This is a genomic window from Chloroflexaceae bacterium (assembly GCA_025057155.1).
Classification (GTDB): domain Bacteria; phylum Chloroflexota; class Chloroflexia; order Chloroflexales; family Chloroflexaceae; genus JACAEO01.
This window is the reverse complement of sequence record JANWYD010000020.1, coordinates 1-100,625: the sequence shown is the minus strand read 5'-3', so window position 1 is coordinate 100,625 and position 100,625 is coordinate 1. Positions and strand designations below refer to the sequence as shown.

The following is a 100,625-nucleotide window of genomic DNA, read 5'->3' as shown; positions in this document are numbered from 1 at the left end:
AGCGGCGAGGTGCAGCGGGTTGACGCCGTCCACGTGCTGCAGGCCGTCATCGAGCGGCAGGCTGTAGGAGGGCGAATACACGCGAAAGAGGCCGGTCTGCGCGGCGATCCAGGCCGCAGCCGCGTTCCGGGCCGGGCGCGGGCGGGCCGCCGTCGCCCCCGGGCCGGGCACGATGTGAACACCATCAACCTTCCCTGCCGGCGGGCGTCTCGTCGGCGCGTGGACGCCCGGCACGCGTGGCCAGGTCGGTTAGAATGGATAGATGTGTGAATAGACTCTGCGGCTCTCCGTGTCCTCTGCTCCTCTGCGGTTAACAATCCGAAAACATTGCGCGGGCGGCCTGCGAGAGCCTGTCGAATTTTACGGATCACTGGTCCAAAGGGGGAAATCACGCCATGCCAGATGAACGCCAGACACCGGGCCAACCGGCACCCTTACCCATCACCGACCTGCGTGCGCAGGTCTTCGCCCTCTACAAGCAGGGCGCCTGGTCCGAGGCGCTGGCCCTGCTGGCTCCGATCCGTCCCGCCGAGCCGGCTGAAGCCGCCACGGTGATCTTCTGGCGCGCCTGTTTTCTGACGCTGCTCGGGCGTCGCGAGGAGGCCCTGGGGGCGCTAGAGGAGGGGCTGCGGCAGGGGCTGTGGTGGGCGGAGCAGCGCCTGCGCTTCGACCCCGATCTTCAGGCCCTTCAGGGCGATCCGGCCCTGGAGGCGGTGCTGGACGAGTGCGCGCGCCGCCGCGCGGCGGCCGAGGTGCATTGCCAGCCCCGCCGCCTCGTCGCCGCTCCGGCGACTCGCCCCGCGCCGCTGGCGCTGGTCCTGCACGGCTACGATGGAACGGCTGAGGAGACGCTGCCGGCCTGGGAGCCCCTGGCGGCGCAGGGCTGGCTGGTGGCGGCGCCGCAGTCCTTGCAACTCGCCGGCATGGCCGGCGGCCACTGGTCCGACGATGCCCGTGCCCGGGCCGATGTCGCTCTCCACCTGGGCGAACTGGTGGCCGAGGGCGCCGCGGACCCCGCCCGGCTCCTGCTGGGCGGCTTCTCTAATGGCGCGCGGGCGGCGCTGACCCTGGCCCTCACCGGAGCCATCCCCGCTTCCTACATGGTCGGCGTCGCCGGGGCGCTGCGCGATGAGACGCTGGCCACGCTCGATGCGTCGGCGCTGCGGGCCGCGGCCCCGCGGGTGCTGTGGCTGGTCGGCGAACGCGATCAACTCGTTGCGGAGCGCGCCGGACCGCAGGCGGCCTGGCTGGCCGCCCGAGGCGTGCCGGTGACGGTCGAGATGCTCCCCGGCATCGGCCACGACCTGCCGCCGGACCTGGCCGCGCGCGTGGCTGCCTGGCTGGCGGCAGGTGGGTAGGGACGACGTGCTCAAGACCCTGGCGCCCGCTGGTCCTGAGTTGACAACGCGCCCACCGACGTTGAGCCGGGCGCGCGGATTGCTTGCCACGGCTCAACCAGCGCCATCCGACACTGATGTCGCTCGCCGGCTCGATGAGCGTCGGCGGGAGCAATAGAGACAGCAATCCACAATCCAAAATAATATGCTCCACTTCGTGCTACAATCATCCCACAGCATGAGCAGGCAGGTGGGTTATGCCCTCACCATTTCCGGGGATGGACCCGTATCTCGAGGCGCCCGAACTCTGGGAAGATGTCCACGCCAATCTGGCCACCGAGCTGCGCGCCCAACTCCAGCCCCAACTGATCCCGCGTTACGTGGCCGTGCTTGCCCCCTATGTCACCTACGAGGATATCGCCATCGGCGAAGTGAGCGCGGTCAAGCCGGACGTGGCGGTGCAGTTGCGTGAGCCGGTCGCGCCGTCACGGGAGACGTCGTCACCCATCGTGGCGCCGCTTATCGGGGTGACCACCCTGGCCGAGCCGGAGGTTCCGGCGAAGACCCAGCGCATTGAGGTGCGTCGCGTTGGCGATGAGACGCTGGTGACGGTGATCGAGCTCCTCTCGCCGGCCAACAAGCGCGCCGGCACCGAGAGTTTCGAGGCTTACCAGCGCAAACGGCGCGACCTGCTGCGCTCACCGGTGCATCTGCTCGAGATCGATCTGCTGCGGCGCGGCGTGCGCTGGCCGATCGACACCGAATTGCCGCCAGCGCCCTATTTCATCTTCCTCAGCCGGGCGGCCCTGCGCCCACAGGTGGAGATCTGGCCGATCAACCTGGGCGATCCGCTGCCCCGTGTGCCCGTGCCCCTGCAGGCCCCCGACCCTGATGCGGCGATCGACCTGGGGGCGGCCCTGGCCCGCGTCTACGAACTCGGCGCCTACGCGCTGCGCGTTGACTACCAGCGTCCCCCGCCGCCCCCGCCGCTGCCCCCCGCCGACGCGGCCTGGGCCGCGGCGCGCATCGCCGCCTGGCGCGAGGGGCGTGCCGGCGGCGATGCGGGAGCTGGGCAGTAGCGGCACGTCGCTGGCATTTGTAGATCTCTCTTCAACGCACCATTTCGAGCCGGCGGTGCAGTTTATCGGCTCCGGCCGGGAGCGTCCCGCCTTCCGGCGCGCCGGTTTCGCTGGCGGCGACAGGGCGCGGCGGGGGCAGGGCGAGCCGCCAGAGGGCGGCAAACAGCGCCGCGAGCAGGAGCGCCACCGGTCCCGTGTCCAGGTTGTCGCTGCTCATCGGAGTCACGACCGCCGCCGCCAGGCCGCCGAGCAGCGCGCCAATGGGACGCAGACCGGTAGGCAACAGATGTTGCCCGCCGATCACCAGGCCCGCCAGGGGCAGCAGGGTGTAGAAGGCCGTGGCGTGGACGAAGGTGTTGTCGCGCAGTCCCTGCAAGCCTGCGCACGCGCCCAGCGCGGCCGCCAGTCCCGCGCCCAGAGCCATAGCGGCGATCCGCCACCCTGCCGCCCGGCGCGGCGGACGCGCCGGCCAGAGCCACGCCCGACCCCGGCCCGCCCAGAGACCGCGCAGGATTACGGCTGCTGCCAGCGCGACCAGTGTCGCCGGAAGCAGCAGGATCAGGAGCCACATGCCGAGACCCGGCGCGGACCGGTACTGGTCCGGCCAGAGCAGGATCAGCGCCAGCAGCGCGGGGAATATAGGGATCGCCCACAGCAGCCGCCTGACCCGTCGGCGTTGAATCTCCCCCTCGGCGGGGCTGTAGGTCCAGAGCACGGCTGCCACTGTGCCCGCGGTGATCAGGGCGAGGACAAGCAGGCTCGGCGCGCTGCCCCAACTCAGGCGCACAAACCCCAGGGTTACGATGAGCGGGAGGCCGAGACAGGCCCCGTGCCATACATCGGCGAAGCGATCGCGATGGGTGGGGGCGGCGCGCGGTGGCGGCGCGAACGACGGCCAGACCCGGGCCGCCGCCAGCGCGAAGAGGCATAGCGCCAACCAGGCGCCGGCGAGCAGCATGAGGCTTGGCGCAAGCATTACCCTGCGGGCCTCGGAGCTCAGGGCCATGTCGTTGATTGCCGGACGCCCCAGCAGCCAGAGGGCGATACACCCGCCGCAAACGAGGGTCACCGCTGCGGCGGGCAGGCGCAGACCCACCACGATCAGGCCATGCAGCATGCCCACCGCGGCGCCGACCAGCGCCGCCCGCTGCGCCGCGAGCGGCAGCAGGTCGGGCGACGCCAGGGGCCCGACATTGTGCAGCAATCCCACCGGGTTGAGCGCCAGATGGGCGCCGAGCATCACCATGACGCCCGGCGACAGATCGAGGTCGTCGAACAGGAGGGGGAGACTCAATGCCACTGTCAGGGCGGCGATCTGCACGATAAGAGCGACCGCCGTAAGCTGGCCCACGTCGCTGCCGGCGCCGAGCGCCAGCGGCCGGTGGAGCGCCAGCGCGGCGAGCAACACCAGGGCCAGCGCGAGCACCGCAGCCCAGGCGGGCCGTGGGCCGGCTGTGAGGGGCGGAGCGAGCCGGGGGGCGGAGCGACGGAGGGCGGCAGCCGTCAGGCGCGGGTCGCCCAGGTCGGCCAGAGCAGCAGCGCGAGCGGCGCCCTCGTCGAGGCCGCGAGCCTGATACGCGGTCGTGGCCTCCTCCAGGTGGTCGGTAATCTCGGCCCGCAGACGCTCGCGGCGACTGGCAGGCGCGTCTCGTAGCGCGGCCTCGAGCCAGCGCTCAACCTCGTCGTTCACTGGCTACCTCGCGGAAAGGTGTCGAGTACGGCGTTAATGGCGCGGCTATACTGGCGCCAGGCGGCGCGCTCGCGCTCCAGAGCGCGAGCGCCGGCTTCGGTCAGCCGGTAGATCCGCCGCGGGCGCCCCTCCGCGATGACCTCCTCGAAGGTCTCGATCAGTCCCTGTGCTTCGAGTGTGTGAAGGGCGGGATAGAGCGTGCCCTCGCGAAACTCGAGGACGCCCTCGGAAAGACGGCGGATGGTCGCGGCAATCGCGTACCCGTGATTGGGGCCATGCGCCAGCACGTGCAGCACCAGCAGCGGCAGACTGCCTTTGAGGTTCATGTGACACCACCGGGGAAACAGCGCATCCGGCGCGTGGTCGAACCTGAGTAGTCTGTGAACCGGGTTTTTTGCTAAACCCTCATACCCTCTCCCGCCAGGGTTTAGAGGCGGACAGAACGCATGAGCGTGATTCATGGCGTTGGGATGCGCCGTTTCACCCTCACCCCCTGCCCCTCTCCCGCACGCGGGAGAGGGGAGGCCAGAGCCGTGCTCGGAGCCGTCCCAATGCGGTAGCGGCGGTGTTCGCTCGGGTGTTCTGTCCGCCCTTAAACCCGCCAGGGGAGAGCGCCTGACGCCTCCTCCCCACGGGGGGAGGCTGAGAGGGGGGCGGCAGTGCAGGAAACTCACTTCACAGACCACTGAGCGTATTTTGCTCTCCCAAAAACTATCTTCCTCGGCTCTTACTGTGACGAAGCCGGCTGGATGCGCTACGAAAGCCCACGCCGCGATTAACGATACATCGAAATCCGATGTATGTCAAGCGTGCGGACCGTTCCCGTCTCATCCGCCCACATACACGATCCGGTAGATGTTCCCGTTGCGATCGTCGGACACGTACAGATCCCCCGCGGCGCCGACGGTGACGCCTGCCGGGCGCCCCCAGGCCCCGCCGCACTGCTGGTTCGGGCTGTCGCGGAAACCAGTGAGGAACGCCTCGCCCCGCACCGGGCGTCCGTTCTCGACAATGATCCGCTGGACCCGGCAATCACGTGGCGTCGACGAGTCCCAGGAGCCGTGGTAGGCGACGAAGAGGTGGCCGCGGTAGGCCGCCGGAAAATGGACAGCCTGGTACAGGGCCGCCCCCAGCGGCGCGTAGTGCGCCAGGTCGGTGAAGCGGGCCGGAACGACAACGTCGCAACTCGGTACCTGGCTGTCGAGGGGCACCCGCGTGTCGCGCACCTCACGCGCTCCGTCGGGCACGGCCCCCAGTTCGGCCGTGTAGCAGTAGGGCCAGCCGTGGTGCCGGCCGCGCTGCACGTCAATCACGATCTCCTCAGGCGGCAGGTCGTCGCCCAGACCGTCGCTCCCGTTGTGCGTGGCCCACATGCGTCCGTCGGAGGTAAAGACGAAATCCACGCTGTTTCGCAGACCTTCGGCCCACACCGCCCGCCGCCGTTCGTCGGGGTCGTTCGCGAAGGGATTATCGCCGGGAATGCTGCCGTCGAGGTTGTAGCGCAGCACCGCCGCCCGCCGCGGATCACCCTCGCTGCATCCGCCGACAGGGATGTTGCACTTCGACCCGACCGCAACATAGAGCCGGTCGTCGGGGCCGATGTGCACGGTGCGCGAGGTGTGGCCGCCGTCGCCAGGCAGGCCGCTCACCACCACGGTCTGCTCGCCGGGATCGGCGGCGTCGCCGTCGCCATTGCCGTCGCGCAGGCGTGTTACCCGGTCGTTCATAGCGGCGTACAGATCGGCGCCGCGCCAGGCCAGGCTATGCACACCGCTCAGCCCGGCCGCCACCACTTCCACCCCATCGGCCAGCCCATCGTTGTTGCGGTCGGGCAGGCGAATGACGCGCCCGGCGCCCCGCTCGGCGACATAGAGCTGTCCATCAGGACCAACGGCCATCAGGCGCGGCCCCTGCAACCCCGCGGCGAAGAGGCGCACGGCGAAGCCGGGGGGCGTTTGCAGGCGGGCGCTGGCGGCATCGGGGGGCGGTACCGGCAACGGCGCGCCCGATACCGGTGTTGCGGTAGGGCCCGGGCTGGGCGATGCTCCGGGCGTCGCGGTCGGCCGTGGGCTGGGCGATGCCCCGGGCGTCGCGGTGGGGCCTGCGGTAGGGGACGGCGCCGTTGGCACAGGCGTGCTGGAGACGATGAACGGCAAAAACTGCCGGAAAGCGCCGGACTGGGCGATCATCAGCGCGGCGCCGCTGCACAGCAGGGCCAGCGCGCCGAGGGTGGCGATCAGACGGCGAGACATAGGTCGTAGCTCCTTTCGAGACTCAACCAGGATTTCGCAGAACGGTTGACGCAACGGCGCGGAGGCGCAAGGCTCTGGCGATGTTCTTCGCCGCTTTGCAGCTCTGCGCCCTCTACAGTGAGTACGTGCAGGGTCTTATGGGAACACGTACACGAGAAACGCCGTAGTATAATCAACGCATGACGACCGGGAAAGAGCATGAAGATCCTTCCTACTGGCGGAGACGTGAGACGGCCGCTCTGGCGCGCGACCGCCGCCTGGCACGACAGGCCCGAGCCGATGCCGAGGCGATTGCCGCGATGCTTCGGCAGCGGTTCGGCGCGAGTCGCGTGGTGCTGTTTGGCTCGCTGGCGCGGAACCGCTTCACCGCCGATTCGGATATCGATCTGGCGGTCGCCGGTCTGGCCCCGGAAGATTACTATCGCGCCATCGCCGAAGCAAGCAAGCTCAGCGCCTTTCCCGTCGATCTCAAACCCCTGGAGGCGCTGACGCCGCACTTCCGCGAGCGTATGTTGCAGACAGGGGAAGATATGTAGAGCGCTGACCGGCATGCTTGATCCACATCGAGCCTGTCCGGATCCTCCTGCGGATGGGTCTGGGGAGCGAAGCCCCCCTGGAAACCTTTGTTTCTCACCTGAGGATCTGCGAAAGCGCCATGCATCTCTGTTTGGATGAGGGTGGGGAAACCGGGTTTCTCTATGCGCCTGCCTGAGTGGAGATTCTCGGAGGAGAACATCAAAGAATGCGGCAGAGAACATCCGCGGTGCTTCGCGGCGTTGCCGCCGACATTAGCGTCGAATTGCACTACTTGCAGCGGCTTGCCGAGGATATCGCCTTTGTCCACGCGCAGATTGCGACTTATCCCGAACATGCCCGCCTGTTCTACGAGAACCTGGCCCTCAAGCTCCACAATTTCTATACTGGATGCGAGCGCATTTTTCAAACCACTGTAGCAGAGTTGAACGGCATGCCTCCGAGCGGATTTGACTGGCATCGGCGGCTGCTGGAACGGATGGGCCTGGCGTGGCAGGATCGCCCGGCGCTGCTTGCCTCAGAAACAGTCGAGGCTCTGCGGGAGTATCTGGCGTTCCGCTACGTGGTGCGGAACATCTACGGGTGCGAGCTGGATCGCGAGCGGATCGAACAGCTTATCAGGCGGTATCCTGAGGTCTGACGCCAGTTTGAAGCCGATTGCCGGCAGTTCATGACCTGGCTGGAGACCCTCGCGGATGAACTCGAGGCGGAGAGCGAAACCTGAGAATTGGACCGGGACAATTGCGGATTGCCGAATGAGACTGCTCCTTGTAGGGGAGGTCTGGAGGAACCTTCGGTTTGAGTGGCAAAAGACGGTCTGGGGGCGCTTTGACCTCCCAGACCGTCTCCCTCGAGGGTGCAGGGGTGCGGGGGAAACCGGGTTTCCCCACCGTCCAATCTTACCGGCTCAGGCGGGCCTTCAGCTCCTGGGTGAGCAGGGGCAGCACCTCGTTCACATCGCCAACCAGGCCAAAGGTGGCAACGCGGAAGATTGGCGCATCAGGGTCCTTGTTGATCGCCACGATATTGCGGCTGGTGCGCATGCCCGCCAGGTGCTGGATGGCCCCGGAGACGCCGCAGGCCACGTAGAGCTTGGGCGAGACCGTCTTGCCGGTCTGGCCGACCTGGTGCTCGTAGGGCACCCAGCCAGCGTCAACGATGGCGCGCGAGGCGCCATAGGCTCCGCCGAGGGCCTCGGCCAGCGGCGGGATGAGCCGGTAGTAGTTGTCCTTATCGCCAAGACCGCGCCCGCCGGTCACAATGATGGCGGCGTCGGTGAGGTTGACCGCGCCGGTCTTTGGCGCCACGCTGGTGACAGTGGTGCGGATCTCCGCCCCACCGAGGGCCAGGGCCTGCACGCTGCCAGCGGCGCCGGGCTGGGCCTCGGGGAAGCTCTGCTTGCGGACCAGGGCCACCACCGGGCGGCCAGCGGCGAAGGCATAGGTGTTGATCACGTTCCCGCCGTGGGAGGGGCGCACCGCAGTCACCGCGCCGCCCTCGGCTTTAAGGTCGATGGCGTCCACCACCAGCCCGGCGTCCAGATCGGCAGCCAGGGCCGCGCCGAAGTCGCGCATCTGGAAGCTGGCCCCGGCGAGGATCAGGGCGGGCTGCGTCGCGGCCACGGCGACCTTCGCTGCCGCCACGTGCCCGTCGGTCGTGTAGGGGGAGAGGCGCGGATCATCAACGGTATAGACCGTGTCGGCTCCGTAGACCGCCGCCTTCTCGGCCAGCGCGCCCACGCCGCTGCCCACCACCACCGCGCTCAGTGGGCCGCCAAGGGCGGCCGCCAGTTCCTTGCCCTTGCCCAGCAACTCCCGCGTGACGGCGGCGATCTCGCCGTCCACCTGCTCTACATAAACCAGCACGCCCGGCATATGTTCCTCCTGCGACACACATTGCCAGCGCCAGCGGGAGCGCCACCGGCGCGGGGGCAACGCCTGCGCTAGATAATCTGGTTCTCCAGCAACTTATCGACCAGTTTCTTCACCTTGGCGGCCGCGTCGGGGCCGTCAATCATCTCCCCGCTTGGACGCGGCGGCGGCGGCACGCGCTGCGTGATTGTCACCGCCGAGGTAATCCCGGTGACGCCCAGATCGGCGGCCGTCCACACCGGCGGCTCCACCTTGGCGACCTTCTTGATCTTCAGCAGTGAAGGATAGCGCGGGTTGTTGATGTCCTTGATCACGCTCACTACGGCAGGCAACGGCGCGGTCACCGTCTCCACCACCGTCTCCAGGTGCCGCTCGGCGGTGATCGTCTTGTTGCCGGGATTGACATCAATCACCTTTCCCACATAAGTGAGCTGGGGCCAGCCCAGGACCCGCGCCAGGGCGGGGGCGAAGGCGCCGCTCTCATCGTCGGTGCTGTTCCGGCCGGTGAGGATCAGATCCACGTCGCCGAGCTTGCGGATCGCCGCCGCAACCACTTTCGCCGCGGCGATGGTGTCGAGCGTAGCAAATGCCGGATCCTTCAGCAGCAGCGAGTCGGTGGCCCCCATCGCCAGGGCGCGGCGCATCTGCTCAACCCACTCGTCGGTGCCCATGGAGAGAACGGTCAGCTTCCCGCCGTGCTTCTCGTTCCAGATAATCCCTTCTTCGATCGCGTACTCGTCGAACAGGTTGATGATCTTCTCGATCCCGTCGGCGTTGATGCTCAGGTCAGGGTTGATCTTGACCGAGTTGTCCCGAGGGACCTGCTTCATACACACGACGATGTGCATGCCCAAGCTCCTTCATCGGGGCGCCGCCCGCGCGACACCCTACCGGCACCTGTAACGCCACCGATTGTACCACGTTCTCTGTCCCTTGTCCCGGACCTTACAGGTTTGCGCCGGGCTGCGTCCGCCTCTGGCGGCGGGCCGTGGGTCGGCTACGCCGCCCGACAGGATCCTTTTTTTGTTGGTTCTGGCGGCGCATCCGCCAGAACCAACGAAAAACTCGGAGGGTGGAGTTTGCCCCAAAGATGTCGCATCAGCCCCGCGGGTTTGCAAAACCGGTAAGGTCCGGGACGCCTCTACATGCGCGTATAATCCGCATTTTCGGCCCGGCTGTCAACCCCATGCCTCAGGGTCATATGCCGGAAGTTCGCAGCGCAGCGGAGGGTTGGTGCGGTAACCGAGGGCGAAATCGGCCTGCAAGAGTTCCTGCAATTCGCGGGTGCCTTCGTAGATCACCGCCCCGCGCGCATTCCGCAGGTAGCGTTCAACCGGATACTCGTCGGAATAGCCGTAGGCGCCGTGGATCTGAAGCGCATCATCGGCGCATTCGAAGCTCGATACCGTAGCATGCCACTTGGCCAGGGTGGTTTCGCGGGTGTTGCGCAGGCCGCGGTTTTTCATCCAGCCCGCCCGGTAGACCAGTAATCGCGAGGTGTCGAGCTTGCGCACCATGTGGCTGAGCATGCGCTTGACCAGTTGGTGTTCGGCGATGGGTCTGCCGAAGGTGTGGCGTTCACGGGCGTAGCGCAGGCTGGCCTCCAGGCTGGCCTGGATCAGCCCGGTGGCCCCGGCGGCTACGGTGTAGCGCCCGTTGTCGAGGGCGGCCATGGCGATTTTGAAGCCCTCGCCTTCCTCGCCAAGGCGGTTGGCCGCCGGCACCCGTACATCCTGAAAAATGACGCTGCCGGTGTTACCGGCCCGCACCCCGAGCTTCCCGTGGATGGGCTGGCTTGAGACCCCCGGCCAGCGCCGCTCGACGATGAAGGCCGAAATGCCCCGCGCGCCCCGCTCCGGATCGGTCTTGGCCATCACCAGGAAGTTGTCGGCAATGTCGGCCAGGCTGATCCAGGTCTTTTCGCCGTTGAGGATGTAGCTATCGCCGTCGCGGCGAGCGGTGGCGCGCATCGCGGCGGCATCGGTGCCCGAATCGGGCTCGGTGAGACAGTAGCCGGCGAGTTGCTCGCCGCGGGCCTGGGGAACCAGATACCGCTGCTTTTGCTCCTCGGTGCCCCACTGGAAGAGGCTTAGCGAGTTGAGGCCGGTATGCACCGACATCACCACGCGCAGGAAGCTGTCTACCCGTTCGAGTTCCTCGCACACCACCGCGAGGGCCAGGTAGTCCATGCCCGCGCCGCCGTAGCGTCGGGGCAGGCAGATGCCCAGGAAGCCGAGTTCGCCCATCCGCTTCAGCACCGGGCGAATGTGCGGACGTGCTTCGGGGCCCTCGTGCTGTTCGGCCCCTGATCGATCCCAGACGCGAATGAACGGCGCAACCTCCTGCTCGGCAAACCGGCGCACCGTTTGCCGCAGCATGGCGTGCTCCTCGTTCAGAAACATCTCGTAGCCGGCGGTGAGGTCCATGGACGCTGCTCCCTCGTATCCTGATTGGCGTGCATGGCATTATAGCAGGGGGATGGAGCAATACAAGCTTGCCTGGGAGGGCTTTACCCTCCCGGCCCTGCCCTACCGGTAGGGGGAAGCCTGGTTTCCTCCTACCCCTGGTTGCAGGTGGCGTGGCGTGTGCTATAGTACCCTGCAACAGACCGTTTCCGCGCGCGGTCTTATCGTCAGGACATTCAAACCATATCTGGGAGTGGGAAACCTATGCCGTTCTGTCCGCAATGTGGTATTGAAAATCCCCCTTCCGCGCGCTACTGTGACCAGTGCGGCGCAGTGTTGATCCCCGTACCCGCGCAGGGTCCGGCTGCGCCGCCGGCGCCCGCTCCGGCACGCCCGGCCGCTACGCCCGCTGCCGGGCCATCTACCTGCCCGCAGTGTGGAGTGACGGTCATTCCGGGAGAGGCCTTCTGCGACACCTGCGGCGCGCCCCTGCTCGGCGCGACGCGTCCGGTCGCTCCTGCGCCGGCCTACGGCGGCGTGCCGCCCCAGCCCGCTTACCCGCCGCCGCGGCCGGTAGCGCCAGCGACCCCGCCAGTGGCGCCCGCCCCGCCGCTGCGGACAACCCTGGCCCCGGCGCGGCTGCTGGTGCAGCCCTCCGGCGTCGTGGTGCCGCTCCCGGCTGCGCCGCAGGCTCTGGTCGGGCGCGCCGACGCGGTGAGCAATTTCTTCCCCGACGTTGATCTGACCGATTACAATGGCCTCAATCTCGGCGTGGGCCGCCGCCACGCGCGCCTCTTTGTGCAGGGCGGCCAGATCATGGTCGAGGATCTCGATAGCACCAATGGGACCTTTCTCAATGCCGCCCGCCTGAGTCCGCGCCAGCCCGCGCCGCTCAAACACGGCGATGAGTTGCGCCTGGGAAACCTGCGCCTGCGGGTGGAGATGTAATACGATTTTGGATTTTGGATTGTTGGATGATGCGCACGGGCCGTATTCAACAGGCACTGCTATAAGGAGATCTGGATGCGCATCGCGGTCTTTGGCCCGGGAGGGGTAGGCGGTTATTTTGGCGCGCACCTGGCGCGGGCCGGTCACGAGGTGCACCTGATTGGCCGGGGCGCGCATCTGGAGGGCGTGCGAGCCTCCGGCCTGCGCGTCGAGAGCCCGAAGGGCGCCTTCAGCGTGCGGCCCGCCGGCGCCGCCAGCGATCCCGCAGCCGTCGGCCCCGTGGATCTGCTGCTGGTGGCAGTGAAGACCTGGCAGCTTATCGAGGCGGCCCCTGCGCTGGCGCCGCTGATCGGCCCGGAGACGGCAGTGCTGCCTTTGCTCAACGGCGTCGAGGCCCACGACATCCTCGCAGCGGCCCTCGGGCAGGATCATGTGCTCGGCGGGTTGTGTCGCATCATCGCCTATATCGCTGCGCCAGGGGTCATTCGCCACGTGGGGGCCGAGCCGACGATTATCTTCGGCGAGCTTGACAACCGGCGCAGCGCCCGCGTCGAGGCCCTGCAGACCGCCTTCAGCGAGGCGGGCTTTGGCGCCGTCGTCCCGCCCGACATTCACGTGGCGATCTGGGAGAAGTTCATGCTTGTGTGCACCTGGAGCGGTCTCGGCGCCGTCACCCGCGCGCCGCTGGGGGTCTGGCTGCGGCTGCCGGGCACGCGGGCGCTGGCCGAGGCGGCGCTGCGCGAAGTGGTGGCAGTAGCGAATGCTCGCGGTGTGGCCGTCGCCCCGGCCCAGGTTGAGGCGACGCTGCGCTTCCTCGACACCCTGCCCTACGAGAGCACCGCCTCGATGCAGCGCGACATCATGGAGGGCCGACCTTCCGAGTTGGAGGCGCAGAACGGCGCCGTGGTGCGCCTCGGTCAGGCCGCTGGCGTGCCCACCCCGGTCCACAGCTTCCTGTATCACGCCCTGCTGCCCCAGGAACTGGCCGCCCGCGGAGCCTTGGTGGAAGATGGGTGAGGGTCCTCACCCTCCCTCGCCTCGCGGCGCTCGGCGCCCTCTCCCTCTCCACCGCAGGTGGAGAGGGAGGGGTCCTGGGGGATGGTGAGGAACGCCCCCCAGAATTGTTCTGGCGGGAAGAGGGAAGGCCAGTTTAGCGCATTCAGCATCAAGGAGCCACCATGCATCCCCAACGCCTTCAGCGCCTCATCGAGTCCCTGCGCGACCAGCGGCTCGACGGGCTGGCGCTCATGCCCGACGCCAACCTGGCCTACCTCAGCGGGCTGAGCTTCCATCCCGGCAAACGTCTGACCCTGGCGCTCGTGCCCGCCGATGGGGCGCCGCCATGCCTGGTCGTTCCCGCGCTGGAGCACGGGCGCGCCGAGGCCGCTGCGCGCATCCCAATGCGCTACTTCTCCTGGCACGACACCGAGGGTCCCGCCACGGCCCTGGCCACTGCCGTCGCCGCTGCCTTTGGCCCCCATGCCCGCGGGTGTACCCTGGCCGTCGAGCACACTGCTATGCGTGTGATGGAACTGCGCGCCCTTGAGGCGGCTATTCCCGATCTGCGCACCCGCGATGCCACCCCGATCCTGGCCGATCTGCGCATGGTGAAGGACGCCGCGGAACTGGCGGCCATCGAACAGGCGGTGCGCATCGTCGAGAGCGCCCTGGAACGCACCATCGCCCAGATCCGCGTGGGCATGACCGAACGCCAGGTATCGCGGCTGTGCTCCGAGGCCATTCTCGCCGCGGGCGCCGAGGGTGAGAGCTTCGAGAACATCGTCGCCTCGGGACCCAACGCGGCCAATCCGCACCACAGCAACAGTGATCGCCCGCTGCAACCCGGCGACCTGGTGATCCTCGACTGCGGCGCGCGCTACCAGGGGTATGTCTCCGACATTACGCGCACGATCGCGATTGGCGAGCCGGGAGAACTGGCGCGCCGGATCTACGATCTCGTGTTGCGGGCCAATGAGGCAGGGCGCGCAGCGGCCCGTCCGGGGGCCAGCGGCGCAGCGATTGATGCGGCGGCGCGCGCGGTGATCGAGCAGGGCGGCTACGGGGAGTACTTCATCCACCGCACCGGCCACGGCTTTGGGCTGGAGACCCACGAGCCGCCGAATATCGTCGCCGGCGACAACGAACCCCTGCGCCCCGGCACCACCTTCACGGTCGAGCCGGGCATCTACCTGCCCGGCGTTGCCGGCGCGCGCATCGAGGACGACGTGGTGATCACCGCAGACGGCGCCCGCAGCCTCACCGCCTTCGGCCGAGCGTTGCGCATCGTGGGGGAGTAACGTTAGCCTCTGGAGGGTCGTGGGCGGGTCACGCTTTCCCTGAACCTCATGGATGTTCCAGGAGGGCTTCACCCTCCCGGCCCCTCATCAGGCAGGGGCGTGGGGAAACCTGGTTTCCCCACACCTTCGAGCAGCGGCGCAGCCTGTAGCGTTTCTCGAAACGGTTGACCTAACGATGGCGGCGCAGGCGCAGCGAGCTACACCGCTCAGGGTCCTCAGTGGATCAAGCATTCCGGTCAGTGCTCTAGAGAATCTGCGACAAAAAGAGCTTCGTCCGCTCATGCCGCGGGTTCTCAAAGAACAACTCCGGCGTATTCTCCTCAAGGATCTGCCCGCGGTCCATAAACACCACCCGGTCGGCCACCTCGCGAGCGAAGCCCATCTCGTGGGTCACGCAGAGCATGGTGATGCCCGAGGTCGCCAGCTCTCGCATGACATCAAGCACCTCCTTGATCATTTCCGGGTCGAGGGCCGAGGTTGGCTCATCGAAGAGCATAATGCGCGGGTTCATGGCCAGGGCGCGAGCGATGGCCACGCGCTGCTGCTGCCCGCCCGAAAGCTGGCCGGGATATTTGTGGGCCTGCTCGCGGATGCCCACCCGTTCGAGCAGTTCCAGGGCCCGCTTCTCGCTCTCGGCGCGGGTCTGCTTCCGCACCCAGATCGGCGCCAGGGTGATGTTTTGCAGCACCGTCAGGTGGGGGAAAAGATTGAACTGCTGGAAGACCATACCTGTCTCGCGGCGGATGGCGTCAATGTTGCGGATGTCGTTGGTCATCTCGATGCCATCCACAATGATCCGTCCCTCCTGGTGCTCCTCCAGGCGGTTGATGGTGCGGATGAAGGTGCTCTTGCCGCTCCCCGACGGCCCGCAGATCACCACCACCTCGCCGCGCTTGACCCGCAGATTGACGTCGCGCAGCGCATGGTAATCGCCGTACCATTTGTTGACGTTTTCACATATGATGATGTCATCGTTTGAAGCATAAGCTTTGTTCATGATTTTGAAGATCCTTTCAGGTTTTTATGGTTGGCAGCGCAACCTGGAAGATTGCGCTGCACAGGGCTTACAACTTGCCCACATGCAGATCGGTTTCAATCCGGCGCGCCGTGCGCGACATGGTGAAGCTGAAGATCCAGTAGATCCCCGCCACCACAAAGAACGTTTCGCGCCACACCCCGCCGGGAATGCCGAGCCACTGCGGCTGGGTGTAGACGGCCTGCGCGGCCCCCAGCAGGTCCATCAGGCCGATAATCACCACTAGCGAGGTGTCCTTGAACAGGGCGATGAACTGGCCTACCAGCACGGGGATGACCGCCCGCAGGGCCTGGGGCAGGGTGATCAGCAGGGTAGTCTGCACCACATTCAGGCCAAGGGCGCGCGCCGCCTCAATCTGCCCTCTGGGAATGGATTGCAATCCGCCGCGCACATTTTCCGCCAGATAGGCCGCGCTGAAGAGCGTCACGGCGACGATGGCGCGCACCACGGCGTCAACGCGCACGTTCGCCGGCAGGAACAGCGGCAGCATCAGCGAGGCCATGAAGAGCACCGTCACCAGCGGCACGCCGCGGATCAGTTCGATGTAGGCCACGCAGAACCATTTGATCACCGGCAGGTTGCTGCGCCGCCCCAGGGCCAGCAGCACCCCCAGGGGAAAAGAGAGCACGATCCCGCTGACCGCCAGGATCAGCGTAAGCATCAGCCCGCCCCACAGGTTGGTGCCAATGGCGGCCTCGCCCACGCCGCGCAGGATCAGGATCGCCGCAGGATAAAGCAGGATCCACCCGGCCACCAGCGGCCAGCGCAGGACCTCGCCCAGACGCTGGCCAGCGGCGATCCCCAGGCCCGCCAGAGCCGCTACGCCGAAGAGGAACAGCCGTGTCGAGAAGACCGGCGGCGCCTGGTCGGGCGGCAGCGCCAGCGAGAGCAACCCCAGGATGATCATCGCCACGCTGAACCCTCCCGCGAGAACCAGGGGGATGCCGCGCCAGACTCCTCCGCTGAGTCCAAGCAGCACGGCGACCAGCGCCGCTACCAGCTCGGGGCGCCAGAGCTGATCCGGCGGGTACCGCCCAACCATCAGCAGGCGCACGTTGCTCGTTACGGCGATCCAGCCCTCGGTGGTGACCGTCCAGCGCAGCAGTGCGCTGAGGGCCTGGAAGACCAGGAACAGCAGGACGATGCTGATCAGCGAGTTCCACCAGTTGCTGAACAGGTTCTGGCGCAGCCATTGGAGCGCGCCGATGTTCGGGCGTGGGGCGCGGGTGCGGGGTTGTGACGCTTCCGTCGCCATAGCGTCACCTCTCCACGAGCTGCGTGCGCTTGTTGTACCAGTTCATCAGCAAAGAGGTCAACAGACTGATGCTCAGGTACGATGCCATCACCATCAAGATCACCGGAACCGCCTGTCCGGTCTGGTTCAGCGTCGTGCCGGCCACTGAGAAGAGGTCGGGAAAGCCGATGGCGACCGCCAGGCTGCTGTTCTTGGTCAGGTTGAGGTACTGACTGGTCAGGGGCGGGATGATGATCCGCAGCGCCTGGGGGAAAATCACCAGCCGCAGGGTTTGCGCGCTGCTCAGACCGAGGGCGCGAGCCGCCTCGCGCTGGCCCTTGTTGACCGCCTGGATGCCGCTGCGCACGATCTCGCCGATGAAGGCGGCGGTGTAGATCACCAGGCCGAAGAGCAACGCGGCGAAGTTGGTGGTCAGAGTGATGCCGCCGCTGAAGCCGAAACGCTGCAACTCGGGGATCTCCAGCGTCACCGGCCACTGGCCGGCCACAAGACGGGTAACCACAAAACCGAGCAGCGCGATCGCGGCGGCAAGCAGCAGCGCCCAGGGCAGAGCCACGCCCGGCCGATCGCGCCGGGCGAACTGCACTTGCCGCACGATGTAGAAGCCCGCCCCGGCCAGCAGCCCCGCCCAGAGCCACGGCGCCCAGGCCCCGAAGTCGGCGCTGGCCCGCGGCCAGGCGATGCTTACGCCGCGGTTGTGCAGGAAGAGCACCCCGCCGATGTTGATCGCCTCCTGCACCCGCGGAAAGGCCTGGCTCATCGTATACCAGAAGAACAGTTGCAGCAACAGCGGAACGTTGCGCACGATCTCTACGTAGACGGTGGCGATATTGCGCAGCAGCCAGTTGCCGGAGAGGCGGCAGATGCCCAGCACGATGCCGAGGAGGGTGGCCAGCACGATCCCGATCCCCGCAACGCGCAGGGTGTTGAGGACGCCCACCAGGAAGGCGTAACCGTAGGTGCGCGAGGGGTCGTAAGGGATCGGCGACTCGCTGATGGGGAAGCCAGCGGGCTGCCGCAGGAAGGCGAAACTCGGCAGCAGGTTGGCCCGCCGCAGCCCATCCATCATGGTGCTGTAGAGGAACCAGAACGTCGCAATCACCACGAGCGCGAAGGCCACCTGCACGAGAATGGCGATGACCCGCGTATCGCGGTAAAAGGGGATGCTCGCCGGCTGACCGGGCGGCGTGGTGGCGGCCATACGGTACCCTTCGCGTGCAATTCAACCTGGAGGCGGCGAGGACCGGCTTCGTGCCAGTTCTCGCCGCCCCCGGCAAACTCCTCCTCAGCGCCTCAGTGTTCACTGACCTACCGGAACGGCGGCGAGTACAGCAACCCGCCATCGCTGTACAGCGAGTTCAGACCGCGGGGCAGGTTGAAGGGCGTATCGGGGCCGAGGTTGCGGTTGTAGATCTCCTCGTAGTTGCCCACATGGCGGATCACCCGTGCGGCGAAGTCGTTGGGCAGGCCGATGCCCTGGCCGAGTTCGCCCTCGAGGCCCAGGAAGCGGCGGATGTTGGGGTCCTGGCTATTAGCGAAGTCACCGATGTTGGCCGAGGTGATCCCGAACTCTTCCCCCTGGATCGTCGCGAAGACCACCCAGCGCACCGCGTCGGCCCACTGCGGATCGCCTTGCAACACAGATGGCGCCAGCGGCTCCTTCGACATGGTCACTTCGAGGATCTTGTGGTCGGCCGGGTTGGCAGCCTTGGTCTGGTAGCTCACCAGGCCCGACTTGTCGGTGGTGAAGCCGTCGCACTGGCCGCTCTCGTAGGCTGCAAAGGTCGGGTCGGCCTCCTGGAAGACCACCGCCTCGAATTGCAGGTTGCGCTGGCGAAAGTTGTCGGCCAGGTTCAACTCGGTGGTTGTGCCAGTCTGTACGCAGATACGCGCCCCGGCCATATCCTCAAGCGTTTCGATGCCGCTGTCCTTGCGCACCATCATACCCTGGCCATCGTAGAAGGTAACCGGGCCGAAGTCGAGGCCGACCGAGCCGTCGCGGGTGAGCGTCCAGGTCGTGTTGCGGATCAGCACGTCCACCTCGCCCGACTGCAGCGCCGTGAAGCGCTCCTGGGCGGTCAGCGGGCGATACTCGACCCTGGTCGGGTCATCGAAGATCGCGGCGGCGACGGCCTTGCAGAAGTCTACGTCGAAGCCGCTGAAGTTGCCGGCGCTGTCCACGTTGCCGAAGCCGGGAAGCGCCTGGTTCACGCCGCAGATCAGCTTGCCGCGGCTGATGATCGTCTGCAAGCGCCCCCCGGCGGTGGGCTGCGCAGCGGCGCCGCCTCCGGGCGCGGGGGCGGCAGTGGCGGGAGGCGCCGCGGTCGGGGCTACGGCCGCCGGGGCCTCCGTGGCGGCCGTGGGCGGCTGGGTGGCCGCCGCCTGGGGCTGCTGGCCCCCGCACGCCGCCAGGAACAGGGCAAGCGCGCCGGCCAGCACTGCGAGAATCTGTCGCTTCATGGGTCTCCTCAATATCCTGAGCAGCGCCGGACCGCCGACCGTTTCGGGGCCAGACGCTGCGGCGAACCAGCGGACGGGCGCCTGGGACTTATTCGATTTTGGATTTTGGGTTTTGGATTGCCGTCTATGGCGTTCGGATGAGACATGGCGATGCTGCGCATGCGCTGTATGCACCAGGAACCGGTTTTACACGGGATGGGAGCGAGAAAGCAACACTCCTGCCGTTGGACAGAGAAGTGGGGAAAAACGGTTTTCCCCCATCGCTTTCACTGCAGCGACCAGGCTGCGACGCGGCGCCCGTGGCCGGATCTCGATGCCATTTGCGAATGCGTTACGCTTGGAGTTTGAAGGATTGTATCACAGCCCGCAGCCCGTGGCAAACGTTTGGCGCCACACGAGCTTACGCAAAGTCCATACGGCTTGCCCCTTGGCCTTTGCACAAGCCCTGCCTGGCATACCCGGACAGGTATGTGATCTTCATAAGCTGCGGTACAATACTTCCGATGCCGCACCGCCCCCGATGAGCCGCCGCGATGTACCTCAAACGTCTCGAGATCCAGGGTTTTAAGACCTTCGCCACCCGCACCGTGCTGGAGTTCCGCCCCGGCGTCACGGCCATTGTGGGGCCGAATGGGAGCGGGAAATGTCTGGCTGGCCACAGCCTTGTCCTCCTTGCAGATGGGCGCGAGATCCCGATCCGCGATATCGTCGAGCGCGCCCTCGCTATGTCAACGACCGTCGAGATGCTGGACGACGGCTGGGTTAGCCGCCAGAACCCAGAGCAACTGCGGGTGCTTTCGCTGAGTCCCGCCACGTTCAGGCTCGAGCCTCGCTCCATCGCCGGCTTTGTGAAGCGTCAGGCCCCGGACAAGATGCTGTACATTCGGACCCGTACCGGTCGGGAGGTGACCGTAACGCCCTATCACCCGCTCTTCACCCTCAGGCGCGGCCGGTTACATGCCCTCCACGCCGACGAACTAGAGGTCGGGGTTCGGATTGCCTTGTCAGGGGCAGGGGCTCTGATCGTCCCTCGCTCCCTCTCCACAACCACAAACCCGAATCTCGACATCATTCCGGGCGTCACACCGCAAATACGGAGCGTCCTCAAGCAAGCTGGCATCTCGGTGCAGCGCCATCGCGCAGGCTGTCCAAAAATGGCTGCTTATGCCGAGGGACGCTGTGAAGCCAGTCGCGCGGGTTTGCTCGAAGTGTTGGATGTAATAGAAGCCGCTTGCGCGCAACCCTCGACCGTCACCAGGCAACTTGCGCGCCTGCGAGCGCTCGCCACCTCCGACGTGTTCTGGGATGAGATTGTCGCCATCGAGTCCCTCCCCCCGCCTGAGCCCTGGGTCTACGACTTGAGCATCGCCGAGACCCACAACTTCGTGGCCGAACAGGTGATCGTGCACAACAGCAATCTCGCCGATGCGGTGCGCTGGGTGCTCGGCGAGCAGAGCCTGGCCACGCTGCGCTGCAAGCGCTCCGAGGAACTGATCTACGCTGGCGGCGGGCGTCGCCCCCCCGCCGGGCTGGCCGAGGTCTCGCTGACGATTGATAATAGCGATCGCCTGCTGCCCCTGGATTTCGACGAGGTGACCATCACCCGCCGCGCCACCCGCGCTGGCGACAACGAGTACTTCATCAACCGCGCCCGTGTGCGCCTGCGCGATGTGCTCGAGGCCACCGAGCCGCTCGGCGGCTCCTATACGCTGATCAACCAGGGCCTGGTGGACGCTGCGCTGACCCTGCGCCCCGAGGAGCGCCGCCGCCTCTTCGAGGACGCCGCCGAGATCGGCGGCTTCGAGGCCCGCAAGGCCGAGGCCCTGCGCCGCCTGCGCGAGACCGAGTCCAACCTCAACCGCCTCGATGATCTCCTCGCCGAGCTGGAGCCGCGCCTGCGCAGTCTCAAGCGCCAGGCCGCCCAGGCCCGCCAGCACCGCGAGTTGTCCGCCGAACTGCACCAGCTTTACCAGCAGTTCTACGCTCGCCAGTGGCGGGCGGCATGCGCTCTCAGCGCCCGCGCGCGGGCCGAACTGGATCGCCTCGATGCCGAACTCGCCCGCGCCCGCGCTGCCCAGGCCGGCGTGGCCGCCGAACTCCAGGTCCTCCGCGGCGCCCTGCGCGCCCGCCGCGATGACCTGGGCGCCCTGCACCAGCAGAGCAGCGATCTGCACCGCCAGGCCGAGGCGCTCCAGCGCGACCTGGCCGTCGGCGCCGAGCGCGTGGCCGCCCTGACCCGCCGGGGTGAGGATCTCGAACGCCAGCGCAATGCCCTGGCCCTCCGCCGCCAGCAACTTGAGGAGCAGCAGGCTCTTGCCGCCGCCGAAGCCGCTCGCGCCAGGACGGACCTCCACACCCGGCGGCAGGCCCTCGCCGCCGCCGAGGCCGAACTGGCCGCCCGCGCTGCTGCCGACCGCGCCCACCTCGCCGCCCTGCGCCAGGCGCAGGACGCCGCGCTCCAGGCCGCCCGCGCCATGACTGAGCAGCGCGCCCGCGTAGAGCAACTGGCAGCCAGCCTGGAACGCCTGGCCCGTGAGAGCGCCGACTTGGACGCCGTGGTGACCGGGGCCGCCGGCCAGCGCGCCGCCGCCGCCGAGCGTGTCGAGCAGGCCCGCGTCGCGCTGGAGGAGACTGAAGCGGCCTATCAGAGCGCCGCTGCCGCTCTCCAGGCCGCCCGCGCCGAACTCGACGACCTGCGCGCCGGCCGCACGCGGGCCGAGGAGGCCCGCGCCGCCGCCTGGCGCGCTCTGACCGACGCCGAGGCGCGTCTCGAATCGCTCGAACGTTTGTCCCGCGCCTACACCGGCGTCTTCGCCGGCCCCCGCGCTGCTATGCAGTGGGCCGAACGCACCGGACGCTCCGGCTTCGCCCTGGTGCAGTCCCTCATTCGCCCCCCTGCCGGCCTCGAAACGGCCATCGAAGCGGCCCTCGGCGCCCGCCTGCAAAACATCGTGGTAGAACGCTGGGAAGACGCCGAGGCCGCCATCGCCGAACTGAAGCGTTCCGGCGCCGGACGGGCGACCTTTCTGCCCCTGGACAGCCTCGTCACCCGCGAGCATGCTCCCCTCCCTCCCAGGTCGTCGGACAATTCGGATGTGCTCGGCGTCGCCGCCGATCTGGTGGAGTATGACCAGCGCTACACCTCCGTGGTGCGCCAGCTCCTCGGGCGCGTGCTGATCGTGCGCGACCTGCCCGCCGCCCGCGCCGAACTGCGGCGCATCGGCAGCGGCTGGACGATCGTCACCCTCGACGGCGAGCAGGTGAGCAGCGGCGGCGCGGTAACCGGCGGCGCGCAGGCGAAGGAGAGCGGCACGCTGCGCCGCGAACGCGAACTGCGCGAACTGCCCGCTCTGGTTGCCGCCGCCCGGGCCGACCTGGAGCGCGCCGGCGCCCGCATGGCCGAACTGGATGCCAGGCTTCAAGCCCACACCACGCGCCTGCGCGACCTGGAAGCCCTCGCCCGCGAGCGCCAGCGCCAGGTCGAGGCCGCCCGGGCCGGCCTTGAGCATGCCCGTCACGACCTGGCGCGGGCCGGGCAGGAACAGGAGTGGGCCGCCCGGCGGCGCGCCGCTCTGGCCGACGAGCGCGCCGCCCTGGCCAAGGAGCATCAGGAAGCTGCTGCGCGCCTTCAGGCTGCCGAAGCGGCCGCCCGCGCCGCCGAGGCCGCGCTGGCCGAGGCCCGGGCGCGCCAGGAGCAGGCCGCGGGGGAGGACCGTGCCGCCCAGGAGCGTCTGGCGGCCCTGCGCGCCGAAGCCAACGCCGCCGAGGGCCGGCTTGGCGCCGCCGAGCAACTGTGCGCCGCCCATGCCCAGAGCCTGGAGTTGCTGGCGCGCCAGGAACAGGACTTTGCCGAGGCCGGCGCCGCCCTGCAAGCCGAACGCGCCGAACTTGGCGTCGCCCACGCCCGCCGCGAAGCCGAACATGCCGCCCTTCTGACCGCGATAGACGCCCTGCGGGCGCGCATTGATCCCGCCGAAGCCGAGCTGCGTGAAGAAGAGACGCGCCTCGCCGATCTGGAACAGCGCGAAGCTGCCGCCACCGCCGCCCTGCTGGAGCGGGAAAGCGCCCACAGCCGCGCCGCCCTGGAGGCCCAGCGCGCCCAGGACCGCCAGGAGGCCCTCATCGAACGCGCTGCTGCCGATGGTGTAGAGCTTGACCCCGCGCCCGCCCTGGCCGGCGACGCAGCCGAACCGGAACAGGATGCCTCCGTCCCGATTGAAGCCCTGCAACGCGACATCGAGGCCCTCAAGGCGCGCATCCTGCGTCTCGGACCGGTCAACCCGCTGGCGCTGGAAGAGTACGACGAGACTGCCGAGCGCCAGCGCCACCTGCGGGCGCAGATCGAAGACTTGCGCGAGGCTCGCGCCACCCTGATGGAGCTGATCGGCGAACTCGACCGGGTGATGCACAACCGCTTCATCGCCACCTTCCACGCTGTGGCTGCCGAGTTCGAGCGCTGCTTCGTCGAACTCTTCGGCGGCGGCTCGGCTACCCTCGTGCTGACCGGCGGCGAAGGCGGCGAACCTGTCGCCGAGGGCGAGGACCGGGTGGCCGAGGCGCGCCCCCCGGGTGTCGAGATCATCGTGCGCCCCCCCGGCAAGAAGCAGCAGAACATCTCCCTCCTCTCCGGCGGCGAGCGCGCCCTTACCGCCGCGGCGCTGCTGTTTGCCATCCTTAGCGTCAACCCCAGCCCCTTCTGCATCCTCGACGAAACCGACGCCGCCCTCGACGAAACCAACATCGGCCGCTTCCGCGACGCCCTGCGGCGCCTCAGCGCCCGCACCCAGTTCATCCTCATCACCCACAACCGCGGCACCATCGAGGTTGCCGATACGCTCTACGGCGTCAGCATGGGCGATGACGGCAGTTCGAAAACCATCTCGCTGCGCGTGGAGAGCTACGTGTCCGGGGCGTAGCGACTCGGCGTCTCGCCACTGGCGGGTGCGACCGGGAGGGGCGGAGGCCCGTGCTACAATGCACATAACTCCGCAGGCAGGGGCGTGGGGAAACCGGGGTTTCCCCACTCTCCGCTGAACGACCGGGGAACGAGCGTTCCCGGGGGTTCGTCGCCCGCCCGGACTCGCTCTGCACCCTATCGCGCGCCACGGATGGTCACCATGAGCCGCTCAACCGAAGCCCCTATGGTCCGGCTGGTCTGGCCCCGCTCGGGCACGGAACTGGATCTGGCCCCCCTGCAGGGACTCTGGACGGCCGAGATGTACCTGCGCCTGACCGACCAGACCAACCATTTAATCGAGTTGACCGACGGCGTACTCGAGCTGCTGCCGATGCCCACGCGCAAACACCAGCGCATCCTCGCCTTCCTCTACGCCTTGCTGCTGGAGGTCATTCGGCCAATGGGCGGCGAGGTTCTCTTCGCCCCGCTGCGCTTGCGGATCCGCCCCGAGAAGTTCCGCGAGCCCGACCTGCTGTTGCTGCTTGATCGCAACGATCCGCGCAACCAGGAGGCCTGCTGGCTGGGCGCCGACCTGGTGCTCGAAATCGTCAGCCCCGACGACCCCGAGCGCGACACGGTGGTCAAGCGCGCCGATTACGCCGAGGCCCGCATCCCCGAATACTGGATCGTCAATCCGATCGACGAGACGATCGCTGTCCTCGCTCTGGCGGGCGAGAGCTACGCCGAGCACGGCGTGTTCCGGCGCGGCCAGCAGGCCGTCTCCCGGCTGATCCCCGCCTTCACCGTCAGCGTGGACGCCGTCTTCGACGCCGCCTGAGGTGGCGGGAATGGCGCGAAAAACAGCCCCCGGTGGAGGGGCGTGGGGAGGCAGAGCCTCCCCACGGATTGCGGACGGCGCGGTCCTCCGCGTCTCCCGGGGCGCGCCCGGGACCGCGCCACGAAACCGGATTTCTTAAGCGTTAACATTCGTTTACTCAAGTACTTGACAAGCCTCACCCCGGTCTGCTATTATCAGAGAAAGCACATACCCAACCAGACGCGCAGCTCATCCAGAGCGGTGGAGGGACCGGCCCTGTGAAACCGCGGCAACCACTGGAAGCGTCAGGTGACGATGAAGTCGCTCCGATGCTCCGGTACGGTGCCAATTCCGGCAGAAGAATCTGGAAGATGAGCGGCACGCCAGGCGATCCATACCCTGTATCGCGAGTGTCTGCCCTCATCGAACGCCGATGAGGGCCTTTTTGTAACTACGACCGGGCAGGCAACGCAGCGCGCAACCCGGAGGGTTGCGCGCGGGGACCGGGATGGCCGCGCCTGTGCAGATTGCAACCAGACACCCCGTGCATCCGCCCAGGCTTACAGGAACATACGCCACGAAGTGCAAAGATCACCAGAACCAGGAGCACCACCGACATGACTGACGCCCCCCAGTTCACCGGCTTCGAGACCCTGGCCCTCCACGGCGGGCAGGTTCCCGACCCGACCACCGGCGCTCGTGCCGTGCCGATCTACCAGACCACTTCGTACCAGTTCCAGGACACCGACCACGCCGCCCGGCTCTTCGGGCTTCAGGAGTTCGGGAACATCTACACCCGGATCATGAACCCGACCACCGACGTCTTCGAGCGGCGCATGGCCGCCCTCGAAGGCGGCGTCGGCGCCCTGGCCCTGGCCTCGGGGCAGGCCGCCGAGACCCTGGCCATCCTCAATCTCGCCGGCGCTGGCGACAACATCGTCTCCTCGACCGATCTCTACGGCGGCACCTATAACCTCTTCCGCCATACCTTGCCTAAGATCGGCATCACCACCCGCTTCGTGGACGGGCGCGACATCGAGGGCTTCCGCGCCGCGATTGATGATCGCACCAGGGCCTTTTTTCTCGAACTGGTGGGCAATCCCAAACTCGACGTGCTCGACCTGGAACGCATCGCTGCCGTGGCCCACGAGGCCGGCGTGGCGGTGATCGTTGACGCCACGACCGTTACGCCCTACCTCTGGCAGCCGCTCAAGCACGGCGCCGATATCGTCATTCACTCGGCTACCAAATACCTGGGGGGGCATGGCACCAGCATCGGCGGCGTCATCGTGGACGGAGGGAAGTTTGACTGGGCCAACGGGCGCTATCCCGAGTTCACTACGCCTGACCCGAGCTACCACGGTCTGGTCTACACTCAGGCCCTGGGAAACCTGGCGTATATCATCAAGGTGCGTGTGCAGCTCCTGCGCGACATCGGCGCGGCGATCAGCCCCTTCAACTCCTTCCTGCTGCTGCAGGGCCTCGAAACCCTGCCGCTGCGCATGGAGCGCCATAGCCAGAACGCCCTCGCCGTGGCTCGCTACCTCAGCGAACACCCTAAGGTCGCCTGGGTGAACTACCCCGGTCTCCCCAGCCATCCCAGCTACGAACTGGCCCAGAAGTACCTGCCCCGCGGGCAGAGCGGCATCGTGGGCTTCGGCATTGAGGGCGGCCTGGAGGCGGGGAAGAAGTTCATCAACAGCCTGAAGCTCTTCTCGCACCTCGCCAACATCGGCGACGCCAAGAGCCTGGCCATTCATCCCGCCAGCACCACCCACAGCCAGCTCACCCCCGAAGAGCAGGCCCTCACCGGCGTCACCGAGGACTACGTGCGCCTTTCGATCGGCATCGAGACCATTGACGACATCATCGCCGACCTGGAGCAGGCTCTGAGTCGCGTATGACTGTTCATGCCGCGGGCAGGGGCAGCGCCCCTGCCCGCCGCGCCGCGAGAGCTATGACCGCACCACAGACACATTACGCGCCCGAAGGCGTCGGCATCGTCCACCGCCAGTATCTGACCTGGACCGAACCGCTGCCGCTGGATAGCGGCGCGACCCTGTCGCCGGTCACCCTGGCGTTCGAAACCTACGGTGAACTAAACCCCGAGCGCAGCAACGCCATTCTTCTGCTCCATGCCCTCTCAGGCGACGCGCACGCCGCCGGACGCCACAGCCCCAGCGACCGCAAGCCGGGCTGGTGGGACGCTATGGTGGGTCCGGGGCGACCGTTCGATACTGATCGCTACTTTGTGATCTGCTCGAATGTGATCGGCGGCTGCCAGGGGTCCACGGGTCCCTCGAGCCGCAACCCCTACACCGGGCGGCCCTTCGGCGCGCGCTTCCCGGTGATCACCATCGGCGATATGGTGCGCGCCCAGACCCGCCTGATTGATGCCCTGGGCATCACCCGGCTCCTGGCCGTGGCCGGCGGCTCCATGGGCGGCTTTCAGGCCCTTGAATGGGCCACCGCCTACCCCGAGCGCGTCGGCGGTTCCGTCCTCCTCGCCACCAGCGCCCGCTCCAGCCCCCAGACCATCGCCTGGAACAGCATCGGGCGCCGGGCGATCATGAGCGACCCCCGCTGGCGCGGCGGCGATTACTACGGCGGAGAGCCGCCCTGCGACGGCCTGGCGGTGGCCCGTATGATCGGCCATGTCACCTACCTCAGCGAACCCTCGCTCGAAGCCAAGTTCGGGCGCCGCCTCCAGAGGGGCAGTGATTTCGCCTTCAGCCTGGAACAGGAATTCGCGATCGAAAGCTACCTTGAATATCAAGGTGAAAGTTTCAACGCTCGCTTCGACGCCAACTCCTACCTCTACATCACCAAGGCCATGGACTACTGGGACCTGCCCGCGCGCTACGGCTCGCTCGACGCGGCCATGGCCCGTGTGCAGGGACCGACGTTGATCCTCTCCTTCACCAGCGACTGGCTCTACCCCACCGCCGAGTCGCGCGCCATCGCCGACGCCCTGACCCGCCAGGGCCGCCCCGTCGAACACCTGGACCTGCCCAGCAACGCCGGGCACGACGCCTTCCTTATTGACGTTGAGCTGCAACGGCCGATCATTAGCGAGTTCCTCGACGATCTGGCGCGGGAACTCATCTGAGCCGGGCTATCCGCGGGAGCGTTCAGCGGGGCTACGCCCTCGTCTTTGGGGGCCAGCCCCAGGCTCGTTTTTTCACAAGACCGCCGAAGACGCCCCCCGCGCTCACAGACACTCACGCAGCTACTACCCTTGTGCGTTGAAGTTCTATCTCGAAGCACGCCAGACCGTGCAGATGACCGCTGCCCTTTGGATTCTGCTCTGCCGGGCAGGAACCACCTCGTGCGGCTGTACCGTCTGCCAAAGGAGATCGCGGATGGTACGCGGAAGTTCATAGAGGCAAAGCTGGTCGAGTGAGTTTTCAGCGCCCAACTCCAGACCACGCGCTGCGCCTGACCCGGCCCGCGTTATCGCTTTCTGGACATGCACTGTTCATTCGCGCGGGCCGGGCAGGCGTATGCATCGGAAGGTCGCCGCCCGTCACCATCGGCATCGCGTGACCATTCGCGGTCCTCGTGATAGACTATGCAGCGATCCGTCATCCCCGGCGTCCGCCAGGTTCATCACCGGAGAAGACGGCGTCCGGAGAGAGGAGCGTCATCAGCCATCGCCGCCGAAGGAGAAGCGCCTGTGCGTTCCCTGGTCTTCGTTGCGACCTTGCTGGGTAGCGTAACCCTGTTCATCGGAGGACTGTTGCCGGCAGCTCTGGCACAGGGGTCGCCCGTTCTAATTGCCGAGAACCTGCTGCCGCGTTCGGAGGATGTCAAACGGCCCCATGTGGATACGCTGCCGGCTTCGGGGCAGCCGCATACTGTGCTGGTGAGCGGCGTCGCCGAGCGTTCTGAGGCGCGTCTGTGGTCGAAGCCTGATAGTGTTCCCCTCTTCCCTGGTCCGCAGGTGATGGGCGCTGCCGAGGGCCAGCCAGATAACACCACCACCTCGATCTTCGTCGCGCCGGATCGGACAATCTACTACGCCTGGGTTAATGCCAACGCCAATCAGATCTTTTTGCGCGCCCGGCGTCCCGGCGAGGCGGATTTCGGCCCGCCGCAGCTTATTGTGAGTGACCGGGCCTTCCCCAACGACGTCGAAGTAGGCGCCAATGAAGATGGCGTGTTTGTCTTCTGGCGGCTGGCTGATGGGGTGATCCAGTACCGCCGTTCGCGAGACGGGGTCTCCTGGCCCGATCCGCCTGTTCGGCTGATGCCCGGCGTGGCCCTGCGCCGCATGGACGTGGCCGCCGGTCCGGGCCGCCAGTTGATTATCGGATACACTAAACCGCTCGGCGATGCGCTACAGGTCTACGTCTCGATCTGGAACCGGGAGACAGGCGCCTTCTTCGAGGAACGGATCCCCACGGTGACTGATCGGCCCTTCGCCGATCCGCACGTGGCGCTCAACCCCGGCGGGGGCTATTTTGTGGCCTTTCGGAGCGACGATGGCGTGCTCGGCGGCGCATGGTTCTCCGAGCGTCCCGCCAGCGGCGCCTGGTCGCAACCCGGACGGCTGGTCAAGGGCAGGGTCAGTTCGATTGCCGTGGACGTGGATGGGTTCGGGAATGTGCACCTGGCCTGGATCGGCGACGCGACCGGCACGCCCGATCTGTTCTACGCCTTCCGGCGGAGTGGCGGTTCCTTCGAGGGGCCGCTGCTGGTGCGCAGCGGCGCGCTGCCGATCTTCAATCTGCAACTGGCCGCCAATGCGCGTGACCAGAGCTATGCCCATATTGTGGCCGAACGCTTCACCGGCGGCGGCTTGCGGGGCCAGTATTACCTCTTCGGCGCGCCAGTGGCGCTGGTGAATGCGACCAGCATACGTATTGAAGGCGGAGCGGCCTCTACGAACCGGCCCGTCGTCGGCGTCGCCTTCATCGGCCTCCAGGGCGAACCGAATGAAGTGCGCTGGCGCTGGGGCGCGCCGCCCACCGACCAGGAAAACGACTCGGGCGGCTATCGTCCGTTGACCAACCCCCTCAGCGTGCCTGCGCCGTCCCTGCCCGACCCGACGCGCTGCACCCCCGCGGTGCTGTATACCCAGTTGCGACGAGGGAGTGTGTTCCAGCTTGAGCCAAACAGCGGCGCAATCACCTTTGACCGCGCCGTTCAAACAGCGGTGGCGGTGGTCGGCCCGCTCGCGGGCTTCGACCCGGCGTACACTAATCAACCGTCGGCGACAATTGAACTCAACAATGCCGCGGAGTGTTCCGGGCTGGTCGCCGCAGTGGTCAGCGGGCCGTTGAATGTGCCGGGCGGGGCGCTGCCCCTGGAGGTGGCCGGCAGGCTGAGGTTGGAGGTGACCGTCGGGCTGACCGGCGATCCCGGACCGAAGACCCTGCGCTTTGCCTTCACCGACAGCCTGGGCAACGGCCTGGTAACCGAACGGACCATCGTGTACGATCCGGTTCGTCCGGTTTTTGACGCAGGTTCGGCTGTTCTCACGCTCACGCCGAGCCCGCAGGGCACGAGCGTGCTGGAGCTGGCGCTCGACAATGTGGTCGTCGGAGACGATGCGCGGCTCTTCGGGATCGTGGTGCGGCCAGAGTTGACCCCCGCTGGCGGCGGGGCGCCGGTAGCGGGGCGCCCCCTGGTGTTATCCTTCGGAACAATGAACGAGGTGATCACGAGCGAGGGCCGTCTGCGCCTGCGCGCCACGGTCAATCTGGCGCGTTCCTTCTCCTCCTCGCAGCTTGCGCCTGGCGTCTACCGCCTGGCGATCACCTTCGCCGACGCCGCAGGCAATGAGAGCCTGGCGAATATCGTCAGCAATGTGAATCTGGAGCGCATCACCTTCCCGGTCATGCAGCCGCTCGTGAGTCGCTGAGGGCAGGCGACGGGTTTTCCTTTGTATGTTGGGACGGCTAATTAGTCTGAAAACAAAGTCTTCTGCTACACCCCCGCCCCCTCCCCAACCCTCCCCCGCCGGGGGAGGGAGTCCGGCGCCTCCCCCCAGCGGGGGGAGGCTGGGAGGGGGGCGGAAATGCTGCGAAGCTTACTTTACAGACCAATTAGTCGTTCCCTATCACAACTTCGTCGCCCCTTGCATGAAATAATTCTTCATTGCGGTATATTCGCACATCCCCGGCGCCAAAAGCCACAGGCAAATTAGCGGCAAAGAGGCGCTCGCTGGCTGCCCCGTACAATCCGCGCTCGACCGGTCCGAAGTAGACATAAGCGATCTGGTGGTCGCGCAGCAGGGCCAGGGCGGTCGCACAGTCGCTCGCGCCGTAGATTGCCGGAATGTCACGCTCGCGCCGCGCCATCTCGGCCAGGTGATCGGGACGGCCGCTGCGCCATACGCGCTCATGGCCATCCAGCCAGCCCAGCAGGGTCTGCGCGCCGCTGAGGGCGCCCACGCGGCTTACCCGTTCATAGTCGCAGTTGCAGAATCCGGTGAGCACTCGTTCTGCGGGGGCCACGTTGGCGGCCAGCCAGCGAATGGCCGCCAGTTCGTCCGGCGCCTCGCGGGCCAGAAAGGCCAGCCCGTCGAAGGTGCGCTCGCCCGGCCGCCACGGTTCGGCCCAGCGCAGCCCGATGGGGTAAACCAGCGCCCCCGCCAGCAACGCCGCCGCGGGCAGGCTCCACAGCAGATCCAGGCGCTGACGCGGCCCCGCCAGCAGGATGCGCCAGACGGCGTAGGACGCCGCCAGGCCCCAGAGCAGCCAGCCCTGGTAGAAGAACTTGAAGATGGTGATCATCCGGCTCATCTCGCCCTCCAGATGGTCACGGATGAACACCGCCTCGGGCACCAGCAGCGCCGTCGCGCCCACAGCGCCTGCCCAGCCAACAAGGGCCTCGGCAGGGGATAGTGCTCGCCACGCTCCATGGGCCAGCAGGATAGCCAGCGGCAGCAGGAAGAGCAGCGGGAAGCCAGCCAGGATGCCGGCCACCGGGCTGAACAACAGCAGCGCGAGGAGCGTTCGCCTCCACGGTCCCGCGACGGTCTGCCGGAGCGCCAGACCGAGGAGCGGCGGGAGGAACAGGCCGAACATCCCCAGGAAGCTGTGCAGCGGCGTGCGGTTCCGGGCCAGGCCGAAGGTGCTGGCGATGCGCCCGACCAGCGGCATATCGGCGAACCACGCGCCCGTGGCCGCGCCAGCGGGCGGGCTGAAGGTGAGAACGAAGGGCAGCGCGGCAAGACCGGCGCCGATCAGCAGCGCGAGCAGCCCTGACAGCGCGCGTCGCCGGTCGAGACCGCCCGCGCCCCGACATCCGAGCAGTACAGCTCCCGCGCAGATCACCCCGTAGGTCGGCGCGTCCCAGGCATTCAGGCTGTAGAGCGAGCCCACGACAATCCCGGCGCTGACAGCGAGGGCGATCGGCGGGTTGCCCGCGGCCAGGGCCAGGGCCAGGGCCAGGGCCAGCAGGTTGACCGGCATGGCCAGCACGTGAGGGTGCAGATCGCCCAGGTAGAGGCTGAACGCCGGAAACTCGGTGATCGCGTAGCGCCGCTCCACGCTCCCGTCGGGCAGGCGCACATCGTCGTAGACCGCCCGCGAAGGCCGGAACCAGTCGAATGCGCCGGGAGCCGACGGCTGAATGGCGTCGAACTCTGGCCCGTCCCAACTGGGCGGCACGGGGCGGCTCAGACGCAGGGTTTCCGCGCCGCCGAGCCGCTGGACCAGGGCCTCGGCGAGTTGCCCGGCGTCGAGGGCGCGGGCCAGGTGCGAGCCGGTGAGGAGGTGCAGCGCCGCGGCCTGATTGCCCGCTACCAGCGTCAGCGTAATCGCGAGCAGGGCCAGGACGCTCGCGCCGCGCCCGCGCGCTGCGGGCGTCAGCGCCGCCAGGGCCACGGACAGGTAGGCCGTGCCGGTGATGGTCAGGGCCACGATCAGGGCAAAGCCCAGGTTGAAGGCGAAGGCGGCTTCCGTGGCGGTGATAAGGGCGAGGACGGCCACGCTCACATAGCCGAAGTAGTAGTAATTGATCCCGAATCCGGCGAACCAGGGGTCCAGCGGCGGGAAGCGGTCGTAGCGCAGCACGGCGTTGAGGATGGCCATCTCCATGGGCTTCTCGGTGCCGGTGAGCGCCGGACCAACCGCGCCGTGCCAGCGCAGCAGCGCGCCTGCGAACAGCCCCGCGACGAAGAGGAGTTCCCAGCCCGCCACGGCGCGCCAGGTCAGCCGCGGGGGCGGCAGGCTGCCCGCGCGGCCGGCCCGGACCCAGGCGCCCCAGCCGCCCAGCAGCAGCCCGAGCCAGAGCGTTGCGACCAGGGGCGGCCCGAAGGGCGCCACCCCGGCCACAGCGATGGCCCAGCTTCCCAGGGTGATCAGGAACAGCCCGATGATCTTCGCCAGGGGGTAGCCGCCGAGCGGCAGCCGTCGCAGGAGGAGCCAGGCGCATGGCAGGCCGGCCAGGCCCGCAGCCTGAGCCGCCAGCCACCAGCGCAGCACCAGCGGGTCAAGAAAGGCCCGCATGTCGCGCAACAGCGGCCCCACCGCCTCGGGCCGGATGGCCCAGACCAGCGCCAGCGCCGTTCCCGCCGCGGCGCCGCTGAGAACGGCGACCTGGCGCGGCAAGCCGGCGAGGCGCAACGCCGCGGCGATCAGCAGCGGCGCGCTGCCCAGGACGAGCCATGCGAACGCTGGCGGCAGCCGGAATCGGCGCGTGACCGGCGTGATGTGCGCCTCGGCCAGGGCGAACCCCAGGCGTCGTCCCTCGATGCTCGCCAGCGGCGCCGCGCGGATGCGCAGGTCCAGCCAGCCAAGGGGATCAGGCGAGGCGACCAGGAGGGCGTAGCGCCGGAGTTGCGGAGGTGTTGCGCCGGGGGGCAGCGTGACGCGCGTCGTCCCGGCCTCGATCTCCAGACCGGCGCCGGGGGCGGCCGCGCCTCGCAGGGTCAGGACGCCCGGAAGCCCGCCGCCGGGGAGCGACAGCCCGGCTTCCAGGGCGACGCTCCAGCGCCACGGGCCAGCAGGCCCCGCTTCGGGCGAGGTGAAGCCGGTAAGACCACTCTGGTCAGGCCGGGCGCCCGGTTGAACCGCCGCGCCCCCGGCAGTCTGCCAGAGGATTGGCACGACCAGCGCGGGCAGCAGTAACAGCCATAGATACGCCCATCGTAGATTAAGCATTCCGGTCAGTGCTCTAATCCGCCGTAGCCACCGTCGGCGCCGGGGCCGCCGCTTGTCGCCCGGGGAGGGTGAGCGCCAGCAGAGCCGCCGGCACGCCCAGCGCAGTCGTCCAGACCATTACTGTCTCGAGACCAACGATGTCGGCCAGGAAGCCAGCGAGGGCGGTGCCAATCGCGCCGCTGGCGAAGGTGAAGCCGAGGATCAGGCCCGCGGCGAAGCCCTGCTTCACCGGCAGCAGCCGCTGGGCATGGACCACCAGCACGCTATGCTGGCCGCCAAACAGAAAACCGGCGGCAATGCAGCCCGTGAAGGCCGCCCAGACCGGTTGGGCCAGGAGGCCGAGCAACCCGGCGGGCACGCCGAGCAAAAGCGGGGCCACAGTCGCGATGCGCATGCCATGGCGGTCAGCCAGATGGCCGCTGACGAGCTGGCCCGCCGCGCCCGCGCCCATAAAGGCGCCCGACAGCAGCCCGAACAGGGCCGGGTCCCAGCCCCGGCTCTGAAAGAGTTGCGGCAGGAACGACATATACACCTGCTGGATTGACGAGCGCACCGCCACCAGCACCACGAAACCGGCAATCAGGGCGATGCTTGCCGCGGTCCACGCCTGGACGGCGCCAGCGGGGCCGGGTTGCCTGCTGCGGCGGGGGGGAAGGCCGGCCTCGTCGCGGCGGGCGTGCAGGAGCATTATGGCGGGGATCAGGGCCAGCAGCGTCAGCGGGAGCAAGCCGGGGGCGCCGAATCGCCCCGTCAGGGCGCCGGCGAGGAAGGGGCCGACCGCCAGCCCGAGCTGGCCAAAGAAAAAGAACGTCGAGGTGGCGCTGGCGGCCCGCTGCGGCACAGCCGCCGCCGAGGCCGCCGTGCCGATGGGGTGGAACAGGCCGCTGCCCAGGGGCGCCAGCATGAACACAGGCAGGAGCAAGGCCCAGGTAGGCGCGACGGCCACAAGGGCGAAAAACAGCGCCACCCAGGCCAGGCCCGCCCCCGCCAGGACCATCCAGCGCCCGGCCAGGCGGTCGGAGAGCCAGCCGAAGACCGGTTGAGAGAGCGAGCCGATCAGCAAATAGGCCGTCAGTGCTGCGCCGATCTGGGCATAGCTCAGGCCCAGAGGTTCGCGAAGCACCGCCAGGAGCACCGCGCCGCTGCTATTGAGAACGTCAATCGCGAAATGGCCGCTAACAACGGCCCGAAAGATCCGGTTCTTGAACATGCCTCGCGCGCCGGTTGAGATAGCGCGCGCTCCTTTCTTTCAGAACGCTCACGCGGACAATGGTCGGATGAATGAAGTGTGGGGAAACCTGGTTTCCCCACACCCCGGCTCGCTGGCGGGTGCTGGCGGCCTGGCCCGCCGGGAGGGTCCGGGAGGGCGCAGCTCTCCTGGAGAACACCTAACGCTCAAACACCACCCGCCCCTCCACGAGGGTCATTGCCGCGGTAATGGCGGGAAGCTCGGCGGGACTGCTGCGGAAGGGGTCGCCGGTGAGCACCGCCAGATCGGCGAGCATGCCTGGAGCGATGCGGCCCTTCTCGGCGCTTTCGCCGCTGGCAAGGGCTGGACCGACGCAGTACGCCTCCAGCGCCTCGGCGACGCTCAGCCGCTGCTCGGGGCGCCAGCCTCCCTCGGGGTGGCCGTCGGGTCGTTGCCGGGTCACCGCGGCGTGGAGTCCCATCCAGGGGTTCATCGTCTCCACCGGCGCGTCGGAGCCAAAGGCCAGGACGGCCCCCGTATCGCGCACGCTGCGCCAGGCGTAGGCCAGGGCGCAGCGGCTGCCCCAGAGGGCCTCGGCCATCTCCATGTCACTGGTGGCATGGATTGGCTGCATCGAAGCGATAACCTCCAGTTGGGCCAGGCGGCCCACATCGCGGGGGTGCAGCACCTGCACGTGCTCGATGCGGTTAGGCAGAGTTAGCGGCGGCGCGGCGGCGCCGGCGGCGCGCCGGTCGGCGGCGGCGCGCTCGAGCGCGTCGAGCACGCGCCGGTTGGCCGCATCGCCAATGGCGTGGACGGCCACGGCGATGCCGTGGGCATTGGCGCGGCGAATGGTCGCTTCGAGCACCTCCGGGTCAATTGTGGCCATCCCGGTGTGGCGGCGACCCTCGTAGTGGGTAAGCATCTCGGCGCTTTCGGAGCCGAGCGAGCCATCGGCGAAGAGCTTGAGCCCGCCGATCCGCAGCCAGCGATCGCCAAAGCCGCTCCGCAAACCGAGCGCGATAGCCGCCTCCAGTTGGGGTTGGGCCAGATGGACCAGACAACGCAGGGGCAGTTCGTCCCGCGCGCGCAGGGTTTGCAGATCGGCCAGCGTCTCGGGCGCCGTGGCGTGGTTGGGCGTTGGAGGCACGTGGATCGAAGCGATGCCGTAACTGAGAGCCTCGTTGATCGCCAGCCGCAGGGCGCTCAGACGTTCGGTTTCAGTTAGCTCAGGCTCCACCCGGCGCACCAGATCCATGGCCGTCTCGATGAGGATGCCGGTCGGCTCGCCGTCGCGGTCGCGCTGGATCATCCCGCCGGGCGGATCGGGCGTTGCGGCGCTGATGCCGGCGAGCCGCAGGGCCGCGCTGTTGACCCAGACTGAATGCCCGTCTTTGCGGAGCAGGACGGCAGGGTGTTCGGGGCACACGGCATCGAGATCGGTCCGGGTGGGCCAGCGGCGGCCCCAGACCACGTGATCCCAGCCGCTGCCGCGCAGCCAGGCCCCCGCTGGAAGAGTAACGGCCCGGTCGGCAATGATGGCGAGGGCCTCCTCCAGGCTGGTCACCCCCGCCAGTCGCACCTCCATGCTCGCCAGGCCCTGCAGGGTGATATGCACATGCGCGTCGGTGAGCGCCGGCACCACCGCGCGGCCCTGCAAATTGAGCGTATCGCCGCGCAGACCGGCAACTGCCGCCTGTACCCGCCCGACGCTGCCCACCGCGTAGATGCGCCCGTCACGAATGGCCAGCGCCTGCGCGGTAGGCGCCTCGGCAGTGAAGGTGTAGATTGGACCGTTGTAGAGAACCAGAACTGAACCCATAGCCTGCTCCGCGTCCCGAGACGCGCATTCGCTCCGTAGAGATGTGCTGTATCGTACTCCCGGTGGGAAGGTGCTGTCAACCAGGGTTGTTGCTCGACCCGGGACTTATACCATTTGGGATTTTGGATTTTGGATTGCGGTATATGGCCTCCGAGTGAGACGTGGCGGTGACGCGCATACAGTTTATGCCCCACGATCAGGTGCCGGACGCGCATTCGCTACGCGCACACCCCCGCGATGAAAACACCGCCAGCGGACAATCGGCCACCGGTTGTTGGCTCTCGGCTATTTTCACATCGCGTCCCCGGGGCACGCTCCCAACCATCCGCGAGGCGTCGCGTCGCCCCGCACCCCGCCGGATGCAGACGCTGTCCAGGCTCTGGCTGCCGGACCTATGGTATGATGCTCCTGTCTGTTGCATCAGCTTGACACAGGGAAACACCCGATGCACACGACCGTTTATCTGATCCGCCACGGCGAAACCGACTGGAACCTCACCGGACGCTGGCAGGGGCACACCGATGTGCCGCTCAACACTGTCGGCTGGCGTCAGGCGCAGTTGCTCGGCCTGCGCCTGGTGCGTGAGGGGGTGCGCTTCGAGGCCCTCTACAGCAGCGATCTTGCCCGAGCCGCGCAGACCGCGCAGGAGGTGAGCGCGGCCCTGAAGGTGCCGGTGCGCCTCAGCCGCGGCCTGCGCGAGATTGACCTGGGCGTCTGGAGCGGCCACACTACCGCCGAGTTGCAGGCCCTCTATCCTGAGGATTTCGCCCGCGTCGCCGCGGGCGAGGACATCCCCCGCGGCGGGGGCGAGTCGATCCGCGCTATGCGCCAGCGTGTGGTTGCGACCGTTGAGCGGATCGTCGCCGAGCATCCCGGCGCAACTATCGGTATTGTCACCCATGGCGGCTGCATCCGCGCCCTGCTGTCCCACGCGGTGAGTCTTGACGGCGATGAGTTCCAGCACTTTCCGCACATCGGTAATACGTCCATCAGTGTGGTGCGCATCGGCGCTCTGGGGTGGGACACGGTCGTCGTGAACGATATGGCCCATCTGGAGGCGACGCACGATCCAGAGATGATCTCAGCTCCTCCCGATGATGCCGAGCAACCTCCTGCACTGTGAGAACCTTATTATGCGCTCTGCCCTGAGGAGAGTCGCGACTGTCCCAACCTTCCCCCTACCGGGCTGCGTTATGGATCAGCTCCACTACTACGTCGAAACCCCCGAAGTTGTGCCAATCAGTTACCGGGTGGCCGGGGCCGCGTCGCGTTGTCTGGCAGCGACGCTTGACACCCTGCTGATCCTGCTCTTGCAGATCGTCCTGGGCGTGTCGGCCCTGTCGCTCAACGCGCTCAACCAGGCGATCGACGGGGCTGGCTCGGTGTTTTATGCCCTCTGGGCCATTCTGGCGTTTGTGCTGCTCTGGGGTTACTACCTGTTCTTTGAACTGCTCTGGTCCGGGCAAACGCCCGGCAAGCGGCTGTTCGGGCTGCGGGTGCTGCGCGAGGGTGGCCGGCCGATTGATTTCAGCGCCTCAGCCGTGCGGAATCTGGTGCGCGCGGTGGATTTTCTGCCCTTCGCCTATGGTCTGGGCGTTCTGGTGATGTTCGCCGACTCGCGAGCGCGGCGGCTGGGCGATCTGGCAGCCGGTACGCTGGTGGTGCGCGAGGGATTGCCGATCACTCTGGCCGATCTCAGCCGTGGCGCGGCGCCGGTTGCCCTGCCGCCGCGCGACCCCGAAGCGCCGCCGACCCCTCTGCTCCCCAATTTGCACCTCCTCACTCCCGCCGACTACGCGCTGGCGGAAGATTTTTTGCGCCGCCGCGACCAGCTCGGCCCCGGTCCTCGCAGAGAACTTGCCGCCGCTCTGGCCGCCAATCTGCGCGCCCGTCTCGGCATGGCCTCCACGGGCGACCCCGAGCGCTTCATCGAACATCTGGTGCGTGAATACCGGGTGATTTTAGATTTTTGATGCTGGATGGCGGGGCCAGGCAGAGTGGGAACCCAGATTCGGAGGGGTTCAGGTTGCCGGTAGGGCAACCCTCAGGGTTGCCCTACAAGGAAATATCGACCGTCTCCCGCCACTCCGGGTGCTCGGTCGTCCAGACCTCCACCTTGGGCAGCCGGCGGAACCAGGCTGCCTGGCGCCGGATGAAGGCGTGGGTGTCGAACTTCAGCCGCTCGATGCATGCCGCCAGGCCGGCCCGGCCCTCGAAGTAGGGGCGGAACTGGATGTACCCCAGGCTCGACATGGCCGGCAGGTTCCAGCCGTAGCCGGCGGCCAGCAACCCCGCCACCTCGTCAACCAGCCCGGCGGCGATCATGGCTTCAACCCGGGCGTCGGCGCGGGCATAGAGTTCATTGCGCGGGCGGGTCAGCCAGATGGTGCGGATCTGGTAGGGCGGCGGCTCGCGTCGCTGCTGCGCGGAAATCGGCTCGCCTGTCAGCGTGTACACCTCCAGGGCGCGCACCACGCGGCGCACGTTGGTGGCGGGGATGCGCGCCGCGGCCAGCGGGTCAACCGCAGCCAGGCGCGCATGGAGCGACTCCGCGCCGCTTTCGGCAGCCTCGCGCTCCAGCGCCGCTCGCAGGTCGGGCTGTGGCGCAACGCGGGGGATCTGCCAGCCCTCGAGCACCGCCGCCAGGTACTGGCCCGTGCCCCCGACCAGCAATGGCACGCGCCCGCGCCCCGTAATGGCCGCGATGGCTTCCGTTGCCAGTTCTTGATAGGTCGCCAGCGAGAACTCCTCGTCGGGGTCGCGAATGTCAATCAGATGGTGCGGAACGGCCGCCCGCTCCTCCAGTGTGGGCTTCGCCGTGCCGATGTCCATTTTCCGGTAGATCTGGCGTGAGTCGGCGGAGACGACCTCGCCGCCGATCCGGCGCGCAAGCGCGATGGCCAGGGCCGTCTTGCCAACCGCGGTCGGCCCGACAATGGCGATCAGCGGCGGCAGCGCGTTGGGCAATACCTTGTTCACGGAACCGTGTACCATCCAGTGCAGTGTAACTCCAGCGTGTTACACTGTACCATGAGACAGGCGCCGCATGTCCGAGAGGGCATAGCCTTTCCAGGAAAGCGGTTTTGTATTCCCTGTACGGCTGGTTGAAGAGTGCGGAGAATCCTGGTTTCTCCAGACCTCTGCCTCTGAAAGCATGCGGAAGGGCCTGACCTGTCCACACCCTTCCTGCAGTGGATTGAATTGCGAGGAGAGCGTGACCCGATCTATCGCTCCGTTCCAACCGAATATGGAAGCGTCCGTGACCCTGCGCGCCCGCGATGGCCGGGAGGTGCGCGTGCGGCACATGCGTCGCGCGGACGCCGAGTTGCTTATCCGCTTGTTCTACCGGCTCTCGCCGGAGACGCGCTACCGGCGCTTCTTTGTGCCGCTCAACGATGTTGATGAGGCGCGGGTGCGTCAGGAGGCCGCCCGTCTGGCGACGATTGACCCCGCGCGGGAAACGGCCTTGATCGCCATAGTGGACGAAGAGGGCCGCGAGGAGGCTGTCGCGGTGGCTCGCTTCGCGCGTCTGCAAGAACACGAGACGGCCTGCGAAGCCTCGATTGTCATCCGCGACGATTATCAGGGGGTAGGCATCGGTCGCCAGCTCTTCGATCTCCTGGTGCAGACGGCCATGGCTCGCGGCTTCCGCCACATGATCCTGCTGACCCACGCCGACAATGCCGGCATGATAGCCCTGGTCCAGGGCCTGGGGATGCCCTATCAGGGACGCTATAGTTCTGGTCTCTACGAGATTGACCTGCAATTGACCGATTTCGGCAGGCCAATCTTCCCTTTTACTGCGCCTGAAGGTTCGCGAGACGGCTAGGAGCCTGGTCGGGAGCCTTTCTTCGGAGGTTGCTGGGAGGGCGAAGCCCTCCGCATACGCTTTCCGCTCTCGTTTGCAGGAGCATGGGGAAACCAGGGTCCCCGCGCTCCCTGCAAGCGATGAGTGTCGGCATACCGTCAATATCGGACACCGTATGCGCCGAATGTCCACCCTGCTCGGCCTCGCCGCCGGGAGCGCGCTGGCGGCTGCGGGCGGCTTGCTCGGGGCGGCCTGGTACGTCAGCGCGCGCGTCAGCCCGGAGCCGCGCCGCACCTACCAGGATGCGTATTTTATGACCCCCTGGGAGCTGGATCTGCCTTTCGAGGAGGTGAGCTTCGCGAGCGCCGATGGTCTGCGCCTGCGGGGATGGTGGCTCCCCCGGGAGCGCCCCCGCGCAGTGATTGTCGGTTGCCATGGTCACTCCGGGCGCAAGGACGAGTTGCTTGGCATCGGCTCGCGCTGCTGGCGCGCTGGCTACAGTGTGCTGCTGTTTGACTTTCGCGGGCGCGGCGACTCCGATCCCTGGCCGCGAACCCTGGTGAGCCGCGAGGTAGACGACCTGCGCGCGGCGCTGGCATTCGCCCGCGGACGCGCGCCTGGTCTACGTCTGGCGCTTATCGGCTATTCGATGGGGGCCGCCGTGGCCCTCCTCGCTGCGCCCGACGAGGCGGACGTGGCGGCCGTCGTGGCCGATAGTTCGTTCACCTCAGGGCGTGACATTGTGGCCCACGCCCTGCGCCAGCAGTTGCGTGTGCCAGTCGGGGCGCTCCTGCGCGCCACCGACGAAGTGGTGTGGCGGCGGCATGGTTACCGCTTCACGCAGGCCCGCCCCATTGACGCCATCGGGCGTCTGGCGCCTCGCCCGGTGCTCATCATTCACGGCGCGGCCGATACGGTGACCCCGGTCGAACACGCCTGGCGCCTCTATGCTGCCGCTGGCGAACCACGCGAACTGTGGATCGTCGAGGAGGCCGATCACTGCGGCGCCTACTTCGCCGACCGGCCCGAATATTGCCGCCGCGTGGTGGGCTTTTTCGACCAGTACCTTGGCAGTATCGAGACGTGATCTTCGATATTCTCACCCTCTTTCCCGGCATGTTTGCCGGGCCGCTTAGTGAGAGCATCCTCAAGCGAGCCCGGCAGGCCGGGCTGATCCAGGTGCGCCTGCACAACATCCGTGACTGGGCTGCCGACCGCCATCGCACTACCGATGACGCGCCCTATGGCGGCGGCCCGGGCATGGTGATGAAAGCCGAACCACTGGCCGCCTGCATCCGCGCCGTGCTCGTCCTGCCGCCCGAGACCGCCGCGCCTCCCCCGGTGATCCTGCTGACGCCCGATGGCGAGGTCTTTACCCAGGCCACAGCGCAGGAACTGGCGGCCATGGAGCGCCTGGTGCTCGTCTGCGGGCGCTACGAGGGGATTGACGAGCGGGTGCGCGAGGCGCTGATCACCCGTGAGCTGAGCATTGGCGATTATGTGCTGACAGGCGGAGAACTGGCTGCCATGGTGGTGGTTGACGCCGTGGCGCGGCTCGTTCCCGGCGTGATTGACACCGAGTCGCTGGCCGAAGAGAGCCACAGTGATGGTCTGCTCGAATATCCGCACTACACCCGCCCGCCGGTCTGGGAGGGTCGCCCGGTGCCCCCGGTGCTCGTGTCCGGACATCACGGCGAGGTGGCGAAGTGGCGCCGGCGTGAGCGCCTGCGTCGCACCCTGCTGCGCCGGCCCGACTTGCTGGAGCGCGCCCGCGCAGCGGGACGGCTCACGCCCGACGATCTGGCGTGGCTTGCCGAGCTGGGGTGGGCGCCTGGGGAGTAAGGTGAACACAGGCGGTGACGGTCCTCACCCTCCCCCCGGCCCCCTCTTCTCAGGTGGAGGGTTTTTCAAGCGAGAAGCGATTTTCGGCATTCCAATGCGCTGACGATCCTCACCCCCCGCCCCCTCTCCCGCGAGCGGGAGAGAGGACAGTTGGGCGTCCCCTTGCCCCGGATGGCGCATGCGACGCGAGCATGCGCCGGAAAACCCTACACCTGAGAACCGGCCCCCTTCCCTCTCCACCGAAGGTGGAGAGGGAGGAGGCGCTGAGCGCAGCGAAGCGGGGGAGGGTAAGGACCGGCGCCCCGCAACAAATTCGCGCCGGTCGAGGCGAAACATCTCACGCCCCTACTTCTGCCAATCCTCCCAGAGGGCGGCGAAGCCGCCTTCAGGGTCATACCAGTAGCGTTCGGGATCAAGGGGCAGCGCGGGAGGGCCCGCGGGCGCGGGCAGGCGCCTCGTGCGCAGCCGGGCCGCGAAGGTTCGCACGGCCTCGGCGGCAGGTTTCTCGCGCCCGCCAGGGGCGACCAGGCCCATTGTGCGCGCCCACCAGGAGCGATCCAGCGGCGGGACGTTCCACACCTCCGGAGCAGGATCGGCGTACATCGGCAGGCACACGCCGGCGGCGCCGTCGCGGTACAATGCGGCAAGCGCCTCTTCGATCAGGGTGGCCTGCCGCTCTTCATCGAGCAGCGGATGCAGCACTGTCCGGCCGAAGATCTCGCTGGCGACCAGGCCGTTAGAGCCTGGAACAGTGGTGGGCACGCCCAGGTCGGTAACGATGACCGGGGGAGCGTTGCTATCTTCGGCCCGCGCCAGGGCAGCGGTCAGGGCATGCAGGAAGCGAATGCGGCGTGTATCGTCGAGGCGCTCCGTAACGGGGGGCGACCAGGCCGCCACCGACACTGCTACCTGACCCTGGTGGCGTACAATTTGCTCCGGCCGCAGCGTATCGCGGCGCTCCAGGCTCATCGCGCTCACGACGCCGATCACCCGGCGCGCCCCGTGGTCAAGGGCGCGCGTGGCCAGGTCGCCCCACCAGTCGGCGGCGGCCCGCGCCGAGGCCGGGCGGCGGATGCGCTCCATATCGGCGCCGATCTGCCAGGCAGCGGCGGCCGGGTGGCCGCTCAGGTTGCCAATGGTTTCGTGGAGCACCTGCCGCTGCGCCGCGAGCAACTCCGGCTCGCCGTAGAGGTCGCGCGGCGGTTCGGCGGAGTACTGCTCGCCGGCCAGCACGACCGGCTGGTCGGGAGAGGCCATCATAACCGGCGGGCCAAGGCGCCGGGCGAGTTGCAGATCGTGGGGCAGCCGGAAGCCTACGGCCCATGCGGGCAGGTGCAACGCGCTCCCCAGACTTGCGCCCAGCACGGCTACGACCGCCTGAAGGCCGTGCTCCGCAGCCTGATCGAGCGCTCGTTCCAGTCCTCGCAGGGCGGCAGTATTGACGCGCAGATCCGGCAGTACCTCGGCCCAGCGCAGTTCAAAGCGGACCCTGGTGAACCCCAGTTCGGCGATGTGACTGAGTTCGTCGCGGAGGGCCACGCTGTCGGCGTCGCTCCACGAGCAGAGGATGCGTTCAGCGTGGCGCCTCCGTCGCGGCCAGTAGGTGATGCCAAGAGAGAAGGTCTGCTCGCTCATAGGCGATTCCAGGTCGCTCACAGGTCGCTCAGGGGAAGGGATGTGAAGCAACCCTCAGGGTTGCCTTACACCCAGAGGGATCCATTACGTCCCTCCAATCAGCTACGGTCACCTCAGTATGAAGCATTATAACAAACGACACTTGCCGCAGGCCTCTCCGCCAGGCTGGCGGCTGGAGATTGTGGTTGCCGAGGGACTGGAGCCGCTGGCGCGGCGCGAATTGGGCCAGTTCGGTCGCGCCCTGCGTCTCGAGACCAACGAGCGCCCGGGCGTGATCCGGGCAAGCTACACCGGCGACCTCCGCGCGCTGCTGGGTTTGCGCCTGGCCTCGTCGGCCTACCTGGCGCGCCACTTCGCCGTGCCGCGGCCCCGCGCCCTGCTCGGCGACGAGCACCTGCGCCTGGCGCTGGCCGATTGCGCGACCGTACTGCGCCTGCATCCCCCGCACACCTTTCACTCGCTCTTCCTCAGCGCCGCGGGCGCTGATTCGAGCGTTCTGCAGCGCCTGAAAACCGAACTGGCGACGCGCCTGGGATTGGCCGTTGGCGTTGATGATGGAGACCTGCTGCTTCGCCTGCGCCGGGATGAGGCCCGGACGGGCTGGGAATGGCTCGTGCGGCTCTCCCCGCGCCCCCTGGCGACCCGTTCCTGGCGCGTCTGCAACCTGGAGGGCGCGCTGAACGGTCCGGTCGCCTGCGCGATGAACCTGCTCACCGCCCCTGCCGCAGAAGATGTGTATCTGAACCTTGGCTGCGGCTCGGGAACGTTGCTGATCGAGCGGCTGCTGCTGGCGCCGGCAAAGCGGGCCATCGGCTGTGACACCGACCTCCAGGCCCTGGCCTGCGCCCGCGCCAACCTCGATGCGGCCGGGGTGCGTGAACGGGCCGAGGTGCAACCCTGGGACGCCCGATCGCTCCCCCTCCCCGACGCCGCCGTTGATGTAATCACCGGCGATCTGCCCTTCGGCCATCTGGTTGGTTCGCATGCCCAGAATCTGGAACTGTACCCGGCGCTGCTGGCCGAGGCCGCGCGGGTGGCGCGCCCTGGCGCCCGCTGTGTGCTGCTCTCCCACGAGGTGCGCCTGATGGAGCGCCTCCTGGCCGACTCGCCAGTCTGGCGGGTTAACGAGACTATTCGTGTGGATCTAGGGGGCCTCTACCCGCGCATCTTCGTCTTGCGACGCGCGTAAGAGCGAAATAGCCGATGACCGTCTCCGGAAGGCGAACGCCGTGTATGCGCGTCATCCCCGGATCGCACCGGGACGCCATTGACGACAATCTTAAATCCCAAATCCACCATCCAAAATGGGATTACTGCTCTCCCGTGGCTTCGCGTTGCGCCGCGTGAATGCGCTCGGTGATATCGCGCACCGAGGCGAAAAGCATGTCGAGGGCCAGCAGTTCGCGGCGCTCAAGTTCCAGGATGCGAGCGATGTGCAACTGCTGCGCGTGCTCCAGGCGCGCCGTATCGCGGGTGAGGCGCTGCTCGAGTTCGCGCAGGAAGCTATCGAGGCGCTCGAGCCAGGTGGTCAGTTGGCGCAGATGCTGCTCATCGGCCTCCTGGAGGGCGCTGATCTTCTCGTCAGCCTGCAGACGCACGTCCTCCAGCCGTTCCTGATTCATCAGGAAACGCTCGGTAGAGATACGTTCAATGCGCTTGATGTCGGCAACGATATCAGGCAGCTTCGCCGCGACCTCGCTGATCTGTTTGGGCAGCGCTTCGGCGAACAGTTCAATATGCTGGCGAATATCATCAAGGCGGGCGATGCGCGAAGCATGCTCCTCAAGCACGCTATGCACGTCGGTAACCAGTTGCTGCGCCTCGACCGCCTGCCGTCGCAGGCTTTGCTTCTCAATCTGCAACTCCTCGGCCACGCGGCGCGTCTCCTGCACCGCGGCCGCGTCGGCCTCGCGCAGCCGGTCGAGCTGCAGCAGCACCTGGCGCTGGCGATCATCAAGCTCCTTGAGTTGAGACTGGAGCGTGGCGATCTGCCGTTCAGCCTGTTCAATGCGTCCCAGCCAGGGAGTCATAAAGTCGCGGTCCTGCTTCCGGGCCTCGGCCACCTGCTGGATCTGCGACTGCAGATCGCGAATAGGGCGAACGCCTTCCTCGATCTTTACCAGCGCTCCGGCCACCTCTTTCCGCAGGGCCACCACATCGCGCCGCACACTCTCGCCGGCCTGCCGCGTTTCCTCCACGTGGCGCTCGAAGAGACTCTGCACCTGCCCCGCCAGCGCCTCGGTTTTCCGCACCTGTTCCACCACCAGGCTGTACTTGTTGGATTGTTCCTTCAATAACCGGCGCAGTTCGTCAATCTGGCCCTGCAAGTAGACCAGTTGCGACTGCTCGTGGATCCGCAGGCGCTCCTCTTCGTATTTGGCGGTGAGATCCGGGTTGGTCATCGAACGTTCTTTCTTGTCCATACGGCTGCGCTGTGATGCAAAGAAGATGTTCCGGTAAGGAGCAGTCCTGCCACGCCCTCCTGAGAGGCTTCACGGGCGCAGGGCGGCCAGGGCGGCAGCCAGATCGAGCGCCCCGCTGTAGAGGGCTTTGCCGACGATAGCCCCTTCAATCTTAAGGCGCGCCAGACGCCGCAGATGCTCAATGCTGGCAATCCCGCCACTGGCGATGATTGCCGGGCCGTTGAGGCGTTGCAGTTCCGCCAGCGCCGCGAAGTTCGGTTCGGTCAGCGTACCATCTCGGCTGATGTCGGTGTAGATCACCCGGCGCACGCCGAGGTTGCCCATACGTGTTGCCAGCTCAGTCGCGCGCACCGGGGCCAGGCTGGTCCATCCCGCGGTGGCCACCTGACCATCACGGACGTCTATGCCGACGATGATCTGATCGGTGAAGCGCGCGACAAGCCGGGCCACCAGCTCGCTCTGTTCCACGGCGGCGGTGCCCAGGATCACCCGGTCAACGCCCAGGGCGAGCACTGCGCTGATGTCCTCTTCCCGGCGCAGCCCCCCGCCCAGTTGCACAGGAATGCCGACGGCCTGCACGATGGCGATCACCGCGTCCGTATTGGTCGGGCGGCCATTGCGCGCCCCGTCCAGATCCACCACGTGCAGGCGAGGGGCTCCCAGCGCTTCCCAGCGTCGCGCGACGGCCACCGGGTCCTCGCTATAGACGGTGGCCTGGGCGAAGTCGCCCTGGTAGAGCCTCACGCAGCGGCCGTCCTTCAGGTCAATAGCGGGGATAATCTCCATTGATCACCGTCCCTCGTCGCTTACTGATCCAGGGGAAGCCGGCGTCGGCGATTGCGCTCCGGCGAGCGTGACGAAGTTCCGCAGCAGTTGCAGCCCGCAGCGCCCTGATTTTTCGGGGTGAAACTGCACGGCGGCCAGGCGATCGCGAATGAGCACGCTGGGGAAGGCCAGGCCGTACTCGGTGCGACCGGCCACCACGGCTGGATCGTCAACGTCGCAGTAGTAGGAGTGCACGAAGTAAAAGTTGCTCCCATCGGGAATGCCGCTGAAGAGCGGATGGCTGGCGAAATCGGGAGCGTACCGCACCTGGTTCCAGCCAATCTGCGGGATCTTGCCCGCCGCATCGGGCAAGCGGCGCACTGTGCCGCCAATGATGCCCAGACAGGGGTGTGGCCCGAACTCTTCACTGGCGCCCAGCAGCACCTGCATCCCCACGCAGATGCCCAGGAACGGCCGGCCATCGGCGATCACCTGCGGCAGTACCGCGGCGATGCCCAGAGCTTCGAGACTGCGCATCGTATCGGCAGTCGCTCCGACCCCCGGCAACACCACTGCTGCGGCGGAGCGCACCACCTCCGGATCATCGGTGACGGTCAGGTCGGCCCCTACGTGGCGCAGGGCGCGCACCACATTTGGCAGATTCCCCGCGCCGTAGTTGATCACCGCGATGCTCATGCGACTCCTGCCTATTTCAGCAACGGGTGCCGTTCTTGAAGCACGGCAATCACCCGCTGGATCTCGGACAATGGCTCGACAGTGGTCACCTCGCCAATGGGGTCCGGCCCGGCGTCCTGGCCGAGGAGCAGGCGCAGCGAGGCCACTACGCAGGCGCTCAACGCCTCGAGGTTGTAGCCGCCCTCCAGCACCATCACGATCTGGCCGCCGCAGAGTTCATCGGCCAGACTGATCAGCGTTTGGGTGAGGTGCGCGTAGCCCCGCACCGAGAGCACCATCGGTCCGAGCGGATCGCTCCAGTGCGCGTCGTAGCCGGCGGAGACCAGGATCAGTTGTGGTTGGAAGCGCCGCAGGGCGGGTGCGATCACCTGCTCGAAGACCAGTTTGTAGCCCTGGTCGCCGGCGCCGAAGGGCAGTGGCAGGTTGAGCGTCGCGCCGGGGGCCTTCGCGGCGCTGCCCATCTCGCTGACACTGCCGGTGCCGGGGTAAAACGGCGCCGCGTGGGTGGAACAGAACAAGACCCGCGGTTCTTCGTAGAAGATATCCTGCGTGCCGTTGCCGTGGTGCACATCATAGTCCACGATGGCGACCCGTTGCAGACCGAAATGGTCGAGGGCGTAGCGCGCGGCCACGGCGACGTTGTTGAGCAGGCAGAAGCCCATGGCCCGTCCGGGGGTCGCGTGGTGTCCGGGCGGGCGCACCAGGGCGAAGGCGTTGTGCGCCTGGCGCTGCAACACCGCCTCGACCGCGTTGACCGCGCAGCCGGCGGCGAGCACGGCGGCCTCCCACGAGTCGGCGGTCACGTAGGTGTCAACATCGAACTGGCCGCCGCCATAACTGGCGAACTGGCGGATCTTGCGCAGCAGATCGGCAGTGTGGACGGCCAGCAGCGCCGCTTCGGGCGCCGGGCGCGGCGTGAGATGGTGCACGTACTGGCGCAGGCCGCTGCTATCCAGCGCGGCGCGAATGGCCTGGAGCCGCGCGGCCTGCTCGACGTGCCCGTGCCAGGTGTGGGCGTCAAAGGACGGATCGGTCAGAACTGCTGTAATGCGCATCGCTGCGAACTCCTGGCGCTGACGTGCTCGCGCCGCCCGCGGCACGGGGCTGAAAGCGACGGCGCTCGCCAGTGCGAATGCATAAGATGGCTCGTATTGTACCGCAGTTTGACATCTGGCGCGTATGCTGCTACGCTAAAGGCGTATCGGGGCGTGGCTCAGCCTGGTAGAGCACCGCGTTTGGGACGCGGGGGTCGTGGGTTCAAATCCCTCCGCCCCGACCACTGTCGCGCCGCCGCGTAGACCACACAACGCCGGCCGCCAGCGCATGCAGCGCCGGCGCCGGCGTTGTATTACGTAGGGAGAAGGAGAGGCGAGGCGTCGAGCCTCGCGGGGAGAGCATATGGCAACCATTCTGCTTGTGGAAGACGATACGACCCTCGCCGAAACCCTGCGCTACAACATGGAGCGCGAAGGCTATGGCGTCCTCATGGCCTCCGACGGTGTCCAGGGTCTGGAACTGGCCCGGCGCGAGCGTCCTGATCTGGTGGTGCTTGACATTATGCTCCCGCGCCTTGATGGCTTTTCGGTATGCCGCATTTTACGCCAGGAAAGCGACGTGCCGATCATGATGCTTACTGCGCGCCAGGACGAAGTTGACCGCATCGCCGGCCTCGAACTGGGCGCCGATGATTACGTCAGCAAGCCCTTCAGTCTGGGCGAGATGCTCGCCCGCATGCGGGCGATTATCCGCCGTAGCGAGCGGCGGCCCCGCCTCGGGCGCGAGGTGCTTGAGGCCGGCCCCCTCCGCGTGGATACCAGCAGTCGCCGCGCCTGGCGCGAGGGCCAGGAATTGACCCTCCCGCAGAAAGAGTTTGATCTGCTTGCCTGCCTCATCCGCAACCAGGGCATTGCGCTTTCTCGCGACCTGCTGCTCGAGCGCGTCTGGGGGCTGGATTTTGTCGGCGACAGCCGCACCGTTGATGTGCATATCCGCTGGTTGCGTGAAAAAATCGAACCGGACCCCAGCCGGCCCCGCTATATCCAGACGGTGCGCGGGGTAGGGTACCGTTTCGAGACCCCCGAAGTCTGAGCAATGACCACGCTCACGCTTGCGCTTGCCGCGGCGCTGGCGGCGAGTCTCGCCCTCAGCGTCTGGCTCTGGCGCCGCCTGGCCCGCGCCGCGCCGCCTCCAGCCGTTGCCACGCCCGCGCCACCTGAGGATCCGTTCGCTCTGCTCCAGCATCCCCTGTTCCAGAGCGCCATGGCGGCGCTCGACTCCGGGCTGATTGTGGTTGATCTGGAGCGCCAGATCCGCCTGGTTAATCGCCGGGCCGAAGAGTTGCTCGCGCCGTCCGTGAACGCCCTCGGCCAGGGCCTGATCATGCTGCTGCGCGATCATCAGGCCGACGCGCTGGTGGCGGAGACCCTCCGCGACGGCGAGGCTCGCGAGATGGCCATGAAGCCCATCGCCAGCGGCCGCACCCTGCGCGTGCAGTGCAGTCCGATCGTTCCCAACGGTCAGATCATCGGCGCCCTGCTGCTGATCCGTGACATCACCCAGTTGAGCATGCTTGAACGTTCCCGCCGCGACCTCGTGGCGAACGTCTCCCACGAATTGCGCACCCCCCTGGCCTCGCTCAAGCTCCTGGTCGAAACCCTGCAGTCCGATCCGCCACCCGATGTGGCCCGGCGCATGCTGGGGCAGATGGCCCAGGAAGTGGATGCCGTCACCCAGCTCGTTGACGAGTTGCACGAACTCTCGCAGATCGAGTCGGGACGGGTCACCCTGAAACTGACGCCAACGCCCATCCGCCCGATCGTCGAACGCGCCGTGGAGCGCATCAAGCCCCAGGCCGACCGCAAGCAGATCGCCATCGCCACCGAGTTCCACGACGCCGCATCGTGCGCCCTGATTGATGGCGACCGGGTCGGTCAGGTGTTGCTCAACCTGCTGCACAACGCGGTCAAGTTCAGCACCCCCGGCGGCCACGTGACGGTGCGCACGGAGCTGGTAAACCACAATGGCAACGGCGAGCACGACGACGGCTCTCCGGGCGGTCTCTGGCTGCAGGTGAGCGTGATTGACACGGGCATTGGCATCCCCGCCCAGGAACTGCCGCGCATTTTCGAGCGCTTTTACAAAGTGGATCGCGCGCGCACGCGCAACGCCGGAGGCACCGGGCTGGGCCTGGCCATCGCCAAGCATCTGGTGGAGGGGCACGGCGGGCGCCTCTGGGCCACCAGCGTCGAGGGCGAGGGCAGCACGTTCAGCTTCACCTTGCCCGCGGCCTGATCCGGGGCTGTGGGCGCCCTTCCTACAGGCAAGAGGATGGGGAAACCTGGTTCCCCCTTCTTATCGGCCCTCTTCATCAGCGATAAAAAGACAGGAAAGGAATTCTGTACACGAACCAGGTCCCCACGGCCGGCCACGCGACCCGGCCCGCCGGGCCGCGTGGCCGGCCCATGGCTTACTTCTTGCGGCAGATCGCCACCCCATCGCGCAGGGGAATGATCACCGAATCGAGTTGCGGATGGCTCATCAACTGGCGGTTGAACTGCTGGATGCCGCGCACCAGCGGCGGCGCGTCTTCTTCGAGCACCTGGGCGCTGCACAGCACATTGTCGGCGATCAACACCCCGCCGGAGCGCAGGCGCTCCACGCACAACTCCAACGCCAGAGGAGCCTGGGCCTCATTGGCCGCGCTGCGCAGAATGTCGAGAAACACCAGGTCGAAGTCGGCGTCGAGGGTGGGGATGATCTCCGTCCACTCGCCCTGGATGATTGTAATACGGTCCTGCAGACCCGCATCGGTAATCACCTTGGTCGCCAGCGCCACGCGATCAATACGGCGCTCCACCGCCGTCAGGTGGCCGCCGGTCTGTTCCAGCGCCCGCATCAGATGGATGGCGGCATACCCGGTGGTAATGCCCACTTCCAGCACCTTGCGGGCGCCGAGGATCAACGCCTGCAGATAGAGGAACTTGCCCTGGACCGGCCCCACCAGCGAGAGACCGTGCTGTAGCGCGCGGACCTCCAGATCCGCCAGCACCGGTTCGCGGGGAGGCATCAGTGCCATCAGGTAGTCTTCGATGGCGGTATTGGTAATATCGTAGCGCACGGGGAATCCTTTCTCTATGTTCTCGCCGCAGGCTGCCGCCTGCCGGCGCGCCGATGTTCCGGTCGTTCGCAACTCACGCAGATTGTAGCACATCGCGGCGTCCGGCGTCTTGCTCCACTATAGCAACATCCTTGCCGTTTTCGTATCAGAGTCTCTAGTCATCCCGTCGGGTTCTATGGTATAGTTCTGGAGTATTGCAACGTATAACACAACGCTCGGAGCAGGGGTCCCTCTGGCGACCTGCCGATGCGGAACGAAGGTGCCGTCGTGGCTGCAATCAGGATCCTGATCGCCGAAGACAACGATCTGGTCTCGCTCACCCTTGAGGAGCAACTCAAGGGGTTAGGGTATGACGTGATTGGCATTGCTCGTTCAGGCGCGGAAGCCGTGAGTCTGGCCGGGCGTCTGCGGCCGGATCTGATCATCATGGACATTCGCATGCCTGAGATGGAGGGCACGGAAGCCGCCAATCGCATTCGCGAGATCTATCCCGTTCCCATCATCATGCTGACGGCCTATGCCGATAAAGAGACAATCAAAAAAGCTGAGACCGCCGGTGCGCTGGCCTATCTGGTGAAACCGGTCAATGAGAACGAACTGCCCCCGGCGATCAACATCGCGCTGGCGCGCTTCCGCGAAATCCAGGCCCTGCGCCAGCAGGTTATGGACCTGGAAGAGTCGCTGGAGGCGCGCAAGCTGATCGAGCGCGCTAAAGGCATTCTGATGCAGCGCCTGGGCCTCAATGAACGCGACGCCTATGAGCGTCTGCGGCAGCGCGCCCGTGACAAGCGCGCCAAGATGAAGGACATCGCCCAGGCCATCATCGAAGCTGAAGAATTGCTCGGCCAGTGAGTCTTGACGGAACCCGGCGCCTGTGTTATAGTCGCCCCAGCGAAGCGTAATAAAAGGGCGGTTGCCGCATGGCACAGCGACTCCACAGCTTTTCTCGCTACTTTTATTACTTTACCAGCCCACATACGGCCTGGTTGCTTCGCACTGTCTAGACCTGTCACCGGTTGCCAGAGACAACTCGTACAGAGGGCGTGAAGCACCAGGCTTCACGCCCTCTCTGCTTGTCCACCACAGCAGGGAGGCCAGTTATGACCGTTCGGTGTCGCGGTGTCCGCGGAGCGACGACGTGCGAGGCCAACACCCGTGAGGCCATCCTCACGGCAACCCGCGAGTTGCTGGAGTTGCTTGTCGAGCGCAACGGGATTCACGTTGACGACATCGCCAGCGCCATTTTCACCACTACGCCCGATCTGAATGCCGAGTTTCCCGCCGTGGCCGCCCGCGCTATCGGCTGGACGGACACGGCCTTGCTCTGCGGTCACGAGATGGATGTTCCCGGCAGCCTGCGGAGCTGTATCCGCGTGCTCATCCACTGGAACACCGAGCGCCGCGCCGACGAGATTGTGCACGTATACATCAAGGGTGCCCAGAATCTGCGCCCCGATCGGGAGACCGCCCTGGCGGCCTTTCAGGCGCCGCCCGAGGTCTAGTGCCATTTCGGATTGTGAATTTTGGATTGCTGTAGTCGCTATGGCAATGATGCGCATGCACGATGTTCAACGGGAATTGGTATAAAGAGGCATGTGATGAGCCCCCAACCGACCACGGCCAGGACCGTACTGCGGGCGGTGTCGCCGCCCACGCTCGACCAGCGCTTTGTCGTCTCAGGAGAAGGAGTTGAGGCCATGATCGTCGTAATGCAAACCGGTTCGAACGACGCGCAGATCCAGGCGGTAATCGAGCGCCTGGAAGAACACCACTTACGCGGCCACCTGGTGCGCGGGGCCGAACGCACGGTGATTGGCGTGGTTGGCGCAACCATCCCGCCGACCCTGCGGGAAGAGCTCGAACACTTCGCCGGGGTCAAAGAGACCCTGCGCATTACCCAGCCCTACAAGCTTGTCTCGCGCGAACTGCGCCCCGCCGATACCGTGGTTGACGTAAGCGGCATCATGGTGGGCGGACACCGCTGCGTGGTCATTGCCGGCCCCTGCTCAGTGGAGAGCGAAGAGCAGATCATGGCTACCGCCCGGGCCGTGCGCGAAGCGGGCGCGACTATGCTACGCGGGGGCGCCTTCAAACCCCGTTCCTCGCCTTACACCTTTCGCGGGCTGGGTGAAGAAGGGCTGCGCCTGCTGGCCCAGGCGCGCGAGGAGACCGGCCTGCCGATCGTCACCGAGGTGATGGCGCCCAACGATGTGGACCTGGTAGCCCGCTACGCGGATGTCTTGCAGATCGGCGCCCGTAATATGCAGAACTATCAGCTCCTCGAAGAGGTCGGTCGCACCGGCATGCCTGTGCTGCTCAAACGCGGCCTCTCGGCTACCATCGAAGAGTGGTTGCTTTCCGCAGAGTATGTGGTGGCCCAGGGCAACCCCAACGTCATCCTGTGCGAGCGCGGCATTCGCACCTTTGAAACCGCGACGCGGAACACCCTCGACCTTAACGCTGTCGCCCTGGCCAAGCGCCGCACCCACCTGCCCGTAATTGTGGACCCCAGCCATGGCACCGGCAAGTGGTACCTGGCGCCCCCTCTGGCCCTGGCCGGCATTGCCGCAGGCGCCGACGGCATCATCATCGAGGTGCATCCCGACCCCGATCGGGCCAGATCCGATGGCGGCCAGTCGCTCAACCTGGAGAACTTCGCCGCCCTGATGCCGAAACTGGCCGCTGTCGCCGCCGCGGTGGGTCGGAGCCTGTGAGTGAGGTCTTCGCCCATTTCTTGACCACAGGTGGCGAGGGAGGGGTTGGGGAACGCAGCGAGGCGAGGGAGGGCGGGCCGAAAAAAGTTTTTTGCGCGCGTCGCCTCCCCCGGCCCGCCGGACGCCTGATGAGGATCAAGAAACGCATCCGGCGTACCGCCATGCTCCTTGCGGGGGCATGGCGCGCTGCGGGCTAAAGCCCTTGCTCAGGATACGGAAGCCACGCAGGGGATTGCATGAACTCAGCCAGGCTTTAGTCCGCAGCGTTCATGCATCAGGCGCCGGCTACTGTTGCGAAGCCGGCCTGCGCCGGCTCTGGCATGCTGCCCAGGCGGCTTTCGCAGGACGGTGGATAACCTGCGGCTTCAGTCGCCGGGCGAGGGGCCTCTGCGGACCGTTTCGTGGCGACCAGGCCGGGGAGGGTGAGGAGCGAGATCTCACAACCGGTTAAAAGATCATCGAGAACGTGATTTCCACACTTAACCGATCTGTAATTGACATTACAGACACTCGGCAGATATAATACGCGCGGTTTTGCCCTGCCTCTATCCAGGAGACGCATATTCACATGAAGCGTCGTACTGACCTGCGCAATGCCGCCCTTTCCGCGCTCATCGTTCTGGTCATTGCCTTCATTGCCTTGTACCAGTTGCCTGTTACCGCCGCGCCGCCCCAGGCGCCGCCGGGCGCTCCTCTCGCTCAGGTCCCGTTTACCTGGCTCACCACCAGCGGTACGCTTTCCGTCCAGCCGGGACAGAGCGGCTTCTTCGTTTCCGACTTGCGGAACGGCGGCGCCGATGCCGATTTTATCCTGCGCGTAGATAATCTCCCCACTGGGTGGACCGCCGATTTCTCGCCCGCCGCCAGTTTCCGGCTGGCCCAGAACCAGACCCAGCGCGTGACCGTGCGTATCAACGTCCCTGCCAACACACCGGTCGGCACATCCGCAAATCTGAACCTCGTCGCCCGGCGCGCCGCCGACAATGCTGAGACGACGGCATTTATCACCGTCAATGTGGTAGCGCCCCCCACTCCCACCAACACTCCCGTCGGCCCTACACCCACCCGTGGCCCGGTCTGCCGCGATGGGTTCGAAGATGACAACAATCCTGCCAGCGCCCGTAACATTGATATCAACACGGCCCAGGAACGGACCATGTGCCCGATCGGCGATGTGGACTGGCTGGTGTTCGGGGCCATTGCCGGCAAGGTTTACACCATCGATATTACACGCATGGATCCCGGGATTGATTTGACCCTCGAGCTGTTTGATCCGAATCTAAATAGCATTGCCTTCAACAGCGATTTCTTTAACCGCGACCCGGCCAATCCCAATCCCGGCGATACGCGCCCGCGCATTACCATCCGCATTCCGCAGGACGGGCGCTACTTCATCCGCGTGCGCGACTCGGCCGGGCGTGGCGGAACGAACTTTTTCTATGTTATCGCTCTCCTTGATGAGAGTTATGGCCCTACACCCACCACGTCGGCCTCGGTCTGCCTGGATATCTTCGAACCCGATGGACTGCCGGAACAGGCGCGCCTGATCACCTCGAATGAAATCCAGGAGAATCGTCGCCTCTGCCCCGATGGTGATGCCGATTGGGTGACGTTCTTTGGCAAAACGGGCAAACGTTACATTATCTATACCGATACGCGGCGCTACCGCGGCCGCATCGAAGTGAACCGCGACACCCAGGCCGGCGCCGATACGGTAATGGTGCTTGCCGATCGGGACGGGGTGAGCATTCTCGATTTCAATGATGATATCCCCGGCGGCGAGAGTCTCGACTCGCAGATCGAGTTTATCCCGGAGGTTGACGGGTTCTACTTTGTGCAGGTGAAGAATACCGGCGATATCGGCAACCAGTTCATTCGCTACGATCTGGTGTTGCTGTTGTGCACTCCAGGCCAGACTGATTGCGTCCGGGCGAACGTGCCAGGTCAGCCGGTATCGCCGATTACGCCAGGGCCAGTTGGTACACCGGGCCGGGACTTTAGCCTGGACGCGACGCCCACGCCGCGCCCATCCCCGTCTCCCGCGCCAACGCCGCGCTCTTGATACGGACCGCGACATAGAGCCGGTCTGGCTGCCTCCTGCGCGAGGGTCCGCGAGGCCGGGCAGGAATTCGCCCGCCTGATCGTCATCGGATGCCCTGGTTATCCGGGTAGGCTAGGCATGCGTTCCGTCGCCGATGAGACCCATGAGATCGAGTTGCTGGTGGCCGAACTGGCCGAGCGGATCGGGCCGCGCCGTCCAACCTCGGCTGAGGAGGCCCGCGCGGCAGCGCTCGTCAATGGGCGGCTGCGCCGCGCTGGGATGGGAGTGAGCGCCTATGAGTTGCGCGTGGTCCCTCGTGCGGGCGCGGTCTATGCTGTCTATGCAGCCCTGGGGATAGCCGGCGTAGGGCTGGCGTTCTTCGCGCCCTGGCTGGCGCTGCTCTGGGGGGCGGGCCTGCTGGCAATCGCCCTGACCGACGCCTTCGTGGCTCCTCTGCCGCCCCTCGGTCGCCGCCGTGTCAGCCAGAACATTGTCGGGACCCGCGCCGTCGCCGAAGCCGCCAGAACGCCGCCAGTCCAGCCGCGCTGGCGCGTGGTGTTGCTCGCCCCGCTTGACACGCCTCCGCTGCGCCGCGGTATCACCGTCCTTGCCGGAACGGCACGCAGCGGCGTTCTGGTCCGGCTGGCTGCGGCTGTGCTGCTGGCTGGAGGCGCGCTGGGGGCCGCGCTGCTGCCCGGGCCGTGGTGGCTCCTTCACGGGAGCGCCGGATTGCTCTTCGGTCTGATCCTGATCGGGGCGACCCGCCCCTGCGTTCCCGATCCGTCCGATGGGGGCCGTGCCGCGCTGGCGGCGCTGGTAGCCACAGCAACCCGTCTGGAGGCGCTGGCCCGCGCCGAGGTGTGGGCCGTGGCCGTGGGCGCCGCCAGCAGCGATCCCTGGGGGGTGATCAGTTTACTGCGGCGCTATCCCTTCGAGCGTGAACGCACCCTGGTCATCGCCCTGGATGCGCTGTCTGTCGGTCAGCTCGTCTACGCTACCGCCGAGGGGGCGCTCCGCAGCCAGGCGACGGATCCCCTGCTGGTGCGTCTGGCCGCCGCCGCCGATGCCGCCGATCCGCAGGTTGACGCTGATCCGCGCTGTATCGCCACTGAGAGCGCGCTTGCTGCGCCTCTTCGCCGCCTGGGGTATCGAACCCTCACCGTGACGGCCGGCGCCGCTCCCGGCGCCGCTTCTGACGCCGCACCTGCCGATACGCGCCTGGTCGAACGGGCCGCGCGTCTCGTCGCCGGTCTGGTGCGCCAGATTGATGCGGAGCCGTGAGGCGCGCGTTCAGGTTTGCCGCAGAGCACGCAGCGGGTGAGCTTTTTGAAGCCCTCAGCGCTCGCTGCGGCAAGAATGTGTTCAATATCGCCGTGAGCGTCACTTGCAAAACGCCCCTGGACGTGGTAGGATCGGCCTATCCTTGACCGCTCGTGAGCGAGTATGTGTTTTGAGCCAACACGGTTTCGATGGGAGCCCTGCGCTCATAAGCTGAGCTGTGCGGCGGGCCGCAGATGCTCACAGGCGGGCGCCCACCTGCGCTGCGCAGGTTCGAAACAGACTCGCTCACGGCGGGCCGGGGAGGGTCGCCATCGTGACAGATAGGGCAGTTCCGCACTTCACCCCGGCACGCCTCCATCGTCATGCTCTACCTTTTCTATGGCCCCGACGAGTTCAGCCGCAGCCAAGCCCTGGCGGCGTTGCGCGCCGCTCTGCCTCCTGATGTCGCCGAGATGAATAGCGTTCGTCTCGATGGGCGCCGGCTCAAGCTCGAGACCCTTGCGCTCGCCTGTGAGGCGCTGCCCTTTCTGGCCGATCGCCGCCTGGTGATCGTGTCGGATGCCCTCAAACATGCCCGGGCGGGCAAGGAACGCGAGGAGTTGCGGGCCTACCTTGAACGGGTTCCCGCGTGGTGCGATCTGGTCTTCGTAGAGAACGAGGACGTGGATCGGCGCAGCATTCTCTTCACCTACCTGAAGCAGGCGGGCGAGGTGCGCGAGTTTCCGCTGCCCGAAGGTCCCGCCTTGCTGCGCTGGCTGGCCGAGCGCGCCGCCGCTCAGCAGGCCCGTCTGGCCCCCGATGCCGCCGCCAGACTGGTAGAACTGGTGGGCAACGATACGCGCGCCCTGGCGACCGAGGTGGAGAAGCTCGCCACCTATGCGGGCCGCGGAAAGACCATTGATGTGGCAGCGGTACAACTTCTGGTGGAGGATCGGCAGGAGCAGAACCTGTTCGCCTTCATTGACGCATTAAGCGCCCGGCGGCCCGGCCCGGCGCTGCGGGGCGCGCGCGCGCTGCTCGAAGACGGCCAGGCGGCAACCTACGTGCTCTTTATGCTGGCCCGGCAGATGCGCGTTCTGCTGGGGGTGCAGGCGCTCGCGGCCCGGCAGCTCCGCCCGGAGGCGATTGCCGCCGAGTTGAACCTGAAACCCTTCGTGGCGCGCAAGGCGATTGACCAGGCGCGCGGTTTCGGTCCGGGTGAGCTTGAACGCCTGCACGACCGGCTGCTCGAACTCGACGTGGCCACCAAGACCGGACGCCTCCAGGCCGAGGTGGCCCTGGAGTTGTTTGTCGCCGAGGCGTGCCGGTGATCTGATTTTAGAGTTTGGATTTTGGATTTGGGATTGCTGATTGGGACGTCAAAGTGAGATAATGGTGAAACGCTCCGGCTTATACATAAAGTCTGGGAGGGCAAGGCCCTCCCAGCAAATCGTTATTGCCGGTCTGATGCAGTAGCGTAAGGCAAGGCAGGTAGGGGAGGCGCGATTCCCATGGATTAGGAAATGCGGCGGGGGATGCCAGATCGCAATCAGGCGCTCGCCGCTCGTGCCGCGTTGAACTTCTTCATCAGGCGCGACTTGCGGCGCGCGGCATTGTTCTTGTGGATGATGCCCTTAACCGCAGCCTTGTCGAGGGTGCTGCACGCCTCGCGCACCAGGGCCTCGTCGGGCGTGCCGCTGTAGATTGACAACTCAGCCTTCTTAATCAACGTCTTGACGCGCGAGCGATACATCACATTCCGCTGGCGCTTGCGTTCGTTGCTGCGAATGCGCTTCTTTGCCGATTTCGTGTTCGCCAAGGGACCTTTCCTCCAGTATAATCTAGCGCCGGTCGGGGCAACTGGTTTTCCGCGCACCTCTGCACCGTGGGAGGAGCCGGGAGCGTAAAGCCCTCCTGCGAAAACCTCGTTTTCCTCCCGTTATGCGCGGCGCAGCCGCTGCTATACATGGGAACCAGGCGCCCGCCTGGCTCTGCCGGGAGGGCGCCGGCTATCCCGGTACATGATTGCCTGACGCTGAAGTATACCAGAAGGGCACCCGCCGTGCAACTCTCGTCGCGGCTACGGCGCGTCTCAACGGGCGCCGCGCGCAATAGCCTGATCGTCATGGGCGGCTTTGTGCTTAGCCGCGTAACGGGCCTGGCGCGCGACATCGTGGCGACGTACTTCTTTGGCACCAGCGCAGCGGCGGCGGCCTATCGCGCCGCATTTTCAATTGTCGATCTGCTGTACCTGATCATCATTGGCGGCGCCCTGGGCAGCAGCTTTATCCCCGTGTTCATCGAGGTCTGGGAACGGGACGGGCAGGAGCGGGCCTGGCGCCTCGCCAGCGCCGTGGTTACCTGGTCATTGCTGGCGCTGGCTGCAGCGAGCGCGGCGGTCTTCGTCGCCGCGCCGCGGGTGGTGACGCTGCTCTACGGCGGGCGCGGCTTTGATGCCGCGACCCTCGATCTGACCGTGGCCCTGGCTCGCTTCTTTCTGCTGTCTCCGCTCTTGCTGGGTCTTGGCGGACTGGCCATGGCTGCGCTTAACGCACGCGAGCACTTTGCGATGCCGGCTCTGGCCCAGTCGGTATACAATCTTGGCATCACCCTGGGCGCGGCGCTGGGCGGCATGCTGGGCCTGGGCATCTGGGGCATGGCCTGGGGGGTGGCGATCGGCGCGCTTGGCTACCTGCTGGTGCAACTGCCGCCTCTGTGGGGCATGGGGATGCGCCTGCGGGTGTCTCTGGGGCGCGGCATGGAGGAGGTGGGGCGCATCGCCCGCCAGATGGGGCCGCGGGTGGTTGGCCAGGCCGCCGCCTACCTGAGCATCGTGGTCACCCTGGCCCTGGCTGCCCGCCTGCCTGCTGGCGATGCCAAAGTGGCCGGATTGGGCTACGCCTACCAGTTGATGCTGCTGCCCTACGGCATCTTTTCGCTCAGCCTCAGCCAGGTGGCCTTTCCGCGCCTGGCCCGTCTGGTGGCCGAGGGGCGCCATGCCGATCTGAGCGCCGATGTGCGTCAGACCCTCGCCACTATTCTCTGGCTGACCTTGCCGGCCACCGCCGCGCTGCTGGCGCTCGGCTTTCCCCTGGCGCGGGCGCTCTTCGAGCGCGGCGCTTTCGATGCCCGCTCGCTGGAGCATACCACGCAGGCCCTGGCGGGCTACGCTCTCGCTCTGCCCGCCTTCGCCGCCTCGGAGATCCTTATCCGCGCCTTTTTTGCCATGCAACGCACCTGGACGCCGGTGCTGGTGGGGGTGTTCCAGGTTGCGCTGAACCTGACCCTCGGGGTGAGCCTTCTGCGCCTCGGCGGGGACGTTGGCGCCCTGGCCTTCGCCTTCAGTATCGCCAACACTATCGAGGCGCTCGTGCTCTTCGCGCTGCTGGGGACGACGCTTCCCGGTCTCTGGCGCGAGCGGCGGCTATGGGGATCGCTCGGCGCGTCCCTGGCCGGGGCGCTGGTCCTGGGCGCGCTCCTTATCGGCCTGACCGCAGCCTCGCGCCATATGCTGCCCGCCCTGAGCGCCGACCACCCTTACCAGTGGACCCGTGACCTGCCGCTCTTGTTGCTCTGGCTGGCGGGCGTGGGCCTTGCTGGCGCGCTGGTCTACCTGGGGCTCACCTTCGCGCTGGGCGCGGGGCCGGCCCGCGCCGTAGTTGCGCGCCTGCGAGGAGGGTAGGCCGAGGAATGGAGAGGCCGGGTTCACCGTGCGGGCAATCCGGAAGGTTGCCCGCTATTTGTTTCCGGATGGATGACGGAAATCGCCGTTTGCCTGGATCATTTGCCCAGCAACCGCTCGTAGAGCGCCTTGAAGCCGCCGCCGAGTTGATCGTAGCCAAAGCTGGCCACCACCTTCGCCCGCCCGTGCTCGCCGAAGCGGCGGCGCAGCGCCGGATCCTCGCCGAGAACGCGCACCTTTTCGGCATAGCCGGCCACATCGTCGCGGGCCACCAGGAAGCCGTTCAGCCCATCGTCCACCACTTCGGGCAGGGCCGAGGCATTGGTCGTGACCACGGGCCGCCCGCAGGCCAGGGCCTCGGCGGGGGCGATGCCAAAGCCTTCCAGGCGTGAGGGGAAGAGCAGCAGGTCGCAGCTCTGGTACGCCGCCACCAGGCCCGCGCGGTCGGGCGAGCCGATGGGGATCATACGCGGGTGCGGCGGCCTGCTGTCGCGCCCCTGAAAGCCGCTGGTATAGTAGAGCGCATAGTCCGGCGGCAAAAGGTCCATAATCTTTGGCAGCAGATCGAAGCCCTTACGCCGGGTGCGGTTGCCCACGAAGAGCAGCCTGATCCGCGCCGTCGAGGGCGGCAAGCCATCGTCGCGGCGCGCCAGCCCCGGCGTGGGCGCGAACACGTCGGTGTCAATGCCGTCAAAAATGATGATGCTATCGGCGCGGCCGTAGGTGCGCTCGACCTGCCGCCGGGTAAAGCGGCTCACGCAGACCACGGCGTCGGCGTAGGCGATGGAGAGACCGTCGTAGCGCGCCTCGACCAGATGGTAAAACAGGCGTTGCGCGAAGGAGCTGTAGGGCCGCAGGTCGGGGTCGGTGGTCAAATGGTGTACGGTGGTGACCACCGGCAGCCCGGTTGCCCCGAAGCTGAAGGCCACCCGCGAGCGCCCCTGGATGAGGTCGAAGCCGCGCCACCAGCCCTCCGGCATGGCCCTGGGGATGAGCATCGGCAGGAAGTTGTAGATCTCGGGCAGGCGCAACAGTTCGGGGCGCAGCCCTGCAGCGCGCACGGCGCGGGTAATATTCTGGATGCCGAAGTCAACGCCGCCCCGGCCTACCGGGGAGATGTACAGAGGGCGGATGGTCATGGCTGTGGGCCGGGTTCACGGGAGCTTGATGCGTATGCACAGCACGCAACGGGAATTGGCGTCACGAACCCCATCCTCCTCATAGGGTGCAGGTCCTCACCCTCCCCCGCCTCGCTTCGCCCGGCGTCCCCTCCCTCTCCACCGCAGGTGGAGGGGGAGGGGACAGGGGGAGGGTGAGGACCTGCTATCTTCACCTCAGAAAAAATCCGAACTAAACGGGGCCAGGCCGGCAAAGGCCTGTTCGGCCAGGTCGAGGGCCTCGCGCCGTCGGGCCTCGAGCACGCCAAAGGCGGCGGCGGTGCGCGGGCGCAGGTACCGGCTGTAGATCTGGGCGAGAGTCCCCACCTCACAGCACAGATCGGCGGGCGCGCCGACGGGCAGGCGCGTCGCCTGGCAGCGGCCGGCGGCGAACTCCAGGGCGAACACGGCGGCATTTTCGGCTATCCAGTCGTCGTGTACCGCCAGGGTCAGGCGCCCGCTCGCCCCGGGCGCGAAGGGGTACGCCTCCAGGGCCGCCGGCACGTCGAGCAGGCGTAGCATAAAGTCCGGCTCCACCGAACACTCCAGCGGATCGGGGAAAAGCAGGTTCACCGGCGCATCGGCGGGGGCGCGGAAGCGCACGCGCTGCACCTGGTCCTGGTGGCCGGCGATAAAGTGGAAGAGCTGGGCGCGGGCCGTAGGATCGAGGGCGACCAGTTCGCGGAACTCCATGCGCCTGCCGTCGTCGTCGTTGCGCAGGTGGTAGATCAGGTAGGAACGGCCCTGGCCCTGTTCATCGCGCCAGATATAGGCCTGGCGTGGCCGTCCGTGGGCGTGGAGCACCCGGTCGCGCCACCAGGCGGCGTCGCGTGCAATGGGGCCAAAGCGTCCCCGCAGCGCGCCCCGGTAGATGCGGTCGAACTCCTCGATCTGCTCCGCTCCGGCCCGCTCCCAGGCCCCGGGCGCGGCGCGGAAGCTGGCGAAACGTTCCGGGGGACCGCTGTACATCCGGCGCTCGAAAAAGATCGCCCAGCCGTACCGGCGGTAGAATGACGGCTTGAAGGGATACAGGATGGCCAGCGGCACGCCCCCGGCGCGCAGTTCGTCGGCCAGATGGCGCAGCAGCAGGGCTACGTGGCCCTGCCGTCGCGCCTGCGGGGCGCTGGCGACCGCGCCGATGCCCGCCGCGGGAACGTCGCCGGCGCCGGCCTGCACCCGCAGCGGAATAACCTCTAGTTGCGCGGCCAGGGCGTCACCGGCGAACACGCCGCGCAGGCGCTCCAGACGATCGGCGGCGACCTCGGTCGAAACGTAGCTGGCGTAGTTGGCCGGAAAGGCGTACTGTTCCAGCGCGATAAACTGGTCGAGATCCTGCTCGGTGAGCGGGCGGTAGGTCAGCACGATGTGCACCCCGGTTTTTCTGCCAGGAGGAAATAGCTGCCACAGCGCATCCAGCCAAACAGCCAGAGGTCCAGTTCCATCACCAGCGTAACAGCCAGCAGCGCCAGGTAGACCGGGCTGCCAGGGCGCAGGCGCCGGCGGATGCGCCGACGGGCGCGGATCTCGCGGACGACGCCGCTGACGGGCGATCCGCTGGCGGCGGGATCGGGTTCGCTGGCCGCATTGTCGAGCGGCGCGGGCGCGCGACCCAGCGCGGCCTCGCCAAGTTTCATCAACACGTGCTCGACAAAGGTGGTGAACAGACTGTTCCAGAACACCACCTTCACCGGACGCAGGCCAGCGCGTTCAAAGGCTGCCAGCACGTCTTCCCAGGTTTCGAGGGCCTTCACATGGTCGGATTTGCGGCGCGCCTCGCGAGCGAAATCGTACCATCCGGCGCGCACGAACACGCGCCCCAGCCGTCGGCTGAGGTCAATCAGCGGCTGGATGGGCGAGCGTTCGCGCGTGTTAGAGAAGGCCAGCATGCGCCCGCCGGGGCGCAACACGCGGGCGCTCTCGGCCAGATACTGGTCAATGACCTCAAGGGGAAAGTGTTCGAGAATGTCAATCGCGAACAGCTTATCGAAGGCGTTATCGGCGAAGGGCAGGCTGCGCGAGTCGGCGCGGGCGAGGGCCACCCGTTTGCGGGCCTGGTCGGCGAAGAGCGTGGCCGGATCGCTGCCGATCATCAGGCGCACGCGGTGGGCGTTCCAGACAGCGTGTTTGGCCGTGCCGCAGCCATTGTCGAGGGCCACATCGGCGGGCCGGAAACGCAGGAGCCGCCGCAGCGCCCGGTCGCGCACGCCGGCAGCGAGGAGCGGCGGGGCCAGTTCGCGGTAATCAAGCTCCTCGGCCAGTTCCGCCTCATCGGAGACGTACTTCGAGACGTAGCCAAAGGCGACGTTCCGGGGCATCAGGTCAATGTAGCCGTCACAAAAGGCGTAGGCGGCGCCGCAAGATCCACAGTGGACGCCATCATTCATAACATAGAGGTCGCGCGAACGGCAGGTCGGGCACTGGAGCAGAGGGAAGAGTTCGCGGGGAATCATACCAGGAACTTCCGTTCCACATCACGGGCCAGGAGGGCGTCAAAGAGCAGCAGAAAGACTCCCTGCACAGTGATGCCCAGCCCCATACCCCGGCGATCGGGCCGGTCGGGGAACCGCAGCGCTGTGAACAGCCCCGCGACGATGTAGAGCACATCCAGCCCTGCGTTGAACCACAGCAGGTTCCGAAAACGCTCGGCCTCGTGGGTCGCGACGGACTCGTCGAGGTAGTGTTCGGCCAGGGCCTCAGCTTTCAGCAACGCCCGGCGCCGCCCGGCCATCGCCAGGAGCACGTCAATCACCCCCCACGCCGCCGCCTGTAGCCCGAAGTGGCGGGCGAAGCCGCCGAATGGCAGCATCAGTGCACCCAGGATGCTGTTGATGATGCCCCAGAAAAGCAGTGGCTGCAAGGCGCGGCGCTGGTAGACAAAGAAGTTTTGATGCATACTGTTGTGCGTGCTGCTACAACTGCAACGCCCCTTCGTGTCTGAAGGGGTTTTCGGAGGAACATCACCCCTCTGCGCCTTCCCGAGAGTCGTCAGGCTGGAGAGGGTGAGAAAATCTGGTTTCCCCACCTCCGCCAGAAATCCTGTTCCCAGGCCCTTCGTAATCTTACTCGATCTTGCGCTGGCGTCAATCGTTGCTCTGCAGGATGCCTCTGCCGAACCCCTTCGCACCGCAGAGGGCGCAGAGGAACTCAAAAAGCTCATCCTCTGCATACTCCACGGTAAATCGGAACACGCACCTCTGCGGCAAAGTCGAGCCGGACAGAACGAGAGGTTTCCTGGGAGAGCTGCATGCTGCCAGCCTCGGCCCCGGATCACCTGGCTATCGCCTGTTCAGACGGCCCGCGGTCCCACAGCAGGAGGCCCGGACCAGCACTGAGCTGGATGCGGTCGGGTGAGGGGCGAGCGACGAGAGGAGCGGCCAGGCCGGCGGGGCCGAGGGTGCGCCGGCTGTGATCGGGCGGCATGACGCTGATAAGCCCTTCGTCGTTGAAGAACAGACGCACGCAGGAAAAGGCAAAGGTGAGGGCATGGGGGCTTGCCAGGGTCATCTCGATCTCGCCGTCGTTGGCGGCGTGCACATGGCCGCCGAGGTCGGCCAGAAGGTGCCGGAGCGCCGAGACGTCAACGTTGAGACGTTGCCCCCGTGCGCCGGTAAGCACCACCGTAATGTAGCGACTGATCAGGACCGAGTCGATTAACAGCAGGTCGTAGCGAGGGTGTTCAAAGAAGATGGCGGCGGCAGGATTGGCGCGGTCAATGCAGCGCCCGGCGATAGCCCAGCCCAGCGCATTGACATCGAGGGCCAGGCGGCGCGCATCGGGGAAGGCGAACTGGATGTGGGCCGCCCCCGTGATGCCGGCGGTCAGTTCGGCGGCGGGCACGCCAAAGCCCTTGAGGAAGCCCCGCAGGATGTGCAGGCCCAGATCGAGGGCCACGCGCCGCGAGCGACGCCCCGAGATGTCGGTGAGTTCGGTCTCTTCGGGCGGGACGCCCAGGGGCCGGCTGTCGGTCAGCAGGGGCAGCAGGGCCCCGCGGAAGAAATTGCGCCCGTCGCGGTGCGCCACGACAGTCAGCGGACGCACGCGGGCATCGGGCACGCGCACGATGTTGGCCCCAAAGAGTTCGTACACCAGGCTTACCAGCGGGTCTTCACGGCAGAGTCGTATCAGGCTCATAGTTCTCTCCCTGTCATATGATGTGAATCGGCGCCGAGCAGGCGCGGCCCGCCCTGGCTGCCGTCGCACAACCCTCCGAGTTGCGGCAGTGGAAACGTGTTTCCCCGTCCTCCTACTGACATCAGAGGGCGTATCGGCGTCTAACGCGGACCTGGCGCAACCGGGAGGCCCCGCGCCCCGCCCTGCGAGAGGGGGGCGGACGTCCCGGCGTCGGCAAAGCCGGTGGCAACCAGGGTGACCTTGACCAGCCCGGAGGTCAGGGTCGGGTCAATCGTGGCCCCGAAGATGATGTTGGCGTCGGGGTCGATGCTGCGGGCCGCCAGTTCAGCGGCGCTATGCACCTCGAGCAGACCCAGATCGTTGCCGCCGGTGATGTTGAGCAGCAGCCGGCGCGCACCTTCGAGGCGGCCCTCCAGCAACGGGCAGGCGGTGGCGCGCCGCAGGGCCTCGATGGCGCGGTTGTGGCCCCGAGCCGCGCCGATGCCCAGCAGGGCCGTGCCGGCCCGTTCCATCACCGCGCGCACATCGGCGAAATCAACGTTAATCAGGCCGCACTGCACCATAAGTTCGGCGATGCCCTGCACGCCGAGCTGGAGCACGGCGTCGGCCATGTCGAATGCTTCGCGGACGGAGGTGCTGCGCGTGGCGGCCTCGATCAGGCGGTCGTTCGGCACAATAATCACCGTGTCGGCGACATCGCGCAGAGTGGCGATGCCCTGCGCAGCGATCTGCGCCCGCCGCCGGCCCTCAAAGCTGAAGGGCCGGGTGACCAGGGCCACGCAGAGGGCGCCGAGTTCGCGGGCCACCCGCGCGACGATCGGCGCCGCGCCGGTTCCCGTTCCGCCGCCCATGCCGGCGGCAATGAAGACCATGTCGGCGCCCCGCAGGCGCTCGCGGAGCGCCGCCGCGCTCTCCTCGGCGGCCTGGCGACCCACCAGCGGATCCCCCCCCGCTCCGAGGCCACGAGTCACCGTCTCGCCCAGCACCAGATGGCGCGTGGCCCGACTGGCGCCGAGAGCCTGCCGGTCGGTATTCACTGCCAGCGTGTCCACGCCGGGAATGCGCTCGCTGGCCAGCCGGTCAATGACGTTGCCGCCTGCTCCGCCTACGCCGACGACCCGGATCTTCACCGGGGCGGAGTCAAGCGGCAGTTGGGCCAGAAAGAGGGAAGGGCGCGCAGCGACGTCTTCCGGCCGGGTAAACACGATCACGTTGTCGGCAACATCCGGGTCTACGCTGACGCCGGTCACGGACTGATCAACCATCGTTTGCTCCTCCAATCTCATCGGGATGTCGTTCTTCATTGGCGTGGCGCGCATCCGGGCCGGGCGAGGTTCCATCGCTGGCGATGATCTGCTGCGGAGCAATCCGCCAGAAGTCGGCCAGCGCGCGCACCAGCCAGATGAGGGCGGCGCGCTGCGCCGGGCCAGCGGCAGCGGGGCCTCCTTCAACCGCGATGAGCACGGGGCGCCCGCCGCGCGCGCTGTCGCCCGGTCCAGTGCGTTCGTCGCGCAGGCGGTAGATCGCGCCAGAGGCGGTAACGTAGTAGTGCCAGCGGGCGCTGCCGGCTTCCGGGCGCAGATCGGCAGCGGCGGGGCCACGGGCCGCGGCGATGAGCAGGCTGTCGGGCGCCGGGCGATCATGGCCTGAGGGCGCGTCAAGGAGCAGATCATGCAACGCCGGCGCCGCGGCCCCGCCCAGCAGATGGTCCGTTCCCCGTGGAGCGGACGCGCCGTGGAGCGCCGGGGAATCGTTGAGGGCGATCACCGGCGTCGCGGCGGGCAACGGCTGGTCGAGCGGCCAGGTGAGGCGCGGCAACGGGCAGGCCAGGACGTCGAGGGCAAAGGCCATCAGCAGATAGGGCCGGCCCGCTACCATCGCCACTTCGGGCGGCGCCAGGGGCGCGCCCAGGCGCCGGCTCTCGGCCTGGCGGGTGAGGAGCGCCGCCGGGTCGTAGCGCCGCCCGCAGCGGGCACGGTACAGGTCGTCGAGCAGGGCGGCGCGTAGCGCGGCAGGTCGGGGAGCGCCGCTGGTCGCGCTGCCCAGTTCACTCAGGTGGTAGATCGTGCGCCAGGCGCCCACTGGCGAGCAGAGGCTGTCCAGAGCAAAGTGCTGGCAGGCAAAGGCTGTCCCGTCCACCGTGATGCGGTGGTTGGGACCGATGGGCGCTCCCAGGTCGCCAGCGCGCAGTTGCCAGCGCTGGTGGAAGGCCCAGTCGGGCCGGAAACCGTTCACCGGATCGGCGGCGCGGAACATTTCGCTCACCAGCGCGTCGCGCAGCGAGCCGGGGGCCGTTTCGCTCAAGCGGCGAATCGCGCTGGCCTGGGGACCCTCGGCGCCGGTGAGGGGCGCGTACAGCAGGTCGCGGGCGTACACCTCGACGATCAGCGGCGCCTGACCGGGGATGCGCACCGGGCGATCACGGTCGTCCTGGGCCGTCGCAGGGCTGGAAGCGAGGGGACGGCCGTTGAGACTGGCGACGGGCATGCCCAGCTTCGCGGCGCGGGCGGCTTCGTACAGAGGCCACGCAGCGGGCAGCGCCGAACCAGCGGCCCGGTAGGCGAGATCGTGCATCAGGGCGCGCAACTGGACCTGGGGGTCATCGTTGGCCTCGGGAGTGCCGGCGTAAACCTCGCCAACGAAACGTTCCCAGGGGAATCCGGCGGGATCGGTCTTGCGCCCCGGCGCGATGTCCAGGTGGCGGACGAGCTGGCTGCGGGGCACGTTGTGGCGGCGCACCAGGTCACGGGTCAGTTCCAGGGCCGCAGCGTACTGGACCTCGGGATAGGGATCACGCCCGGTGTTGAGATTCTCCAGCTCAATGCCGATCGAGAAACGATTGCAATGCTGCATAACGCGCCCGTCAACGGCCCAGACGCTTGCGCCAGCGTGCCAGGCGATGTCATCTTCTTTGACCAGTTGCACAACCCGCCCATTGCGACCAATGTAGTAGTGAACCGACACGGGACGGCGTTCATCGCCGCCCTGGCGCAGCCAGTTCAGGTCGCCGGGGGCGCGCCCGGCTGTGGCGTGGACCACCACCATGCGCACCCGGCTGAGCGCGCCGGGCTGATAGTGCTGGCGGGTCATGCCGAGCCATTCGACGTGCATTGGTTGTGTTCCTCCGGTATGCCGTCGTTAAGTTCTGATGCGGCTTCGCCGCGCCACGAGAGTTTTTTCCTGGGAGGGCTGCGCCCTCCCGGCCCCTCCGTCTGGAGGGGAGACGTGGGGAAACCGGGTTTCCCCACCCCCCTGCCTTGAGGCCCGCGGCGGGATTCGGGAGAGCCGCGCCTTTCCTGGACTCTCCGGCAGGGGGAGGTGGGGCGACCCGGTTTCCCCGCCTGCCTGCCGCGGGGAGAATAGCGATGGGGCCACCAGGTTTCTCCACCACCCCTTGCCACAGTGAGGACGGCAATGGGGAAGCCGGCTTTCCCTGTCCCCTTTCCCTCTCGTGCTATGATCGATCCTCGATTGCCACGCCGCTGATCTGGCCGCCGTCGAGGGCGACGACACGCTGGGCCGAGCCAGCGCGTCCCTGGATGCGCAGGGCGCGGATCTGCCCGCCGCGTGCCACCACCATCTGCCGCGCGGCAGGCGGCGGCGCCTCTCCGACGAGATCGGCGGCGGGCGGGCGGAGGTAAAACGGCCCGCCGTCGCGATCGCGCAGGTAGAGGGCCGGCACGAACCACGAGACGCGGTCGCGCTCCTCGACGAACAGCGCGCGCCGGGCGAGGGCGACCGCGTCTTGCAGGCTGCGCCCGGCGACGAGGGCCCGGTAGAGCAGGGCGCCGGCGCGTCCGGCTGCGCCAGCGCGCACGCTGAGTTGCATCCCCAGCACCGCAGGGACGCCGCTGGCGCAGAGGGCCTGGGCCACCCCGGCGACAAGCGGCGCGCTGGCGCCGAGCATGGCCCCCTGGCAGGCATGCAACACCACCAGAGAGACCCCGCCGAAGAGGGCCGCCAGGGTTGCCGCGGGCGTCCAGGCTGCGCCGGGGCCGTCATCGAGGAGCAGCGCGCCCTCGCCGTCGAGGTAGCGTCCGTGACCATAGAAATGCACGACGTCGGGGGGCGGGCCGGCGCCAAGGGCCTGGATCACCGCGGCGCGGCTGGCCGGCTCTACTTCGAGCACCGTGGCATGTCCGGCGTCAAGGAGCGGCTGCCAGGCATCGAGGCGGGCGGCGCGTTCGACCTGGCGTATCTCGGGGCTAATCCCGGCCCGGGGTGACACGGCCAGAATGCGCAGCGGACCGCTGGTATGGCGCGGCGGCGGCAGAGCCCGGGGCAGATCCAGTCGCCGCGCGATGCTGCCGGCGCTCCCCTGGGCCAGTACCAGGGGCAGCGGCCCGTCGTCCCAGAGCAGTTCCCAGGGTAGAGCGGCCAGGTCCGTCGCTTCTGGCGGGAAGCACAACTCCAGGCGCAGGGGGTAGCCCAGGGCCGTGGCGTGATCGCGCAGCGTGGCCAGGGCGCGGGCGCCGGCGGGGTCGGCGGTGAGAGCGTGGAAGAGCCGGCGGCCCACGCGCCGGGGCGCATCGGCGGACACGCGCTCCTCGTCCCAGAGGCCCAGGGCGGCCAGCCGGGCGCGCTCGTCGGCGCTGAAGGCGAAGCGTTGCTCCTGCTCCTCGTTCCAGGCAATGGGATAGGCCGGGTCCTGCAGGGCGTCAAGGGCTCGCAGCACCAGACCCAGATCGTCGCGCGGGAACGGAGGCTCCAGACGACTGGTGCGCGTGCCGAGTACGCCTGCCTCCCAGCGCAGGGTGACGCCGTCGCGGCGCGGCAGGCAGATCAGCCGCGGATCGGTGCGATTGAGAGAAGGGTTCATAGACGCTCCTCGGCAACAACCCAGACCAGACGAAAGCCCAGCACGTTATAGCGCTGAATAGGCGGGAAACGATGATAGGCCCCGCATCGCAGTCCCTCGGCCTGCCAGTTGAAGGCCCCGCCTTTGATCACCGGCGTTTCACCGGGCGCGACATCGGCGCGCGGCGCGCGCTCCTCCGGGGCGTCGGCCAGGCTGCAGGTCCACTCCCAGACATTGCCGGCCAGGTCCAGCGCCCCGCAGACCGCAGCGCCAGCGGGAAAGCAGCCGATGGGGCTGGGCGCGTGCAGGGCGCAATCGGCAAAGTTGGCGCGGCCCGTGTCAGGTGGCTCGTCACCCCAGGGGTACAGACGCTGGTCGAGGTGGCGTGCGGCCCGTTCCCACTCCAGCGCCGTTGGCAGGCGCAACATCTCGCCGGGGTAGAGCCAGCCCGCTGCCCGGCCCTCGGCTGTCAGCCAGGCGCAGAAGGCCGCCGCTTCATACCACGAGACGCCCACCACTGGCTGCGTAGGGCCGTTGTAGCTGGCGACCCTCCACAACCCCGGCTGCGTAATGGGCGTGCCGCGTTCTTCGGGCGGGGCGCGCTGACCATCGGGCTGGAGGAAGGCCCGGCCTGTCACGCTCCACCAGCGCGGGTCGCCGTACCCGCCGGCGGCGATGAAGCGGGCGAACTCAGCATTGGTCACGGGGTAGCGGGCGATGCGAAAGGCGTAGGGCAGTTCGACCGGCTTCAGCGCAGCCCGGCGTCCGCGGCGCTGGCGTTCGTCGCCGTGCCAGAACGTGCCTGCGGGCACATCGCACCAGTAATCGGGAACTACCGCCTCGCCGGCGCCCGCAGCGCGGCCGGTAGCCAGGTCGAGCAGCCGCGGATCGCCCAGACGTCCAAGTACGCCGCCAGCCGCGACACGAATGTTGAGCGGCGCGGCGGGGTCGGCCACCACGGCCAGCAGGGCCGCCAGGCCCGCTTCCCAGGCGCGCCCGCCAGCGGCATTGCGCCCGGCATCGAGGAGACATTCGCCTGCCAGTACGGCGGGTAGACCCCGCTGCTCGTCTCCGGCGGGCGACGCCAGCAGGGAGAGCAGCAAACGCTGCGCCTCCCGCTGCGAGGCCGAGGCGATAGCCAGACGCAGCACCTCGTGCCAGCGCGGATCGAGGGCGTAGCGCTGTATCAATGCATCGGGGCGCTCGACCGCCACCGACTCCAGCAGCCCGCGGGCGGCCAGATACTCCTCGAAGGTCAGATGGAGAAAAGCGAAACGGCGGTAGCCCCGTTCAATAAGCAGCCCGGTATCGCGGCGCATCAGTTCGATGAACTCGCGGGCCAGACGCCGGGCGCGCTGCCGCGGCAGGCCGTCGCTCTGCGCGAGGGTGGCGGCAATGTGGCGCTCCAGTTCATCGTGCTCGATCAGGCCCCCGGCGCGTTCACCGTGCAGCCAGAGGGCCACCGGACCCAGCACATTGACCACGAAGCGCTCATCAATCTGCTCATCGCCGAGTTGCACGGCGATAGGACGGCCGCTCAACGAGCGGGTGCGGTTCCAGGTTTCGGCCAGCGCCTCGACGCAGAGGCGGTAGAGATCAGCCCGGCGATCAGGCAGGCGGGCGCCTTGATAGTGGATCAGCGCCAGGATGGTCAGCAACAGCGGATTGCGCGCCAGGTCGGTGACCTGGGGGGTTGAGAACACCGCAGCGCTGAGCGCAGCGACGTGCGCGGCGACGCGGCGCTCCACCTCGGCGCTGGCGGCCTCGCGCATCAGGTCGGAGAGCAGATCGCCGTCGCTTGCTGCCGGCGGCGCGCCGATGGCGGCATAGGCCCGGCTCCAGCGTTCGATAAAAGCGCCGATCAGCTCATCGGAGAGGGGCTGGATGATGACCACGGCGAACAGATCGGGGTCGAGGGGCGCCTCCTCGTAGCCGACGATGCGCGCAGTGGCCACGAAGCGATTGCCCGGGGCGTCCCACTCGCGGGCAAACGCCTCCAGCGCTCGAACGATCCCCTGGCGGTCGTCGCGCACCTCGTCGAGACCGTCGAAGAGCACCAGGGCGCGGCCCATCGTGAGGGCGCGCAGGAACAGCGGGCTGTAGTCGGGCTGGGAGAGGCCGCCGTAGTAGACGCTGAGATACTCCAGGGGCGAGAGATCACCCGCGCCGGGCTGGGAGCGAGCAGTGGCGAAGGCGGCCACGGGAAAGAAGATCGGCAGCCAGAGCGGGTCGAGGCCCAGGTCGCGACGGGCATCGCCGCGGGTGAGGGACAGCAGCAGGTAGCGCACCAGGGTGCTCTTGCCGCTGCCGGGGTCGCCGAGCACGACCAGCAGCGGCTGCGCGCGCACGAACTCGTGGAGCGAAGCGGGTGGCGCGTCAGGACCGCGTTCATCGTGCCGGGCGCGGCCCATGAGCGGAACGTAGATCCGCTCCAGGGGGATGCGCGTGGCTGTATGCCCCTGCATGATCCCGCGAAAATCCAGCGCTCCGAATGTCTCGGCGACAAAGGCGCGATAGCGGGCGTAGAGCAGGGGCAGATCGGGCGGGGGCGATGCCGGCAGGGCGTAGAGATCGCCGTGGACAATGGTCTGCCGCACCTGGGCGATGGAGGCCCCGGAGGTGGCGACGATGCTCTGGCCGAACGGTTCGGGGGCGAAAGCAGCGATGCGAGCGGCGCGCAGGCGGTCGAACAGGGCGCGCTCGGCCTCGGTGGGCAGGCAGCGGCGCAGCCGGGCCTGCCCGGCAAACGCCGCGGGCAGCAGCTCGCCGAGCAGGCGGATCAACGGCGGGCCAATCAGGCGCCAGGGCGGCGTCTCGGCGCCGGCAGCGGCGAGGGCGGCGCGCACCTCGCGACGGTACAGCTCCACCAGGCGCGCCAGATCCGGCTCGCCCGCGAGCAGCAACTCCTCCACAGCGGCGGCGCGAAAGCGCGCGGCGGCGGGATGAGGATTGCATAGCAGCGCGACCAGCGGCCCGGCCGTGACGGGGCGCTCATCACGCAGGCGCGCCTCGGCCCGGGCAATGGCGCGGGTCAGCGCCGCGGCAGGCGCGCCGTCGCCGAGCGTGGCGAGCGCGGTGAGCCGGCCTGTAAGCGAGGCTGCTTCGGGATCGGCGGCGGCGACGTCGGCGAGCGCCGCTGCCACGGCCACGATAGATACGCTCAGAGTGGAAGCCAGGTCGCTCATTGGCTACTCCCGCGAGCGGGCGCGATTGGCGGCGCCTGCTCCACCAGCGATGGAAGCGGCTCGTCGAGCAGCCGGGCAAGCACCTCGGCGGCGGAAGGGACGGGAATGGCGCCGCGGTCGCGGGCGAGAGCGCGGCGCAGACGTGCGCGGGCCAGCCCGGCGCTGCCGGGTGCGCGCAGAGCAGGATCGGGAACGGTGTTGATGGACAGTGGCATGACTCCTCCTTCGAATGCAATGATCGCGGTTCACTTGTAGCCGGCGCTCCTCCTCCCAGGGCAGCGACCCGATAACTCATCCCTGGCTGCAATCCAAAATCCAAAATCTAAAATCCAAAATCCATACACTAGATATCCGCCAGGATCGGCGGCAGATCGCCCCCGGCCCAGCGGCTCGCCGCGTCCAGCAGCCGGTCGCTGGCCGCGTGCCAGGACTCAGGCGCCCAGAGTTCAAAGAAGGCGCCCATCCCGACTAGCACAACCGTCGAGGTGATCCCGGCGTAGGCCAGCAGCAGGCGAGGGAGGAGCACCATCCCTGTGGCATCGAGGGTCACCTCGGCGGCAGTGGCAAAGAGCAGGCTGCGAGCCTGGCGCGCGCCGTCAACAAAGAGCGGCAGGGCATTCACGCGCCGGGCAAGCTCCTGCCAGATGGGGATGGGAAACGCCTGCGCGCAGCGCTCGAAGCCGCGGGTCACAATCAGGCCCTCAATGGCGGCGGCGCGAAACGCGAGCGGGAGCGCAATGCGACCGGATGGTTCGACCACGCTCTCGAACGTACCGATGAACATGAGGGCGCCTCCACTGGAGGTTCGATCGGGGCAGCTTACGGGTTGAATAGAAGATCAAAAGGGTTCTTATTGGGTTGCTTTTGGCCTACACTATAGCATATAGTTAGAACTTTGTTAAGCGCCTTTTCACCATCGTTTGATCTGATTCGCGGGGACGAAAGGGTCTTGCGGAGGGATGCCGTCTGTCGTAGTATATGCGACAACGCTTCGATATTGGCGTCGCAGGCCTGGGGTAGATGCTATGCCGCTTTCAATCTCGGCGATGCCCCGAAAGGAGGAGCGGATCCGGATCCCCGAACTCCACCTCCAGGCCGCCCTGGTTTGCCAATGCTTGCTCTGGACGGAAGCTGTAACTTGGTATATAATAGCCCAGAAAGATACTGAAAGGAACCCGAAAATGACCCGGTATCAGCTCAAAAATGGCCTGACCCAGGCGGGACACTCCTCCAATGACCTGATGCTCGGGATGCCCCTCGTAACTCTGGGGCTGTCAACCGCCTATGCTGCGGCGCTCAGCTATCTGGAGCGCCGCCTGCCCATCAAGCCCGACCACACCTGGGCCGAAGTGGCCGGTGGGGTCCTGATTACGCTCGTTCCCGTGGCTATCGCCGCGCGCCGCCACCCTGAGATGGACTGGCGCCAGTACGAGGCGGCGGTCTGGCGCAGCTTTATCGCCTCGGGCACGCCGATCATCCTCTGGCAGATCGGTGAGGCCATGCTGCGCCAGGTTGAACTGCTGCGCTATGCCGCCGCGCGGGAACAGGCGCCTGTGGAGACCTATGCCGACGATTCCTCGACGATGGCCAATCGAAGCGGAGAGCGAACGGGAGGCGGCGATCCAGGCTGCTGATGAGGCGGTTCAGATTCTGCAACGAGCCCAGACTACGCTCGATGCGGCCCGGGCCAGGGTGCACGCCAATCAGAGCCTGGCGCTGGTGCAGGTGACCGATACGGAACGCTATGTCGCTGATGCGCTGACGCGGGCTGATCGCGTGGCGCGCTTTCTCGCCATGGCCCGCGCCAAACCCATCCAGGGCCGCTGGCCTATGGTGGCGTCCAAACAGCGCGAGGACGCCGAGACGGCTCTGCAACAGGCCGGTGAGCTTCTCGGCGCGCTTGAGCAGATCTTGCGACCTGTGCGCGAGAAGATCAGCGCCAATCCGGCCCTTGGCGAAGCGATGATCGCCGATGCCGCCCTGCTGCTGGCCCGGGCCCTTAATCGCCTGGAGCGGGTGGTGCGCCTGTTGATCGAGGCGGGTATCGGGCGTGATTGAGGGTGTCCAGAGCAGGCGTAGCCCTCCAGGAGCGCGGGAGATCCCGTGTTCTCCGCTTCGCCCTGCCTGCTGGCTTGACGGCTGCTCGCGTGCGGGCTACAATCCTTCGAGTGTCCCGTTGCGAGGGCTGTATGAAAGTACCGTTGAGCTGGCTCAAGGAGTTCGTTGCGGTCGATCTGCCGCCCGAAGAACTCGCCCGTTTGTTGACGTTTAGCGGCCTTGAGGTTGCCGCGGTGCAGTATGTGGGGGTCGAAGGCGCCGAGTTGCCCTGGGACCCCGAGCGGATCGTCACGTGCAATGTTCTCGAGGTCCTGCCGCATCCCAATGCCGATCGGCTGGTGCTCGCCACCGTAGACTACGGCGCGCCCGAGCCGCATACGGTGGTGACCGGCGCGCCCAACCTGTTTCCCTATCGCGGCCAGGGTCGCCTCTCTCACCCGCTGAAGGCGGTCTTCGCCCGTGAGGGCGCCCGGCTCTACGATGGGCACGCTGAGGGCCGGGTGATCACCACCCTCAAGGGTCGCCCCGTGCGCGGGGTGATGAGCGATGCGATGCTCTGCTCCGAAAAGGAACTGGGCATCAGCGAGGATCACGAGGGCGTGCTGATCCTGGAGGATGATGCGCCCGTGGGCGTGCCCGCGCGCGATGTGCTCGGCGAGGTGGTGCTGGAGATCGAGATCACGCCTAACTATGCCCGCGCTCTCTCTATCGTCGGTGTTGCCCGCGAGGTCGCCGCGCTTACCGGTGCGCCGCTAATCCTCCCCGACCCCCAGGTGCTGGCCGAAGGGCCGCCCATCGCCGGCCGCGCCGCCGTAACCATTGAGGACCCTGACCTCTGCCCCCGCTTTACCCTCGGCCTGGCCGAGCAGGTCCGGGTCGGCCCCTCGCCCCGCTGGATGCGGCATCGCCTCCTGCACGCCGGCATGCGCCCGATTAACAATGTGGTGGATATTTCCAACTATGTCATGCTAGAGTGGGGCCAGCCGACCCACGCCTTTGACGCTGACCGCGTAGCCGGCCAGCACCTGATCGTCCGTCTGGCGCGCCCCGGCGAACGGCTCGTGACCCTCGACGGCAAGGACCGTGACCTGACTCCCGGACCTGAGAGCGGCCTGGAGCGGGCGCCGTTGCTGGTCTGTGATGCGACCGGGCCGCTGGCGGTGGCCGGGGTGATGGGCGGCGAGTTCTCCGAGGTGCGCGAAGATACCACCCGCGTGCTGCTGGAGGCGGCGATCTGGGAGCCAGTGCAGATCCGCAAGACCGCCCGGAGCTTGAAGTTGCCCAGCGAGGCTTCGCGACGCTTCGAGCGCGGGGTAGATTACGCCCTCCCGCCCATCGCCCAGCGCCGCTGTCTGGAGTTGATGCGCCGCTATGCCGGCGCCACCATCGCCCAGGGCCTCATTGACGCCTATCCGCGCCCCTGGCGGCCGCTGACGCTCGAACTGACCCCCTCCGAGGTCCGGCGCATCCTGGGCATCACTCTCTCCGCCCCGGCAATCGCCGAGTTGCTTGGACGCCTCGGCTTCGGCTGCACCCTCTGTGAGGGCGACGAGCCGGCGGTGCTCGTGGAGGTGCCCTCGTTCCGCCAGGACGTGACCATTACTGCTGACCTGTGCGAGGAGGTGGCCCGGCTCTACGGCTACGACCGTATCCCTGTCACCCGCCTGGCCGATGCGTTGCCCCCCTCCGACCCGCACCCTGAACTGGCCCTGGAACGGCGTGTGCGCGAGGTGCTGGTCGGCGCGGGATTGACCGAGTTAATCACTCACTCCCTGATTGACATGAACCTGGTGGCGGCGCTGGCCCCGTCGGAGGCGGTCGCCGACCGCTACCTCAAACTGGCCAACCCCAACACGCCCGAACGGACATACATGCGCCGCTCGCTGCTGCCCTCGCTGGCCGCGGCCCTGGAGTTCAACCTCCGTGAACGCGAGCGGGCATTGCTGTTTGAGATCGGGCGCGTCTACCTCAAGTCCGAGCCTCCTGGCGCGAATGGGCGCTGGCTCCCTGATGAACCGCGCCGGCTGGCCATCGCCATGGCCGGTCCCCGCGAACCGGAACGCTGGCAGGGCGCCGACCGCCAACCCTTCGATTTCTTCGATCTTAAGGGAGTGGTCGAAGTCCTGGCCGCGCGCCTCGGCCTTGCCGACCGGCTGCGCTACGTTCCCCTGACTGATGACGAGCGTTTCCATCCCGGTCGCTCCGCGGCGCTGCTGCTGGAGTCTGGCGACGGCCCCGCGCGCCAGGTGGGCGTGCTGGGCGAACTGCACCCGGCTGTCCGTGAACGGCTCGGTCTGAGCGTGCCACGGGCAGTCGCTGCCGAGCTTGACCTCGACGCGCTCTTCGGCGCGGTCCGGCCGCCAACATTCGCACCGCTGTCCCGTTTCCCCGCCACGGTGCAGGATCTCTCGATCGTCGCCCCGGCGGAGGTGCCGGCCGCCCGCGTAGAAGCGCTGATCCGTCGCGGCGCCGGCCCGCTCCTCGAATCCCTGACCCTCTTCGATGTATATACCGGGCCGCAGATCGGGGCCGATCGCCGCAGCCTCACCTATCACCTGACCTTTCGCGCCCCCGACCGCACGCTGACCGATGAAGAACTGGCCCGGGTGCGAAAGAAGATCATTTCAGGGTTGGAGCGGGAGATCGGAGCGACGATCAGGGGGTAGGGGATTGTTTTGGACCTGGATGTTTAGCCTGACCGTTGCTCTATCCGTTTCCATGACCGGTCTGTAGAACTGTCGAGATGTCGAGGTGTGGAGGTGTGAATCGATTTACCGTGCAGGCGCTCCACACCTCTACACCTCCACACCTCCACATCTCCACACCTCCACGGGGCGCCTTACCGCCCCGGCGCGTAGCGCACCACCTGCTCCGCCGTGACACTGAACCCCTCCACCGTGATCACCCGCAGGCGCAGGGTGTAGTCACCCGGCGCCAGGCCGCTGGTGATCCAGACTCCCAGCAGGCCGTCCTCCACCGGAATGGGATTCTGAGCGATGGTCTGCCAGGTGTTCGGGGCGCTGCCGGGGCCGACTTCGAGGCTGAAGGGGCCACGCGCCGTGCCGCTGATGAAGACCTGGGTTCCGGTGACGACACCGCTAACGCCTATCGGCGCCAGCCGCGCGATGATCTCTGCCGGCGCCTGAGGCGGCGGACAGACCTCGGTAGGCGGCTGCGGGGCGTTGCGGGCGGCCCACTCGCGGAACTCCGGCGGGTAGAGGGGGTACTGCACCTCGCGCACCTCGGCAGCGGGAGTGTAAGAGGCGGCCAGACAGGTCCCATTGCCGCCGACGCGCACGGTTTGATAGACCACGTCCACCTCTTTCGGCCCGCTGCCAGCGATGAACAGTTCGGTGGTCGGGCGCGGGCAGCCTGGCCCGGCCCGCCCGCCGGTGTCGGCGCAGATGGGGATCTCTTCGATGCCCGGGGGGCGCGGAAAGGGCGTGGCCGGACGCCCGAGGTGGTAGCGTAGCATCAACTCGCGCCAGATCTGCCCAGCCCCATTGGCCCCGGCCACCTCTTCCATCGGCGAGGCGTCGTTGTTGCCCACCCACGCGCCGATAGTCACCTCGGTAGTGTAGCCGAGCGCCCAGGAGTCGCGAAAATCGTTCGAGGTGCCGGTTTTGGCCGCGGCGATGATATCGGGCAGTTCCATCACGTTGTTGGCCCCGAACATGTAGCGCCGGGCGTGGTTGTCGCTCAGGATGCTGGTGATCAGGTAGGCGATCTGCGCGCTGTTCGGGCCGAACACCGGGCGGCCCTGGTCGGGTTGCCAGCGTTCCAGCACCTCGCCGCGGCTGTTGGTCACCCTGAGCACGGCCACCGGAGCCACGTACCGCCCGCCGTTGCGCAGGGCGTTGTAGGCCGCCGTCAGCTCCAGCAGGCGCACCTCGTTGCTGCCCAGGGCCATCGCCAGCCCGAAGCGCCGGGGGTCGTCGAAGGTGGTGATCCCCAGGCGGCTCATCGTCTCGACGAAAGGCTCCACGCCGACATATTCCAGCGCCTTGACGGCGGGGATGTTCAGCGAATTGGCCAGCGCCATGCGCAGGCGCATCGGCCCGTGAAAGGCGTTGTCGTAGTTGCGCGGCTCGTAAACGATGCCGTCGGCATTAACCCAGCGGCTCGGCGTGTCCCAGATGACGGTGGCCGGCGTCCAGCCCCGTTGCAGCGCAGCCGCGTAGATAAAGGGCTTGAGCGCCGAACCGGGCTGCCGGCGGGCCAGGGCGACGTTGACCTGCCCATCGGGCGCGTTGTAGTCAATGCTGCCGACCATGGCCAGGATCTGCCCGTCGGGGGCGAGCATCACCACGGCGGCATTGGAGGCGTTGCGCGCCCGCAGGGCCTCAATCTGCTCGCGGGCGATGCGCTGGGCCTCGGCCTGCCAGGCCAGATCAATGCTGGTGATCACCCGCAGCCCGGAGCGGTAGAGCACTTCGGGGCCGTAGCGCCGCTCCAGCAAGTCGCGCACATAGAAGACGAAGTGCGGAGCGATCAGGTCGGTGCGCGGGGGCGCGAGGGTGATCGGCTCGGCGTAGATGCGCTCGGCCTCGGCGCGGCTCAGAAAGCCATGCTCGGCCATCAGGTCCAGGGTTACCCGCTGGCGGGCCTTCGCGGCGGCGAAGTCGGTGAAGGGGTTGTAGGTCGTGGGCGCCTGGGGCAGTCCGGCAATCAGCGTGGCCTCGGCGGGAGTCAGTTCCCAGACGTGCTTGGAAAAATACGCCTGCGCCGCCGCCTCGACGCCATAGGCCTGGGCGCCGTAATACACCTGGTTGAGGTAGAGGTTGAGGATCTGGTCCTTGCCAAAGGCGCGACTGACCCGGTAGGCCAGGATGGCTTCGCGGAGCTTGCGCTCGTAGCTCCGTTCATAGCGCTCTTCGGGGTCGAGAAGGATGTTCCGCACCAGTTGCATGGTGATGGTGGAGGCTCCACTGACGATTTCGCCGCTCTGGTAGTTCTGGAGCGCCGCGCGGATGATCCCCCGCAGGTCAACGCCGGGATTCTGGTAGAACCCGGCATCCTCGACGGCGATGGTCGCGTCCTTCAGTATCTGGGGAATCTGTTCGAAGGCCACAGGGGTGCGCCGGCCCGCGTCGGGTCCGACCAGTTCGTAGAGCAGCGTCGTGCCGTCACGGGCGTAAATGCGCGTGGTTTCGAAGCTGCGATACTCGCCGATCTGCGCCGGGTCGGGCAGATCGCGGGCATAACGCTGGTAGAGCCACAGCCCGCCCGCAACGGCGAGCAGCAGGGCCACGAGGGTCAGTTTGACGAAGGCGAGGGCCAGGCGGCCAACAAAGGCCAGGATGGGGTGACGCCGCCGGAAGGTCGAGACCCGCCGCCGGCGCCGGCGACTGAAGCGGGGCAACGGAGGATAGGAGGTCGCGCGGCGAGCGCACATATTACTTATTGCTGTTGAATTGAATACGTGCGTATCATCGCCAGATTTGTCCGGGATGCCACCTGCGGCAATCCCACATCGCCTGAGGTCATCGTCCCTCCACGATCCGCACCTCGGTCCAGTCCTCGGCAATGATCCCCTGTGGCGAGACGGTTGGCGTCAGGCCGCGTACTGTCGGGCGAATGGCCAGAGTGACCAGGGGGTTGTACAGGGGCAGCCAGCCCACCTCGTTGATGGCGATCTGCTCGGCGTCGCGGTACAGACGGAAGCGTTCGGCCTGCTCGCCGCTCCCGCTCATGCGATCGGCCTCTTCGACCAGTTCATCGAAGCGCGGGTTTTGCCAGCGTCCGTTGTTATAGGGCGAGGCGCTGTGGAGTTGGAGTGAGAGGAAGTTCTGGGGATCGGGATAATCGGCGCCCCAGACGCTGAGGTACATCTGCATCGCGTCGGGGGCCCGGGGGTTGACGGTCAGAGCGTCAAGCCGGTCAATCAGGGTTTGCCGTGGCACCGGGTCAAGGTCCACGTCCACCCCCAGGCTCTCGCGCCAGAAGCGCCGGAGTTCCGCGGCCACGCGACCCAGGTCGGCGTCGCCGCTCTCGTAGGTCAGCTTCACCGGCGGCAACTCGGCGCCGCTGACGTAGCCGGCCAGGCCCAGCGCCGCGCGCGCCCCCACGGGGTCAAAGGCCAGGGGCGTGACAGGCTCTTGAGTGCCGGCGAAGCCCACCGGCAAAATGCGCCGGGCCGGCGTGGCCGATCCCTTGAGCGCGTCAGCCACGAGGCGATCTTTGTCCACGGCCTGGGCGAAGGCCTGCCGCACATAGAGGTTGTCGAAGGGCGGCCGGGTGTTGTTAAAGCCGATATAGCGCGCCACCGGGGCGCTGATGGTCCGAAAGCCAGGCTGCCCGCCCGTCTCATCCAGCCGTGTGGCCGGCACGCCGGCCTGTACGCTGCCCATCACGTCTACCTCGCCGGCCTGGTAGGCGCTAAAGGCGGCCTCGGTATCGGGGAAGAAGCGAAACTCCACCCGTTCCACGCCGGGCGGCCCGGCCCAGTAGTACGGGTTGCCTTCCAGAATCAGGCGCTGCCCCGGCTCGTAATCCGCGACGCGAAACGGTCCGGTGCCGAAGGCGCGATCAAGCCAGGCCGGGCCTGCGGCCTCAATCGCCCCCGGAGGCACAAGGTAGTTGATGGCATACGTGAGTTGGGAGAGGAAATAGCCGCGCGGCGAATCAAGGCGGATCTCGAGGGTCCGCTCGTCAAGGGCGCGCACGCCCTCCAGGGCAGTGGCTTTCCCTTCGCGCACCTCGCGCGCGCCGATGATATTCTGCAGAAAGGTAAGCGCGAACTCGCTGCCGGTGGCGGGGGCCAGCGTGCGCGCCAGGGCGTCGGCGAAGTGCTGCGCGACCGCTGGCGCGCCGTCGCCGTACTTCAGGTTGGGTCGCAGGTAGAAGGTGTATACCATCCCGTCTTTGCTGACGGTCCAGCGTTCCGCGCCGTCGCCAATCACTTCCAGGTTGGCATTGAGCCGCACCAGGCCGCCGAAGATCAGGTAGAGAGGGATGTTCTCCTGATTGCCGCTGGGCCGTGCCGGGTCGAGCCGGGTAATGTCGCTGACCCCTTCAAGACTCCAGCGGAGTGTGCCAGCGGGCGCCGGCGGCGCCTCGGCCTGGCGATCAGTGCATGCCGCGAGCAGCGGCCCCAGAATCAGCGCCAGGGCCAGAATCGGCAACCACCTGACCGGTCGCCAGCGCATGCCAGTTGCGCGCGCTTTTGTCCGCGTCCGTGTAGACATTCCCAACCCTGCGTTTCTCCCGTATCAAGGCGCGATTCGAGCACTTCGAAAGGTTGACACGCAAAGGCGCGAAGACGCAAGGCGTCAGTGGTTTAGGTTGAAACTTCGCGCCTCTGCGTCGTTGCGTCACAGCGACGAGCGCCCGGCGAGTACGCCCCGCTCAGGTTGCCAACCGAAACCCGAACATGGTCGCCGCCTCGCGCAGCAGAGCCGTGGCGCGCTCCACATCGCGGCCTTCAGCCGCCGCGGCCAGCGTCTCGCCGATCATGGCATGCAGCACCGCCAGCGCCGCCGGGGTGTTCAGGTCATCGTCCATTGCCGCTGCCAGTTCATCGAAGCCGCGAGTCAGGTCCAGGGCCGTGCTGCTCGCGCCGCGAGCCTGGACGGCGCGCCGGAACTCGTCCACCATCGCGGCGTAGCGTCCCAGTTCGTCGCGGCGGTAGTCGAATTCCTCGCGGTAGTGCTGGCTCAACAGGTACCAGCGCAGTGTATCGGGGTGGTGTTCCCGCAGCGCGTCGCGTACAAAGACGAGGTTGCCCCGCGACTTGCTCATCTTCTCGCCGTTGAGCCAGACCAGGCCGGCATGCATCCAGATCCGCGCGAACGGGCGCTTGCCGGTGACCGGTTCGGTCTGGGCGATCTCGCACGGATGGTGCGGGAAGATCAGATCGGCGCCGCCGCCGTGGATGTCAATCTGCTCGCCCAGATATTTGGTCGCCATCGCGCTGCACTCGATGTGCCAGCCCGGCCGTCCCGGACCCCAGGGGCTGTCCCAGGTGGGGTCGCCGGGCTTGCCGGTCTGCCAGAGCACGAAGTCCAGCGGGTCGCGCTTGCGCGGGTCAAGGGGATCGTTGCCGCGCTGATTGGCGATTGCCAGCATCTCTTCATACCCCATCCGGGCCATTTTGCCGAAATCGGGGTCGGTGCGGATGCTGAAGTACACATTGCCGTCAACTACATAGGCGTGACCCATTTCCACCAGCCGCTCGATCATCGGGAGCATGGCCCCGATCTCTTCGCTGGCCCACGGAAAATAGGTTGGCGGCACAAGATTGAGCCGCTCAAAGTCCTCGCGCAACTGAGCGACCTGGCGTTTTGCCAGGTCCTGCCAGTGCACCCCATCGCGAGCAGCGCGAGCGAACAGCGGGTCATCAACGTCGGTCACATTCTGGCAATAGCGCACGTCGGCGCCCTTCCAGCGCAGGTAGCGCAACAGCACATCGAAGATCAGGAACGTGCGCGCATGGCCGATATGGGTTGTATCATATGGCGTAACGCCGCAGACATACATCGTGACCGGGCGGTCCAGAGGGACGACGAAGGGTTCTTTTTCGCGCGCGAGGGTATTGTAGAGCCGCATACATGCTCCTGGAGCGCGAGCGACCCCGGCGCTCCGGTTCAGACCGCCACCGGGATACGCTGTTCACCTGGGTCTACCCTCATTATACATCGCTGCCCGCAGTATACGGCGTGGTCCATGTCTCGACCGCGGCGGGCGAGGCGCGGAGTGGCTGCCGCACGGCGATGATGGTAATGTCGTCGTGCGGTTCAGCGCCCTGGATGAAGAGCAGCACTGCGCGAATGATGCGCTGGACGATCTCCTGCACCTCCATCTCTGGAGTGAAGGTCCTCACCAGGTTTTCGAGGCGGTCGAAGCCGAACAACTCCCCTTCGGGATTATGCGCCTCAACGATCCCGTCGCTCAGGAAGAGCAACGTATCGCCCGGTTCCAACGCTACGCGCACATCGCGGTACTGCCCGTTCAGCCGGGTGCCGATCGGCAACCCCCCCACGTCAAGCAAGCGGCACTGGCTCTCGCCGTCGCTGCGACACTGGAGCAACAGCGGAGCGATCATCCCCGCGCTGGCCACGGTGACGGAGCTTTCCTCGGGATCGAAGACCGCGATCAGCACGGCCGCGTTCATATGGTTGGCCTGGAGGCGCTGGCGCAGGGCCAGGTGCATGGCCTGCAGCATCTCCGACGGGTTGGCGGCCACGCGCGCCAGAGACTCCAGCGTCGAGCTGGTGAGGGCCATGAGCAGGGCCGCGGCCACCCCTTTGCCCGAGATGTCGCCGATCGCAACCGCCACCCGTCCCTCGCTCAGGTTCAGGTAGGCGTAGAAATCACCGCCGACCTCGCTCGCCGGAAGCGAGCGGCCGTGCACTCGCAGCACATCACCGCCCCAGGGGGGCGCCGACGGGAGCAGGCCCTGCTGGATATCGCGAGCCAGGATCAGACCGTGGCGCAGGCGCTCGTTCTGGAGCTCAATCTCCCGCAGGCTATGTTGAAGCCGCGCCGCCATCTGGTTAAACGCGCTGGCCAGTTGCCCCAGTTCATCGCCTGGCTCAACCTCAATGCGGTGATCCAGGCGCCCGCTGGCCAGTTCCTGCGCCCCCGCGGTCAGCGCGCGGATGGGCACCACCAGGCGCCGCGCCTGGTAGAACGACCAGCTCAGCGCCAGCAGGCCCGCCAGTCCTACCAGCGCCGCGAGCAGGCTGACCCCGCGATAGACCTCCACGAAGAACTCGCTGGAGGGTTGTTCCACGATCACCGACCAGCTCATCGCCGATACCGGCGCGACCGGCGCCCGTGCCCCGACCACCAGCACCCCGGCGCCGCCGAGGTATTCGGCGGCGGTCTGTCCCTCCCGGTAGAGCGCCGATAGATCGGCGGGCGGTTGCCAGGGCCGCAGACTATCGCTCAGTTGCAGGCGCCGGTTTCCATCAACCAGATACACCGTCTTGCCGGTTTCCTGCACTCCCAGGCGCAGCATCTGGCGGATGCGCGCGGCGCTGACCTCGGCGCCAATTGCGCCCAGGATGCCCCCGCCTGCGCCGCGCACGGGGAGCACAACCTGAAACACCGGCTGTCCATCGCTGCCTGAGATAATTGCGGTACGGCCGCCCCGCCCGACTCCCACCGCCGGCTCAAGCAGCGCCGAATCTAGCGGCAAAACCACGGCGCCGATTCTGGTAAGCAACTCATTGCGCCCGATGGCGACGGTGCGCCCTTCGGAGTTCACCACCGTGATCGCCCGCAAGTCGGGAGAATTATTGACCAGGCGCTCTACCGTCGAGCGCAATTCTGCCGCTGGCGCGGTAGGATCGAGTTCCCGCGCCGCGCGTAACAACTGCTGTTCCAGGTCGTAGAGGAAGGTGGCGATGTTGCCGGCAACTTTATCGGCGAGGGCCTGCTGGCTGGCATAGGCGTTGCGCTGCTGCACCTGCAGCAGCATAGCGATCAGGAGCGTGCCCACCAGTATCACCGGCAGGGTTGAACCAATGAGGAACGACCAGCGCAGCCGGTTCGTAATGTTCATGCGCCGCCGGGCCGGGCGGGCACCGTCGGGTGGCGGGGGCTGTGCCGGTTGTCTGTCGTTTCCGTTGCCGTACATCGCGTTCTGCCTGGGAGGGGGCCGGGCCACAAGGAGCGCGTTCCTGCAAAGACGTTGCTGCCCAACCCTCCCGGCTAGGGGGCTGGCGGGCGAATCTCAGGTATGGTGTCCGCGGTCACTGGATCAATCTCCAGCACCTCCGCCGCCATCCAGCCGCGTCGGTCAGCCGGCCCCTCGACGTGATACCATTCCCCTGAGCGACCAAGCAAACGCACCGGCGCGCCGGCCTCCAACACCTCGAGCACCGGGTGTTCCGTACCGGGGCCGGCGCGCAGATTGGCGATGACCGCAACGCGCCCCACGGGCGCTTCGGGGGTGGCCGGGGCCGGTGACGCCGTCGGAGTGCGTGCCGGGAGGGTAGGGGTGACCGGCGTCACACTTGGCAGGCGCGCCAGGGTTGGCGCTGGCGTAGGACGTGGAGGCAGCACCGCCGCGGCTTCGCCGCAAGCCCCCACCAGAAGCGGCAAGAGTGTCACGACCACGCTGACGGCGCGCATGCGCACTCTGCCTGCGATGCTGCGTAGGGCCCCCTTCAGTCGTGCCTGCAACCCTGTTCTCGATAAACAAACCGGGGTGCCTGCTTGCTACAGACACCCCAGAATTCTGGTCGGGGCGAGTGGATTTGAACCACCGACCTCCGCGACCCGAACGCGGCGCTCTACCAGGCTGAGCCACGCCCCGATTGCTGGTGCGCCTGCTCTGGCGGATGGTGCCGAAGGTGGGACTCGAACCCACACGAGGTTGCCCCCAGCGGTTTTTGAGACCGCCGCGTCTGCCATTCCGCCACTTCGGCGCGACAATCTCGATTATAGCAGGTCGCTACGGGCGAGTCAAATTGCGCGTCGCCTGGCAGCGAACGTTGCGCCAGCCCTGCGCCTGTAGCGGCGTGGTGATATGATGAATTCAAGGTTCGGCGCCCCGATCTACAGGTTTGACGAACCTGGCAAGGTCCGGGCTTCAAAACCCTCCCACGGGCGAGGGCGTGGGGAGACCCGGGTTTCCCCATGGTATCATCAAGAACATCAGAATGTACTGTCGCTCCTCTCAGATCATGGCCCTGCTCGTCGCCGTGCTGCTCGCCGGGTGCGCCTGGCTGCCTGGAACGTCGGCGCCGGCCCCCTCGCCCGCTGCGGAGTCCGTTGGCGCCCCCTCGCCGTCAGCGGGCGCGACGAGCCTGGCCCCATCCCCGACTGCAACCGTTCGCCCCACTCTGACCGCCAGCCCGACCCCCGTGCCGCCCACGCCCACGGTCGCACCTCTCGACCCTACGCCGACCCTGGCGCCCGTTCCGGCCGAGTTGCGCCGCGAGATCTTCGAGCAGGTCTGGACCACGGTGCGCGACACCTATGTGTATGCAGACTACCGTGGGGTAGACTGGGAGCAGGCCCGGGTCGAGTTTGCGCCCCGGGTTGCCGCGGCTGATGATCCCGAGACGTTCTACGCCGTGATGCGAGAATTGATTGCCCTGCTCGATGATGAACACTCCCGCTTCGAGTCGCCTCAGGAGGTGGCCGCGCAGGAGGCCGAGTACCGGGGCGAGTACCGCTACGGTGGCATCGGCGCGCAGATCCGCCAGGTCGAAGAGGGCGGATTGATCACCGCGCTGGCGCCCGACGGTCCCGCGGCGCGAGCGGGCCTCCGCCCGCGTGACATTATCCTGGCCGTCAACGGTATTCCCTTCACCGACACTGCCGCCTTCGGTCCCGACGGGCCGATCGGCGCCGTGCGCGGCGCGCCGGGCACCCGTGTGCGCCTGACGGTGCGCACTGGCCAGGAAGCGCCCCGCGAGGTCGAGGTGCAGCGCGAGGTGATCAATGCCGATGCCTTCAACCAGCCGCACGTGACCATGCTTCCAGGTCGGGCTGTCGGCTATGTAGAGATCCCCAGTTTTTATGTAGAAGCCGTTGATGAGAAGGTGCGCGCCGGGGTCGAGCAGCTCCTGGCAACCGGTCCGCTCGATGGGTTGATCCTCGACGTGCGTGCCAACTCGGGCGGCTACGTCCATCTGATGCTTCAGACAGCGGCCCTGTTTCAGAACGGGGGCAGCATCGGCAGCACCCAGGGCCGGACCATCAACGAGGAACAGAAGGTGCCTGAAGGGAGGACCATTGCCGGGATCGAAAACGTGCCCATCGTGGTTCTCATCGGCCCCGACACCGCCAGCGCCGCCGAGATGTTCGCTGGCGGCTTGCAGGCCCTGGGGCGCGCCAGGGTGGTTGGCATGCCCAGCGCTGGCAATACGGAGAATCTCTACAGCTACAGTTACGCTGATGGCTCGCGCCTGATGCTTGCCACGGTCGCCTATCGCTTGCCCGATGGCGCTCTGATCGAAGGTCGGGGCATTCTTCCCGACCTGCTGGTTGATGTCGAGTGGTGGCGCTTTCCCATCGAGAGCGACCCGCAGGTCAATACAGCTATTAACCTCATCGCCGAGAGCCGCGCGAGAGATGGCGTCTCTCGCGGCCCTCAGCGCCACAGCAGCAGCAACCCCAGGGGAACCAGCACCAGCACGGCGGCGAACGCGGCAGTGGCCCGGTGATTGTGCATAATCACCTGTTGCAGGCGCAACAACGAACGTTCGAGCGGATGGTAGAAAAAGGCTAGCGCCAGCAGGGAGAAGAAGGAAACGCACACCATCTCGATCAGCACGATGGCGAACGCGGCAGGTCCGGCCACGATCAGCGCGGCTACCAGCGTATCCACAAAGGTGGTAATGTTGGCGCCCATGATGTATGGCACCGTGCGCTCGCGCCGCACAACCCCGCGCGCGGCCAGTGGCACCAGCGCCGACACCGAGACCGAGACCGATAGCGTCACACTGGTAATGCCGGCCCCCAGAAGAAACATGGCCAGAGGGCTGCTCGAGAGCCGTTCGACCCGCCCCAGGGCGCGACTCTCGTGATGGATCGTCGGCAGGGCGCGATCAAGCAGGGTAAACGCCCCCATGAGCATAAACACGCCCGTGCCGATCAGTCCCAGGGGCGAAATGTGGTCGAGCATCACCCCGGCGATAGGGTCAATAATCGGGTCGAGCACTGACATCAGCGGGGCCGTGGCCCCGATCGCCGGCACGGTGATGTACTCGCCTGCCACAAGCATGTAGGCCAGCGCCATGGCTGGCAGATAGATCACGGCCGTGGTGAGCAGGGAGAGCACTCCCACCGCCACACCCTCGGTGCTGTGCCGTCCGCGCGCGGCGTAGATTAACCCGGTCACCAGCACCACCAGCGACGCGCCCAGCCGCGAGCCGGTGATCATCATCAGCGTTTGCAGCGCGTCCAGCGACCCGGCGGCGAAGAGCGAGACGGCCAGCGCCGCTACCGGCGAGCCGCTCAGAAAGAGGTAGGCCAGCAACCAGCCCATTCCCAGCGCCCCGGCCGACGACTCGACCCGAAACAGGCCCGATGCCAGCGAACCGTAGGCCCCGGCGCCGCGTTTCAACGACTCGAGCGCCAGAATAAACAGAAACAGCCCGGCGCCGAACAGCGCAGCGCGCGTCAGCATTGTCGCCAGGCGCCGCTGAACCATCGGAGACTCCGCGTCGCTCGGCTCATGGACCGGAGAGGGTTCGGCTTCCAGCATCGTCGCACCCTTTCGTGACTTCCTTGTCAGCGCGTTCCAGGCTTGTGCCAGGTTGGGTCAACTCATTATACTTTTCTCCATGGGCGATGAGAAGTCGAAAACCGTGCCTCTTAGTGATGTGTAAACTAAGTTTTTTGCTAGACCCGCCCCCTCCCCAGCCCTCCTCCAGCGGAGGAGGGCGTCCGGCTCCTCCTGTCACCGGGGGCAGGTTGGGAGGAGGCGTGGGCGCGGTGAAACCCGCTTTACAATAGAGGCAAACGCGATGAACATCTACACCGGGATCGGGCGCCTGATCCAGATCAACGTGAATCCGTGCGGCGGGGTGCCCAAGTTGCCCGTTCCGTCAGCCAGGGTCAGCCGTCTGGGGATCGTTGGTGATGCGCAGCGCGATCGCGAGAACCATGGCGGCCCTGGTCGCGCCGTATCGCTCTACGCTCTGGAGCGCATCGAGGCCCTGCGCGCCGAAGGCCACCCCATTACGCCGGGCAGCACCGGCGAGAACCTGACCATCGCCGGACTCGACTGGGAGCGCCTCCGCCCGGGTCATCGGCTGCGGATCGGCGAGTGGGTCGAATTGGAACTGACGGACTATGTCGTACCATGTAGCACCATCGCAAAATCATTTCTTGGGGGTCGCGTGGCGCGCATTTCGCAGCGGCTGCACCCCGGCTGGAGTCGTCTCTATGCCAGGGTGATCAGCGAAGGTGACATTGCCACTGGCGATTTCGTGGAACATGTGTGGTGAACCTAGCCGGGAAGGAACAGCCATGGGCGCGCTCCCCGAGATTCAACTACGCCTGCGTCCAGGGATCATCGAGTTAGGGTGGGGGCATCTCGACCCCGACCTGTTGCCTGTAGACATCATCACGGAGGCGGCCAGCCGCGCCCTGAGCGACCACGGCGCGGAGGCGCTGGCCTATGGTGCAGAGCAGGGGCCAGGGCGCCTGATTAACCAGGTGCAGGCGCGACTGGAGCGTCTGGAAGGCGTCGCCCCGCCTGCGGAACAGGTAATGATTACGGGAGGCGTTTCCCAGGCCCTGACAATGCTCTGCACCCTGCTGAGCCGTCCGGGCGACGTCGTACTCGTCGAAGCGCCGACGTACCATCTGGCGCTGCGGATCTTCCAGGACCACGGGCTGCGCCTGGTGTCCGTTCCGGGCGACGCGCGGGGCATGCACGTGGAGACTGCCGGGGCGCTGGTGCAGATGCTGCGCGCCCACGGCGAACAGGTAGCTTTCCTCTACCTGACGCCCAGCTTCAGCAACCCCACGGGCGCCATCCTCGCGCCCGAGCGCCGCCAGGCCCTGGCCGATCTGGCTGCGCGCGAGGGTCTCACAGTGATTGAGGACGATGCCTACGGAGAACTCTGGTATGAGACCCCGCCCCCGCCCCCGCTGTACCATCTGGCGCCCGGTGGCCCGATCATCCGCCTGGGAACGTTTTCAAAGCTGCTGGCGCCCGGCCTGCGCCTCGGCTGGATGCTCGCCGCCCCCGACCTGGTGCGCCGCTGCTGTCGTTCGGGCATGCTCGACAGCGGCGGCGGATTGAACCACTTCACGGCCACCATCCTCGCCACGCTGCTGGAACAGGGCCAGCTCGATCCCCACGTGGCCCGTCTCCGCGACGTGTTGCGCGTCCGGCGCGATGCGCTGCTGGCGGCTCTGGCTCTGCATCTGCCAACCGGCTGCACCTGGTTCCCCGTACTCGGCGGCTACTTCGTCTGGGTGCGCCTGCCGCCACCCCTCGATACCCTGGCGATGCTCCCCTTCGCTGAAACAGCAGGGGTGGCCTACCTGCCCGGCAGACCCTTCTTTGCCGACAGCGGCGGGCACAACTATTTGCGCCTGTCCTTCAGCCTGCTCGCGACCGCCGACCTTCAGGAAGGCGCGCGGCGTCTGGGCGCCGTGGCGCGCCGCGCCTTGAAGGCCGTGGTATAATTTCTATGCAAGGCGCGTGACATGCCGCCGCTGGGGCGATCCCCCAGAGGAACTTCCCGACTCCTCGTCCACCACTGCGTGGAAGGCTGCCCCGCGAAACAGCAAGCGGGGGCGCGCGCGGGGCGACCTGCGCGCGACGCAAGACGGCAACAGCAAGCATTCCCGCCGATGGCCCCTATGGGCTCAGGCAAGGGCTGAAACGGTTGGTGTAAGAGACCAACGGCGTCGGCAGCAATGCCGGCGGCCAGGCGACTGCGCCGGCTGAGGAGGAGCAAGGTGCGTGGGGCGGGCCTATTGGTGGAAGTCGCAGCGCGACGTCTGGACCACCGCGCTCGCTCGCATCGCAGCCGCGCGGGCAACCCGGGTAACGCCCGGCGCGCTACAAGCGGCCTCCGCAAGGCGGAGAGAGAGATGGCGGCACACGACAGAATCGGGGGTACCGTCACGCGCCTCACTGCTTGACTATCCTGCAACCGCTCGTTCCCGCTTCGGCGACGCCTCGGCGTCGCCGATTTTCGTGTGTGGCCCTTCCACGCCATGGGAGGCCACTGGCGCTATCGGCAGTTCAACCGTAAAGGTAGAACCCTCTCCGGGGGCGCTCTCGACGCTGATCGTGCCGCCCATCAATTCAACCAGCCGGCGGCTGATCGCCAGACCCAGACCGGCGCCCTTCACCCGCCGGGCCGCCGTTTCGACCCGGCGGAACTCCTGGAAAATGACCTCAAGATGCTCGGGGGCGATGCCGATCCCTGTATCAGTAACGCTCAGGCGCACCCGGTCGTTCACCTGGCAGGCGCGCACAGTGATCCGCCCCTCTTCGGTAAACTTGATCGCGTTGCTGAGCAGATTGGTCACAATTTGCTCCAGACGCATCTTGTTCCCCTGCGCCAGAGGAAGATCCGGGGCGATCTCCAGGTCAAAGGCCAGCCCGCGCTCGCGGATCTGCGGTTGGAGTTGCCCGATGACATTAGCGACGATATGCCGCACGTTCACCGGTTGCAGCTCAACGTGCAGATGACCGGCCTCGGCGCGGGTGAAGTCTAGAATGTCATTGATCATTCGCAGCAGCGTGGTGCTGCTCAGGTGCATGTACTGGAGCGGCTCAATGTAGCGCTCGTCAAGCGGGCCGTAGATCCCGCGCCGAAACATCTCGATGTAGCCGATGATCGAGGTTAAAGGATTGCGCAGTTCGTGGCTGACGCTGGCGAGAAAGGAGGTCTTCAGGCGGTCAGCCTGCCGCACCTCGTCGTACAGCCGCGCGCGCACCACGGCATCGGTGATCAACTCGCCGATCGTCTCTGCCACCCGAGGCAGGGCCGTGCTGCCAGGCTGCGGCGTGACGGTTCCGAGGGCCAGCATGCCCAGGGGCGCCCCCCGGTGAAAGAGCGGCACCAGCAAGAGCCGCCCGATCCCCTCGTTGGCAACGGCGCGTCCCAGCGTGGTCGCCGAGGTCGCCGGGTCGCTCAGGTCGAGGATGTGGCTTTCGCCGGAGCGAAGCAGGGCAATTAACGCCTCGGCCTCCGCGCCCCTGACGGACTGGCCCTCGTAACCACGGTCCGTTCCCTCGGCGGCAACATCGGCCACAACGTCAAGCCGGGCGCCGTCGGGGGTGAGCAATCCAACCGTCACGCGATCCCAGACCCCGGCGGCGGCGATAGTGGCCGCGGCGGCGCGCACCAGTCCTTCGGCATCGGGCGCAGTATTGGTGACGCGCGCCACCCGGTTGATTAAGCTCAGTTCGGCCAGATGCTGCGCCCGGCTCTGCTCGGCTTGCATCCGTTCGCTCACGTCGCGCAACAGCAGCAGCGCTCCGGCCACGGCGCCGTTGGCCGCCTTCAGCGGACGGACGCGCACCTCGATCGTGTATCTGGCCTGGTCGGTGTAACTTGCCAGATGCGTGGACGGTTGCCCCAGGTTGCCCAGAATGGGCTGCAGGGCCATGCCCAGGGGTCGCTCCGCCAGCAGGTCCGCGAGCGGTCGTCCCAGCGCCACCCGCTCGTCCGTATCGAGCAAGCGCGCCGCCGCGCCATTCATCTCCGCCACGCGCTGATCATTGTCAAGCACGATGATCCCGTCGGGTAGCGCTGCCAGGGCCTCGCGCGCCACCAGCGGCTCCAGATCCACCACCCGCGAGCGGAGGATGGCGTAAAGAGCGATCAGTCCGCTAAACAAGAGCAGGATGGGCGTGGGATCGTCCGGGCCGATGGGTCGCGCGCCAGCCAGATAGGCTATGTTCCCCGCAGTTGGGATGAGCGAGGCCAGCAGCACAAGCCAGGCCAGGCGCCGCTCCGGCGCCGGCCTGCGCGCGGCCGCGTGCGCCAGGAACGCTGTGCTCACGATGAAACAGCAGTACGCATAGCCCGTATGCACCCAGAACGCCGGCCCCCAGGCTAGTCGCAGCCACATGAATCCGCGGCTCGTGTCCGGCGCCACCTCCGTCCACCAGAGCCGGTGCAGACTGTTGCTCATTGCCAGCACGAAGAAGACCGCGGCAGGCACGAAGATCGCGGTGAGCACCGGCAAGTGGCGTCGCCAGCGTTGCCCGGTGTACGACAGGGCCAGCAGCAGCCACGCCGGCATGATCGGCGCGATCCCGCCGACCTGCATCAGGGCCCAGAATACCGTCCCCTCGAAGCGAGGGTCGGCAATCGCCAATGCACGCGCACTGCACCAGTAGGCCAGCGCGCCCATCAGCAGCGTCAGGGGACGGCTGCTCCGGTAGTATCGCCGGCGCCAGGCGATTGCCGCGAGGAGACTTGCAGCGATCGCCAGGGCAAGGTACAGCAAGACAAACGGCGCTTCAGGCATGGGTCATACCTCTGGCGTTGCCCACTCCTGGTCGGCGATGTGGATGGGAAGCGGCGGGGGCAAAGTCTGGTGATCTGACTATACCAACGTGGGCAAAGCCGGTTTTTCCTGATAGACTCGGACGTCTCCACCTGGATCGTTCCCGATCCGCTGGCAGCCGAACGCCCGACGCAACCGCCTTTCCTGGCGGCGACGCCCTTGCCCGCCCCTCCTGCTCCCATTGAGCCCGGTCTCTGCGAGGATATTGTAGCCAGTCCGCTCTGGTTTTCGGTTTATAATCTATTCATCGTAGCATCGAATCTTCTGTTTTTCGTTGAGAGGGTTCGTGGTTCTCATGCATCCCCGCCTGCTGAGGAACGGTCCGTAGCGCAACCCTCCGGATTGACCGAATCTGGAGAACCAGCGCGCCCCCTCCGCTGGCCGGATGGCCTGGCGCACGCGACGAAACGCAGCGATGAGCATGATCCTGGCCGCCGTGACGGTGGCCGTACTGCTGATAGCCGGTTACGCCCGCGAATGGGCGCGCCTGCGCGCCCGTCCCCGTCTCGCGCCGCCCGACCCGCTGCCCGCCGATGCGCCGCTGGTCTCGCTGCTCATCCCCGCCCGCAACGAGGAACGCAGCATCGGGCGCTGCGTGGCCGGCGCTCTTGCCCAGCGCTATCCCCGCTTCGAGGTGCTGGTGCTGGACGATGCCTCTACCGATGGAACGGCGGCGGTGCTGGCGGGGTTCGCCCACGACCCCCGTCTGCGCGTGCTCCATGGCCAGGCCCTGCCCCGGGGCTGGGTGGGCAAGAGCTTCGCCTGCCAGCAGTTGAGCGCACAGGCGCGGGGCGAGTGGCTGTTGTTTCTCGACGCTGACACTGCGCCGCAGCCTGATCTGGCAGCCGCGCTGCTGACGCACGCCCGACGTCGTGACCTCGACCTGGTAACGATCTGGCCCTTTCTGGAGCTGGGAACCTTCTGGGAGCGGGTGATGCTGCCGCCCTTCCTGGCCTTCATTACCACGATTTACCCGCTTGAGCGCTTCGAGCGCCCCGGCACGCGACCCGAGGAGGTGCTGGCGAACGGGCAGTGCATCTTCGTGCGCTGCGCGGCCTATGCGGCCATCGGCGGTCATGCGGCGGTGCGCAACCAGGTGCTGGAAGATGTGCACCTGGCTCAGGCCATCCGCGCGGCGGGCTTCCGCATCGGTGGCGCCGAGGGTCCGGAGTATCTCCATACTCGGATGTATCACAACGGGCGCGAAGTCGCTGAGGGTCTCGCCAAGCACGCCGCCGCGGGAACGCGCAACAGCGGGGCGCGTTCGTGGCGGGCGGCCGTGTGGCACCTCATGCTGGCCTGGGGGCCGCTGGCGCTGATGGGGGGCGGGGCGGCGCTGTGGGCGAGCGGGGCGGGCGGTGGCGCAGCGTCCGTGATGGTTGCTGGCATAGCTGCCTGGGTCGTGGAGATGTGGTTCTTTGGCGCCCTGTACCGGCGGCGCTATCACCTCAGCCCGCTCTACGCCCTGCTCTGGCCGATAGGGTTGCTGGCCTACCTGCTGGTGGCTATACGCGGGATGTGGCGTGTACGCAGCGGGCGGGGCGTTAGCTGGAAGGGCCGCACCTACGCCGGATAATGCCAGTTCCTGTTACACGCTACACGTGCGCCTTGTCGCCAGGCGCCATGGAGCCGCTGCATCCGGCCATCCAAAATCCAAAATCCAAAATAATAGGAGGAGGGTGGAGGAGAACCAGCCCCTCCGACACCCTCCCGTTCTTCTCATTGAGGCACACACATACAAACTGTATGAGCAAGCGAAATGGCCAGCAGGCCCTCACTCCTCTCCTTCTTCTTTCGCGCGCTCGCGGCGGATCAACTCCGGTTCGACTGGCACTTCTTCGACCGGCCCCTCGGCCACGGCGGCGCGCACCGGCGTGAGCGAAATCAGCACCTCGTCGCCATCGGTCAGGATCTTGTATGCCGGCGAGGGCGGGATGTCACGCACATGGATGGTCTTATCAAGCGCGTCGAGGCCGCTGACGTCCACGTCAATGTGCTGAGGCACGTTGGCGGGGAGAGCTTCAATCATCACCGTATGGAGCGCGTGGTTGATCAGCGCATCGCCGCGGGCCACCAGCGGCGACGTGCCGATGGCCACTACCGGCACTTCCACGTGGATGGCCTTATGCAGGTCCACGACCTTAAAATCAATATGAATAATATCGCGCGTTACGGGGTGCCGCTGCACCGCCTGCACGAAGGCGGCCTTCGTGGTGGCGCCCATGTGCAATTCGATCAGAGCCGTCTTGCCGGCCTTGCGGTAGACCGTCTGGAAAGCGCGCCCGTTGACCTGCACTGAAGCGGGTTCGATACCTTTACCGTAAACCGTCGCCGGGATCAGCCCCTGGGTGCGCAGGTGCTTGACTTTTTTGCCCAGCACCTCACGGGGCTGGACATCAAGGGTGAACTGGGTAGCCATGCTGTTCCTCATCTCGTGGGGCCGGCTGGCCCGCACAATACTCCCACAGCGGTAGAACGAAAGCCGGCGCGCGCCGGCCCAGAGCGGCAGTTTAGCACAGGCTGGCGTTCTTTTCAAGGAACGAAAACAACACGGGTGCGACGAAGAGTTCTGCATGTGCCGCGGCCCACCGGCCCGCCGGGCTATAGCGTTGCCGCTGGCGGGAGTTGCGGGGGCCGCAGGTCCCCGAAGATCTTCCCTTCTGGTGAGGCGCGGCTTCGCTGCGCCGCACCAGGAAGGGGCAAGTTCGGAGGGGTGCAACCCCTCCGAACCTCCTCCTGGCGGAAGCCGCGGGCTACCGATGCGAAGCCCGCCTGCGCGGGCTATACCGGATTTAATTTTTAATCGTCATCAGCCGCCGGGCGAAGGGGAGCGAGCATGCAAGACTTTTCGTCACACCCAAGGCAAACAGGGCTTAAGCAAAGTCAGCAGGAGGGAGCGGGGCTAGCCGCCCGAGCCAGATGGCGGTCGAACAGAAAGACGAACTCACGCGGAAAGGCAGCCAGGTTTTTCACGCCACTGCCTGCCACGAGACTGACCACGACGTTGTTCAGCGCCGCGTTAGTCTGTGGTCCTCGCCCCCGTTGTAGCTGGAAGGCGTCCTCGCGTAAGGTCACGTCGCAGCGATGATGCAGCCCGTTCTCGATGCCCCACTCCGCCCGTGCAATCCGCAGCAGCCTGTCTGGCCCCGCCACCCGTCGCGGCAGGCTTGTGACGCCGTAGCGCACCTCACCGTGCTCGCCCTTCGCGTCCCACCAGCGCCGCTCCAGCTTGAACGCCTGCGCCAGATACGACCACGGTGTGTAGCCCGCGAGCAGCGAACTCACCGTGATGATGCGCTCCTCGATCCGCACGTGACCACGCTCCACCTGCCGCACCGTCTCGAGATCCGTCGGCGTCAAGCTCCAGCCCTGCTCGACCTTGGGTTCCTCAACTAGCTGGCTGATGTCCCACAGCAGCCTGGGCTGGTTCTTGTCCACAAACTACACGTAGTTGCCGTTGGCCTCCACAATGCTGCGACAGGTCGCGCGCCGGGCGTGCAGCGCGTCGCCCACCACCACCCCGGCGAGCGGCAGGCGGGCGAGCAGCGTGGGCGCAACCACAATCTCGTTCTCCTTGCGCTCAACCGGGGCCTGGGCCAGCACCATGCCCTGCTCGGGAAGAAAGGCTGCCAGCAGATGGACGTCGCGGGTGTGGCCTGCCAGTATCGTACCGCGCAGGGTCTTGCCGTCGAGTGCCAGCACGATGCTGCCACGCTCGGGTAGCTCTGCAGCGTGCTGCTGGGCGAGGAAGAAGCTGGTGAGGCAGGCGGTGCTCGAAGGCGTCAAGGTCAATGGCGTGGGCGAAGATACGGCTCCAGGTGGACTCGTGGGGCATGGTGGGGCGCGACAGGCCAAAGAGCGCGGTCAACTCAGGGGCGCGCACCTGAGCCCAATGGCTGAGTTCTTCGAGTCGCGAGGAGCCGGCGAGTTTGGCGAGCAGCGCGATGAGCAGCAGCGGCACGAGCGGGTAGCGGACACCACGGAGCTTGCGTTGGTCAACGAGCGGAGCGAGATGCCTGGCGAGTGCGGTCAGGGTAAAGGCGAACCGAAGCTCTTTGGGCACGTCGAACTCGAAGGGCAGGGTGGTATCATGCACGGTGAATACCTTGTTTGTCAGATGGGTGAGTGGCGCCTCCATCCTTACAGACCGGGTGTTAGCTTGTGCCTACGCTCGCTGCTTTGCTCAAGCCCTGATCACCTCAATGACATGACATGATTGACATGATCGTAATCTCCTTGTAATCTTCAAACCCTTGTGTCGCCAGAGGCGCCTGGAGTAGAACTAGGCCGCGGCAAAAGCCGGCTGCGCGCCGCCTTCCTGGCTCCGGCGCGCGGCGCCCCGTGTGCTGACAATCTGGTTTAC

General features: G+C 67.0%; 78 protein-coding genes, 3 tRNA genes and 1 riboswitch. Of the genes, 37 read left to right on the top strand and 44 right to left on the bottom strand.

Translation table 11 applies throughout. The features are described from left to right. Positions 1–395 precede the first annotated feature (395 nt). The 3 genes from NZU74_16920 to NZU74_16910 all read left to right on the top strand — a co-directional run bounded on the left by NZU74_16920 (position 396) and on the right by NZU74_16910 (position 2,416). Entirely contained in the window at positions 396–1,358 is a 963-nt protein-coding gene (locus tag NZU74_16920) for a hypothetical protein (GenBank protein MCS6883015.1), read from the top strand. Further along, positions 1,351–1,515, top strand: coding sequence for a hypothetical protein (locus NZU74_16915; GenBank protein MCS6883014.1), 165 nt, complete (start codon positions 1,351–1,353; stop codon positions 1,513–1,515). The genes NZU74_16920 and NZU74_16915 overlap by 8 nt, the downstream gene beginning before the upstream one ends. A gap of 79 nt (positions 1,516–1,594) precedes the next feature. Next, positions 1,595–2,416, top strand: coding sequence for a DUF4058 family protein (locus tag NZU74_16910; GenBank protein ID MCS6883013.1), 822 nt, complete (start codon positions 1,595–1,597; stop codon positions 2,414–2,416). Positions 2,417–2,447: 31 nt separating this feature from the next. On the opposite strand, the gene NZU74_16905 is transcribed toward NZU74_16910, so the two are convergent. From NZU74_16905 to NZU74_16895, 3 genes are all read right to left on the bottom strand, one after another. After that, positions 2,448–4,106, bottom strand: coding sequence for a permease prefix domain 1-containing protein (locus tag NZU74_16905; GenBank protein MCS6883012.1), 1,659 nt, complete (start codon positions 4,104–4,106; stop codon positions 2,448–2,450). Further along, a complete protein-coding gene (locus NZU74_16900; GenBank protein ID MCS6883011.1) occupies positions 4,103–4,432 on the bottom strand; it encodes a PadR family transcriptional regulator in 330 nt (109 codons plus the stop codon). The genes NZU74_16905 and NZU74_16900 overlap by 4 nt, the downstream gene beginning before the upstream one ends. 501 nt (positions 4,433–4,933) lie before the next feature. Further along, entirely contained in the window at positions 4,934–6,358 is a 1,425-nt protein-coding gene (locus NZU74_16895; protein ID MCS6883010.1) for a PQQ-dependent sugar dehydrogenase, read from the bottom strand. Positions 6,359–6,537: 179 nt separating this feature from the next. Here NZU74_16895 and NZU74_16890 point away from each other — a divergent pair, with 179 nt between their 5' ends. Further along, on the top strand, positions 6,538–6,894 hold the full coding sequence (locus tag NZU74_16890; protein MCS6883009.1) for a nucleotidyltransferase domain-containing protein: 357 nt from the start codon (positions 6,538–6,540) through the stop codon (positions 6,892–6,894). A 206-nt stretch (positions 6,895–7,100) separates the two neighbouring features. Next, the gene (locus NZU74_16885) at positions 7,101–7,532 is read left to right on the top strand and encodes a hypothetical protein (GenBank protein MCS6883008.1); all 432 of its coding nucleotides are present in this window, start codon (positions 7,101–7,103) and stop codon (positions 7,530–7,532) included. A gap of 259 nt (positions 7,533–7,791) precedes the next feature. Here NZU74_16885 and NZU74_16880 read toward each other — a convergent pair whose 3' ends face one another. From NZU74_16880 to NZU74_16870, 3 genes are all read right to left on the bottom strand, one after another. Continuing rightward, complete coding sequence (locus NZU74_16880) at positions 7,792–8,766, bottom strand: electron transfer flavoprotein subunit alpha/FixB family protein (GenBank protein MCS6883007.1); 975 nt, start codon at positions 8,764–8,766, stop codon at positions 7,792–7,794. Between the two features lie 68 nt (positions 8,767–8,834). Next, positions 8,835–9,611 (bottom strand): electron transfer flavoprotein subunit beta/FixA family protein, encoded by a 777-nt coding sequence (locus NZU74_16875; GenBank protein MCS6883006.1) that lies wholly within the window; start codon positions 9,609–9,611, stop codon positions 8,835–8,837. A 330-nt stretch (positions 9,612–9,941) separates the two neighbouring features. After that, on the bottom strand, positions 9,942–11,189 hold the full coding sequence (locus NZU74_16870; protein MCS6883005.1) for an acyl-CoA dehydrogenase family protein: 1,248 nt from the start codon (positions 11,187–11,189) through the stop codon (positions 9,942–9,944). A gap of 243 nt (positions 11,190–11,432) precedes the next feature. Between NZU74_16870 and NZU74_16865 the strand changes: the two genes are divergently transcribed. The 3 genes from NZU74_16865 to NZU74_16855 all read left to right on the top strand — a co-directional run bounded on the left by NZU74_16865 (position 11,433) and on the right by NZU74_16855 (position 14,413). Then, complete coding sequence (locus tag NZU74_16865; protein MCS6883004.1) at positions 11,433–12,116, top strand: FHA domain-containing protein; 684 nt, start codon at positions 11,433–11,435, stop codon at positions 12,114–12,116. A gap of 75 nt (positions 12,117–12,191) precedes the next feature. Further along, on the top strand, positions 12,192–13,133 hold the full coding sequence (locus tag NZU74_16860) for a 2-dehydropantoate 2-reductase (GenBank protein ID MCS6883003.1): 942 nt from the start codon (positions 12,192–12,194) through the stop codon (positions 13,131–13,133). A gap of 161 nt (positions 13,134–13,294) precedes the next feature. Continuing rightward, on the top strand, positions 13,295–14,413 hold the full coding sequence (locus tag NZU74_16855) for a Xaa-Pro peptidase family protein (protein ID MCS6883002.1): 1,119 nt from the start codon (positions 13,295–13,297) through the stop codon (positions 14,411–14,413). Positions 14,414–14,657: 244 nt separating this feature from the next. Here the strand turns inward: NZU74_16855 and NZU74_16850 are convergent, their stop codons facing one another. The 4 genes from NZU74_16850 to NZU74_16835 all read right to left on the bottom strand — a co-directional run bounded on the left by NZU74_16850 (position 14,658) and on the right by NZU74_16835 (position 19,164). After that, a complete protein-coding gene (locus NZU74_16850) occupies positions 14,658–15,410 on the bottom strand; it encodes an amino acid ABC transporter ATP-binding protein (GenBank protein ID MCS6883001.1) in 753 nt (250 codons plus the stop codon). A gap of 67 nt (positions 15,411–15,477) precedes the next feature. Continuing rightward, positions 15,478–16,704 carry an amino acid ABC transporter permease gene (locus NZU74_16845; protein MCS6883000.1) on the bottom strand — a complete coding sequence of 409 codons (1,227 nt, stop codon included), beginning with the start codon at positions 16,702–16,704 and terminating at the stop codon, positions 15,478–15,480. Positions 16,705–16,708: 4 nt separating this feature from the next. Continuing rightward, a complete protein-coding gene (locus tag NZU74_16840) occupies positions 16,709–17,905 on the bottom strand; it encodes an ABC transporter permease subunit (protein MCS6882999.1) in 1,197 nt (398 codons plus the stop codon). A gap of 107 nt (positions 17,906–18,012) precedes the next feature. Then, positions 18,013–19,164, bottom strand: a complete 1,152-nt coding sequence (locus tag NZU74_16835; protein MCS6882998.1) for an amino acid ABC transporter substrate-binding protein — start codon at positions 19,162–19,164, stop codon at positions 18,013–18,015. A gap of 533 nt (positions 19,165–19,697) precedes the next feature. Between NZU74_16835 and smc the strand changes: the two genes are divergently transcribed. From smc to NZU74_16810, 5 genes are all read left to right on the top strand, one after another. After that, positions 19,698–24,080, top strand: coding sequence for a chromosome segregation protein SMC (smc, locus tag NZU74_16830; protein MCS6882997.1), 4,383 nt, complete (start codon positions 19,698–19,700; stop codon positions 24,078–24,080). Between the two features lie 201 nt (positions 24,081–24,281). Continuing rightward, complete coding sequence (locus NZU74_16825; protein MCS6882996.1) at positions 24,282–24,899, top strand: Uma2 family endonuclease; 618 nt, start codon at positions 24,282–24,284, stop codon at positions 24,897–24,899. 225 nt (positions 24,900–25,124) lie between these two features. Continuing rightward, positions 25,125–25,256: riboswitch (SAM riboswitch) on the top strand. A gap of 239 nt (positions 25,257–25,495) precedes the next feature. After that, the gene (locus tag NZU74_16820; protein ID MCS6882995.1) at positions 25,496–26,782 is read left to right on the top strand and encodes a homocysteine synthase; all 1,287 of its coding nucleotides are present in this window, start codon (positions 25,496–25,498) and stop codon (positions 26,780–26,782) included. A 53-nt stretch (positions 26,783–26,835) separates the two neighbouring features. After that, positions 26,836–27,987: a homoserine O-acetyltransferase gene (locus tag NZU74_16815; GenBank protein MCS6882994.1), complete on the top strand. Its 1,152-nt coding sequence runs from the start codon at positions 26,836–26,838 to the stop codon at positions 27,985–27,987. Between the two features lie 567 nt (positions 27,988–28,554). Further along, positions 28,555–30,744, top strand: a complete 2,190-nt coding sequence (locus NZU74_16810; GenBank protein MCS6882993.1) for a hypothetical protein — start codon at positions 28,555–28,557, stop codon at positions 30,742–30,744. Between the two features lie 184 nt (positions 30,745–30,928). Here NZU74_16810 and NZU74_16805 read toward each other — a convergent pair whose 3' ends face one another. The 3 genes from NZU74_16805 to NZU74_16795 form a co-directional block, all read right to left on the bottom strand. Next, entirely contained in the window at positions 30,929–33,991 is a 3,063-nt protein-coding gene (locus NZU74_16805; protein ID MCS6882992.1) for a DUF2298 domain-containing protein, read from the bottom strand. Positions 33,992–34,004: 13 nt separating this feature from the next. Continuing rightward, on the bottom strand, positions 34,005–35,201 hold the full coding sequence (locus NZU74_16800) for an MFS transporter (protein ID MCS6882991.1): 1,197 nt from the start codon (positions 35,199–35,201) through the stop codon (positions 34,005–34,007). Positions 35,202–35,379: 178 nt separating this feature from the next. Beyond that, on the bottom strand, positions 35,380–37,002 hold the full coding sequence (locus NZU74_16795) for an amidohydrolase (protein ID MCS6882990.1): 1,623 nt from the start codon (positions 37,000–37,002) through the stop codon (positions 35,380–35,382). Between the two features lie 445 nt (positions 37,003–37,447). Here NZU74_16795 and NZU74_16790 point away from each other — a divergent pair, with 445 nt between their 5' ends. After that, positions 37,448–38,125: a histidine phosphatase family protein gene (locus NZU74_16790; protein MCS6882989.1), complete on the top strand. Its 678-nt coding sequence runs from the start codon at positions 37,448–37,450 to the stop codon at positions 38,123–38,125. A gap of 70 nt (positions 38,126–38,195) precedes the next feature. Beyond that, positions 38,196–38,975 carry an RDD family protein gene (locus NZU74_16785; GenBank protein ID MCS6882988.1) on the top strand — a complete coding sequence of 260 codons (780 nt, stop codon included), beginning with the start codon at positions 38,196–38,198 and terminating at the stop codon, positions 38,973–38,975. A gap of 82 nt (positions 38,976–39,057) precedes the next feature. On the opposite strand, the gene miaA is transcribed toward NZU74_16785, so the two are convergent. Next, complete coding sequence (gene miaA / locus NZU74_16780; GenBank protein MCS6882987.1) at positions 39,058–39,957, bottom strand: tRNA (adenosine(37)-N6)-dimethylallyltransferase MiaA; 900 nt, start codon at positions 39,955–39,957, stop codon at positions 39,058–39,060. Between the two features lie 259 nt (positions 39,958–40,216). Here miaA and NZU74_16775 point away from each other — a divergent pair, with 259 nt between their 5' ends. The 3 genes from NZU74_16775 to trmD all read left to right on the top strand — a co-directional run bounded on the left by NZU74_16775 (position 40,217) and on the right by trmD (position 42,652). Continuing rightward, positions 40,217–40,831, top strand: coding sequence for a GNAT family N-acetyltransferase (locus tag NZU74_16775; protein MCS6882986.1), 615 nt, complete (start codon positions 40,217–40,219; stop codon positions 40,829–40,831). 154 nt (positions 40,832–40,985) lie between these two features. Further along, a complete protein-coding gene (locus NZU74_16770; GenBank protein ID MCS6882985.1) occupies positions 40,986–41,897 on the top strand; it encodes an alpha/beta hydrolase in 912 nt (303 codons plus the stop codon). Then, the gene (gene trmD / locus NZU74_16765; GenBank protein ID MCS6882984.1) at positions 41,894–42,652 is read left to right on the top strand and encodes a tRNA (guanosine(37)-N1)-methyltransferase TrmD; all 759 of its coding nucleotides are present in this window, start codon (positions 41,894–41,896) and stop codon (positions 42,650–42,652) included. The genes NZU74_16770 and trmD overlap by 4 nt, the downstream gene beginning before the upstream one ends. Positions 42,653–42,997: 345 nt before the next feature. Here trmD and NZU74_16760 read toward each other — a convergent pair whose 3' ends face one another. Next, positions 42,998–44,287, bottom strand: a complete 1,290-nt coding sequence (locus NZU74_16760) for a hypothetical protein (GenBank protein MCS6882983.1) — start codon at positions 44,285–44,287, stop codon at positions 42,998–43,000. A 118-nt stretch (positions 44,288–44,405) separates the two neighbouring features. Between NZU74_16760 and NZU74_16755 the strand changes: the two genes are divergently transcribed. Then, entirely contained in the window at positions 44,406–45,476 is a 1,071-nt protein-coding gene (locus NZU74_16755) for a methyltransferase domain-containing protein (GenBank protein MCS6882982.1), read from the top strand. Between the two features lie 121 nt (positions 45,477–45,597). Here NZU74_16755 and NZU74_16750 read toward each other — a convergent pair whose 3' ends face one another. From NZU74_16750 to NZU74_16735, 4 genes are all read right to left on the bottom strand, one after another. Beyond that, positions 45,598–46,710 (bottom strand): hypothetical protein, encoded by a 1,113-nt coding sequence (locus NZU74_16750; protein MCS6882981.1) that lies wholly within the window; start codon positions 46,708–46,710, stop codon positions 45,598–45,600. 69 nt (positions 46,711–46,779) lie between these two features. Beyond that, positions 46,780–47,496, bottom strand: a complete 717-nt coding sequence (hisA, locus tag NZU74_16745; GenBank protein ID MCS6882980.1) for a 1-(5-phosphoribosyl)-5-[(5-phosphoribosylamino)methylideneamino]imidazole-4-carboxamide isomerase — start codon at positions 47,494–47,496, stop codon at positions 46,780–46,782. Between the two features lie 3 nt (positions 47,497–47,499). Beyond that, positions 47,500–48,171 carry an imidazole glycerol phosphate synthase subunit HisH gene (gene hisH / locus NZU74_16740; GenBank protein ID MCS6882979.1) on the bottom strand — a complete coding sequence of 224 codons (672 nt, stop codon included), beginning with the start codon at positions 48,169–48,171 and terminating at the stop codon, positions 47,500–47,502. An 11-nt stretch (positions 48,172–48,182) separates the two neighbouring features. Then, positions 48,183–49,226, bottom strand: a complete 1,044-nt coding sequence (locus NZU74_16735) for a histone deacetylase (protein ID MCS6882978.1) — start codon at positions 49,224–49,226, stop codon at positions 48,183–48,185. A gap of 147 nt (positions 49,227–49,373) precedes the next feature. On the opposite strand from NZU74_16735, the gene NZU74_16730 reads away from it, so the two are divergent. The 3 genes from NZU74_16730 to NZU74_16720 all read left to right on the top strand — a co-directional run bounded on the left by NZU74_16730 (position 49,374) and on the right by NZU74_16720 (position 51,462). Beyond that, positions 49,374–49,450: transfer RNA gene (locus NZU74_16730), tRNA-Pro, on the top strand. Between the two features lie 119 nt (positions 49,451–49,569). After that, a complete protein-coding gene (locus NZU74_16725; GenBank protein ID MCS6882977.1) occupies positions 49,570–50,259 on the top strand; it encodes a response regulator transcription factor in 690 nt (229 codons plus the stop codon). Between the two features lie 3 nt (positions 50,260–50,262). Next, positions 50,263–51,462, top strand: a complete 1,200-nt coding sequence (locus tag NZU74_16720; protein MCS6882976.1) for a cell wall metabolism sensor histidine kinase WalK — start codon at positions 50,263–50,265, stop codon at positions 51,460–51,462. Between the two features lie 175 nt (positions 51,463–51,637). On the opposite strand, the gene NZU74_16715 is transcribed toward NZU74_16720, so the two are convergent. Continuing rightward, entirely contained in the window at positions 51,638–52,288 is a 651-nt protein-coding gene (locus tag NZU74_16715; protein MCS6882975.1) for an O-methyltransferase, read from the bottom strand. Between the two features lie 267 nt (positions 52,289–52,555). Between NZU74_16715 and NZU74_16710 the strand changes: the two genes are divergently transcribed. From NZU74_16710 to holA, 6 genes are all read left to right on the top strand, one after another. Further along, the gene (locus NZU74_16710) at positions 52,556–53,140 is read left to right on the top strand and encodes a response regulator (protein ID MCS6882974.1); all 585 of its coding nucleotides are present in this window, start codon (positions 52,556–52,558) and stop codon (positions 53,138–53,140) included. 248 nt (positions 53,141–53,388) lie between these two features. Beyond that, on the top strand, positions 53,389–53,790 hold the full coding sequence (gene aroH, locus NZU74_16705; GenBank protein MCS6882973.1) for a chorismate mutase: 402 nt from the start codon (positions 53,389–53,391) through the stop codon (positions 53,788–53,790). Positions 53,791–53,886: 96 nt separating this feature from the next. Next, entirely contained in the window at positions 53,887–55,002 is a 1,116-nt protein-coding gene (aroF, locus tag NZU74_16700) for a 3-deoxy-7-phosphoheptulonate synthase (protein MCS6882972.1), read from the top strand. Positions 55,003–55,570: 568 nt separating this feature from the next. After that, positions 55,571–57,064, top strand: a complete 1,494-nt coding sequence (locus NZU74_16695) for a pre-peptidase C-terminal domain-containing protein (protein MCS6882971.1) — start codon at positions 55,571–55,573, stop codon at positions 57,062–57,064. Positions 57,065–57,181: 117 nt separating this feature from the next. Further along, a complete protein-coding gene (locus NZU74_16690; GenBank protein MCS6882970.1) occupies positions 57,182–58,324 on the top strand; it encodes a hypothetical protein in 1,143 nt (380 codons plus the stop codon). Between the two features lie 362 nt (positions 58,325–58,686). After that, entirely contained in the window at positions 58,687–59,634 is a 948-nt protein-coding gene (gene holA, locus NZU74_16685) for a DNA polymerase III subunit delta (GenBank protein MCS6882969.1), read from the top strand. 218 nt (positions 59,635–59,852) lie between these two features. On the opposite strand, the gene rpsT is transcribed toward holA, so the two are convergent. Continuing rightward, entirely contained in the window at positions 59,853–60,122 is a 270-nt protein-coding gene (rpsT, locus tag NZU74_16680) for a 30S ribosomal protein S20 (GenBank protein ID MCS6882968.1), read from the bottom strand. Positions 60,123–60,365: 243 nt separating this feature from the next. Here rpsT and murJ point away from each other — a divergent pair, with 243 nt between their 5' ends. Continuing rightward, complete coding sequence (gene murJ / locus NZU74_16675; protein ID MCS6882967.1) at positions 60,366–61,985, top strand: murein biosynthesis integral membrane protein MurJ; 1,620 nt, start codon at positions 60,366–60,368, stop codon at positions 61,983–61,985. A gap of 98 nt (positions 61,986–62,083) precedes the next feature. Here the strand turns inward: murJ and NZU74_16670 are convergent, their stop codons facing one another. The 11 genes from NZU74_16670 to NZU74_16620 form a co-directional block, all read right to left on the bottom strand. Continuing rightward, the gene (locus NZU74_16670; GenBank protein ID MCS6882966.1) at positions 62,084–63,124 is read right to left on the bottom strand and encodes a glycosyltransferase family 4 protein; all 1,041 of its coding nucleotides are present in this window, start codon (positions 63,122–63,124) and stop codon (positions 62,084–62,086) included. Between the two features lie 195 nt (positions 63,125–63,319). Beyond that, on the bottom strand, positions 63,320–64,513 hold the full coding sequence (locus tag NZU74_16665; GenBank protein ID MCS6882965.1) for a GNAT family N-acetyltransferase: 1,194 nt from the start codon (positions 64,511–64,513) through the stop codon (positions 63,320–63,322). Continuing rightward, the gene (locus NZU74_16660) at positions 64,498–65,592 is read right to left on the bottom strand and encodes a class I SAM-dependent methyltransferase (GenBank protein MCS6882964.1); all 1,095 of its coding nucleotides are present in this window, start codon (positions 65,590–65,592) and stop codon (positions 64,498–64,500) included. The genes NZU74_16665 and NZU74_16660 overlap by 16 nt, the downstream gene beginning before the upstream one ends. Further along, positions 65,589–66,035, bottom strand: coding sequence for a hypothetical protein (locus NZU74_16655; protein ID MCS6882963.1), 447 nt, complete (start codon positions 66,033–66,035; stop codon positions 65,589–65,591). Before NZU74_16655 ends, NZU74_16660 begins: the two co-directional genes overlap by 4 nt. A gap of 374 nt (positions 66,036–66,409) precedes the next feature. Then, positions 66,410–67,273: a hypothetical protein gene (locus tag NZU74_16650; GenBank protein MCS6882962.1), complete on the bottom strand. Its 864-nt coding sequence runs from the start codon at positions 67,271–67,273 to the stop codon at positions 66,410–66,412. A gap of 140 nt (positions 67,274–67,413) precedes the next feature. Next, the gene (gene ftsZ / locus NZU74_16645; protein ID MCS6882961.1) at positions 67,414–68,538 is read right to left on the bottom strand and encodes a cell division protein FtsZ; all 1,125 of its coding nucleotides are present in this window, start codon (positions 68,536–68,538) and stop codon (positions 67,414–67,416) included. Next, a complete protein-coding gene (locus NZU74_16640) occupies positions 68,531–70,384 on the bottom strand; it encodes an N-acetylmuramoyl-L-alanine amidase (protein MCS6882960.1) in 1,854 nt (617 codons plus the stop codon). The genes ftsZ and NZU74_16640 overlap by 8 nt, the downstream gene beginning before the upstream one ends. A 343-nt stretch (positions 70,385–70,727) precedes the next feature. After that, positions 70,728–72,092, bottom strand: a complete 1,365-nt coding sequence (locus tag NZU74_16635) for a CHAT domain-containing protein (protein MCS6882959.1) — start codon at positions 72,090–72,092, stop codon at positions 70,728–70,730. After that, positions 72,089–75,256 carry an SUMF1/EgtB/PvdO family nonheme iron enzyme gene (locus tag NZU74_16630; GenBank protein MCS6882958.1) on the bottom strand — a complete coding sequence of 1,056 codons (3,168 nt, stop codon included), beginning with the start codon at positions 75,254–75,256 and terminating at the stop codon, positions 72,089–72,091. The genes NZU74_16635 and NZU74_16630 overlap by 4 nt, the downstream gene beginning before the upstream one ends. Beyond that, on the bottom strand, positions 75,253–75,471 hold the full coding sequence (locus NZU74_16625) for a hypothetical protein (protein MCS6882957.1): 219 nt from the start codon (positions 75,469–75,471) through the stop codon (positions 75,253–75,255). The genes NZU74_16630 and NZU74_16625 overlap by 4 nt, the downstream gene beginning before the upstream one ends. Before the next feature lie 128 nt (positions 75,472–75,599). After that, positions 75,600–76,040, bottom strand: coding sequence for a division/cell wall cluster transcriptional repressor MraZ (locus NZU74_16620; GenBank protein MCS6882956.1), 441 nt, complete (start codon positions 76,038–76,040; stop codon positions 75,600–75,602). 397 nt (positions 76,041–76,437) lie between these two features. Between NZU74_16620 and NZU74_16615 the strand changes: the two genes are divergently transcribed. The 3 genes from NZU74_16615 to pheT all read left to right on the top strand — a co-directional run bounded on the left by NZU74_16615 (position 76,438) and on the right by pheT (position 79,980). Continuing rightward, positions 76,438–76,890 (top strand): hypothetical protein, encoded by a 453-nt coding sequence (locus NZU74_16615; GenBank protein MCS6882955.1) that lies wholly within the window; start codon positions 76,438–76,440, stop codon positions 76,888–76,890. After that, on the top strand, positions 76,820–77,314 hold the full coding sequence (locus NZU74_16610) for a hypothetical protein (GenBank protein ID MCS6882954.1): 495 nt from the start codon (positions 76,820–76,822) through the stop codon (positions 77,312–77,314). The genes NZU74_16615 and NZU74_16610 overlap by 71 nt, the downstream gene beginning before the upstream one ends. A 131-nt stretch (positions 77,315–77,445) precedes the next feature. Continuing rightward, on the top strand, positions 77,446–79,980 hold the full coding sequence (pheT, locus tag NZU74_16605; protein ID MCS6882953.1) for a phenylalanine--tRNA ligase subunit beta: 2,535 nt from the start codon (positions 77,446–77,448) through the stop codon (positions 79,978–79,980). Between the two features lie 173 nt (positions 79,981–80,153). On the opposite strand, the gene NZU74_16600 is transcribed toward pheT, so the two are convergent. From NZU74_16600 to NZU74_16570, 7 genes are all read right to left on the bottom strand, one after another. Next, positions 80,154–82,709, bottom strand: a complete 2,556-nt coding sequence (locus NZU74_16600; GenBank protein MCS6882952.1) for a PBP1A family penicillin-binding protein — start codon at positions 82,707–82,709, stop codon at positions 80,154–80,156. An 88-nt stretch (positions 82,710–82,797) separates the two neighbouring features. Further along, positions 82,798–84,462 (bottom strand): peptide ABC transporter substrate-binding protein, encoded by a 1,665-nt coding sequence (locus NZU74_16595; GenBank protein ID MCS6882951.1) that lies wholly within the window; start codon positions 84,460–84,462, stop codon positions 82,798–82,800. 199 nt (positions 84,463–84,661) lie between these two features. Then, positions 84,662–85,861 carry a cysteine--tRNA ligase gene (gene cysS / locus NZU74_16590; protein MCS6882950.1) on the bottom strand — a complete coding sequence of 400 codons (1,200 nt, stop codon included), beginning with the start codon at positions 85,859–85,861 and terminating at the stop codon, positions 84,662–84,664. Positions 85,862–85,943: 82 nt separating this feature from the next. After that, complete coding sequence (locus tag NZU74_16585; protein ID MCS6882949.1) at positions 85,944–87,821, bottom strand: SpoIIE family protein phosphatase; 1,878 nt, start codon at positions 87,819–87,821, stop codon at positions 85,944–85,946. A 149-nt stretch (positions 87,822–87,970) separates the two neighbouring features. Continuing rightward, entirely contained in the window at positions 87,971–88,393 is a 423-nt protein-coding gene (locus NZU74_16580; protein ID MCS6882948.1) for an SH3 domain-containing protein, read from the bottom strand. A 107-nt stretch (positions 88,394–88,500) separates the two neighbouring features. Then, positions 88,501–88,577: transfer RNA gene (locus NZU74_16575), tRNA-Pro, on the bottom strand. Positions 88,578–88,603: 26 nt separating this feature from the next. Continuing rightward, positions 88,604–88,689 (bottom strand) — tRNA-Leu (locus tag NZU74_16570). Positions 88,690–88,923: 234 nt separating this feature from the next. Between NZU74_16570 and NZU74_16565 the strand changes: the two genes are divergently transcribed. Continuing rightward, the gene (locus NZU74_16565) at positions 88,924–90,435 is read left to right on the top strand and encodes a S41 family peptidase (GenBank protein MCS6882947.1); all 1,512 of its coding nucleotides are present in this window, start codon (positions 88,924–88,926) and stop codon (positions 90,433–90,435) included. Here NZU74_16565 and NZU74_16560 read toward each other — a convergent pair. After that, entirely contained in the window at positions 90,363–91,424 is a 1,062-nt protein-coding gene (locus tag NZU74_16560; protein ID MCS6882946.1) for a hypothetical protein, read from the bottom strand. The genes NZU74_16565 and NZU74_16560 overlap by 73 nt on opposite strands. Before the next feature lie 316 nt (positions 91,425–91,740). Between NZU74_16560 and NZU74_16555 the strand changes: the two genes are divergently transcribed. Further along, the gene (locus NZU74_16555) at positions 91,741–92,223 is read left to right on the top strand and encodes an MOSC domain-containing protein (protein ID MCS6882945.1); all 483 of its coding nucleotides are present in this window, start codon (positions 91,741–91,743) and stop codon (positions 92,221–92,223) included. Between the two features lie 22 nt (positions 92,224–92,245). After that, positions 92,246–93,415 carry a PLP-dependent aminotransferase family protein gene (locus tag NZU74_16550; GenBank protein MCS6882944.1) on the top strand — a complete coding sequence of 390 codons (1,170 nt, stop codon included), beginning with the start codon at positions 92,246–92,248 and terminating at the stop codon, positions 93,413–93,415. Between the two features lie 462 nt (positions 93,416–93,877). Here the strand turns inward: NZU74_16550 and NZU74_16545 are convergent, their stop codons facing one another. Next, a complete protein-coding gene (locus tag NZU74_16545; GenBank protein MCS6882943.1) occupies positions 93,878–96,223 on the bottom strand; it encodes an ATP-binding protein in 2,346 nt (781 codons plus the stop codon). A 454-nt stretch (positions 96,224–96,677) separates the two neighbouring features. Here NZU74_16545 and NZU74_16540 point away from each other — a divergent pair, with 454 nt between their 5' ends. Next, positions 96,678–97,838 (top strand): glycosyltransferase, encoded by a 1,161-nt coding sequence (locus NZU74_16540; protein MCS6882942.1) that lies wholly within the window; start codon positions 96,678–96,680, stop codon positions 97,836–97,838. A gap of 198 nt (positions 97,839–98,036) precedes the next feature. Here the strand turns inward: NZU74_16540 and NZU74_16535 are convergent, their stop codons facing one another. The 3 genes from NZU74_16535 to NZU74_16525 form a co-directional block, all read right to left on the bottom strand. Beyond that, positions 98,037–98,681: a 50S ribosomal protein L25 gene (locus NZU74_16535; GenBank protein MCS6882941.1), complete on the bottom strand. Its 645-nt coding sequence runs from the start codon at positions 98,679–98,681 to the stop codon at positions 98,037–98,039. Positions 98,682–99,145: 464 nt separating this feature from the next. Next, positions 99,146–99,700, bottom strand: coding sequence for a hypothetical protein (locus NZU74_16530; GenBank protein MCS6882940.1), 555 nt, complete (start codon positions 99,698–99,700; stop codon positions 99,146–99,148). A 3-nt stretch (positions 99,701–99,703) separates the two neighbouring features. Continuing rightward, complete coding sequence (locus tag NZU74_16525; protein ID MCS6882939.1) at positions 99,704–99,964, bottom strand: hypothetical protein; 261 nt, start codon at positions 99,962–99,964, stop codon at positions 99,704–99,706. A 55-nt stretch (positions 99,965–100,019) separates the two neighbouring features. Between NZU74_16525 and NZU74_16520 the strand changes: the two genes are divergently transcribed. Next, positions 100,020–100,478 (top strand): hypothetical protein, encoded by a 459-nt coding sequence (locus NZU74_16520; protein MCS6882938.1) that lies wholly within the window; start codon positions 100,020–100,022, stop codon positions 100,476–100,478. Positions 100,479–100,625: the final 147 nt, after the last annotated feature.

Excerpts from the sequence above, each read along its gene's own strand:
- NZU74_16800 (MCS6882991.1), bottom strand. The coding sequence starts at position 35,201 with ATGTTCAAGAACCGGATCTTTCGGGCCGTTGTTAGCGGCCATTTCGCG.
- ftsZ (MCS6882961.1), bottom strand. The coding sequence starts at position 68,538 with ATGGTTGATCAGTCCGTGACCGGCGTCAGCGTAGACCCGGATGTTGCC.
- NZU74_16655 (MCS6882963.1), bottom strand. The coding sequence starts at position 66,035 with ATGCATCAAAACTTCTTTGTCTACCAGCGCCGCGCCTTGCAGCCACTG.
- NZU74_16845 (MCS6883000.1), bottom strand. The coding sequence starts at position 16,704 with ATGGCGACGGAAGCGTCACAACCCCGCACCCGCGCCCCACGCCCGAAC.
- NZU74_16760 (MCS6882983.1), bottom strand. The coding sequence starts at position 44,287 with ATGAGCGAGCAGACCTTCTCTCTTGGCATCACCTACTGGCCGCGACGG.
- NZU74_16850 (MCS6883001.1), bottom strand. The coding sequence starts at position 15,410 with ATGAACAAAGCTTATGCTTCAAACGATGACATCATCATATGTGAAAAC.
- NZU74_16820 (MCS6882995.1), top strand. The coding sequence starts at position 25,496 with ATGACTGACGCCCCCCAGTTCACCGGCTTCGAGACCCTGGCCCTCCAC.
- NZU74_16835 (MCS6882998.1), bottom strand. The coding sequence starts at position 19,164 with ATGAAGCGACAGATTCTCGCAGTGCTGGCCGGCGCGCTTGCCCTGTTC.
- NZU74_16840 (MCS6882999.1), bottom strand. The coding sequence starts at position 17,905 with ATGGCCGCCACCACGCCGCCCGGTCAGCCGGCGAGCATCCCCTTTTAC.
- NZU74_16855 (MCS6883002.1), top strand. The coding sequence starts at position 13,295 with ATGCATCCCCAACGCCTTCAGCGCCTCATCGAGTCCCTGCGCGACCAG.
- NZU74_16560 (MCS6882946.1), bottom strand. The coding sequence starts at position 91,424 with ATGGTTCAGCGGCGCCTGGCGACAATGCTGACGCGCGCTGCGCTGTTC.
- aroH (MCS6882973.1), top strand. The coding sequence starts at position 53,389 with ATGACCGTTCGGTGTCGCGGTGTCCGCGGAGCGACGACGTGCGAGGCC.
- NZU74_16805 (MCS6882992.1), bottom strand. The coding sequence starts at position 33,991 with ATGCTTAATCTACGATGGGCGTATCTATGGCTGTTACTGCTGCCCGCG.
- NZU74_16540 (MCS6882942.1), top strand. The coding sequence starts at position 96,678 with ATGAGCATGATCCTGGCCGCCGTGACGGTGGCCGTACTGCTGATAGCC.
- NZU74_16885 (MCS6883008.1), top strand. The coding sequence starts at position 7,101 with ATGCGGCAGAGAACATCCGCGGTGCTTCGCGGCGTTGCCGCCGACATT.
- NZU74_16565 (MCS6882947.1), top strand. The coding sequence starts at position 88,924 with ATGTACTGTCGCTCCTCTCAGATCATGGCCCTGCTCGTCGCCGTGCTG.
- NZU74_16695 (MCS6882971.1), top strand. The coding sequence starts at position 55,571 with ATGAAGCGTCGTACTGACCTGCGCAATGCCGCCCTTTCCGCGCTCATC.
- NZU74_16550 (MCS6882944.1), top strand. The coding sequence starts at position 92,246 with ATGGGCGCGCTCCCCGAGATTCAACTACGCCTGCGTCCAGGGATCATC.
- NZU74_16865 (MCS6883004.1), top strand. The coding sequence starts at position 11,433 with ATGCCGTTCTGTCCGCAATGTGGTATTGAAAATCCCCCTTCCGCGCGC.
- NZU74_16815 (MCS6882994.1), top strand. The coding sequence starts at position 26,836 with ATGACCGCACCACAGACACATTACGCGCCCGAAGGCGTCGGCATCGTC.
- NZU74_16875 (MCS6883006.1), bottom strand. The coding sequence starts at position 9,611 with ATGCACATCGTCGTGTGTATGAAGCAGGTCCCTCGGGACAACTCGGTC.
- NZU74_16920 (MCS6883015.1), top strand. The coding sequence starts at position 396 with ATGCCAGATGAACGCCAGACACCGGGCCAACCGGCACCCTTACCCATC.
- holA (MCS6882969.1), top strand. The coding sequence starts at position 58,687 with ATGCTCTACCTTTTCTATGGCCCCGACGAGTTCAGCCGCAGCCAAGCC.
- NZU74_16620 (MCS6882956.1), bottom strand. The coding sequence starts at position 76,040 with ATGTTCATCGGTACGTTCGAGAGCGTGGTCGAACCATCCGGTCGCATT.
- NZU74_16660 (MCS6882964.1), bottom strand. The coding sequence starts at position 65,592 with ATGATTCCCCGCGAACTCTTCCCTCTGCTCCAGTGCCCGACCTGCCGT.
- NZU74_16720 (MCS6882976.1), top strand. The coding sequence starts at position 50,263 with ATGACCACGCTCACGCTTGCGCTTGCCGCGGCGCTGGCGGCGAGTCTC.
- NZU74_16545 (MCS6882943.1), bottom strand. The coding sequence starts at position 96,223 with ATGCCTGAAGCGCCGTTTGTCTTGCTGTACCTTGCCCTGGCGATCGCT.
- NZU74_16625 (MCS6882957.1), bottom strand. The coding sequence starts at position 75,471 with ATGCCACTGTCCATCAACACCGTTCCCGATCCTGCTCTGCGCGCACCC.
- smc (MCS6882997.1), top strand. The coding sequence starts at position 19,698 with ATGTACCTCAAACGTCTCGAGATCCAGGGTTTTAAGACCTTCGCCACC.
- NZU74_16585 (MCS6882949.1), bottom strand. The coding sequence starts at position 87,821 with ATGAACATTACGAACCGGCTGCGCTGGTCGTTCCTCATTGGTTCAACC.
- NZU74_16750 (MCS6882981.1), bottom strand. The coding sequence starts at position 46,710 with ATGGACAAGAAAGAACGTTCGATGACCAACCCGGATCTCACCGCCAAA.
- NZU74_16900 (MCS6883011.1), bottom strand. The coding sequence starts at position 4,432 with ATGAACCTCAAAGGCAGTCTGCCGCTGCTGGTGCTGCACGTGCTGGCG.
- NZU74_16555 (MCS6882945.1), top strand. The coding sequence starts at position 91,741 with ATGAACATCTACACCGGGATCGGGCGCCTGATCCAGATCAACGTGAAT.
- NZU74_16670 (MCS6882966.1), bottom strand. The coding sequence starts at position 63,124 with ATGACCATCCGCCCTCTGTACATCTCCCCGGTAGGCCGGGGCGGCGTT.
- NZU74_16770 (MCS6882985.1), top strand. The coding sequence starts at position 40,986 with ATGCGCCGAATGTCCACCCTGCTCGGCCTCGCCGCCGGGAGCGCGCTG.
- NZU74_16610 (MCS6882954.1), top strand. The coding sequence starts at position 76,820 with ATGCCGACGATTCCTCGACGATGGCCAATCGAAGCGGAGAGCGAACGG.
- NZU74_16600 (MCS6882952.1), bottom strand. The coding sequence starts at position 82,709 with ATGTGCGCTCGCCGCGCGACCTCCTATCCTCCGTTGCCCCGCTTCAGT.
- NZU74_16910 (MCS6883013.1), top strand. The coding sequence starts at position 1,595 with ATGCCCTCACCATTTCCGGGGATGGACCCGTATCTCGAGGCGCCCGAA.
- NZU74_16595 (MCS6882951.1), bottom strand. The coding sequence starts at position 84,462 with ATGCGCTGGCGACCGGTCAGGTGGTTGCCGATTCTGGCCCTGGCGCTG.
- hisH (MCS6882979.1), bottom strand. The coding sequence starts at position 48,171 with ATGAGCATCGCGGTGATCAACTACGGCGCGGGGAATCTGCCAAATGTG.
- NZU74_16895 (MCS6883010.1), bottom strand. The coding sequence starts at position 6,358 with ATGTCTCGCCGTCTGATCGCCACCCTCGGCGCGCTGGCCCTGCTGTGC.
- NZU74_16870 (MCS6883005.1), bottom strand. The coding sequence starts at position 11,189 with ATGGACCTCACCGCCGGCTACGAGATGTTTCTGAACGAGGAGCACGCC.
- pheT (MCS6882953.1), top strand. The coding sequence starts at position 77,446 with ATGAAAGTACCGTTGAGCTGGCTCAAGGAGTTCGTTGCGGTCGATCTG.
- NZU74_16860 (MCS6883003.1), top strand. The coding sequence starts at position 12,192 with ATGCGCATCGCGGTCTTTGGCCCGGGAGGGGTAGGCGGTTATTTTGGC.
- NZU74_16635 (MCS6882959.1), bottom strand. The coding sequence starts at position 72,092 with ATGAACCCTTCTCTCAATCGCACCGATCCGCGGCTGATCTGCCTGCCG.
- aroF (MCS6882972.1), top strand. The coding sequence starts at position 53,887 with ATGAGCCCCCAACCGACCACGGCCAGGACCGTACTGCGGGCGGTGTCG.
- NZU74_16825 (MCS6882996.1), top strand. The coding sequence starts at position 24,282 with ATGAGCCGCTCAACCGAAGCCCCTATGGTCCGGCTGGTCTGGCCCCGC.
- hisA (MCS6882980.1), bottom strand. The coding sequence starts at position 47,496 with ATGGAGATTATCCCCGCTATTGACCTGAAGGACGGCCGCTGCGTGAGG.
- NZU74_16880 (MCS6883007.1), bottom strand. The coding sequence starts at position 8,766 with ATGCCGGGCGTGCTGGTTTATGTAGAGCAGGTGGACGGCGAGATCGCC.
- NZU74_16785 (MCS6882988.1), top strand. The coding sequence starts at position 38,196 with ATGGATCAGCTCCACTACTACGTCGAAACCCCCGAAGTTGTGCCAATC.
- NZU74_16535 (MCS6882941.1), bottom strand. The coding sequence starts at position 98,681 with ATGGCTACCCAGTTCACCCTTGATGTCCAGCCCCGTGAGGTGCTGGGC.
- NZU74_16640 (MCS6882960.1), bottom strand. The coding sequence starts at position 70,384 with ATGCACGTCGAATGGCTCGGCATGACCCGCCAGCACTATCAGCCCGGC.
- NZU74_16725 (MCS6882977.1), top strand. The coding sequence starts at position 49,570 with ATGGCAACCATTCTGCTTGTGGAAGACGATACGACCCTCGCCGAAACC.
- cysS (MCS6882950.1), bottom strand. The coding sequence starts at position 85,861 with ATGCGGCTCTACAATACCCTCGCGCGCGAAAAAGAACCCTTCGTCGTC.
- NZU74_16690 (MCS6882970.1), top strand. The coding sequence starts at position 57,182 with ATGCGTTCCGTCGCCGATGAGACCCATGAGATCGAGTTGCTGGTGGCC.
- NZU74_16790 (MCS6882989.1), top strand. The coding sequence starts at position 37,448 with ATGCACACGACCGTTTATCTGATCCGCCACGGCGAAACCGACTGGAAC.
- NZU74_16735 (MCS6882978.1), bottom strand. The coding sequence starts at position 49,226 with ATGCGCATTACAGCAGTTCTGACCGATCCGTCCTTTGACGCCCACACC.
- NZU74_16615 (MCS6882955.1), top strand. The coding sequence starts at position 76,438 with ATGACCCGGTATCAGCTCAAAAATGGCCTGACCCAGGCGGGACACTCC.
- NZU74_16890 (MCS6883009.1), top strand. The coding sequence starts at position 6,538 with ATGACGACCGGGAAAGAGCATGAAGATCCTTCCTACTGGCGGAGACGT.
- NZU74_16580 (MCS6882948.1), bottom strand. The coding sequence starts at position 88,393 with ATGCGCGCCGTCAGCGTGGTCGTGACACTCTTGCCGCTTCTGGTGGGG.
- NZU74_16630 (MCS6882958.1), bottom strand. The coding sequence starts at position 75,256 with ATGAGCGACCTGGCTTCCACTCTGAGCGTATCTATCGTGGCCGTGGCA.
- NZU74_16795 (MCS6882990.1), bottom strand. The coding sequence starts at position 37,002 with ATGGGTTCAGTTCTGGTTCTCTACAACGGTCCAATCTACACCTTCACT.
- NZU74_16650 (MCS6882962.1), bottom strand. The coding sequence starts at position 67,273 with ATGAGCCTGATACGACTCTGCCGTGAAGACCCGCTGGTAAGCCTGGTG.
- NZU74_16755 (MCS6882982.1), top strand. The coding sequence starts at position 44,406 with ATGAAGCATTATAACAAACGACACTTGCCGCAGGCCTCTCCGCCAGGC.